This window comes from Bradyrhizobium liaoningense (assembly GCF_018130825.1).
GTDB classification, from domain to species: domain Bacteria; phylum Pseudomonadota; class Alphaproteobacteria; order Rhizobiales; family Xanthobacteraceae; genus Bradyrhizobium; species Bradyrhizobium liaoningense_B.
The window spans coordinates 1-112,963 of sequence record NZ_JAFCJS010000010.1 but is presented as its reverse complement, the minus strand read 5'-3'; the positions used below and the strand labels follow the sequence as shown (position 1 = coordinate 112,963).

Here is a 112,963-nt window from a genome sequence, read left to right as displayed (position 1 = left end):
GCCCGGCGAAACACCGCGGCCCGACGAATTGCCGGGCCAAGTGCCTGAAGAGATTCCATCGCGCGGGCCGAACGGCCCGCTCACTCCCAATCCTGCGACGGACGCAACACCGCCGCGACAGCACATATGAGGCGACGCACCACATGTGAGGCGATTGCAAGAAGCGTCTGAATGCGCAATGAACGTCGCCATAGTGAGATGATTTGCGTGCAGAAATAAATCGGGCCGCGAGCGCTTCGCCCGCCACAATGCGGCCTAACGCGTAGCTGTTCATCCCAACCACTTCGTCAAAGAACCTTCCGGGGAAGTTCACCACCATGACCAACCTTCGTTTCGTGCTGCTTGCGACGACGGCTCTCACCGCGATGCAATTGGCCAACACTGCATCGCATGCGCAGAGCGCTTCGCCGCTCGTGGTTGCGCAGGCCCAACCGCAAGAGACGGGCCCTGACGGAAAACCGAAGCAGCCGCCGAAGGGCCCGCCTGCGGCCACGCCGCCTGCCGCGCCCGCGCGCCCCGCTGCACCGCCGCCCGCCGCTGCACCGCCCCACCCGCCCGCTGCGCCTCCGCCGGCTGCCGCACCGGCGCGCCCTGCAGCGCCGCCTCCGCCACCGCCTCCGCCCGCAGCTCGTCCGGCTGCGCCGCCGCCACCCCCACCGCCTGCTGCTCCGAAGCCTGCTGCGCCGCCTCCGGCCGCGGCCCCGCAGCAGCACGCCCCGACACCGCCGCCTCCTGCGCCGCCCGCGGCACGTCCGGCGCCCACGCCGCCGGCACCGCCTCCCGCCGCGGCCCCGCAGCACGCGCCGACGACCCCGCCTCCGGCGGCACGTCCGGCTCCGACACCTCCGCCTCCCACAGCGGCTCCTGCGGGGCGGCCCACGCCTGCGCCCACGCCAGTGCCAACGCCCGCGGCGCCTGCAGCCCGCCCCGGTGCACCTGCGCCGGCAGCCACTCCCGCTCCGACAGCGACACCCGCACCGACGACAACACCTGCGCCGACCGCAACGCCGGCTCCGGGCAGCACGCCCGGCGCACCGCCGGCTGGCCGCCCCGGCGCACCTCCGCCCGGCGCACGTCCCGGCTCGCCTCCGGCGGCGGGATCGCCGGCCCCCGGTGCTGCGCCCGCTCCAACGGCAACGCCCGCCCCTGGTGGCACCGCGACACCGCCGCCCGGACGTCCGGGATCGCCGCCCCCAGCTCCCGGCGCGGCCCCCGCCCCGACGGCGACTCCAGCTCCCGGCCAACAGGGTGGAACGCCTCCTGCCGGCGCACCGGCAGCCGGAACTCCGGCTGCGCCGCCCCAGGCCGGCGGTCTCCCGCCCCGGCCCCCGGCACCCGCCGGCGCTGCAGCTCCGACTGTCGTCCCAGGCTCGGCCGCCGCAGCGCCACCGCCGAACAGGCCGCAGTACGCACAGCCGACGGTCGCGCCCGCTTTCCGCGCCGCGCCGACCGTCGCTGCACCCTTGCCGCCTCCGCCCCGTCCGCCGCAGCGTGATCTCACGCCGCTGGCGATCGGCGCGGGCGTGGTGGCCGGCGCCGTGATCGGCGCAACCATCGCCGACATGCACAGGGAGCGGCGCGAGGTCGTCGAAGGCGGCCGCACCGTCTACACCGAGCCGGACCGCATCATCATCCGCGATCCGGGCGGGCAGGCCTATGTCCGCGGCAACGATCTCTATCGCTTCCGTTACGGCGCCCGCGACATCCGCACCGACACTGTCGGCGGCGAAACCCGCACCGTCGTGATCCGTCCCGATGGCAGCGAGGTGATCACCGTGGTCGGCCCGGACGGCTCGCTGCTGCGACGAATCCGCAGGGACCCCGGCGGGCGCGAGATCGTCATCATCGACAACAGCTACCGCGATCCGCGGTCGGTCGGCGGCTTCTATGTCGACGTGCCGCCGCCGGTCGTGAACATTCCCTACGATCGCTACATCGTCGACGCGCAGGAGGCGTCGCCGGACGTGATCTACGCGACGATGCAGGCGCCGCCGGTGCAGCGGATCGATCGGCGTTACTCGCTCGACGAGATCCGCTACAGCCCGAATGTCCGCATGCAGATGCCGAGCATCGACGTCAACACGATCAACTTCGAGACGGGATCGTGGACCATCCCGCCGGACCAGGCGGCCCGGCTGCAGGTGATCGCCGACGGCCTCAACCAGGCGATCCAGCGCAACCCGCGCGAGGTGTTCCTGATCGAGGGCCACACCGACGCGGTCGGCAACGAGGTCGACAATCTGTCGCTCTCGGACCGCCGTGCGCAATCCGCGGCCGAATTGCTGACGCAGCAGTTCAATGTGCCGGCGGAGAACCTGACGTCGCAGGGCTATGGCGAGCAGTACCTGAAGGAGCAGACGCAGGGACCGAGCCTGATCAACCGGCGCGTCACGGTCCGCCGCATCACGCCGCTGCTCAACGGCGGGCAGGCCTCGCTGCCGCCGCCCCCGCCCGGCACCGCGCCGCCGCGGTAAGGCTTACACAAATGCAAATGGCCGGGAGCGATCCCGGCCATTTTTGTTTCTCTTGTAGGGTGGGTTAGCCGAAGGCGTAACCCACCACTGCTCTTATCCGCGGGGGACAGAAGTGGTGGGTTACGCCGTGCGACTGCGCTTCGCGCAGTCCGCACCGCTAACCCACCCTACGGCACTAGCCCTTGTCGCTCTCGAGCTTGAAGATCTGCGAGCCTTCGCTGCCCGAAAGCAAACCGGTCTTCGAATAGAGACCGAGCTTTGTCCGCGTGTCGGCGATGTCGAGATTGCGCATGGTGAGCTGGCCGATGCGGTCGGCCGGCGTGAACGCGGCGTCCTCGACCTTCTCCATGCTGAGCCGCTCGGGCGCATAGGTGAGGTTCGGGCTCTCGGTGTTGAGGATCGAATAGTCGTTGCCGCGGCGCAGCTCCAGCGTGACCTCGCCGGTGACGGCGCGCGCGACCCAGCGCTGCGCGGTCTCGCGCAGCATCAGCGCCTGCGAATCGAACCAGCGACCCTGATAGAGCAGGCGCCCAAGACGCATGCCGCTGATGCGGTACTGCTCGATGGTGTCCTCGTTGTGGATGCCGGTGACGAGACGCTCATAGGCAATGTGCAGCAGCGCCATGCCGGGCGCCTCGTAGATGCCGCGGCTCTTGGCCTCGATGATGCGGTTCTCGATCTGGTCGCTCATGCCGAGACCGTGACGGCCGCCGATCGCGTTGGCTTCGAGGAACAGCGCGACCGGATCGGAGAAGGTCTGGCCGTTCAGCGCGACCGGCTGGCCTTCCTCGAAACGCACCACGACCTTCTCGGCCTTGACGGCGCAGTCGTCGCGCCAGAACGGCACGCCCATGATCGGGTTGACGATCTTGATGCCGCTGTCGAGGCTCTCGAGATCTTTCGCTTCATGCGTGGCGCCGAGCAAATTGCTGTCGGTCGAGTACGCCTTCTCGGCGCTCATCTTGTAGGCAAAGCCCTGGGCGGTCATGAACGCCGACATCTCGGCGCGGCCGCCGAGCTCATCGATGAACTGCTGGTCGAGCCAGGGCTTGTAGATCTTCAGGCCCGGATTGGTGAGCAGGCCGTAGCGGTAGAAGCGCTCGATGTCGTTGCCCTTGAAGGTCGAGCCGTCGCCCCAGATGTTGACGCCGTCCTCCTTCATCGCCGCGACCAGCATGGTGCCGGTGACGGCGCGCCCCAGCGGCGTGGTGTTGAAATAGGTGATGCCGCCGGTGGAGATGTGGAAGGCGCCGGACTGGATCGCGGCGATGCCTTCATGGACGAGCTGCGTGCGGCAATCGACGAGCCGCGCCTTCTCGGCCCCGAACTCCATCGCCTTGCGCGGGATCTCGTTGTAGTCGGCCTCATCGGGCTGGCCGAGATTGGCGGTGTAGGCGTAGCAGCGCGCGCCCTTCTGCTTCATCCAGAGCAGCGCCGCGCTGGTGTCGAGACCGCCCGAAAACGCGATGCCGACTTTCTCACCCTTGGGCAGGCTTTTCAGGATCGTGGTCATGGCGCTTCCAATCGGGTCTCAAGGGGCTGATTTCGGGGCGAACTTGACCGCGCGAATATCAAATTTCTCAGGACTCGGCACGCATTTAATGGCTCAAATCGACCGGGGCGGGGCCGGTCTTGCGGCCGAACAGGCGCTGGCGGAGCCGGTAGGCGGGCATGTTCAGCCGGGTGAGGGCAGCATCCACCGCCTCGTCCGAAAACCGGGTCCGCGGCCAGCGGTAGATCATCGCGTAGGCGAACCAGATCACGACGAAGCTGACGAGGCCGGCGATCGAGACATCGGTAAAGAAATGCCCGCCGAAGGCCATGCGCAGCCCTGACGTCACGGCACCGAAGATGACGGCGCCGGCATAAGCAAGCGGCCGCCATGCCGGCGGGGCCAGCGCGGCAGGGGCCAGCGTCCAGAACGCGGTCGCGCCCTCGCCCGAGAAGAACGAGCAATTGCGCGCGCAGCCGCCGCGCGGATCCCACCACGGCACGAATTGCTGGTCGCCGGCAAACTCCGTCACCACCACCGGACGCGGCCGGCCCCAATAGGTCTTGAAGGTGAGATTGGTGAGGATGCCGGCGGACAGGATGATCGTGACCAGCAGGAACACGATGGCGCGCCCCGACACCAGCAGCGGACGGTCCGGCCGGATCATCTTGACCACAAGCGCCACCAGCGAGGGCAGCACGAATGCCCAGGCGATCCACATCGCCGCGTCGCGCGCAAAGCCGGCCCACTCATTCAACTTGAGCGGAAAGGTTTTGGTTTCGGGATCGAAGAACAGCGATGCGAGCTTGAGATCGAGCTCGGGATAGAGGCCGAAAACGACGCCGATCACGAGCCACAGCGCCAGGGCGATGAAGAGTCCAGTCCGGTTCATGGCGCGCGGTTTAGCGGAGTGGGGCGGGGATGGAAACCCCACGAGAGGTAGCCATCCTCCCCTGGAGGGGGAGGATCGATCGCGCGAAGCACGAGCGAGGTGGGGTGAAGCCGCACAAATGGTCTCTCGATCATCCGCAAACTTGAGCCACTCGACACCGCCGATGCGGATAGTCTGTCACCCCACCCCGGATCGCATCGATGATGCGATCCGACCCTCCCCCTCCAGGGGAGGGTAAGCAAGTCACCGCGCCTCCGGCCGCGAATTCGCCGGCAATGGCGGAGGCGGCTTGCGCGGGGGCGGAGGTTCGCGCCAGGCGCCGGCATTGCGGCCGGCGATCAGCCAGTAGACGACGCCGGCGACGATACCAGCCCCCGTCATGATTTCGAGGTGACGCCGGACGATGCCTTCGAACTGCAGCGTGTCGGAATGGAAAGGGACGAGGCCGAGATAGCAGGCGAGCCCGACGAGGCCGCCGCCGACGGCATAAGCAAGCGCGCTGCGGATGTAGAGCGCTTCGGTGATGGCAACGATCACCGCCGCCGGCACCAGCGCGAAGCCCGAGACGAAGATGAAGCCGAAGCCGAGCAGGATATCGATCGCGCCCTGATCGACGGGGCCGGCGCCGAGATCGGCGAATTCCGGAAACAGCAGCGCGACGACCACGATCATGCCACCGACGAAGCAGGCGGCCAGGAAGCCGATGAAGATGACGACGAGGCGGCCGATCAGGGACATGAACAAAACCTATCCTTGCGACCTCAGCTCGCCAGTTTTGCTCGGTTCGCCTTGCGCCAAAGGCCGGCCGTGCGGCCCGCGATCAACCAATATGCAGCGCCCGCGACGATCCCTGCGACGACCATCGAGATCGGATAGGGCTCAATCAAGCTCGGCGTGTTGTGCCCCTGTGGGATTAGTTTGCGCTCAAACGGAGCAGCCACCAAATAGCACACAAGGGCGGTTGCAGCGCCGGCAACGAGGTAGACCCACGCAGCGCGGCGACAAGTTAGTTCCGTGATCGTCACCGCGACGATCGCGGGTAGCGCCGTCGTGGCGCACAGCAGCTTGAAGCCAAAGCCAAGCGGTTCGATCAGACCGGCGAAAACGTGCGGACCTGCGATCTTCCCGCGCAGCTGGAAGGATTCATATTCCAGCACGACGATCACGTAGAACGCCTCCGCGATCACACAAGCAGCCAGAAAGGCGAGCACGATGACCGGCAAGCGGCAGATCAGCGCCATCGCTAATCCGTCATCGCCATGGCGCGGAGCGCCTGGCGTTCGCGCGCCGAGAGCTTTTCGGTCTCCGACTTGAGCTGGCCGCAGGCGGCGAGGATGTCGCGGCCGCGCGGGGTGCGCACCGGGGAGGAATAGCCGGCGTTGAAGATGTATTCGGAGAACTTTTCGATCTGGTCCCAGTCCGAGCATTCATAGGCAGTGCCGGGCCAAGGATTGAACGGGATCAGGTTGATCTTGGCGTGAATGCCCTTGAGCAGCTTCACCAGCAGCTTGGCATCGTCGAGCGAATCGTTGACGCCCTTGAGCATCACATACTCGAAGGTGATGCGGCGCGCGTTCGAAGCGCCGGGATAATCGCGGCAGGCCTGCAAGAGCTCCTTGATCGGATATTTGCGGTTGAGCGGCACCAGCTCGTTGCGCAGCTCGTCGCGCACCGCATGCAGCGAGATCGCGAGCATGACGCCGATCTCCTCGCCGGCGCGCACGATGTTCGGCACCACGCCCGAGGTCGACAGCGTGATGCGGCGGCGGGAGATGCCGATGCCCTCATTGTCGCCGAGGATCAGCAGCGCATCGCGCACCGCGTCGAAATTGTAGAGCGGCTCGCCCATGCCCATCATCACGATGTTGGTGACGCGGCGCGTGCCGTCCTCGCGATCGGCCCAATCGTTCAGGCGGTCGCGCGCGACCATGATCTGGCCGACGATCTCGCCGGCGGTGAGGTTGCGCACCAGCCGCTGCGTGCCGGTGTGGCAGAACGAGCAGTTCAGCGTGCAGCCGACCTGCGAGGAGACGCAGAGCGTGCCGCGGTCGGTCTCGGGGATGTAGACGCACTCGACTTCATGCGCCTTCTCGACATTGTCGCCGCTCGGCAGCCGCAGCAGCCATTTGCGGGTGCCGTCGTTGGAGATCTGCTCGGCCACGACTTCGGGGCGATCGACGGTGAAATGCTGGGCGAGGTCGGCGCGGATGCCCTTCGAGATCGAGGTCATGTCGTCGAAGCTCTGGGCGCCGCGGAAATAGAGCCAGTGCCACAGCTGCTGCACGCGCATCTTGCGCTGCGCCGGCGCGACGCCGATCTCGCCGAGGCGGTCGGCGAGCTCGGTGCGCGACAGGCCGATCAGCGACGGTCTTGCCGGCGGCACATAGGTTTCGAGTGGAGTCTTCTCCACCAAGATTGCGTTGTGCGGCTCGGTCGTCGGTTGCATTGAATGGACCTAATGGCTTGGTCGTTCTGGGGCAGCTCGAAGAGCTGAACCCGGAACCTCGAGATTCCGGGTCTGGTCCTTCGGACCATCCCGGAATGACGGAAAAACTTGGAACCGCTCCTATATAGCAACCGGAACACCCGATTGCGACCTTATCGCCCTCAGCCTTAACGACTAGGCGTTACCGCCTACAATCCTGGGCGATCTTGTCGAGCGCCTGGGCGAGGCCCTTCAGCGAGAACGTGTCGGTCGTCTCCGTGCCCTTGGCCGAGACGCCCTTGACCACGAGATCGGCGGATTTGCGCATGGCCTCGACCATCCGCTCCTCCTCGGCCGCATTCTTGATCCAGAGGCCGTCGCCCTGCGTATACATCGCGAAGGCGGCGCCGCCGACCTCGACCGTCGATTCCGACCCCGGCTTCAGGGCGTAGCCGATCATGACCGAGACTTCGTTGTTCACCTTTTCCGCCGGCCGGGTCGAGACGAAGGCATAGGCGGGATCGCGCGGCCGATTCGGCGGGTTGGTCTTCGACGACGACGGCTTGGCCAGCGCGAAGCAGACCTTCTTGCCGTTCGGTGTCGCCGAATAGGCGCCCCAGGTGCCGAACTGGCCGATCAGGGTCGGCTCGGCGCCACCGGCAACCGCCGCGGCCGGGCCCACCGGTTTGCTCTCGGGCTTGGCAGCGGTCTTTGCGGCCGTATTGGCCGCCGGCGCAGCCGCTTTCGGTGCAGCCTCTTTGGGTGCAGCCTTGGGCGCCGGTTGCGCCGTCTGCGCGCGCGCGAGATCGGCGATCCCGCACGTCGTCATGCCGACCATCAAAACGAAAGATAGCACCCGCCACATGCTGGAGTGGTTCCCTCAATATTGTGACTGGAAGATGGCCCGGCCGCGCTTTGTCCCCGCAGCAGGGATAGCGGGGAAAGTTCAATTTGGGAAGGCAGTTAGCGGAAGTGGCGACGATCAGGTCCTGGATCGCGCGGCACGCTGGGCGGCCCATTGCGCATCGGTCCAGCCGAGCAGGTCCTCGGCGCCGGAACTGCGCAAATGCGCGCCGCCGTCGATCACCACCATCTCGCCATTGATGTAGGCGGCACGGTCGGAGACGAGGAAGCTGGCGAGGTCGGCGAGCTCGCCGTGATCCCCGGTGCGGCCAAGCGGGTTGCGGGCGGTCCAGCCTTCGTCGCGGCCCTCAGGGCGAAGCTGCCCCGATGCGCCTGATGTCGGGAACGGCCCCGGCGCGATCGCGACGGTGCGGATGCCCTTCGGGCCCCATTCGACCGCGAGACTTTTGGTCATGGCCAGCACCGCCGATTTCGCCATCGCCGACGGCACGGTGAAGGCGCGCCCCGTGATGGTGGAGGTCGAGAGGATCGAGAGCACGACACCCCCGTGACTGCCCTCGATCCAGCGCCTGCCGGCGGCGAGCGTGCAATACATCGCGCCATGCAGCGTCGGCGCCAGGATCGCGTCCGCGGCGCGGAAGGAGAGATGCTCGCTCTGCGCGATGAAGGTGGCGGCGGCATTGTTGACGAGGATGTCGAGCGGCGCCTCGCGCCAGATCGCATCCATCATGCTGTCGACGGCCGCGCCGTCGCGGATATCGCAGGCAATCGCCGTGACCTTGCCGCCGGTCTCTTCGCGCATCTCGCGCGCCGTTGCGTCCAGCCGGTCGAGCTTGCGGCCACAGATCACGAGCTCGGCGCCGAGCGCGAGGAAGCGACGTCCCATCGCGGCGCCAAGGCCCGAGCCGCCGCCGGTGACGAGGATGCGCTTGTTCCTGAGCAGACCCGTTTCAAACATCGTTTGAATCCTCGCTGTTTCCACACACCGCGTCATTGCGAACGCAGCGAAGCAATCCAGAATCCGTCCTGCGGAAATAGTCTGGATTGCTTCGCTGCGCTCGCAATGACGGGAGGATAGGTCCTGTGCATCGCTTTGGGCAAAGAATCCGGATTGTCGCCCGTGCCTAAATCCGGCAGAAACGACCCAACTATAATTCCACTCGAAACGCCCCAAGGTGCTGCCATGAAAGCCATCCTCTGCTCGCAATATTGCCAGCCCGACGATCTCGTTCTGGCCGAGGTGCCGGATCCGGTGGCGGGACCCGGCGAAGCCGTGATCGCGATCAAGGCGGCGGCGCTGAACTTCTTCGACATCCTGATGATCCAGGGCAAGTACCAGATCAAGCCGCCGTTCCCGTTCTCGCCCGCCGCGGAAGTCGCCGGCGTGATCGAGAGCATCGGCCCCGGCGTCACGGACCTGAAGGTCGGCGACCGCGTCGTCGCGTCCTGCGGCCACAACGGCGCGCGCGAGAAGATCGCACTGCCGGCGGCGTCGATCGTCAAGATCCCCGACAATCTCGACTATGACCGCGCGGCCGGCATCATCATTATCTACGGCACCGCGCTGCATGCGCTGGAAGATCGCGCCAGCCCGAAGCCGGGTGAGACGCTCGCAGTGCTGGGCGCTGCCGGCGGCACCGGTCTTGCCGCCTGCGAGCTCGGCAAGCTGATGGGCCTGAAGGTGATCGCCTGCGCCTCGTCGGACGAGAAGCTCGCGTTTGCAAAAGCGCATGGCGCCGAGCTGACGCTGAACTACGGCAAGGAAGATCTGAAGGAAGGCCTGCGCAAGCTCACGGGCGGCAAGGGCGTCGACATCATCTTCGATCCGGTTGGTGGTGCGTATGCCGAGCAGGCGCTGCGCTCGATCGCCTGGGAAGGCCGCTTCCTCGTGATCGGCTTTGCCGCCGGCGACATTCCGAAGATGCCGCTGAACCTCGCGCTGTTGAAGGGCTGCGATATCCGCGGCGTGTTCTGGGGCGCCTGGACGCGGCTCAACCCGGCGAAGAACCGCGCCAATCTCGAGAAGCTCGTGAAGTGGACCGCGGAAGGAAAGATTTCATCGCATGTCGACCGCACCTTCCCGCTGGCGCAGACCGCCGACGCGCTGAAGGTGCTGGCGGGACGCCAGGCGATGGGCAAGGTGATCCTGCATCCGTGATCGCGATGTCATCGCGACGCTGTTTCAGCACACACAACTGTCATCGCCCGGCTCGACCGGGCGATCCCAGCATTCCAGAGACGCCGGTGATCTAGCCGAGAAGCCGCGGCGTACTGGATGCCCCGCCCCCGTGCGCAATTGCGCACTAGGCGTGGCATGACAGTGGCGGACAGCGTGGACAACCGCGACATCGCAAGGTTGCGCACACCGCCGCCCGGAAAAAAATCCCTCAACCATCGCGGGCAAAATTGCGGTGCATGTCGCCGCGCCGCCGCAATCAAACCCAAATATCTCCAGATTCGCGCAAACGGCCGTCGTTTTTTGGGCTGAATCGGACGGCGATTTACCGGTTCCAGTTTGCGGGGCACTTCTGGACAATAACAAGAAGACTGAAACCGGGAGTGCCCCTGCGTTGCGTCAGTAATGGGGAGCATCACACCATGGAGACGACGGCCTACCGTCCGTCGAAGGAGTCGCACGCGCTCGACTCCGATCGACCTGCATCACATTCGTCCACCGCGGACTACATCCGTGCGCGCGCCAGACGCGCCGAACTTCCACAGGACGATCCGATTCCGCTGTTTCTGTCCGATCCGCGCGGAGCACCAGACCCACAGGAATATACGCCGCCGGCGCTGCGGCCCAGAACCAGGGTCGCGCCGCTTGTCGCTGCCGGGCTTGCGATATCCGCCGCGGCGATCGCGGCCGTGCTGTTTCAGTCCGAGCTGCGTAGTCTCCTCGCCGACTATGCCGGCAGCGCAACAGGCGCAGCTCAGGCCAGTCCGCCGGCCATACGCCAGGTCTCGCTCAAGGATCCGACTCGCGTGACCAACGCGATGCTGGCGAGCGCCGACAAGCAGGATCTTCCTGCACCGTCAGTGCCAAGCCGCGAAGCGATTGCGACCGCCTACCAGACTGCGCTGCAAGCCCAAGGCCAGGTCCAAAGCCAGGTCCAAAGCCAAGTCGAAGCACCAGCTCCGGCGCCGGTCGCGGCGCAGCCGGCGCCGCCCGAGCCTGCCAGGACGCTCGACGCCGACACACTGGCGGGACTGATGACGCGCGCGAAGCGCCTGATCGGCGTCGGCGACATCGCCGCCGCACGCCTGCTGCTCGAGCGCGCAGCCAACGCGAAGGATGCAACGGCCGCGCTGCTGCTGGCGCAAACCTACGATCCGGCAGTGCTCGGCACCAGCGATGCGCGAAGCGTCATAGCCGACGCGGCAGCCGCACGCGACTGGTACCAGCGCGCCGCCAGCCTCGGATCGGCGGAAGCGCGCCAGCGCCTCACCCGGCTCTCGAACTAGACCACTCCAGGGGACATCATGCGTAACGTTTTGAAAATGGCGCTTGCCGCCATCACGACCATCTGTGCCTTCGCGGCCCACGCCGAGCAGGGCGAATACGATCCGGCCAAGGTCTCCGACAGCCTCAAGGCCATCTTCCAGTTCGGCTCGAACTCGACCAAGCAGTCGCTGAACGCCAACACGGTCACGTTGATCACGGGCACGATCGGCGGCACCTACGTGCAGTTCGGTGCCGATCTCGCCTCGGTGCTCGACGACGGCAACAAGATCCGCGTGCTGCCGATCGTCGGCCGCGGCTCGGTGCAGAGCGTTGCGGACATTCTGTTCCTGCAAGGCGTCGATCTCGGCGTCGTGCGGGCCGACACGCTCGACTATCTCGAGCGCAAGGGCTTTGCCAAGGACATCAAGAAACAGTTCACTTACGTGACCAAGCTCTACAATGAAGAGATGCAGGTCATCGCGCCGAAGTCGATCGCGACGCTGAAGGACCTCGAGGGCAAGAAGGTCAGCGTCGACCTGCCCAATGGCGGGACCTTCGTCACCGCGCTGACGGTTTTCGAGCGGCTCGGGATCAAGGCGAACTTCGTCTATGTCGAGCAACGCATCGCGCTGGAAAAACTGAAGTCCGGCGAGATCGACGCCGTCATCGTGGTCGGCGGCAAGCCGTACAAATCGGTCTCGACCTTCGGCAATGACGGCCGCTTCCATCTCGCCAAGGTGGACTATGCCAAGCCGCTGCAGAGCGACTATCTGCCGGCGACGCTGACGGCGAAGGACTATCCGAACCTGATCAAGGAGGGCGAGAGCGTCGACACGATCGCGGTGCCGGCGGTGCTCGCGGCCTATAATTGGGCGCCCAACACCGAGCGCTATCGCAAGCTCGCGCTGTTCGTCGACGCGTTCTTCACGAAATTCCCGGCGCTGCAGAACCCGCCCTTCCATCCCAAGTGGAAGGAGGTCTCGCTCGCCGCGCCGCTATCCGGCTGGAACAGATTGCCGGTGGCGCAGCAATGGCTCGACAAGCACGGCATCGAACCGGTGACGCGCCAGCGCTTCGAGGCGTTCCTGAAGCAGAGCCCTACGGCCGCGAACGTCTCCGATGCGGACAGGGAGAAGCTGTTCAAGCAATTCCAGGCATGGGACGCGGAGAAGGCGCGGGCGGAGGCAGGAAAGAAGTAACGAGCGGCGTTGCGGCGACGGTATCGCAAGCGCTGTCTACACACTCACTGTCATCGCCCGGCTTGACCGGGCGATCCAGTACTCCGTGACGCCAGTGATTGAATCGAGGAGCCGCGGCGTACTGGATTCCCCGCTTTCGCGGGGAATGACAGCAGTGGGCGTGGCCACGACGTGCCGTCAACAACGGCTACCGCGCCACGTCCTCCTCCACGCCGCGCTTCAGCGCGGCGCGGGCGGCTTCGCGGTGCTCGGTCGTGATGTGGCTGGCGACCATGCGGATGGCGGTGGCGAGCACGGCGGCGTCATCGGCGAAGCCGAGGACCGGCATCACGTCGGCGACGAAGTCGAATGGCAGGATGAAATAGGCGATCGCGCCCAGCAGCGACGCCTGGACATGGCGCGGCGTCCGCCCGTCGAACGCGCAGTAATAGGCCGCAAGGAGATCCTCGGCGAACGGTAGTTGCGCGGCGACGCGCTTCAGCTTGCGCCAGAAGCGGCGGCGAACGCTCTCACGATCTTCCGCGAGCCGATCGGCCGGCTCGAAGCCGACGCTGTGCTCGGCAGCCATGCTCCAACTCCCCGTTCAGCGAGGGGCGGCGGATCGCCGCATGCCCTGCTGATCACAAGATGGGGATGCGGCCGGGCGCTGCAAGATGTCAGCCCGGTGTCAGCTAAGCCGTCGGCTTGGCGATGGCGTTCATCGCCTTGGCGAGCTCGATGTCGCGCGCCGTGACGCCGCCGGCATCATGAGTCGACAGCACCACCTCCACGGTCTTGTAGACGTTGCGCCATTCGGGGTGATGGTCCATTTTCTCGGCGACCAGCGCCGCGCGGGTCATGAAGCCGAAGGCCTCGTTGAAATCCTTGAAGACAAAGGTTTTCGCGATCGCGTCGCGACCCCCGACCTCGCTCCAGCCGGGGATACCGCCCAGTGCCTGCTTGCGTGCTTCCGCCGCCAGCCGTTCTGCCATGATCGTCTCCATGCTTCAGGGGAACTTTACCCTAACACCGTGCTTACGGTCGGGGTTCACGGGGGGATTTCCTCCTTCCGCTAACCATGACGGAGTTGTAACCCCGCCGGGCAAGAAATTTGCTACAATTGCGGGCCTAAATCGCCGGCCGAGATGAAGCTGAGCCTGAAACGCCTGTTTGGGAGATCGATGACCGGGGGTCTGGACCTGGCCGAAGCGCCCACTCCGCCTTCGCCGCGATCAGCGGCGCGGAAGACGGCGCTCGTGTCGCTCGCGCTGGTGCTTGCGATCATCGGCGCGCTCGTCGGCGGCTATTATTTTGCGATGCGTCCGGTGACGCTGAAGGTCGCGGTTGGCCCCGCCAACAGCGACGACGTCAAAGTCGTGCAGGCGCTGACGCAGGCTTTCTCGCAGAACAAAAGTTACGTGCGGCTGCGCCCGATCCAGACCGACGGCGCCACTGCCAGCGCCGAGGCGCTCGCGGAAGGCAAGGTCGATCTTGCCATCGTGCGCGGCGACGTCGACGTGCCGAAGAACGCGCAGGCGGTCGCGACCCTGCGCAAGAACGTCGTGGTGCTGTGGTCGGTCCAGGGCAAGGGCAAGAAGAAGGGCGCCAAGATCACCAAGATCGCGCAGCTCGCCGGCCATCGCGTCGGCGTGGTCGGCCGCACCCAGGCCAACGTCAATCTGCTCAAGGTGATCCTGCAGCAATACGGCGTCGATCCCGCCAAGGTCGAGATCATCCAGTTCCCGGCCAACGAAGCCGCCGAGGCGATCAAGTCCCAGAAGGCCGATGCCTATCTCGCCGCCGGCCCCGTCAACAGCAAGATCACAGCGGACGCCATCGCCGCCTCCACCAAGGATTTCGGCACACCGACCTTCCTCGCGATCGATTCCGCCGACGCGATCGCGCAGAATCATCCGGTCTATGAAGCCTCCGAGATTCCCGCCGGCACCTATGGCGGCTCGCCCGATCGTCCCGACGACGAGGTCAAGACCATCAGCTTCTCGCACCACATCGTGGCGCGCAAAGCCGTGTCCGAAACCACCATCGCAGCGTTCACGCGCCAGCTGTTCGCCGTGCGGCAGCAGCTGGTGACGGAATTCCCGCTGGCGGCCAAGATCGAGACGCCCGACACCGACAAGGACGCGGTGATCCCCGTGCATCCGGGCGCCGCCGCCTTCGTCGACGGCGAGGAGAAGAGCTTCCTCGACAAATACAGCGACTACATCTGGTGGAGCCTGATGGCGCTCTCCGCCATGGGCTCGATCGGTGCGTGGTTTGCGGGCTACCTCAAGAAAGACGAGCGCGACAACAACAGCCATCTGCGCGAACGCCTGCTCGACATGATCGCCGCGGCCCGCAAGAGCGAGACGACGGAAGAGCTCGACCAGATGCAGACCGAGGCCGACGAGATCCTGCGCGACACGCTGCGCTGCTTCGATCACGGCGCCATCGAGGAAGGCGGGCTCACGGCCTTCAACATCGCGCTCGACCAGTTCCACGCCGCCATCGCCGACCGCAAGGCGGTGCTGATGAGCCTGCCGCAAAACCTGCAACGCGCGGGCGCGCAGTTCAGGGCCGCCGGCAACGCGTAAAAGCTTGCCCGCGTTATTGCTGCGTCACATTGTCTCAATATAGCGTCTGACTTGACCGGCGGCCGCCTCGCGGCCGTCGCACGCGATATCCGGGCTGTCCCATGAACATCAAATTCTCCCGCCGCCGCTTCCTCACCACCGGCGCCGGCGCGCTCGGCGCCGTCGCGATGCCCTATCTGTCGCGCGCGGCCGACCGGCCGGCAGTCACCCACGGTGTGCAGTCGGGCGACGTCACCATCGACGGCGGCGTGGTGTGGGCGCGTGCCGACCGTCCAGCGCAGATGCTGGTCGAGGTGGCGACGACCGAATCTTTCAAGGACGCCCGCGCGCTGCCGCCGATCGCGGCGCTGCCCGAGAGCGACTTCACCGCAAAGATGCTGATCGAGAACCTGCCGGGCGGACAGGACATCTTCTACCGCGTCCGCTTCCGCGATCTCTCCCATGCCGCGATCGAGGGCGAGCCGGTGACCGGCCGCTTCCGCACCGCGCCGGCCGACCGCCGCGACGTCAGCTTCGTCTGGGGCGGCGATGTCGCAGGCCAGGGCTGGGGCATCAATCCTGACGACAGCGGCATGTTCACCTTCTCCGCGATGCGCAAGCACCGTCCGGATTTCTTCCTGCATTCCGGCGACACGATCTACGCCGACGGGCCCATTGCATCCGAAGTAAAACTCGCCGACGGCAAGATCTGGAAGAACGTCACGATTCCCGAAAAGGCCAAGGTCGCCGAGACGCTGGACGAGTACCGCGCCGCGCACAAATACAATCTCACCGACGACAATCTCCGCGCCTTCAATGCCGAGGTGCCGATCTTCGTGCAGTGGGACGACCATGAGGTGACCAACAACTGGTCGCTGTCGAAAGAGCTGCCGGCCGCCTACAAGGTCCGCGACATCGAGCTGCTCGCGGCCCGCGCCGGGCGCGCCTTCCACGAGATGTACCCGATGCGGGAAAGCATCACCGAGCCCGGCCGCGTCTATCGCCAGATCTCCTACGGCCCGCATCTCGACGTGTTCGTGCTCGACGAGCGCAGCTATCGGGGCCCGAACGGCGCCAATCTCGAGACCGCCTACGGCCCGGCGAGTTACTTCCTCGGCCCGGATCAGATCGCCTGGCTCAAGCGCGGCCTTTTGAATTCGCGCGCGACATGGAAGGTGATCGCATCGGACATGCCGATCAGCCTGATCGTCTCGGACACACCGAAGGGCGGCTCGGAAGCCATTGCGCAGGGCGACGGCCCGGTGCGTGGCCGCGAGTTCGAGATCGCCGACATCCTCCGTTTCATCAAGATGGCGCCGATCAGCAACACGGTGTGGCTGACGGCGGACGTGCACTACGCCGCCGCGCATTATTACGATCCGAACAAGGCGCAATTCCAGGAGTTCGAGCCGTTCTGGGAATTCGTCTCGGGCCCGCTGCACGCCGGCACTTTCGGGCCCAACGCGCTCGACAACACGTTTGGACCCGAGGTGCGCTTCGTCAAGGCGCCGGGCAAGGACAATCAGAACCTGCCGCCGTCGGCGGGCATGCAGTTCTTCGGTCACGTCAAGATCGACGGCGCCTCGGGCCAGATGACGGTGACCTTGCGCGACCGCGCCGACGTCGCACTGTGGTCGACTACGCTCGATCCCAGGCAGGCCTGATCGCTATTCCACGGCACCTACCTGAAGCGCTGCTTCCAGCGCGTCGCTCGAGCACGGCTTCTGCAAGCGCGGCTGGCCAGCCAACTCGGGCGGTATCCGCGCGTCGGCACCGTAGCCGGTGACGAAGACGAAGGGGATCTTGAGCGCAGCCAGCCGCTCGGCGATCGCAAAGCTCGTCTCGCGGATCAGCTCGACATCGAGCAGCGCAAAGTCGGGAGCACGCTTTGCGATTGCCTCAAGCGCCTGCGTCACCGAGCCGACGGTCCGCACGCTGGTCACACCGAATCCGACGAGACGATCCTCGAAATCGATCGCAATGATCGGATCGTCCTCGACGATCAGAACGTCAGTGGGGCGGCCTGAGCCATTGGAGAATGCGGGTGCCATGATCACAGCTTCTGCGTGAGGTTTTTTCGGATCAGGACTGCCGCGACACGATGCCTGCGCCCAGCGCATCGGAGGGTTCCCGGAACGAAACCCACCACATCGCAGTTCTCCCGTCTGTCCACTTGTGCACACAGGGAATGGACGGAACTCGCTAATGTGGGAGGAGGACAGGGGATTCACGATGGATGCGCGAATCGACAAGACCAGCGAGGTCGAGAGCCGGCCGGCCAACAATCTGCTGCGGCGCTTGAGCCAGGCGGACTATGCGCTGCTCGCGCCATACGTGACCGTCGAAGATACCGCCGCGAACCAGTTGCTCTACAATCCCGGCGACGACGTGCAGGTCGTCCACTTCCCCTGCGGACCGGCGCTTGCGACCTTTCTGGTGCCCAATGAGGACGGCCGCGACGTCGAGACCATTCTGGTCGGCCGCGAGGGCGCGGTGGGCGGCATCGTCAGTGAAGGATTCCTGCCGGCCTATACCCGCATCTGCGTGAAATTCGCCGGTCCGTTTGCGCGCATTCATGTCGCCAAGCTCGAGGCAGCCAAGCTGCGCTCGGCGTCGCTGCGCAACATTTTCGTCCGCTACGCCGACTGCATGCTGGCGCAGATCTTTCAGTCCACCGCCTGCAACGCCATCCACTCCATCGAGCAGCGCACGGCGAAATGGATATTGGCGGCGATGGAGCGAACCGGCGACGCGAGCAGCGTGCCGCTGACGCATGAGCAGCTCGCGACGCTGCTCGGGGTCGGGCGCAGCTATGCGAGCCGCGTGCTGCAGTCGTTCAAGGCCGAAGGCGTGCTGGATACGCGGCGCGGATCGATCCTGGTCCGCAACCGCGACGGCCTGAAGCTGCGCGCCTGCCTGTGCAATGACGCCGTGAAGATGCATTTCGAGGAGGTGCTGCGCGGAGTGTATCCGACGGAGGAGCGGGAGGCGGAGTAGCGACACTGCTCCCCCCTCGCGGTGTGCTATTGGCTCCGCTTCGACCTGCGCTAGTATACCCGCATGAGCGGGGCACTCCTTCACACGATCTTCGACATTGCGGCATGGCTGGCGGCGGCGGCCGCGCTCTCCTGGCTGTCGCGACGGGGCCTGCAGTTTCCGGCGCAATCCTTCGAGCTGCCCTACATCGCCGCGCTGGTGTTCGGCGCCGGCGTTGGCGCCTATCTGTTCGGGTCCGCCAATCTGTGGCTGTCGGGTCAGAGCGGCATTGCGCGCTCGGTCGAGGGCGCGCTGGCCGGCGGCATCGTGGCGATCGAGCTCTACAAATGGTCCGCGGGGATCAGGTTACGAACCGGCGCGCGCTTTGCGCTGCCGCTGGCCCTCGGCATCGCGATCGGCCGGCTCGGCTGCTACTTCGCGGGCCTCGACGATTTCACCTATGGCACGCCGACGGCGCTGCCCTTCGGCCATGATTTCGGCGACGGCGTTCTCCGCCACCCCGTGCAGCTCTACGAGAGCGCGGCGATGGGCTTGTTTGCGCTTGGCTATGTGCTGGCCGTGTTGAACCGGAATGCGTTCGCGATCACCAATGGATTCTACCTGGTTCTCGCCTGTTATGGAGCACAACGCTTCCTGTGGGAATTCCTCAAGCCCTATGGCACTCTGATCGGACCTTTCACGCTGTTTCACCTGCTGTCGCTGTCCATCCTGCTCTACGCCGCATTCATGCTGGCGACGGCGCCCAAAGCGAGATCCGTGCATGAACGCGCCGTTGCGTAAGTCGCGTCCCTACATCTTCTGGGGCCAGACCCAATCCCTCTGCGAGACCTGCCTGAAGCTGGTGCCGACCAAGATCCAGATCCAGGGCAACGAGGTCTGGTACGAAAAGCGGTGCAAGGAGCATGGCGTTCAGTCGACGCTGGTGTCGACGGATGCCGCCTATTGGCGCCTGTGCAAGGATTTCATCAAGCCGGGCGACCGGCCGCTGCAATTCCAGCATCGCACCGAATTCGGCTGTCCCTATGATTGCGGCCTCTGCGCCGACCACGAGCAGCACTCCTGCCTGGCGCTGATCGAGATCACCGAGCATTGCAATCTCACCTGCCCGGTCTGCTTCGCCGAATCTTCACCCGCACGAACGAAACTCACGCCGCTCGCGACGGTGGAGAGGATGCTCGACGCGCTGGTCGCGAGCGAAGGCGAGCCCGATCTCGTGCAGATTTCCGGCGGCGAGCCGACGCTGCATCCGGATTTCTTCGAGATCCTGGACGCCGTGCGCGCCCGCCCGATCCGCCACGTCATGATCAACACCAACGGCCTGCGCATCGCCCGCGAAAAGGATTTCGTGGCGCGGCTCGCCGAGAACAGGCGGGGGCTGGAGGTCTATCTCCAGTTCGATTCGCTTCAGCGCGATGCGCTGATCAATCTGCGCGGCGCGGACCTTCGAAAGATTCGCCAGCAGGCATTGGAAAATCTCGAGCATTTTGGCATCTCGACCACGCTGGTCGCGACCATCAAGCGCGGCGTCAACGATGCCGAGATCGGCGACATCGTGCGCCATGCATTGACCTGGAAGTGCGTTCGCGGCGTCACCTTGCAGCCGGTGCAGGACGCCGGCCGCAACGAGAACTTCGACAAGAATACCGACCGCATCATGCTGTCGGAGATTCGCAAGCACGTCGTCGAGACCGGCGTGTTCGGCGACAAGGACATGGTCCCGCTGCCCTGCAACCCCGAAAGCATCTCGATCGGCTATGGCCTGCGCAACGGCGAGAAGGTGCTGCCGCTGACCTCGCTGATCCCGCAGGAGCAGCTGGTTGCGGTGATGCCCAACACCATTAGCCCGGAAAAATATCCGATGCTGCGGGAAAAATTCGTCGATCTGTTCTCGCTGTCGTCAGGGCCATTGAACACAAGCGAGCGGGTCTGCGAATTGCTGTGCTGCCTGCCGAGCTTCCAGGTGCCGGAAGGGCTCTCCTACGAGAACGTCTTCCGCGTCACCATCGTGCAATTCCTCGACCGCTTCAATTTCTGCGTCGGCAACGTCAAGCGAAGCTGCATCCATTTCGTGACCGAGCAGGGCGCGATCATTCCGTTCGACACCTACAATCTGTTCTACCGGAACGGAAAGATCGACGGCATCCGCGCTGATCTGGCTGGTCAGACCTATCGCGAGGCACGCCAAGGCGAGGAGGTGCCGAGATGAGCGACACCGGCGCGCCTCCGCCGACGCCGGAGCCGCCGCCTCAGGAGGACGCGTCTGCGATGGCTCCGCCACGACGCAGCGGTTGCCTGACCGCTTTCATGGTGATCGCCGGCGTGGCGCTGCTTTTCCCCGGCCTGTGCTTCCTGGCATTCGCCGGCCAAGCCGACGCATTTGTCCCGATTGGATTGGTCCTGATCGGAATTGCGATCTTCCTCTTCATCCGCGTGGCGACCCCACCTAAACCCCGACAGTAGCGTCGCATCCTCATGAGCAACGTCGAGACGCCACCCCCGCCTCCTCCGGTCACCCCACCACCGCGCAACGGTTGCCTGACTGCGCTCATGGTGGTCGCGGGGATCGTCCTGCTGCTGCCGGGCCTCTGTGCGCTGCTGTTCGGCGGGGCCTCGGTGATCGACGGCGGCAAGATCGATTCCGACATCGCACCGCTGGTCTTCCTGGGGCTGACCGTCGGCATCGGGGGCGTCGTCCTGATCTGGGCGGCGATCAAGGGGCGGAAGGCCCCCACCCATCCCGGAACCCAGCCCTAAGCCCCGGGAATTCCCGGACAAAATTCAGTCAACCAACTGGCAAAGAACGCATTGTTTTTTGGCGGTTTTTGCATATATTGCGCCGCAAACGCGTAGGCTGCCCGGTCTGATATGGCCGGGTTTCCTTTTTGGGCGAAACAGGCCCCGTTTTCCACGTTTCCAGCGTTGTCCGTGAAGAGGTCCCGGTCTGACCGGCGAGATCGCGCTTAACCCATTGTCCGACCGCAAAGAAGCTCACCCATGAACCTTCGCAACATCGCCATCATCGCCCACGTCGACCACGGCAAGACCACATTGGTCGACAAGCTGCTGCAGCAGTCCGGCACCTATCGCGACAACCAGAAAGTCGCCGAGCGGGCCATGGACTCCAACGATCTGGAGCGCGAGCGCGGCATCACCATTCTCGCCAAGTGCACCTCGGTGACTTGGGAAGACACCCAGATCAACATCGTCGACACCCCCGGCCACGCCGATTTCGGCGGCGAGGTCGAGCGCATCCTCTCGATGGTCGACGGTGTGATCGTGCTGGTCGACGCCGCCGAAGGCCCAATGCCGCAGACCAAATTCGTGGTCGGCAAGGCGCTCAAGCTCGGCCTCAAGCCGATCGTCGCCATCAACAAGGTCGACCGTCCCGACGCGCGCATCTCCGAGGTCGTCAACGAGGTGTTCGACCTGTTCGCGGCGCTCGACGCCACCGACGAGCAGCTCGACTTCCCGATCCTCTACGGCTCGGGCAAGAACGGCTGGATGGCGAACTCGCCCGACGCATCCCACGATGTCGGCATGAAGCCGCTGTTCGAGCTGGTGATCAAGCACGTCGCGCCGCCGGTGGTCGAGGAAGGCCCGTTCCGCCTGCTCGGTACCATCATCGAGGCCAACCCCTATCTCGGTCGCATCATCACCGGCCGCATCGCGTCGGGTTCGGTGAAGCCGAACCAGGCCGTGAAGGTGCTGTCGCGTGAAGGCAAGCTGATCGAGAACGGCCGCATCACCAAGATCCTGGCCTTTCGCGGCCTCGAGCGCCAGCCGGTCGAGTTCGCCGAAGCCGGCGACATCGTCGCCATCGCGGGCCTGACCAAGGGCACCGTGGCCGACACGTTCTGCGATCCCGCCGTCGAGAGCCCGCTGCAGGCGCAGCCGATCGATCCGCCGACCGTTTCGATGACCTTCATCGTCAACAACTCGCCGCTCGCCGGCACCGAAGGCGATAAGGTCACCAGCCGCCTGATCCGCGACCGCCTGCTGCGCGAGGCCGAGGGCAATGTCGCGCTGCGCGTCGTCGAATCCCAGGACAAGGACGCGATGGAAGTGTCCGGCCGCGGCGAATTGCAGCTGGCGATCCTGATCGAGACCATGCGCCGCGAGGGCTTTGAGCTCTCGGTGTCGCGTCCGCGCGTCGTGTTCCAGAAGGACGAAGCCACCGGCGGCGCCATGGAGCCGATCGAGGAAGTCGTGGTCGACGTCGACGAGGAGCATTCCGGCGTCGTCGTGCAGAAGATGAGCGAACGCAAGTCCGAGCTGATCGAGATGCGGCCCTCCGGCGGCAACCGCCTGCGCCTGGTGTTCTACGCGCCGACCCGCGGCCTGATCGGCTATCAGGGCGAGCTGATGACCGACACCAAGGGCACGGCGATCATGAACCGCCTGTTCCACGACTACCTGCCGTATAAGGGCCCGATCCAGGGTCGCCGCAACGGCGTGCTGATCTCCAACGACCAGGGCGAGGCGGTGGCCTATGCCATGTTCAAGCTGGAAGACCGCGGCCCGATGATGATCGAGCCAGGCTGGAAGGTCTACAAGGGCATGATCGTCGGCGAGCACACCCGCGACAACGATCTCGAGATCAACGTGCTCAAGGGCAAGCAGCTCACCAACATCCGCACGACCTCGAAGGACGAAGCGGTGCGCCTGACCCCGCCGATCCGCATGACCCTCGAAAAGGCGCTGGCCTATATCGAGGACGATGAGCTCGTCGAGATCACCCCGAAGTCGATCCGCCTGCGCAAGAAGCACCTCGACCCGAACGAGCGCAAGCGCGCGGAAAAGGCCAAGGAAGCGGTGGCGTAAGGCCGCCGCGTCTCGGTGCCGTAGGGTGGGCAAAGCGCAAGCGTGCCCACCACGCGACAATGGTGGGCACGGCGCAAGAGCGCCTTTGCCCACCCTACAAAACCCGTTCCTGGAATATTGGACCAACTGCTCCGAAGCGCTATCGCGCGCAAGGGCGGGTGATGACGGCTATGCGCGCGGTGGCTTCTGGCTCTCCGGCGAACGTGCTAGAGCCCGCTCATGACCTCCCTGCCCTCCTCCGTGGACGTCGCGATCATTGGCGCCGGTGCCGCCGGCCTTGGCGCAGCGCATGCGCTGGCGGGCTCCGGCCTCTCCGTGATCGTGCTGGAGGCGCGTAACAGGCTCGGCGGCCGGGCCTGGACCGTGCAGGCCTCGCCCGAGGTGACGTTCGACGTCGGCTGCGGCTGGCTGCATTCGGCCGACAAGAACTCTTTCGCTACAATCGCAAAGCAGCTCGGTTTCGAGCTCAACAAGGACCTGCCGCCCTGGCGCGAGCGCGCCTACGGCAATGCGTTTCCGCAAAGCGAGCGCGACGATTTCATGCGCGCGATGGACGCGTTCTATGAACGCCTGTGGCAGGCCGCGCAAAAAGGCAAGGACGAGCCCGCGAGCCTGAGTTTGGAGGTGGGCAATCGCTGGAATCCGATGATCGACGCGATCTCGACCTATATCAACGGCTGCGAGCTGAAGGACATGTCCACGCTGGACTGGGACGCCTATGAGGACACGGGCCTCAACTGGCGCGTTCGCCGCGGCTATGGCGCGCTTGTTGCGGCCTATGGCGCGCCCTGCCCGGTGGCGCTGAACTGCAACGTCACGCTGATCGATCATGCGGGCAAACGCACCCGCATCGAGACGTCGCGGGGCACGCTGGATGCCGGCAGGGTGATCGTCACCGTGCCGACCAATTTGATCGCGGACGAAGCCATCCGCTTCTCGCCGCCGCTCCCGGCCAAGGTCGATGCCGCCGCCGGCCTGCCGCTCGGCGTCGACGACAAGGTGACGCTGGCGCTCGGCGATGCCGAGGCCTTCCCCAAGGAGGGCAATTTGCGCGGCGCCACCATGCGTACGGAGATGGGCACCTACCACATCCGCCCATTCGGCCAGCCCTGCATCGAAGGCTTTTTCGGCGGCAGCTTCGCCCGCGAACTGGAAGATGCCGGCGAAGGCGCCATTTCCGCGCACAGCATCGACGAGATCGCGGGTTTTCTCGGCAACGATATCAGGAGCAAGCTGAAGCCGCTGTACGAATCGCGCTGGGCCCGCGATCCCTTCGCGCGAGGATCCTATTCGCACGCGCTGCCCGGCCATGCTGGGGATCGCGCGGTGCTGGCGGCGCCAGTGGACGAACGGTTGTTCTTCGCCGGAGAAGCGACGTCGCCGGAGTTTTTTACGACCGCACATGGAGCGCGGGACAGCGGCGAGCGGGCGGCGAAGGAAGTACTGGTGGCAAAGGATAAGCCCTGACTAGGCGCCGTCGCTGCGGCGTCATACTCCAGCGTCGTCCCGGCGAAGGCCGGGACCCATACCGCGTGAACTATCGGTGTGCGGTGGTATTAGTACCGCGGATTGATTCCTTGACTGCCAGTCCTCGCCAAACTCCGCCCTGTGGTTATGGGTCCCGGCCTCCGCCGGGACGACACCGAATTTGTGGTGCCACCGCCCCCTCGAACTGTCGCATCACTCAATCACCCGCGCCCGCAAATCGGCATCGGGCACGAAGCACGCATCGTACTTCCCGAAGATGCGATAGCGGTTGCGCGCGATGAGGCTGTAGACGGGGTCCCGCAGCGGCTTTGGCACAACGAGTAATGTACGCACCCAGCCCCAGCCGGGGAGCTGTGACAGCACCGTCAGTGCGGCGTCCGACTTCATGAACACTTCGCCGCCATGGACGACGGCGTTGGTGTCGGGATCGCCGGGGTCGATGCCGAACGTGCGCGCCAACCGCGCCCCGTAATCCGATTGAACCGGCGTGAAACGAAACCTCTTCTGCGTATCGCGTTTGGCGACGAAGCGCACCCAGCGCGAGCAGAAGATGCAGACGCCGTCGAACAGGATGACATCATCGTCTGGCCATTTTGGCATCAGCTTCTCTCTTTGACGCGTTTTCTTCACGCGAACCGGGATCCACTTCGCTCGAAAACGCTATCGGTTATCCAGCATCAGGAGTGCGACCAGCATCAGCACGATCGCCGGCCCCGTCTTCACCAGCGCACCGAGCGGCTCGATCCAGAGGTCGGGCGTCAGCATCGCCGCGCCGACCATATAACCGAGCGACGCCACAATGCCCGCCGCCAGGCCGACGGCCGCGGTGCGGCGGAAGGCGATCAGCACGCCGATGCTCATGTCCATCAGGCTGGTGCCGATGGTGATGGGATCGACCAGCGCGGGCGGAAAATTGTGTGCGGTCAAGATGCCGGCGGCGGCGCGGTAGGACACGAACAGCGCGACGAAGCCGGAGACGAGCCAGAACGCGACCAGGCTCGCGACGATCAGCGCCTTGACCAGGAACAGCCGCGCGAACCATTTGTCCTGGATGGTGGCGGGGTGGCGCCCGATCGTCTCTGCCAGCGTCTTCGGCGCGATGCTTGTCGCGGCGATCCAGACTGACGGATCGCCCGTCACGCCGCGACGGAGCTCAGCGATCGCGGTGGAACGCATCGGCGGCATCCAGCCGAGATAATTGGCGAAATCGCCGATCTTTGCCCCGAGATCGAGCATGAAGGTCGGCATTGGGAGGCGCGGCCAGCCGGCCGTGCCGAACGCATGGCGAAACTGCTTGATGACGCCGGCCATGCTGACGGGCTCTGCCTGCATCAGATCCCAAGTCACGGCTTTGACGGAGGCATCGTCGATATCGCGCGCGGCGAGCCAGGCGATGGTGGCCGAGATATCCTCGACCGCAACGGGCTGAAATGGCGTCGCCATTTCCTTTTCCGGCAGGTCCAGCGGAAAGGCAGCGAGTGCGCGCAGCATCGCACTGCCACCGTAGGCGGACGGAGCGACCACGAAGCCGGGGCGCAGGATGGCGTAGGGAATGCCGGATGCCGCGATCAGCCGTTCGGCCTCGCGCTTGGTCGTCGCAAAGGCTGTCCGATCGGTCTCAGCAGTGCCGGGAATCGAGATGTGCACCAGCCGGATCGCGCGGCCGCTGTCGGCGACGGCCTGAAGCAGGCGCGCGACGAAATCGCGATGCACGGCGCCCGTATCGCTGCCGGGTCCGTCCTGGAGCACGCCGAGGCAGTTCACGACGAGGTCGACGGAGTGCTCGCTGAGAAGGTGCGTCAGCGCTGCCACGTCGAGCGAGAGGATCGGCAGCTCGATGTCCAGCCCGCTCATCGTCTGCGCCGGCGACAAGCTGCGGGCCACACCGATCACGCGAAAACTCCGCGCGCGCAAATCGTCGGTGACGAAGCGGCCGATCAGGCCGGAGGCGCCGAGCACTAAAATGGTTTTCATCATCGCGTCGCTCAAAACGGCTTTGCAATCATCAGCCAGAGGATCAGCATCGTCGCTCCGAAGCCGGGGAAGCCGAACGCGAACCAGCGGCGGAACAGCACGAAATAGCGTTCCGGCAGCGCCGCGCGTTGATCGGCAGCCTTGCGCGCGAGATCGCGCATCTCGATCTGCATGAAGACGACCGGCACCCAGAACAAGCCGGCAATGGCATAGAGCGCGAGCGAGACCAGCAGCCAGCGCTCCGTGATCGGCGTCGCGGAGAGCAGCATCAGCAGGCCGCCGCTGACCGGCTGGAGGATCACGGCCGACAGCGTGAAGATCGCATCCGCGATCACCACCACCGAAGCGGTGCGCGCGATGAACGCCGCATCCTGCGAGCGATGCGCCATCAGCATGAAGAAGGCGATGCCGGTCCCGGTGCCGAGGATGACGATGGCGCCGAGCACATGGAAAAATTTGACCAGGAAATACAGCGTCATGGCTTCTTGGTCGCCATTGGTTTCGACTGGTTCAGCGCACGTTCGAGGTCGATGCCCGCGGCTTTCACGCCGGCGTCAGTCTCGATCATCCCATGCCCCTCGTCGCCCACGGCGGGCAATGTGCGGAAATCGACCTTCCCGCCGGCGCCGCGAAAGGCATCTGCCAACGACTTCGAGAATGCCGGCGCAAAATAACTGTCATTGCTTGCCACGAACCATGTGACGGGAATGCGCGCCGTCTTGCCGAATTCGGCTGCCGCCGCCAGCAGCGCATGTGACGCACAGATCCGGTTTGGCTCGTCATTGGCGTGGCCGCCGCGCCCCGGCGCAAACACCGTGATCGGGGAGATCGCCTTTGGATCGGCATTCGCGAGCGCCAGCGCGCCCCATCCACCGGCGGAATGGCCGATCACGATCGCGGCATCCTTGCGGATAAAGTCCTGCTTTCGCAAATAGTCCAGCGCGAGCGCGATTTCTTCGGCCGTCGCGCGGCCGGAGCGCGCATAGTCAGGCTCGTCGCAATCTCCCTGGTCCTCGACATAGCGGCCGCCGGTCGCACCATGGCCGAGCCGCTCCGGCACCAGCACGGCAAATCCGCGCGCGACGAGGAACGCTGCGAGCGGGCGGTATTCCGGTTGCGGCATTTGCGCACGACGCAACGCATTCTGTGTCGAAGCGTGCGCGATGACCGCAAGCCGGAATGGACCGGCGCCAGCGGGACGAAACAGCAGCGCATGCGCGGCGATGCCGGCCTCCGGCGAGGGCACACGCCATTCCTGCCGGCGAAACGGCTCGCCCTCCGCGCCCGCTGCACCGAACGTGACCTGGGCGCACAGAGGCGACGCGGTCAGCAGGGTCAGCAGAGACAGGAGCGCAAGGATGTTGAAGAGCCGCATGAATGGCCAAAGGCGAGCACGGACAGCACCAGACTAGTAGGAACGAATCATTCTGGGCGGACTTTCTGCGTTGCCATTGCCGTTCATTGGTTGCCGCGACGCAGTTTTGCACCGACGCGTGGCAGGGGGTTGCCGTTCAAAGCAGCGGCTTGTCCTCTTTCGGTACAACATGGCCACAATACTGATGCAGAAAGTCCACAGGTTAACCGATAATTAACGATAGGTCTTGCCGCCGGCGCGGCGACTTGATTTGATCGCGTCCATGAGCACAACCCTGATCGAGGTCCGGCCGGCCAAAGCTGCAGATGCATCTGCGGTGGCATCGACGCATGACGAAGCCTGGCGTTCGGCCTATCAGGGCATCATTCCCGGCGCCGAGCTGGAGAAGCTGATCAACCGCCGCGGTCCGCAGTGGTGGGACAGCGCTATCCGCAAGGGCAGCCGCGTCAGCGTTCTGGTGTTCGGCGACAAGATCGCGGGTTATGCGAATTACGGCCGCAACCGCGCGCGCAGCCTGCACTTCGACGGCGAGATCTACGAGCTGTATCTGCGCCCCGAGTTTCAGGGCCTCGGCTTCGGCCGCAGGCTGTTCGCCGCAGCTCGCCGCGACCTGATGCAGAGCGGCCTGAAGAGCATGGTGGTGTGGGCGCTCTCGGACAACGATCCCGCGACCGAGTTCTACCGTGCCCTGGGTGGCCGCATGGTGGCGCGCTCCTCGGAGCGTTTCGGGCCGAAGTCGCTCGACAAGGTTGCCTTCGCTTGGACCAATTGAGCTGCTGAAATCCGGCCGGCAGCGCTTTCCTTCCTTCGATACCGCCCGCCCAATGCGCCGGTGATCGCTGGATTCATTATTTCACAAAAACACGATGGATTGGCGGGCCAAGCCCGCGTATGACAGCGCCAAAATCGCTGCCGGGCGCGATTTAACCTCGGCAACAACGGAGCCTTGAATGCGTATCGATGCTATCTCGATCGGAAAAAACGTCCCCCAAGATGTCAACGTCGTCATCGAAGTCCCCGTGGGCGGCGAACCGATCAAGTACGAGATGGACAAGGAGGCCGGCACGCTGGTGGTCGACCGCTTCCTGTACACGCCGATGCGCTACCCCGGTAACTACGGCTTCATCCCGCACACGCTGTCGGACGACGGCGACCCCTGCGACGTGCTGATCATCAACACCCGCGCCATCATTCCCGGCGCCGTCATGAGCGTGCGCCCGGTCGGCGTGCTGTTCATGGAGGACGAAGCCGGCGGCGACGAGAAGATCCTGGCGGTGCCGTCGTCGAAGCTGACGCAGCGCTACGACAAGGTGAAGTCGTATTCCGACCTGCCCGACATCACGCTGCAGCAGATCCAGCACTTCTTCGAGCACTACAAGGATCTCGAGAAGGGCAAGTGGGTGAAGATCCTGCGCTGGGGCGGCCCGGAGGAAGCGCACAAGCTGATCCTCGAGGGCATCGAGCGCGAGAAGAAGAAGAAGGGCTGATCCTTCCCCCTCGCCCCGCTTGCGGGGAGAGGGTTGGGGTGAGGGGGACTCTCCGCGAGGACGGCGACAGCTGACTCGCGGAGAGTCCCCCTCACCCGGATTGCTTCGCAATCCGACCTCTCCCCGCAAGCGGGGCGAGGTAAAAACCTACACCGCCGGCTTCGGCAGGCCGGCGATCGCGCAGGCCGCGCGCAGCGTATTCACCAAGAGACACGCCACCGTCATCTGACCGACGCCGCCCGGCACCGGCGTGATGGCACCGGCCACGCCAAGCGCTTCCTGATAGGCGACGTCGCCGACGAGGCGCGTCTTGCCGTCCTCCTTCGGGATGCGGTTGATGCCGACATCGATCACGGTCGCACCCGGCTTCAACCAGTCGGCGCGCACCATCTCCGGCTTGCCGACGGCGGCGTAGACGAGGTCGGCGCGCTTCACGAGGCCGGGCAGATCGCGCGAGCGCGAATGCGCAATGGTCACCGTGGCGTTCTCGTTCAGCAGCAATTGCACCAGCGGGCGGCCGACCAGGTTGGAGCGGCCGATGACGATGGCGTTCATGCCTTCGAGCGAGGCATGCACGCTCTTGGTCAGGATGATGCAGCCGAGCGGCGTGCAGGGCGACAGTGCCTCGAAGCCGCCGGCGAGACGGCCGGCATTGTTCGGATGCAGGCCGTCGACATCCTTGGCGGGATCGATGGCGTTGATGACGGCCTCGGTGTTCAGCCCCTTCGGCAGCGGCAATTGCACCAGAATGCCGTGCACGGCCGGATCGCGGTTGAGCTTTGCGACGACGGCCAGCAAGTCCGCTTGCGAGACGTCGGCCGGCAGCTTGTGCTCGAACGAGGCCATGCCGGCGGCCTGGGTCTGGGTGTGCTTGGAGCGGACATAGACCTCGCTGGCGGGGTCGCTGCCGACCAGCACCACCGCTAGGCCCGGCACCAGATTGTGCTCGCGCTTGACCCGCGCGACCTCGTCGGCAACGCGGGCGCGGAGTTCCGCGGCGATGACTTTTCCATCGATGATCTTGGCGGTCATGTCAGTTCCTCAGTCTGTCGATTTGGCGTCTGCCGCTTTGGCCTGGACGAGCTGGCGCAAGGCCTCGCCCAGCCGCGCCGGATCGCCGTCGACCGCGATCTGCTTCAGCCGCGAAGTGGCTCCGGATAGCAGTTTCACGCTGGCTTTGGGCACCCCGAGCGATTTTGCCAACAGGACCAGAACGGCCTTGTTGGCCTCGCCACCATCGGCAATGGCCCGCACCCGTACCTTGAGCACGCTGCGGCCATCGGCCAATTGCTCGATTCCGTCGATGCCGTCGCGGCCGCCGCGCGGCGTCACCCGCAGCGCGATGCTGATTCCAGCGGCGGAATAACGCCAGGGTTCCTTGCGAGCCTCGTTCGCGACCAAGGCGCTCCAGCCTGCTCAGATCACGTTCGGGTAGATGTAGTACAGGATCACCCGCTCGATGAACATGATGATCAGGATCAGGATGATCGGCGAGATGTCGAGACCGCCGAGGCTGGGCAGGAAATTGCGAATCGGCGCCAGCAGCGGCTCGGTGATCCGGTACAGGAACTCCGCCACCGCCGACACGAACTGGTTACGCGTGTTCACGACGTTGAAGGCAATCAGCCAGGACAGGATCGCGGAGGCGATCAACAGCCAGACGTAGAGGTCGAGCACGATGATGACGATGTCGAGAACGGCACGCATGGCTTTTGAGGCCTCTGGCTATTGAAAACTCTGGCTTCGGTCGGGATTGACGCCTTTTGCTAGATATCGGTTCCCCCCCGCCCAAACAAGGGAAGTTCGGACGCCGGAATGGCTAAAACCGGGTTACACCCGTCCTTGACTTGACCTTGGCAGGGACTTAAATGGCGCCCGGTTGTCGGCCGCGTTCACCAGAGCGGCCAGCAAAGGGGCCATAGCTCAGCTGGGAGAGCGCGTCGTTCGCAATGACGAGGTCGGCGGTTCGATCCCGCCTGGCTCCACCAGCCTTCGCTCGCTTCGCGAGCTTCGGCTAGGCAACCCTGGGGAAGTCCATCGTAGCGAAGTGAGCGAAGGCTGCCCCGCCATGGCCCGAAGGGCGACGGCGGGCTCTATCCGCAAATCTCCCCCTACCTCCCCGTAAACCTTGGCGGCCGCTTCTCCATGAAGCTCGCGACCCCCTCGCGGAAATCACTGCCTGCCAGCGCCACCATCATTTCCCTGTTGGCCTCGATCGTCGCCTCCGCGAGCGTCTGGAACGGGACATCGTAGAGCTGGCGCTTGATCACGGCCATCGCGCTCGGCGAGACGAAATCGGCGAGGTCGCGCGCATAGGCGTAAGTCTCCTCGCGCAGCTGCTCGGGCGGGCAGAGCCGGTTGACCAGTCCGATCCGCAGCGCTTCCTCGCTCGAAACGCGGCGTGCCGAAAGCAGCAGATCCATCGCATTGGCGTGGCCGACGATGCGCGGCAACATCCAGCTGATGCCGTGCTCGGCGATCAGCCCGCGCCGTGCGAAGGCCGTCGTGAACACGGTGTTGTCGGCTGCAAAACGCAGGTCGCAATAAAGCGCATGGACGAGACCGATGCCGGCGGTCGCGCCGTTGAGCATGGCGATGACGGGCTTCTTGATCGACGGATAGAAGCCGTAGCGCGTCTGCCAGTCGGGCCGGCGGTTCATGTCGAACGGCGGCAGGTTCGTTGCGCGCCTGACGTCATCGGGATCGAGGCCCTTCAGTGCATCCATGTCTGCGCCGGCACAGAAGGCGCGGCCGGCGCCTGTCAGCACGATGACACGGACATTGTCGTCGGCGTTTGAGGCTTCCATCGCATGACGCACGTTGCGCTCCATGACCGGCGTCCAGGCATTCATGCGATCGGGGCGATTGAGCGTGATGGTCGCGATCTTGTCGCTCACCTCATAGAGAATGTGTTCGTAGCCCATGACGCTCTCCCTTTGCTGCCGGCACGCGTTCGCGCGCGCTCGTTACGAACGAGCCTAGCATATCCAGGGATGGGAGAAGGACTTGCGCCAAGGCCTTATGCGAAGGACCTGCGCGAAGGCGCGATCACTCGGCGGCTTGCGCCAGCACCGGCCGGCGCGCCAGCCAGCCGTCGATGAAATGGTCGAGCCAGGCGCGCTCCGCCGCGTCATACACGGCCCGGTCCGCAAAGTGATGATGTCGCTCGCGCGCGCCGGGTGCGTTCAGGCCATCATAGCCGCGCGTGGTCCAGCAATGCATCATCGCGTAGGTCACATCGGGATGAAACTGCACGCCGAAGGCATTGCCGGCGCGATAGGCCTGGATCGGAAAATCATCGCCTTCCGCAAGCAGTTCGGCACCGACGGGCAACGTGAATCCCTCGCGGTGCCAGTGATAGACTTGCGCCGGCCAGTCCGGGCAGAGCGCGTGTCCCGCCGCCGTCGGACGAATCGGGTAATAGCCGATCTGGGTCAGCGCCTCCGCATGCGGCGCGACGCGAGCCCCGAGCTGCATCGCCAGCATCTGCGCGCCCAGGCAGATGCCGAGGAACGGTCGCTGTTCGCGAAGCGGAATTTCGATCCAGTCGATCTCGCGGCGGATGTAGTCGTCGGGATCGTTGGCGCTCATCGGGCCGCCGAAGAACACGGCGCCGGCATGCCGGTCGAGGGTTTCGGGCAGGGGATCGCCGAAGCGGGGACGACGGATGTCGAGGCGATGCCCGAGCGCGCGCAGCGCATTGCCGACGCGGCCGGGTGTCGAGGATTCCTGATGCAGAACGATCAGAACCGGCAACCGGTTTTCGGAGGCGGCGGCGCTCGGCGCCTTCTTTCGGAAGGGCACCACTCCTGCGCCACCAAACCTGTCCGTCCGGAACGACATGGCCTCTGCGAGTGCTATCGGTTCAGACCGCCAGCATAGCTAAGCGATGGTTAACATCGTGTGAGTTTGCGCACACATGCCGCACTACTGAAGCAAGCTCCGGGCCACTACGGTCGCGAAGGGCTGTCTTCAAAGCGTTTTCGAGCGAAGTGGATACCGGTTCGCGTGAAGAAAACGCGTCAAAACAAGAAATCTAGTGCCTCTGCCGCTGGAACCGGCTGGTGGCGGACAGGATGAAGCCGCGCGGAAAGAATCGCAGCGCGAACGGCACAATCTTGATGCCGAGACCCGGCAGCACTGCCCGTTTGTTCGCCATCAGGCCGTGATAGGCCTGCCTGGCAACATCGGACGCCGAAACGTTGAGAAGCGCCGTATTGTGTCCGGACCCGACACCAGCGCGGGCCTGGAATTCGGTCGGCACCGGACCTGGGCAAAGCACGGTGACGCGAACGCCGCGCGGCGCGAGCTCTGCCCGCAGCGCCTCGGTGAGTGAAATCACATAGGCCTTGGAGGCGTAGTAGACGGCCATGCCGGGGCCGGGCAGAAAGCCGGCGACCGATCCGACATTCAGAAGTCCGCCCTTGTTCCTGATGAGCTGATCGGCAAAGCGCAGCGACAGATCCGTCAGCGCCCGCACGTTGACATCGACAATACCGACCTGCTCGGCGCGGTCGCACTCGATGGCATCGCCGAACACACCAAAGCCGGCATTGTTGACGAGATGATCGAGCTCGACGTCTTCGGCTTTGAGGGCTGCGGCGATCTTCTCGCCGGCGTCCGCGTCCTGAAGATCGCAGGCGATCACGATCGGCTTCTTGCCGCCCTTGGCGGCGAGCTCATTGGCGAGCGCCTCCAGCCGGTCGGCCCGTCGCGCCGTCAGTGCGAGGCGGTGTCCGTTGGCGGCGAACACGCGCGCCAGCTCCGTGCCTATGCCCGCCGAGGCACCGGTGATCAACGTTACCCGCTCAGTCACGATCGATGTCTCTTGAATTGAAGTTTTTGGTCCCGCAATGGCGGAACGAGAGCATAGGCCGTGCGCGACAGGCAAGCGGCGCCCGCCGCATGGCCGCTTGAGCGGACATCAGGGTAAGCAGAAAATCCGGGAATTTACGGGCAAATCCGGGAGGAGATCGCCCACATTAAAGTTTCGTCATGTGATCAACACAACCGGCCGTCGGCCGGTTTGCGCGGATCAACCGGTCACGGCGCTGTCCTGCACCTGCCCGCCGGCACGCTCCGCAACGGCGTGCTTGAGCTCGATCCGGTCGCGCTGGGAGATCCCGAGCAGGTCGGAGGCGCGCCAGACGACGTTGTCCTCGAACTCCGAGACCTGGCCGTCGGCATAGACCAGCTCCCACATCATCTGCACGATGCGCTTGCGGCCCGCTTCGTCGAGCGAGCGCATGATGACGCTGGTGAAATGGTAGAGATCGACGGCGTCGCCCTCGACCTGGGTCGCATCGGTGATCAGACGATCCGCCGCGCCGCGATCGAGCCCGAAATGGCTTTCGATCAGGCTGTGCAGCTTGCGCTGCTCGGCCGCGCTCGGCTGGCCGTCCAGCGAGACCACGTGGACCAGCAACGCGGTCGCCGCGAGCCGATAATCGCTGTCGCCGAAGGCGCGATCCTGAGCCTGGGGAGCAACGATGTCGGCGATGAACTGGCGCAGGCCGTCGAGCATAAGGTCCTACCAAAATGGATGCCGCCGCGGGATGCGGCGGCTACCAGCATTATATGAGCGGGAAACTCAACCGGCGCAACGTGCGTCAGTTTCGCGCGTGCATTACGTTTCGGCAATCTGGGCGAGGAGCGAGCCAAGCCTTCCAATGTCGTCCCGGCGAAGGCCGGGACCCATAACCACAGGGAGTAGTTTGACGAAGGCTTTGGCGACAACCATCTTGCCCGTTTCAGAAATCACGCGGTATGGGTCCCGGCCCCGTGCGCAATTGCGCACTCGGCCGGGACGACGTATGGAGTTACGGTATCTCGTACACCACCATCTTGTCGGCGATGCCGCGCAGCGCGGCCTGTTTCTGGATCGGCTTGATCTCGCGCTGCTGGAGGAGTTCGGCGACCGCCGGCGCATCCGCCACCGGCCCAGTGATATGGATCTCCTGCGCGGTCGACAGGCTCTGCACGCGCGCGGCGATGTTGACGGTCTGGCCGAAATAATCCTGCCGCTCGTTGAGCATCACCGCGAGGCACGGGCCCTCATGGATGCCGATCTTGACGATGAGGTCGGTGGTGCCGCGCTGCTTGTTGAGCTCGTCCATCGCCGCGCGCATCCGCAGACCCGCGACGATCGCATGTTCGGGACGGACGAAGGTCGCCATCACGGCATCGCCGATGGTCTTCACCACCGCGCCCTTCTCGGAAGAGATGATCTCGAGCAGCGCATGGAAATGCGCGCGCACCAGATCGAACGCGGCGAGGTCACCGACGCGCTCATAGAGCGCGGTCGAGCCCTTCAGATCGGTGAACAGGAAAGTCAGCGAGGTGATCTGGAGCCGCTGATCGAGGCTGAGATTGTCCGCCTTGAACACGTCGCGAAACGTCTGGTTCGACAGCATCCGCTTGGCGGTGAGGAACGGCTTACGCTTGCCGATGAGATGATGAAGCGCCTCGGCCGCGATGAACACCGACGGCAGCACGCGCACGCCGGCCTGGTTCTCCAGCGACAGCCGCAACGGGCCGGGCCGCATCACCGTGGTCCCCGTCGGAGCCTGCACCTTGTTGTACATGATGGCGAGCTGCTGGCGGTCCTTGGTCGGCTCGCCCTGGACGTCGATGAAATGGGCGGCGTGCGTCACCGGCTCGAAGATGATGACGAAATCGCCCGGCAGCTGCAGCGACATGGTCGCCTTCTCGCCGGCCGGCAGCTCCATCGTGTCCAGCGTGACCTCGTTGGCGAGCGTCGCAAACGATTCCTTGTTGAAGTCGACGCCGGAGCTCCAGAACACCTGCTTGAAATATTCCCACACCGGAAGCGTGTCGGGATCGTGTGCCGCGATGCGCCGGACGCGCGGATTCACCGTGAAGGACACCTCGACCTGGTCGTCGACGGAGGCCTTGTAGCCGCAGGCGCAGAGCGCGCAGTGGTAATCATCGGGCTTGAGCGCCTTCAGGGTCGAGTGCGCCCCGAGCACGCCGCCGCAGCCAGGACAGAGCACATTCCAGCCGAGATCGAACAGCCCGAGCCGCGCCGAATGCAGGAAGGCCGAGATCACGTGCTCCTCGTCGAGACCGTGCTGCGTGGAGAAATCGAGCACGTTGACGCGGTTGAGCTCGTGATCCTCGCCATGCTCGATGAGATCCGCAATCGCATCGACCACCTTCGCATCGGCGGTCTGCTTCAGAACGGAAAACTGGGCCTGGATGTCGCTCATGGCGGGGCTCTATCTCGGTTGAATCACGCCATCGGTCAGACGAGCGCCTGTCATCGACGCGTGATGCGGAACATGGGTGAGTGGTCCGGCTGGGTCGTGACGACGCCATGCGGAATCACGGGAGTCTCGTCGGCCAATTCGACACGGAAGGCGCCGATCAGCCGGGCCAGCGCCAGCACGGATTCGGCCTGCGCAAACGGCGCGCCGATGCAGACGCGCGGGCCGGCGCCGAACGGCAGATAGGCGAAGCGGTCGGGCGCCTCTTTCGACATGAAGCGTTTGGGAATGAACGCATTCGGCTGATCCCACAGCTTCTCGTGCCGGTGCAGCAGCCACGGCGCGATCATGATGATGTCGCCCTTGCCGATCTCGACGCCGGCGGCGTTGTCCTTCTCGCGCGCGGCCCGCGCGACCAGGAACGCGGGCGGATAGAGCCGCATCGTCTCCTCGATCACGGCGCGGGTGAATTTCTGGCGGTCGATGTCGGCCATGCTGTCGAGATGTTCGTCCCGCGTCTCGGAGGCGACTTCCTCCTGCGTCTCCGGATCGAGCGCGAGCAGATAGAGCGCCCAGAACAGCGCCGTCGCCGTGGTCTCGTGGCCGGCGAGAATCATGGTCGCGACCTCGTCGATGAGCTGCGCGTCGGAAAAGCCCTTGCCCGTTTCGGGATCGCGCGCCTCGTCCATGAGATCGAACAGGTCGCGCGGCGGTGCGCCGTCCTTCTTGCCCATTTGGCGCCGCTCGGCGATCAGCATCGAAACGAACTCGGTCCAGCGCTTGCGGAAGCGGGCGCGAGCCCGATCCATCGGGGTCGGCCAGGACACCGGCAGCAGCATGTCGAGGAAGTAGGGACGCCCGAGCCGCTCGCCATATTCCATGACGAAGTTGCGCAAGGTGGCGCCATGTTGATCCATTCCGAACGAGAACATCGTGCGTCCGGCGATCTCGAGCGTCATGCGCTGCATGACCTCGCGCATGTCGACCGGCTCGCTTGTGCGCGCGTCAAGCTTGGCGATGGTCTCGTCGAGCACCGCCGTCATGTGCGGAACGAGGTTCGCGGTCGCGCGCGGCGTGAACGCCGGCGCGAGCGTGCGGCGCTGAAACGTCCAGGAATGACCCTCTGCGATCAGAAGGCCCTCGCCGAGCACCGGACGCAGCATGCGGATGCCGGCCGGCGTGCGCGTGTAGTTTTCGTAATTGGTGAGCAGGACATGCCGGATCGCATCCGGCTGGTTCAGGATGAAGCTGTTGCGGAAGACGAAGCGGCCCGGGATGACCTCTTCCTCGTAGGCACGCTGCCCCCAGGTGGCGATCATGTTGCGTCGGATCACCGCGAGCTTAGCAAGGAACGACATGTTGTCGGGTGCACGCGGCGGGGCCGGAGGGACGATGGGCCGACGCACACTGGCGATATTCATGGCTCTCTCCCGCAGATCTGACGCAAATGAATAGCTAGTAAGTCATCTCGGCAATCGCAATCCTGTTCTCGGCGGCCGGCCAGAGGCGTGCCACAATCCGTTCTTCGCCGAACTGGGCCACGATGTTACGCCCGATCTCGGCGGCCGGAAGCCGCAATGTTGCTGCCGCATCGGTGGGCACACCCGGCTTGACGTCGGCGGGCTCCTTGCCGTCGAACAGCACCACGTCCCGTGGCAGGCCGAAATAGCCGCGCGGACGCGACATGATCACGATCGCGCCGGCGTCCTTGTCCGCCGGACCGAGCGGGCGCGCGGGCCGGAGGTGCACGACGTCGGACGAGCGCGGGAAGGGCGATCGATAGAAGTGCGTGGTCGGCGCATCCGGCGCCGCCAGGACGAATTCGAGCGACCAGGCGGGATCGACCTGCGCCGAGCCCCAACGGCCGTCGGCGCCGGTCTTCGCGCTGTGCACGGCACCGCCCTTGCGCTCACCGGTATCGGGGTCGACGCGAAAGATCTCGACGGTTGCACCCGCCACCGGGCGGTTGGTCGACACGCCGCCGGGCGTGCCGGTGACGAGACCGCTCAGGCGGACACTCTGCTCCGGCACGATCGCAATTCGCTGGGGCTCGCGTCCGGCGATGAACTTGTAGATCTCGCGGAAGGCGCGCGGGTGAAACGCCACCTCGCGATGGTCGAGCGCGCCGAGCACGAGATTGGTCGCACCCTTCAGCTCCGGCCCCTCATTGGTGACGCCGGTCGGCGTGCCGGGTTTGCCGATGAAACGGCCGTCGGCTTGCGCGTATTTGTCCATGCCGTCGCTGCGCAAGGTGAGGAAGGCGACCCCTGGCGTCACCTCGCTCTCCCCCTCGTTCAAACCGCGCAGGAACGGCCCGCGGCCGTTGAACTCGTTTCCAAGCTGGTCGTCGGTCGCGAACACACCGTGATTGGGCGTGCCACACAGCACGGCGTGGCTGACATCGCCGGTACCGCCGCTTCTGATGACGTTGCGGATCGCGTTGCCGCCCCGCGAGCTGCCGACCAGGGCCACGCGCGGAGCTCCAGTCCGGCGCTTCAGCTCAGCGATGGCGGCAGCGAGCTCGCGGCGCTGGTCCTCCGTCGAGGAGCGGTTCGCCTGCTCGACCTTGTCGTCGCTGCGCGCCAGCGGATCGGTGAAATTGATCGCCATCATGCGATCGCGCGCGATGCCGTTGGATTCCATCCGCCACAAGGTCGTCATCCAGAGCGCGTCGTAGTCGCCGTTGCCGTGGACGAACAGGATCGGCGGCACTTCCGCGTTTTGCACGGCGGGCGCCGTCTGGGCCAGCGCGCCCATCCGCAGGCTCGCAGCCGCGAAGGGCAAGCTGCCCGCTCCCAGCAGGATCGTCCGTCGCGACAGCCTCATCTATTCCTCCCCGGCAAAACCATCTTTGCACCGCTTATACCGGCCTAACCACTGGACAGCGAAGGACTTTCGCGGGCATCACTGACTTTGCCGGAATCACCCGAAGACCACTTCTGCCAGCCCATATGGAAGGGGATATGACCGAGCAGCCGAACCGTCAGAAATTCGCCGGCGAGGGCATCGCCGCCCCCCTGCGGTTCACCGTATTCCGGCGCATCTGGCTCGCCAGCCTGCTCTCCAATCTCGGCCTCCTGATTCAGGGCGTGGGCGCAGCCTGGGCGATGACGCAGATGGCGGCCTCGGCGGACAAGGTGGCGCTGGTGCAGACTGCCCTGATGCTGCCGATCATGCTGATCTCGATGCCGGCCGGCGCCATCGCCGACATGTATGACCGCCGCATCGTGACGCTGATCTCGCTGGCGATCGCGCTCACCGGCGCGACCGCGCTGACGGCACTGGCCTGGCTCAAGCTGATCACCCCGGAATTGCTGCTCGTCTTCTGCTTCGTCGTCGGCAGCGGCAATGCGTTGTTTGGGCCGGCGTGGCAATCCTCGGTCAGCGAGCAGGTGCCACAGGAAGCCCTGCCGTCGGCCGTCGCGCTGAACGGCATCAGCTACAACATCGCGCGCAGCTTCGGTCCCGCGGTCGGCGGCGTCATCGTCGCCTCGCTCGGCGCGGTCGCGGCGTTTGCCTGCAATGCGGTCCTCTATCTGCCGCTGCTGGCGGTGCTGCTGCTCTGGCGCCGCTCGGTCGAGCCCTCGCGCCTGCCGCGGGAGAAGCTCAACCGCGCCATGGTCTCGGGCTTCCGCTACATCACCAATTCGCCGCCGATCAAGATCGTGCTGCTGCGCACGCTGGTGATGGGCCTGATCGGCGGCGCCATCATGGCGCTGATGCCGCTCATCGCGCGCGACCTCTTGCATGGCGGCGCGCAGACCTACGGCATCATGCTCGGCGCCTTCGGCATGGGCGCGGTGGTCGGCGCGCTCAACATCCATGAATTGCGCAAGCGCATGAGCGGCGAGGCCGCGATCCGCGCCTGCACCATCTCGATGGCGTTCGCGATGGCCGCCCTCGCCGTGAGCACCGAGCCGGTGCTGACGGCCACCGCGCTGGTGCTCGCCGGCGCGGTGTGGATGGCCGCGGTCGCGCTGTTCAATATCGGCGTACAGCTCTCTGCGCCGCGCTGGGTCGCCGGCCGGTCGCTCGCGGCATTCCAGGCCTCGATCTCCGGCGGCATCGCGATCGGCGCCTGGGGCTGGGGCCATCTCACCGACTATGCCGGCGTCGAGGTCGCGCTGCTCGTCGCCGCCGGCCTGATGCTGCTCTCGCCGCTGCTCGGGATCTGGCTCACGATGCCGCGCGTCGGCGCCCGCAACGAGGATGCCGAGGTGCTGGCCGATCCCGAGGTCCGGCTGTCGCTCACCGGCCGCAGCGGACCGCTGGTGGTCGAGATCGAATACCGCGTCGCCCAGGAGAACGCGCGCGCCTTCCACAATGTGATGCAGGATGTGCAGCTCTCACGGCAGCGCAACGGCGCCTATGGCTGGTCGATCGCGCGCGACATTGCCGATCCCGAATTGTGGACCGAGCGCTATCACTGCCCGACCTGGTTCGACTACTTGCGCCAGCGCAACCGCTCGACCCTGTCCGAACGCGCGCTGCATCAGCAGGCGATCGATTTCCACATCGGCCCCGAGCCGGTGCGCGTACGCCGCATGCTGGAGCGTCCGTTCGGCTCGGTGCGCTGGAAGGACGAGACACCGGACCGCGCCGGCGGCGAGGTGCTGCCCGTGGTCGCAACCGCGGCGGGGAGCAGCACGTAGGTATTGTGAATTCGTAGCCCGGATGGAGCGTAGCGCAATCCGGGGCAGTCTCGCCGCAGGACAGAATCCCGGATTTCGCTGCGCTCCATCCGGGCTACGGGAATCCCTACTGCCCGTGGTCCGTCAGCACCTTGTCGCAGGCCTTGCTGAGGCGGGTGCGGTTCTGCTTCAGGCACGCCAGCACGGCGCCATCGCCATTGTTCATCACGGCACGGCAGAAGCGGCTGACATCGCGCGCGCAGGCGTCGTGTCCGGGCTGCTGTTGCGCGGACGCGGCGGATGCGCACAAGAGCAGGGAAATAACGAAAAGAAATCTGGTCATCGCGTAATGCCTCTTACCCGGAACAATGTGCGGGCGAAGCTAGTGCGACGATCCCTCAGCCGCAACGGCTTTATTGGCAGGCTGCATGACACCGCCGCGTGGCCCCGGCTTGACGCCGGGGCGCATCGCGAGGGGAGCTAACCGACGCAACGATCGCAGTGCTGCTCTTACTGTTTGTCCTGCGCGTCAGCGACCTTGCGTGAGGCGCCCTTGGCGAGGTCCTTGTCCATCACCGCGCGGCAGCCGGCGCTCAGATCGGAGCGATGCTTGATCATGCACGCGGTGATCTTCGGGATGTTGGGGATCTCCGACGAGCACAGGCGGAAGGCATCGCCCGTGCACATCTGCTGCGCTTCGGCCGTGAAGGCGAAGCTCGAGGTCGTCGAGACGATCGAAACGAGGGCGGCAACGCCCAGCGCCAGGCCGGTGTCGCGGATCTTGCTACTCAGGGATTTGGTCGTGCAGGACGTCGTCATTTGAAGCTCCCATTGGCGCCGCCATAGCGGGCCCGTTGTTAATGGGAACTACGATGCTCCGGCAAAACAGTTTCCACTGTGATGACGGTCACGAGCGGCCCGCCTTCTGTGACGTCGGTCACTTTGTGCACCCCGCTGAAATTCCTCCGCATCCGCTGTCGTGTTGGTGTCACGTTAACTGTTCCTTCGCATTAATGGCTCGTCGCGCGGGAGATTCCGCCGGTTTGGTTGCGTAATTGGAAAGAGTAGCGATGCGTAATGCGTTGGGCCTGATGCTGGCCAGTGTAGTTGCGGCGGTCGTGATCGCCGCCGGCGGTTGGTTTTATTATTCCGCAAGCGCCGATCAGGGCGCCCCCAAGACAGTTGCCGCCCGTGCCGCCGATCCATTGCCGGCACAGGCGAAAATCGCCGCCAGGGACGACGTCGCGACCACCGCGACGATCGCGGCGAAGCCGACGGCCGTTGCCCAGGCACCAGCGCCTGCGCCCGCCCCGGTCGCGCCAGTTCAGCCGAAGCAGGCCTGCGCCAATCCGAACGCGCTGGGTGTGTCCCGCGTGGTCGAGATCGACACGACGGGCGGTCCGGGCTTCGGCTTCGAGCATTTCAAGCAGTTCGACTTCCTGACCGACAAGGAGGTCGTGCTGACCTTCGACGACGGTCCATGGCCGGTCAACACGCCCGCGGTGCTGAAGGCGCTCGCGGATGAATGCACCAAGGGCCTGTTCTTCTCGGTCGGCAAGCACGCGACCTACCATCCGGAAATCCTGCGCCAGGTGCTGGCCCAGGGCCACACGGTCGGCACGCACACCTGGTCGCATGTCAACCTGAACAGCAAGAAGATGACGGAGCAGCAGGTCAAGGACGAGGTCGAGAAGGGTTTTAGCGCGGTGCGGTTCGCGCTCGGCACCAACCCGGCACCGTTCTTCCGCTTCCCGCAGCTTCAGCACAATCCGGCGATGGTGACCTATTTCGGCACCCGCAACGTCGCGATGTTCTCGACCGACATCGACTCGTTCGACTTCAGGAAGGGTGCGACGCCGGAGAAGATCGTCGAGACCGTGATGACCAGGCTCGACAAGCTCGGCAAGGGCATCATCCTGATGCACGACTTCCAGAAGCACACCGGTGAAGCGATGCCCGCATTGCTCGCGCGGCTCAAGGCCGGCGGCTACAAAGTCGTGCAGATGAAGGCCAAGACGACCTTCCAGACGCTGCCGGAATATGACGAGGCGCTGATGAAGGACATGAAGGTGCCGACTGCCAGCACGAACACGCGCCCGATCTCGAGCGTGGTGCAGACGGTCTCGCAGTAAGCTCGATCGAAACGCCACCTCAAGACATCATGGCCGGGCTGTTGCCCGGCCATTTGCTTTTCTGGGGCGAGCAACCGCTTACCAGTAGATGCCGTGGTGATGCAGCTCGCTGATGATGCGGCGTTCGGTCGAGCTGCGCGTGTGCTTCGGCTTGTCCGCCTTCGCCGTGGTCTTGGCGGCGGGCTGTGGTCGGCAAATGCGCTGATAGCGATGTGATGGATCAAGGCGCTGGTGCCGCAAGAGGGATTCGAACCCCCGACCCCGTCATTACGAATGACGTGCTCTACCGACTGAGCTATTGCGGCGAACCCTGCCGGGACCGGAGCGATGCCGGTCCCGATACGCGCGCCCCTGATATCGGGCATGGCCCGAATTGGCAAGGACAAGCGGCGCCCGAAATGCGCCTCACGCGCCCCAGCGGGACCAGAATCCGCGCCAGCCGCCGGCCTGGGCCTTTGCATGGGCCTTAGGCGTGCCGATTTGTTCCGTAAATTCATCGCTCGGCCCCTCGTCATCGATCCCGGGATCATCGGGCGCACGGACGATCGGGATGACGGCGGGGATCGGGGCGGGGGCGGGCTTGCCGAGGTCGGCGCGGGTCCGGAACACCGGGGTTGCCGCCGGCGGCGATGATTCGGCTACCTCGGGGGCCGGATTGACCGGCTCGGCAGGGGCCACCGCCGGCTCCTCCTTGACGGCCTCCTTGGCCGTTTCCTTGGTCTCAGGGGGCGAATTGTCCTGGGCGGCCGGCATCGGGGCTGGTGCAGTCACGACCGGTTCCACCGGGCTCTGGCTCGGGCTTGCCGTCACCCGCTTCGGCGGCGGGGCGGCCAGCATGGCCTCCTCGAAGGCCGAGGATTCGATCGTGGTTCCCTTGTCCGAGGGCAGGCTCGCGACCGGTGTCTGCCACTGGAAGGCATCGAGCCGGCCGGTGACCGGGGAGACCGGGCGCCAGCGATCGCTGACATAGCCGTCCGCGGTCCAGGCCGGATCGTGGCGGGCGCGCACCGCGCGCAGGGTCCAGGCGCGGGCACGGCCGCTATCACCATGCTCGGCGCGCTCGATCTCGGCCATCAGCAGCGCCACGCGCTGGGTCGGATCGTTGAGATAGGGCGCCAGCACCTCGCGTCCGCGGGCGAACTCCGTGGCATCGATCGCCGCGCGCGCGATCGCGAGCTGGCCCTCGACATGGCCGGGCTTGTCGGAGGGCGTCTTGGCCGCGAGCGTCTCGACCCGCTGCAGGCGCTGCCGCGCGGAATCGCCGAGCTTCACATGGGCATAGGCCTCGGCGAGATCGGGATGCGGATTGGCGAGCCAGGCCGTTTCGACCAGCTTCATGGCGCGGCGCACCTGATGCGCCTCGCTCTCGAATTTTGCGGCGAGCACCGCGGCCGGCACCAGCGTCGGCGCGAGCTTGATCGCCTCCATCACGCTCTCGCGTGCAACGTCGCGGTCCATCTTTTCCAGTTCCAGCGCGCGCGCCGTGAGCAGCACGCCGCGCTGGCGGCGATAGGCCGGCTTGTCGATCAGGCCCGCGGACAGATTCGAATCGAGGATCGCGAGCGCACCGCTCCAGTCGCCGCGGGCGCATCGGAAGCCGAGCACCGCATGCGAGGCCCAGGTCGAGGACGGCGACAGCTTGATCGCTTCTTCCGCGATCATCACGGCACCGACCGCATCGTCGGCACGCTGCGCTTCGATGAACAGGCCGCGCAGGCCGAGCAGGCGCGTATCCTCGCGCTCGGCCATGGCGCGGAAGACGCGCTGGGCCTCGTCGCGATTGCCGTCGAGCTGGGCCGATTGCGCATGCAGCAGCAGCGCGAGCGGATCGTTCGGCGCGTGCCGCCGCGCCGCGTCGGCGTGCCGGCGCGCGAGCGCGGTGTCACCATGGCCGATCGCGAGCAGGCCGTGGGTGATGGCGTGGCGACCGCGCGCATGGCGCTTCTCGTGACGGCGACGGCGCACGCGGCCCGGCATACGCCAGAGCATCGTCAGGATGCTCCAGAGGAGCACGATTGCGACCGCAAAAAGCCCAAGCAAGAGCACGAACACCGGAATGCTTGGTGAGGCCCGAAAACCGCCCCAGGTCATCACGACATCGCCGGGCTGGTCGGCAACCCAGGCCGCCCCGGCGCCGGCGAGTGCAATCAGGACAAGGAAAAGGACGATGCGAAGCATGGCGATCCCTATTACGCGCCGATTGTTGCGCGAATCTTATTGAGCAGATTTGGCGAGATCCGCCATGGCATCGTCGGCGAATTTACGGGAGGCGGCGAGCGCGGCGTCGCGGGCGTCGGTCTTGTCGAGCCAGGCCTGCGCCGGCGCCCGGTCGGCCTCGGGCAGCGTCTTCAGCTCCCGCCGCGCCTCGACGAAATCGTTGCGCAGCGCCGCAGCCGTCACCCGCGCGACGATGGCGCCGCGATCGTTGCCGACGCCGTCGGTACGCTCGATGCGCACGAGTTTCGATGCGCCCGCCTGAAGACGCTCGACGATGCCGGCATTCGCGGCCGGGGCTTCCGCCGGCGGCGACAATTTCGGCACGATGTTGAGCAGCTCGCGGCTCAGCGCGACCGGCGTCGGGATGCCCGACGATGCAAACACGTCGAGCGGCTTCAGCATGTCGGGCTTGGCGGCGAGCGAACGCGCCGTGGACAGCTGCGACTGATAGGGATCGCCATGGCGCACCGCGACGTCGAGCAGGGCCGCCGCCACCACAAAGCGCAGCGGCTTGTCATCGATCGCTTTTGCATCGGCGATCTTCTCGCCCTGCTGCGCGAGCTCGGCGCGTTCGGTCTTGCTGGCGCGCTCGAGCTGCGCGATGCGGTCGGTGAGCGCGGCAATATCGGGCGCGGCGGGGCGCGGCGCGGATTTGCTATCGTTCAGCGCGCTCGCGGTCTTGTCGGACTGCGCGCGCAAATTGGCGATGTCGCTGCGCAGGGCGCTCGCCGACTTCTCCAGCGCGTCGATCCGTGCGGCCACGGCCGGATCGGCGACGGGCTTGCCGGCCTTGGCCTCGACAGCGGCGACGCGACCGCTGAGTGTATCCACCGTCGCGCTTGTCACTTGCGGCGCGGCCGGCGGCGCCTGCACCGCGGGCCAGCCCAGCATCCAGCCGACCCCGATCACGACCGCTGCGGCCACTGCACCGGAGAACGGCGCGATGACCCAGGGGGAAATCGGCCGCGAGGCGGAAGCGGGCGCAACGGAAGGCTGCTCCTCGGCTGACTCTGGGTGGGGCTCGGGCTTGGTCTCCTCGACCTTGACCTCTTCAGGCGCGGCCTGCTCGGCCGCCGGCTGAGCCTCGGGCTCGCCCGCCACCTCCTGCGGCTGGGTCGAGACTTCGGTGGCCTCCAGATCGATGGTGGGCGGGGTGCGCTTGGCACGACCGGTGTCGGGAGCCAATCCTGCGTCTTCAGGCTTGTCGTCGGCCATCGTGACGGTTCCTCACACTTCCATACCTTGCACAGATCCTGACATAGATCCTTTGGCAAACATCCTTGGCAAATAGCCTTAGGCGGCCCCGATTGCGTCGGATTCGGCCCGACCTCTTACGCCAAACGGGTACGCAAAGCACGCTCCAAGGTATCAAATAAGGCATTTTCGTCCGGCGTCGCGGCCACCAGAACCTGCGACGCGCCGGCATCGCGCAACACGCCGGCGACCGTCTCGGACAGGCAGCATTGCGGGATCGCCAGCGCCGAAATTTCGACGCCTTCATCCCGCGCCGCATCCAGGAACGCCCGTGCGCTGCGCCGGGAGTAGTGCAGCACCGCCTCGACCCCGTGGGCGGCAAAGCCCTCGCAGACCTCGCGTGGCAGATGCTTGACCGGGGCCATGCGATACGTGGTCTGCGTCACCACGTTGAATCCTTCCGCACCGAGCTCACCGCCGAGATCGCGCGACAGATCCGCGCCGGCAAGATAAAGCAGCGTGCTTTTCTTCTTCAGCACCTTGTCGCGCGCGCTTCGCACGACCTTGTCGCGCAAGGCCGCGGCATCGCCGCCGGCGACGATGACCTCGCCAAAGCCGGCGTCGCGCGCGGCAGAGGCGGTGTGCTCACCGACCGCGAACAGCGGCAGCTCCAGAAGGCCAAGGTCCCGCAATTGCACCGCGACGGCGCGGATCGCATTGGCAGACGTCACGATGACCGCGCCATAGCCCGCTTCACTCTCGTCGTGGAAGGCGACGGGCTCGAACTTGAGCACCGGCGCCAGCAGCACCACATGCCCCCGCGCGCGCAGATTTTCCGCCGTCGCCTCATTGTCGGGATGCGGCCGTGTGACAAGAATGGACATCGCTGGTGTTCCCGAAGCGCGTGACGGTGACGCATTCGCCGGGATGGCTGCGCGTGACGATTGCGCAAGCCGACCCCGGAATGCTACCGGACTTACCAGAACTCTGCTTTATGGATCAGTGCAAGGGCGCAAATTGGATAACGATTCGCCAATGCTGGTATTGGGTATCGAAACCACCTGCGACGAGACCGCCGCGGCGGTGATCGAGCGCGCGCCTGACGGCAGTGGCAAGATCCTGTCCAACATCGTGCGGTCGCAGGTCGAGGAGCATGCCCGCTTCGGCGGCGTGGTGCCGGAGATCGCCGCGCGCGCGCATGTCGACGTGCTCGACGGGATCATCGACCGTGCCATGCACGAGGCCGGCATCGACTATGCCCAGCTCGACGGCGTCGCCGCGGCCGCGGGGCCTGGGCTGATCGGCGGCGTCATCGTCGGGCTCACCACCGCGAAGGCGATCGCGATGGTGCATGACACGCCGCTGGTCGCGGTGAACCATCTCGAAGCGCATGCGCTGACGCCGCGCCTCACCGACGGAATCGATTTTCCCTACTGCCTCTTCCTCGCCTCGGGCGGCCATACCCAGATCGTGGCGGTCACCGGCGTCGGCGAGTATGTGCGGCTCGGCACCACCGTTGACGACGCCATCGGCGAAGCCTTCGACAAGGTCGCGAAGATGCTGGGCCTGCCTTATCCAGGCGGCCCGCAGGTCGAGCGCGCGGCGGAAAACGGCGATGCCACGCGCTTTGCTTTCCCGCGGCCGATGCAGGGGCGGCCCGACGCCAATTTCTCGCTGTCCGGATTGAAGACGGCCGTCCGCACCGAAGCGAGCCGGCTCGCCGAGATCACGACGCAGGACATCAGCGATCTCTGCGCGAGCTTCCAGGCCGCGGTGCTGGATTCAACCGCCGACCGGCTCAGCGTCGGCCTCAAGCTTTTCCGCGCGCAGTTCGGCGCGCCGCGCGCGCTCGTGGCCGCCGGCGGCGTCGCTGCCAATCAGGCGATCCGCGGCGCGCTGCACGACGTCGCGCGGCAGGCGGGGACGCAATTGATCATGCCGCCGCCGGCGCTCTGCACCGACAATGGCGCGATGATCGCCTGGGCCGGCGCCGAGCGCCTCGCGCTGGGCATGACCGACACGATGGAGGCGCAGCCGCGCGCACGCTGGCTGCTCGACGCCAATGCGACCGCGCCGGCCGGCTACGGCAAGACGCGGGCGGGATATTGACGATGACCGCATTCCAATCCGTTGCGGTGATCGGAGCGGGCGCCTGGGGGACGGCGCTGGCGACGGTGGCGGCGCGGGCAGGGCGGAGCGTCACGCTCTGGGCACGCAACGCTGAGCACGCGACGTGGATCGCATCGACGCGCGACAATCCGCGGCTGCCCGGCGTGCGGCTGGCTCCGGAGATCGTGGTGACGAGCGATCTCGCGGAGGCATCGCGCGCGGAGATGCTGCTGATCGCAACCCCGGCGCAGCATCTGCGCGGTGCGGTCAACATGCTGGCCGCGCATCTCGCAAGGCCGACTCCGGTTGTCGCCTGCGCCAAGGGCATCGAGCACGGCACCCACAAGTTCATGACCGACGTGATCGCGGAAGCCGCGCCGCACGCGCAGCCGGCGATCCTGTCGGGTCCGAGCTTTGCCGACGACGTCGCACGCGGCCTGCCGACGGCGGTGACATTGGCGGCAAAGGACGAGGTGTTGGCGAGCGGCCTGGTGCAGGCGCTGGGCTCACCGACATTCCGCCCCTATCACTCCACCGATATCCGTGGCGTCGAGATCGGCGGCGCGGCCAAGAACGTGCTGGCGATCGCGGTCGGCATTGCGGTCGGGCGCAAGCTCGGCGCCTCGGCCCAGGCGGCGCTGACGACCCGCGGCTTTGCCGAGCTGACGCGCCTTGGCCGCGCGCTCGGCGCGCGCCGCGAAACGCTCGCCGGCCTGTCCGGCCTCGGTGATCTGATCCTGACCTGCGCGAGCCCGCAATCGCGCAACTTTGCGCTCGGCCTCGCCCTCGGGCGCGGCGAGCAGCCGTCCGCCGGCAAGCTTGCCGAGGGCGAATTCACCGCGCCGGTGCTGATCGAACTCGCGGCTTCGCAAAACATCGAGATGCCGGTATCAGAAGCGGTCGCGTCGATCCTGAGCGGTCGCAGCACGATCGACGCCGCGATCTCGGGGCTGTTGACGCGCCCCTTCAAGGCAGAGGAATGAGCATGGCGTACTGGCTGGTGAAATCCGAACCGTCGGTGTGGTCCTGGGACCAGCAGGTGGCGAAGGGCGCCAAGGGCGAGGCCTGGACCGGCGTGCGCAATTACACCGCGCGCCAGAACCTCGTGAACATGAAGAAGGGCGACAAGGCGTTCTTCTATCATTCCAACGAGGGCAAGGAGATCGTCGGCATCGTCGAGATCATCAAGGAGGCCTACCTTGATCCGACCGACAAGACCGAAAAATTCGTCTGCGTCGACATCAAGGCCGACAAGCCCCTGAAGAGGCCGGTGACGATGGCTGCGGTCAAGGCCGAGACGAAGCTCAAAGACATGGCGCTGGTGAAATATTCGCGCCTCTCGGTGCAGCCGGTGACGGCCGAGGAGTGGAAGCTCGTCTGCAAGATGGGTGGGATGTAGGCAGTGCCGTAGCCCGGATGGAGCGCAGCGAAATCCGGGAAAGTTTTCGTATTGCACGATCCCGGATTACGCTTCGCTCCATCCGGGCTACGATAGCCGAGCTTGTGTCTCCGGCAGCGCAAACACCTCGCAAGGCGCGACGATGCCGCGCAGCGAATGTGATCCGAGCGCGATCAGCGGCATCTCCGTCTCGGCGGCAAGTGTGCCCGACACCAGCACCGTCCGGCCGAGCGGCTTGCACAAGCCCTCGAGCCGGCTGGCGAGGTTGACGGCGGGACCGATCGCCGTGAAGTCGAGCCGGTTGGCGGCACCGATATTGCCCCACAGCATCTCGCCGAGATGGAGCGCGGCACCGAACGCGAGCGGCTGCAAGCCCTGCGCGCGGCGCTCGGCGTTGAGATAGGCCATCCCGGCTTCGGCAGCGCTTGCCGCACGAAGAGCGGCATCGCAGGCGCGGCGCGGCGATGCCTCGACCACCGGAAAGATCGCGAGCACACCGTCGCCGATGAACTTCAGCACCTCGCCGCCGAAGGCATGAACGGCGCCGGCGATGCGGTCGAACCAGGCGTCGAGCGCCGCGATGACCAGGGCCGGCGGTGCCGTTTCCGACAAGCTCGTGAAATTGCGCAAATCCGCATAGAGCAGCGCGGCCTGGATGGTCTCGCCGAGATCGCGCCGCAAGGGCGCCGCCAGCACCCGTTCCGCGCTGCGCTTGCCGAGATAAGCATCCAGCGTCGCCCGCAACGTGGCGCGCGCTGCGAGCACGGCAAGCGGCGTCGCGGCGAAGCGCGCGGCCTGGCGCAATTGCTCGATTTCGTCCGCGCTGAACGGACGCGGCCCGATCCAGCCGAGCAACGGCCCATCGGCCCGTCCGACGGCATCTTCGTGCACCTCGCCGCACGCGACCTCGCGCAGCCAGCGGCGGCCGCCATCGTTGGGCGGGTCGGGCGCAAGACCGCCCGGCGCGAAGCCGAGCGCTTCGATGACGCTGCCGCTCTCTGCGCGCCATAGCCAGGTCCGCTTCGCGATCAGCGGATGGGGCACCTCCAGCGTCAGGGCGCCCGCCGCAAGCGGCACGCCGTCGGCAATCAGATGCGTGCCGAGTTCCGCGAGCAGACGGTCGGCCCCGGGACAATCCGAGGCGGCATCGACGAGCCAGGCGAGGGTCGGGGCGAGGTTCATGGCCCGATGATGACGAGACAGGGCCGTCTTTGTCACGGGCAATCCTTGACGGAGCCGTGCAGCGCCGCCATGTCCCATCGTCACCTTCAGGGATGATCGCCGATGACCGAGCCGTTCATAGTGCGACGTGAGACCCAGATCGCGGCCCCCCGCGCCACCGTCTTCGCCTATCTCACCGACCCCGAGAAGATCCTGAGCTGGATGGGCTCCGACGCGACCACGGAACCGCATCCCGGCGGCCTCTATCTGCTGAAGGGTATCGGCCCGCGCGGCGGTGTTGCCCGCGGCGCCTTTCGCGAGGTCGTGCCGGTGCATCGTCTTGCCTATACGTTCGGCTGGGAGGGTGGTCAGGAAGTGCCGCCCGGCTCGAGCCTGATCGAGATCGACCTGATCGAACGCGACGGCGGGACGCTGCTGCGCATGACCCATAGCGGACTGCCGAACGCGGAACAGGCGGCGGCGCATGCGAAGGGGTGGGCCCACTATCTGGAACGGCTTACAAGCGCAGCGGCCGGCAGTGATCCCGGTCCGGACAGGGGCGTCTCGGACAAGACGTAGCTCTCGTAGGGTGGGCAAAGCGAAGCGTGCCCACCATTCACGACGAAGATTTGGATTGGATGGTGGGCACGGCGCTTCGCGCCTTTGCCCACCCTACGACAGCGCGACGTGTCGTTACACCGCCGCGGTCGCCACCACCTGCGCCAGCAGCTGCTCGCGCCGCGCCTGCGAGCGCTGGCCCTTCATCGTCGCAGCAAAACGCTCGAGGATGCCCTCTTCAAAGGCGGTGACGATGGTGTCGTGGACGTAGCTCTTGCGGCAGATCGCCGGCGTGTTCGAGAGCTTGTCGGCCGCGGCGCGGATCGCATCGAGCACCTGCTTCTTGCGGCCGCGCTGGCTGGTCGCCGGCGTGATCCGCGACAGCGATTCCACCACGACGGCGGACGCCATCAGCGTGCGAAAATCCTTCAGCGAGATCTTGATGCCCGCGATCTCGCGCAGGAACGCATTCACCTGCGTGGTGTTGACCGCACGCACGATGCCGTAGGCATCGCGGTACTGGAACATGCGTTTGCCGGGGACGCCGCGCAGAATGCCGATGGCGCGCACCAGCTTGGCCGCGTCGCACTCCTTGCGTACCGCCTTGCCGCCCTTGGCCTTGAAGGTCAGCACGAAGCTGTCCTCTTCGAGCGTGACATTGGCCTTCAGCAGCGTGGTGGCGCCGCGAGTGCCGTTGAGACGGGCATAGGATTCATTGCCGGGGCGGATCGCGGTGCGCGCGATCAACTCGATCACGGCCGAGAGCGCGAACTCGCGCGTCGGCTCGTCGCCGGACAGGAACGCCGAAACCTTGCGCCGGATTTTTGGCAGCGCGCCGACGAGCTTCTCCAGGCGATGCGCCTTGCGGTGCTCGCGGACCTTCTCCCAGTCGGCGTGATAGCGGTATTGCAGCCGGCCCGCGGCATCGCGGCCCACGGCCTGGAGATGCGAGCTCGGATCGGCGGAGTAGCGCACCTCGCGGTAGGCCGGCGGCACCGCCATGGCGTGCAGCCGGCGGATGGTGCGGGCGTCGCGGATATGGGCGCCGTTGGGGCGGACGAAGGAATAGCCCTTGCCGCGCCTGATGCGGCGGATGGTCAGCTCGTTCTGGTCGCCGAGCCGCAGGCCCAGTTCCCTGGCAAGCGCCTCGACCGTCGCCGCGGGCGCCGAATCGAAGACCTTTTTCGGGCTGGGACGGCTGGATGAGGCCGGTTTTGGCCATTGTCCGAGAGCCTTGGCCAGCGCAATAGCGGCAGGATCGGCTGAAGCGGGCCGCAACGTCCCGAGATTCTGCTGATCCATCATAGTCTTACGCCTTAGCCCTGCCTGTTATCGGTCAATGCCGCTGTTCTGATTTTTGTTCCACGGGGTCTCTTCGGACCCGGGTTGGCCATTTAGGGTGTTCCGAACCGTATTGCGAGTCCCGAATCAGTGAGAGACGGTTCCTAGATACCTCCGGCGGGCGCATGGGGGCTCTGCGCCGTCTGTTCTGACGATTTGGGTAAAGAGCCGAAAGGCGCCTGGCGGCCTGTTTCAGATTTGCGACAGCCGGCCCGCGCGGCTTGATTCTCCGCATGGCCCGCGGCTCGCCGAAGGTCCAGCTTGTGCTCCTTGTCGGGTCCGGTTAGCCCGACGCATAATCAGTCAATGATGATGTCGGCATTGCCTGAGCTTGCCGCATGTGGAGGAAAATATGTCCGAGAAGATCTACGACGTGCCGGCGGAATGGGCGAAACGCGCCTGGGTCGACCAGGCCAAGTACAAGGACATGTACGCGCGCTCGATCTCGGACCCGAACGGCTTCTGGGCCGAACAGGCCAAACGCATCGACTGGATGAAGGCGCCGACCAAGATCGAGAACGTCTCCTTCGCGCCGGGCAACATCTCGATCAAATGGTTCGAGGACGGCATCCTCAACGTCGCGCACAATTGCATCGACCGGCATCTGGCCAAGCGCGCCAACCAGACCGCGATCATCTGGGAAGGCGACGATCCCTCGCAATCCCGCCACATCACCTACAAGGAGCTGCACGACGAGGTCTGCCGGATGGCCAACATCCTGCGCACCCGCAACGTCAAGAAGGGCGACCGCGTCACCATCTATCTTCCGATGATCCCCGAGGCCGCCTATGCGATGCTGGCCTGCGCGCGGATCGGCGCGATCCACTCCGTGGTGTTCGCGGGCTTCTCGCCCGACAGCCTCGCCCAGCGCATCAACGACTGCCAGTCGAAGGTGATCATCACCGCTGACGAAGGCCTGCGCGGCGGCAAGAAGGTGCCGCTGAAGGCCAATGTCGACGCGGCGCTCACCAAGGCCGACGGCGTCGACTGGGTCGTCGTGGTCAAGCGCACCGGCGGTCAGGTCGAGATGAATCCGTCGCGCGATCTCTGGTATCACGACGCCGCCAAGATGGTGACGACGGAATGCCCGGTCGAGCACATGCACGCCGAGGATCCGCTGTTCATCCTCTACACCTCGGGCTCGACCGGCCAGCCCAAGGGCGTGCTGCACACCACGGGCGGCTATCTCGTGTTCGCCTCGATGACGCATCAATACGTCTTCGATTATCACGACGGCGACATCTACTGGTGCACCGCCGATGTCGGCTGGGTCACCGGCCACAGCTACATTCTCTACGGGCCGCTCGCCAACGGCGCGACCACGCTGATGTTCGAAGGCGTGCCGAATTACCCGGATAATTCGCGCTTCTGGAACGTCATCGACAAGCACAAGGTCAACATCTTCTACACCGCGCCGACCGCGATCCGCGCGCTGATGCAGAGCGGCGACGAGCCGGTGAAGAAGACCTCGCGCGCGAGCCTGCGTCTGCTCGGCTCGGTCGGCGAGCCCATCAATCCCGAAGCATGGGAATGGTATCACCGCGTCGTCGGCGACGACCGCTGTCCGATCGTCGACACCTGGTGGCAGACCGAAACCGGCGGAATCCTGATCACGCCGCTGCCGGGCGCGACCAAGCTGAAGCCGGGCTCGGCGACGCAGCCGTTCTTCGGCGTGGTGCCCGAGATCGTCGACGCCGACGGCAAGGTGCTGGAAGGCGAGACCACCGGCAATCTCTGTCTCACGCGGTCATGGCCGGGCCAGATGCGCACGGTCTATGGCGATCACGCCCGTTTCGAGCAGACCTATTTCTCGACCTACAAGGGCAAGTATTTTACGGGCGACGGCTGCCGGCGCGATGCCGACGGCTATTACTGGATCACCGGCCGCGTCGACGACGTCATCAACGTCAGCGGTCACCGCATGGGCACCGCGGAAGTCGAGAGTGCGCTGGTCGCGCACGAGAAGGTGTCGGAGGCTGCCGTCGTCGGCTTCCCGCACGACATCAAGGGCCAGGGCATCTACGCCTATGTCACCCTGATGGCCGGCGTGCAGCCGACCGACGATCTGCGCAAGGAGCTCGTGACCTGGGTGCGCAAGGAGATCGGCCCGATCGCCTCGCCCGACCAGATCCAGTTCGCGCCGGGCCTGCCCAAGACCCGCTCCGGCAAGATCATGCGCCGCATCCTGCGCAAGATCGCCGAGGACGAGCCGGGCAGCCTGGGCGACACTTCCACGCTGGCCGATCCCGCCGTGGTCGATGATCTCGTGAAGAACCGCCAGAACAAGAAGTCGGCGTAAGGCCTCGTGCCCCGGACGCAGCGCAGCGCTCCTTCAGCGGTGCGCTGCTGAGCCGGGGCCCATCTATCCGCGTAGAGAAAGAGCTGGGTCCCGGCTCTGCGCAGCAGCGCCATAGCGCGTCGAAGACGCGCGTAAACGCGCTTATGGCGCAGCAGCGCGTCCGGGACACGGCGCTGCCTTTCGCACCAACACCCCCTCGAAACAACGGCCGTTCACATCCTCACGCCCTTGTCAGGGCGCGCGGCGGCGTGGCCGCTTCTTTCCCGTCGAGTGTTGTTTTCAGGTCATTTACTTTATTTCGAACATTTTCTTTGTTCCCGCTGCTGGCTGGCCCTCAGCGGCCGTGCGTGGAAACCATCCGGTTAACGGGCGCGGTTAATACTGTGTGGGCGAGCGGGCCATTGCCGGGTTTGCGTAGATTTGGACGACCCGTTCGGGGCAACGGAAGGGAAGCATTGATGTCGATGAGGATTGCAGTGGCGCTGGCCGCCACCATCGGGGCAGGGGTCTTGATGTCGAGCGCGGCCGAGGCCCGGCCGGAAATGGTGGGGGCCCGCCTCGCCGACTATTCGCCGGGCACCATCGTGGTCAAAACCAGCGAGCGCAAACTCTACCTCATCCTCGATAGCGGCCACGCCGTGCGCTACCCCGTCGGCGTTGGCAAGTCCGGCAAGCAATGGGCCGGCACCACCCGCATCGACGGCAAGTATCGCAACCCGGCCTGGTCGCCGCCCGCCGAGGTCAAGCGCGACAAGCCGCAGCTTCCCGACGTCATTCCCGGCGGCTCGCCGCGCAATCCGATGGGCGTTGCCGCAATGACGCTGGCCGGCGGCGAATATGCCATCCACGGCACCAACGTGCCGGGCTCGGTCGGCGGCTTCGTCTCCTACGGCTGCATCCGCATGCTCAACGACGACATCACCGATCTCTACAGTCGCGTCTCGGTCGGCACCACGGTGGTCGTGACGCGCTGATCGTCAAAATCAAAGAGAATCGAAAAGGCCGCGTCGTTCGACGCGGCCTTTTTGTTACCAGAAGCGCCTGCTTCGCGCGCACCAGCCGTCGCGGTGCCCGCCATTGTAGCTCCGCACGTAACCGCCGGCGAGCAGCGCCGCCGAAACGTTGGCGGTTCGCCGGGTCGCGACGTCGGCGAGAACGCGCCCGTATTTGTCGGCGCCGAGATTGGTGAGCGTGACGTCGCCCTGGCCGAGCAGCCCACGCAGCGCGTCGGTCGCAGCTTCAGCCTTGGTCAACTCTTCCTGACAGGATGCCTTCATCTCGGGTGCATCGATGCCGCGCAGGCGAACGCGCACGACGAGATCGCGGCCGCCCTGCTGATGCACACGCGCGAGAAAGGTGTCGCCGTCGACGGTGCGGATGACATCGACCGGCTGACGTGCATCGGCGTTGGCGGATCGCTGCAGGATGATCTCGGCGTCTCGTGAGCGGCCGTCATCAGCATGCGGAATGGGCCAATTGGTTCCGTGCCGGAACGTAAGCACGATCGCAACCGCGACGCCGACCACGAACATCCACGGGAGCAAGCCGGAGAAGCGCCGGCCGAAAGGCGAGCCGCGGTAGGACGGCCGGTATGGATGGCTGGGATCGAAGCGCGGCATCCGCGCACGCTAGGGCTGAGTCGGCTGAACCGGCAAGAGAGTGGAGAACCGGCGCCTCAAAAGTCCGAGGCGATACCTTTGCGCTCCCAATCCCCGTAACGGGTGGGCTCGGGTCCCTTCGGTCCCTGCAATTCCTTCGCCGCCGTTTCGGCATGAGCCGCAGCAGCAGCCTGCCGGCGCGCTTCGGCCTCGGCCAACGCGCGCTGGGCGGCCGGCGAGAGCTGCTTGCGCTCGGGAACGGGGGGCTGGTCACTCATGGTCCGGCGCTTCTAGCGCAGGACGAGGCGCAACGCGACGTCCAATATCGCATTCCTGAAATCAGGCCCGGAGGGCTGAAAAAACCGAAAGCGATTCTTACATTTGGCATATTCGCGTGCCACAGATCGAACTCTCTAGGCATGCGCCCATAGCGGCGGAACTGCCGCTCGCTCAGAACCTTGCTTCCGCATGCCATCTCAACGTTTCGCCCCTCCGTCCGAAGTGCCTGGTCTCGCGGCGCGGCGGATTGCCGCCGACATCGTCGACGGCGTCCTGCACAAGCACCGCACGCTTGACGACCAGCTCGACGGCGGTGGCGCCCATCCCGGACTGAAGACGCTGGCCGACCGCGACCGCGCGCTGATGCGCCGACTGGTTGCGACCGTGCTGCGCCGGCTCGGCACGCTCGGCCATGTGCTGTCCCGCCTGCTCGACAAGGGCATTCCTTCCGACGCGCCGCGCGCGCAAAGCGCGCTGCTGATCGGCGCCGCCCAGATCCTCTGGATGGACGTGCCCGATCACGCCGCCGTCGATCTCTCCGTCCGCCTCGTGCAATCCGACCGGCGCGCCGCGCGCTATGCCGGCCTCGTCAATGCCGTGCTGCGCCGCTGCGCGCGCGAGGGCAAGGCGCTGGTCGACGAGGTCGCCACGCAATCGCTCGACTTGCCGCCCTGGCTGCTTTCGCGCTGGAGTGCGCATTATGGCGAGGCGACCACGAGGGACATGGCACTGGCGCTCGGCCATGAGCCGTCGCTCGATCTCACCGTTAAGTCGGACGCCGAACAATGGGCGAGCCGCCTGCATGGCGAGACGCTGCCGACCGGGACGGTGCGGATGCTGCTGCACGGCTCGGTGACCATGCTGCCCGGCTTCGCCGAGGGACAATGGTGGGTGCAGGATGCCGCCGCCGCGCTGCCGGCCCGGCTGTTCGGCGACATCAAGGGCAAGTCCATTGCCGATCTCTGCGCCGCGCCGGGTGGCAAGACCGCGCAACTGGCGCTATCGGGCGCGCATGTCACGGCGATCGACCGCTCGCCCGCCCGTGTGTCGCGGCTGCGCGAGAATCTGGCGCGGCTGTCGCTCCAGGCCGAGACCGTCGTCGCTGACGCCGTGGAGTGGGCCGGCCCGCCTGAAGGTTTCGACGGCATCCTGATCGACGCGCCCTGCACCTCGACCGGCACCATCCGCCGTCATCCCGATGTTGCCTGGCTCCGTCAGGAATCCGACATCGCCGCCCTGACCGCGCTCCAGCAGCGACTGCTGAAGAAATCCGTCTCGCTGCTCAAGCCGGGCGGCACGCTGGTCTACTGCACTTGTTCGCTGGAACCCGAGGAAGGCGAGCACGCCGTGGCTGCGCTGCTGGCCGCAGAGCCCGCGCTTCGCCGCGTCCCGATCGCGGCGTCGGAAGTCGCGGGCCTCGCCGAAATCATCACCGCAGATGGCGACCTGCGCACCCTGCCGAGCCATCTGCCGAACGCCGATCCCAAGCTCGGCGGCCTCGATGGATTCTTCGCAAGCCGGCTCGTTAAATCCTGATTTTGCACTGGTTTTTGCAATCCCGACGCAGATTCGCGCCGTTCAGGGTGGTGTCAGCCGGCCGATTTTGGGATTAATAAGGATTCGTCGGAATCCTCTCTCCCCCTTCAAGGCAAGGCGTGTCGGTCGCTCAACGCAGACGTATCTCGACGCTGGTCATGAACCGCTTCGCGCGGAACATGCTCGCGCGCGCGAGCGGCGGCTCGGTTGCGCTGTCGCGGGTGTGGCCTGGCCGTACCGACCGGCTGATCATCGCGCCGCATGACTTACGCACGGCGGATGCGACCCGCGCCGCCGAGATCTATGCCGGCCGCTTCGTCTTCGCCGGCAAGATCGTCAATTGCCATGGCCGCTCGATCTTCGATCTCGAGCCGCCGTCGGAGGATTGGGAGGTCGCGCTGCTTGGCTTCGGCTGGCTGCGCCACTTGCGCGCCGCCGACACCGCGCTGACGCGGGCCAACGCGCGCGCGCTGGTCGAGGACTGGATCGCCAACCCCGCCAACAAGCGCCGTCCCGTGGCGCGACGCGCCGACGTGCTGGCGCGGCGCGTGATCTCGCTGCTGTCGCAGGCGCCCCTGGTGCTCAACGACACCGACAACAAGTTCTACCGCCGCTATTTGCGCGCCCTCGCCCGCGAGATCCGCTTCCTGCGCTACACCATGGTCGACATCCCCGACGGGGTGCCGAAGCTGCAGGTGCTGATCGCGCTGTGCTATGCGGCGCTGTGCCTCGCCAACCAGGCGCGTCACATCCGCAGCGTTTCGAAAAAGCTCTCGGACGAATTGCAGCGGCAGATCCTGCCCGATGGCGGCCACATCTCGCGCAACCCGGGCGCGCTGATCGAGCTCCTGATCGACCTCTTGCCGCTGCGGCAGACCTTTGCCGCGCGCAACATCGCGCCACCGCCGGCGCTGCTCAACGCCATCGATCGCATGATGCCGATGCTGCGTTTCTTCCGCCACGGCGACGGCAATTTCGCGCTGTTCAACGGCATGAGCGCGACGCCGTCAGATTTGCTCGCGACGCTGCTCGCCTATGACGACACCCACGGCGCGCCGATGGCGAACATGCCGCACACCGGCTTCCAGCGCCTCGATGCCGGCCAGACGACGCTGATCATCGACACCGGTCCGCCGCCGCCGGCCGGCGTCAGCCACGACGCGCATGCGGGCTGCCTGTCGTTCGAATTGTCCTCCGGCATCAGCCGCATCGTCACCAATTGCGGCATGCCGACCACGGGCCGCGACAATTGGCGGCCGTTCGCGCGCGGCACCGCGGCGCATTCGACGCTGACCTATCACGACACATCCTCGTGCCAGTTCGTGGAGATGTCGGCGATGAAGCGGCTCCTGCATGGCTCGCCCGTCACCAGCGGCCCCGTGGAAGTCGAGAGCTATCGTGAGGTCGTGCAGAACGGCACGCTGCTCACGACCTCGCATGACGGCTATCTCTCCAAATTCGGCGCGATTCATCGCCGCATGCTGATGATCGCCAATGACGGCGCGCGCATCGACGGCGAGGACACGCTGTCGCCGCCGCAGGGCGGACGCTTCAAGGGCGCCGATGCCGATTTCGCGCTGCGCTTCCATCTGCATCCGGCCGTGAAGGCGAGCCGGTTGTCGGATGCCCGCGGCGTCATGCTGGTGCTGCCGAACCGCGACGTCTGGACCTTCGAGGCATTGGACGACAAGGTCGACCTCGAGGACAGCGTGTTCCTGGCCGGCAATGACGGCCCGCGCCGCACCGCGCAGATCGTGATCCGCCAGGACGCGCGGCAGGCACCTTCGATCCGCTGGAGCTTCATCCGCTCTACCGCCTCGCCCGCAGTCACCAATGCCCGCCGCAACGCTCGCCGCGAGCCGGAACTTCCGCTGTAAACGCACGAATTCGGCCCCATCTCGTCGTTGTGAAAACGGCCAAAAGCTGCTATCGAGCCCTCGCTCGCGCGACTGGCGACCTTGGATGGAGCACCATCGGGAAGCGCGGGACACATCCGCCGCGCGCCTGGGCATAGACACTCCCTTAGCAGAGGATCTTGCTCATGACTGACCATCCCCGCCGCGTCACCCGCGCCCTTCTCTCCGTCTCCGACAAGACCGGCCTGATTGAGTTCGCCAAGGCGCTTGCCGCGCACGACGTCGAGCTGGTCTCGACCGGCGGCACCGCCAAGGCGATCGCCGCGGCCGGGCTGAAGGTGAAGGACGTCTCCGACCTCACCGGCTTCCCCGAGATGATGGACGGCCGCGTCAAGACGCTGCATCCGAAGGTGCATGGCGGCCTACTCGCGATCCGCGACAACAAAGAACATGCGGAGGCGATGAAGGCGCACGGCATCGCGCCGATCGACCTGCTCGTCGTCAATCTCTATCCGTTCGAGGCGACCGTCGACAAAGGCGCGGGCTTCGAGGATTGCATCGAGAACATCGACATCGGTGGCCCCGCGATGATCCGCGCCGCCGCAAAGAACCATGATGACGTCGCCGTCGTGGTCGAGGCCGAGGACTACAAGGCTGTGCTCGACGAGCTCGCCGCCAACAAGGGCGCGACCACGCTGAAGCTGCGCCGGCGCCTCGCTGCGAAAGCCTACGCGCGCACCGCGGCCTATGACGCCGCGATCTCGAACTGGTTCAACCGCCAGCTCGAGATCGATGCGCCCGACTTCCGCGCCTTCGGCGGCAAGCTTATCCAGTCGCTGCGCTACGGCGAGAACCCGCACCAGACCGCGGCGTTCTACGCGACGCCGGACAAGCGACCGGGCGTCTCGACCGCGCGGCAGCTCCAGGGCAAGGAGCTGTCCTACAACAACATCAACGACACCGACGCGGCCTATGAGTGCATCGGCGAGTTCGACACCAAGCGCACCGCGGCCTGCGTCATTGTCAAGCATGCCAATCCCTGTGGCGTCGCGGAAGGCTCGAATCTCGTCGAGGCCTATCGCAGGGCGCTGGCCTGCGATTCCACCTCGGCGTTCGGCGGCATCATCGCGATGAACCGCGCGCTCGACGCCGACACCGCGCGCGAGATCACGAAGATCTTCACCGAGGTGATCATCGCGCCCGACGCCAGCGAGGAAGCGATCGCCATCATCGGCGCGCGCAAGAATTTGCGGCTCCTGCTCGCCGGCAGCCTGCCCGACCCGCGCGCGCTCGGCCTCACTGCCAAGACGGTCGCCGGCGGCCTGCTGGTGCAGAGCCGCGACAACGCCGTGGTCGACGACATGACCTTCAAGGTCGTGACCAAGCGTGCGCCGACGGATGCCGAGATGCGCGACCTGAAATTCGCGTTCCGGGTCGCAAAACACGTCAAGTCCAACACCATCATCTACGCCAAGGATCTCGCCACCGTCGGCATCGGCGCGGGTCAGATGAGCCGGGTGGATTCGGCGCGGATCGCGGCGCGCAAGGCGCAGGATGCGGCAACTGAGCTTAAGCTCGCCGAGCCGCTCACCAAGGGTTCGGTCGTGGCATCGGATGCGTTCTTCCCCTTCGCCGACGGCATGCTCGCCTGCATCGAAGCCGGCGCCACCGCCGTGGTGCAGCCCGGCGGCTCCATGCGCGACGACGAGGTGATCAAGGCCGCCGACGAGCACGGCATCGCCATGGTGTTCACGGGCACGCGGCACTTCAGGCACTGAAGTTTGGTGCGCTGAACTCTCAACGGGGTCGTCCCGGCCTAGCGCGCAATTGCGCGCGGGGGCCGGGACCCATACGCCGCAGCAATAGTTTTGCGAAGACTCGGAGTTACCAGCTCGTCCGGCAACCACTCCCTGTGGTTATGGGTCCCGGCCTACGCCGGGACGACAGCGGAGTTTTATCGCTCCCGCACCCGCATCAATAGCCCCAGCCCGGCGATGAAAAACACCACCAGCACGGCCATGCCGGCCTTCTGGCTCGCCGTCGCGGCGGTGATCATGCCGATCAGCAGCGGGCCGATGAAGGACGTGACCTTCCCGGTCAGCGCGAACAGGCCGAAGTACTGCGCGATGCGGTCCTTCGGCGCGAGGCGGATCAGCAGCGTGCGCGAGGCGGCCTGGAGCGGGCCGCCGGCGGCACCGATGAGACAACCCAGCACGAGATAGGCGCGCTCGGCCGCGCTCGAGAACAGGGGAGCGCCTGCCTGCGGCGGCGCCACGGTGACGAACAACACACTGTCCTTGTCGACCAGAAGGATCGCCGCCACCGACAGCAGCAGGACCAGCAGGCTGCCGGCAATCACGCGCTTCGGCCCGAGACGATCATCCAGCTTGCCGCCGAGCCATGCGCCGAACGTGCCAGCAATCGCGAGCATGATGCCGAAGGTGCCGATCTGGATCGTGTGCCAGCCGAACGTGCCGGCGGCATAGATGCCGCCGAACGCGAACAGCGACACCAGACCGTCGGTGTAGATCATGTTGGCAAGCAGGAACGCCGCGAGCGACTTCTGCTGCGGCAAGCTCCTGATCGACTGCTTCAGCTCCAGCAGGCCTTCGCGCAACGCCTCACGCACCGGCAGCTTCGCCGGATAGTCCGGCGTGAACAGGAACAGCGGCGTCACGAAGATGATGAACCACAGCCCGGTCAGTGGTCCGACGATGCGGTCGCCCTGATGCGTGACGGGATCGAGCCCGAACAGCGGCGTAAATCCGAGCAGCGTGCGTCCGGTCTCGGGATTGGCGGCGAGGAAGCCGAGCACGATGATCAGGCTGACGATGCCGCCGATGTAACCGGTGGCCCAGCCGGTGCCGGAGAGCCGGCCGATGCGCTCCGGCGGCACCAGGGTCGGCATCATCGCATTGTTGAAGACGGTGGCGAATTCCGCACCGACGCTGGCAAGCGCCACCACAGTGAGCAGCGGCGGAATGACCGAGGGATCGCCGGGCTTGCCGATCCACAGCGTGCAGGACGCCAACACCAACAGCGTGCCGAACCCTGCAATCCAGGGCTTCCTGCGGCCGGACGCATCCGCGATGGCGCCGAGCACCGGCGACAGCAGCGCGATGGCGAGGCCCGCAGCCGCCATCGCAAAGCCCCACAGCGATTGGCCCGTGGCCGGATTCGGTGCAACGCTGGTCGCGAAATAGGGCGCGAACACGAAGGTCGTGATCAGCGTGAAATAGGGCTGCGCGGCCCAGTCGAAGAAGATCCAGCTGACGACAGCCGCGCGCGGCGGATAGGTCCGCTGCACGCCGGCCATGCGCACATCGGGGGCGATCGTCGTCATTCCGAAGTCCTCATCACGAACAGTTTTGTCTCTCTTAGCGCAAACGGTATAGCATTGAGGAGAGGCGTGTGAACCGGCCCGAGGCCACGGCGGAAATTTGATAATGTCGTCATACTGGACCCGGCGGACATTTGTCGCCTTCCTCGCCACTCTAGCGTTTGGTCTAGCACCTGCGACAGCGCAGGATGCCCGGCGGGCCTATGTTCCGCCGCCGCTCGATACGGTGCGCGCCGTTGCCGCCGAGCACGGCATGGTGGTGGCGCAGGAGAAGATCTCCGCGCAAGTCGGCGCCGACATCCTGCGACGGGGCGGCAATGCGGTCGATGCCGCGGTCGCGACCGGCTTTGCCATGGCGGTGACCTATCCGCGCGCCGGCAATATCGGCGGCGGCGGCTTCATGGTAATCCATTCCACTGGCCGCAACGAAGACATCGCGATCGACTATCGCGAGACCGCGCCGGCAGCGACCACGCCGCAGATCTTCCTCGGTCCCGACGGCAAGCCCGATGCCGCGAAGTCGCGCGATTCCGCGCTCGGCGTCGGCGTGCCCGGCACCGTCGCAGGCCTTGCGCTGGCATTGGAGAAATACGGCTCGGGCCAGTTCACGCTGGCGCAACTGCTCGAGCCGGCGATCGTGCTCGCCCGCGACGGATTCGTCGTCAGCGACGACATCGCCGACAGCCTGCCGGGCTGGCACCGGCGCCTCGCGCGCTGGCCGTCCTCCACGAAAATCTTTTCGCGTCCTGACGGCACGTCTCTCGTCGAAGGCGATCGGCTGGTGCAAAGCGATCTTGCCGAAACGCTGTCGGCCGTCGCCGCACAGGGACCACGCGGCTTCTACGAGGGCCCGGTTGCGGAGAAGCTCGCCAAGGCGCTGTCGGATGCCGGCGGCATCATGACGACGGCCGATTTGAAGGCCTATCAGCCGGTGATCCGCACGCCCGTGCGCGGCACCTATCGCGGCTACGACATCGTCTCGATGCCGCTGCCGTCCTCCGGCGGCGTGGTGCTGGTGGAGACGCTCAACATCCTCGAAGGCTTTCAACTCGGCGATCTGCAGCAGGGATCGCCGGCATCGCTGCATCTCCTGATCGAGGCCATGAAGCGCGCCTATGCAGATCGCGCGCGCTATCTCGGCGATCCCGCTTTCGTCAACGCGCCGATCGAGACCCTCACGTCAAAGGATTATGCGGGCAAGCTGCGCGCGGGCATCTCCACCGATCGCGCCACGCCGTCGAAGCAGCTGGCCTCCGCCGCCGAGGCGCCGCGCGAGGGCAGCAACACCACGCATTTTTCGGTCGTCGACAGCCGCGGCAACGCCGTCAGCAACACGTACACGCTGAACTTCAGCTACGGCGTCGGCCTCGTCGCCGAAGGCACCGGCGTGCTGCTCAACAACGAGCTCGACGATTTCACCGCGGCGGTCGGTGCTTCCAACGCCTACGGCCTCGTCGGCTACGAGCCCAATCTGCCCGGGCCCGGCAAGCGGCCGCTGTCCTCGATGTCGCCAACCATCGTTCTGAAGGACGGCAAGCCGGTGCTGGTCACGGGTTCGCCCGGCGGCAGCCGCATCATCTCCACCGTGCTCCAGGTGATCGTCAACGTGCTCGATTACAAAATGGACGTCGCCGCCGCCGTCACCGCGCCGCGGCTGCATCATCAATGGCTGCCGGACGAAGTGCGCATCGAGCGTGGCTTTCCCGACCAGGTCCTGTCCGAGCTGAAGGCCATGGACCACGTCATCGCCGAGCCGATGGGGCAGACCTCCGCCAATTCGATTCTCGTGACGCCGAACGGTCCCCTCGGCGCGCCCGATCCGCGCACGCGCGGTGCGGAAGCCGCGGGACAGTAGTCTCGTCGTTGCATCGGCGCGTTGTTTCCCGGAAGGTCGACGGGTCCGCGTGAACCCGAAATGTCGGTGAGATAACTACCGTCCCACCTGATACGGCCCGCCCTTCTCCAGCGCGCGCGCATAGGCCGGCCGCGCATGGATGCGCTCCAGGAACGCCATGGCCTTGGGGTGGCCCTGCTCGAGCCCGCCGCGCGCTTGGGCGGCTTCGAGCGGAAAGCTCATCTGGATGTCGGCGGCGGTGAACTCGCTGCCGGCGAACCACTCGCTCTTCGCAAGCTCGCCTTCCCAATAGTCCATGTGCTGCTTGAGCTGCGGATTGACCAGCGCTGTCAGCGCCTGGTTGCAGACCTTGCGCACCAGCGGGCGCAACAGCGCCGGCGCCCGTTTCGGCATCAGCGTGAACAGCAGCTTCAGGAGCAGCGGCTGCATCGCCGAGCCCTCCGCATAGTGCAGCCAGTAGGTGAAGCGCAGCCGCTCCGGCGTGTTCGGCGGCGGGATCAGCCGGCCGTTGCCGTAGGTGGCGATGAGATATTCGATGATCGCACCTGACTCGGCGATGGTGTTGCCGTTGTCGGTGATGACAGGTGACTTGCCGAGCGGATGGATCGCGCGCAGCTCCTTCGGCGCCCGCATGTCCGGCTGGCGCTGATAGCGCACGATCTCGTAGGGCACGCCCAGCTCTTCGAGCAGCCACAGCACGCGCTGCGAGCGCGAATTGTTGAGGTGGTGAACGGTCAGCATCGTGAGGTCCCCAGGCTAGACGTGGTCGGTCGTCCCAGGCCGTTCGTGCCAGCCCGGGAACACAATGTCGAGCCGCAGGTGCGGATATTTTCACCCGGGTATATTGACGTTTAGAATTTACCCGGGTATTAAAACGCCCAGCATCGTCAAAAATGGCAATGATTCCAATGCAGAAGATTTTTACCGCCTTTCAGGGCCAGCGCCGCCTGGTGTGCGGGCCGGCAGGAGAGGTCGCGCTGGTCGTCAAGCGGGTGGCGCAACGGCCGGACGAGCCCATCGTCATCTTCGAGGACGCCACGGGCCGATCGATCGACTTCGATCTGCGCGGCGGGGATCGCGAGGTGCTGGCGCGCCTGGCGAAGCTTGTCCCGCCCCCTGTCGAGGAGACCGCAGAGCCGGCCGAGCCGCGCGGACGCGGCCGGCCGAAGCTCGGCGTGGTCGCGCGCGAGGTGACGCTGCTGCCGCGGCACTGGGAGTGGCTCGGCGCGCAGCCGGGCGGCGCCTCGGTCGCGCTGCGCAAGCTCGTCGACGAGGCAAGGCGCGCCAGCGGCGACAAGGACCGCGAGCGGCAGGCACGCGATGCGGCCTATCACTTCATGTCGACCATGGCCGGCAATTTGCCGCAGTTCGAGGAAGCCTCGCGCGCGCTCTTCGCGGATGACAGGCGACGCTTCACCGGACTGATCGCGGACTGGCCCACCGACATCCGCGACCACATCGTCAAGCTCGCCTACAGCGACCGCGCCTAAGGCGCGGTCTCTGTTCCAACCCCATCGACGGCCGAGCCGCGCGCTTCGCGCGGCAACGGCTTCGCACGTCCTGATGAAAGGCCTATCCCATGTCTGCTCCAAAGCCGCTCTGGAAAACCTTCCTCCGCTTCCTCGCGCCACTGGTGCTCAGCAATGCGCTGCAATCGCTGTTCGGCACCGTCAGCAATGTCTATCTCGGCCAGATGATCGGCGTCGACGCGCTGGCGGCGGTGTCGGCGTTCTTCCCGGTGATGTTCTTCCTGTTCGCTTTCGTCATGGGCCTGAGCACCGGTGCCACCGTGCTGATCGGGCAAGCGTTTGGCGCGGGTGAGCACGACAAGATCAGAAGCGTGGTGGGCACGACGCTCACGGTCGGCCTGGTGCTCTCGATTGCGATTGCACTCGTCGGCGGGATCTTGAGCCGGCAATTGATGACGCTACTTGCCACGCCCGCGAACATTCTGGACCAGGCCAGCGCCTATGCCCGTGTCGTGTTGCTCACCATGCCGCTCGGCTTCGTCTTCCTGCTGATGACCGCGATGATCCGCGGTGTCGGTGATGCGCTGACGCCACTCCTGGCGCTGGCGTTATCGACGACGATCGGCCTGATCCTGACGCCGATGCTGATCCGCGGCACGTTCGGATTGCCAGCCGTGGGCATCACCAGCCCGGCATGGGCGGCGGCGATCGCCAATGCGGCGACGCTGATCGTGCTCGCGGTTTATTTGCTGCAGAAGAAGCATGCGCTCGCACCGGACGCTGCATTGCTGGGTCATCTCCGGATCGACAGCGCCATGCTCGGCAAAATTCTCGGCATCGGGCTGCCGAGCGCGATCGGCATGGTGGTGATGGCGATCGCCGAACTGGTGCTGCTCGGCCTCGTCAACGGCTTCGGCTCGAATGCCACCGCAGCCTATGGCGCCGTCAACCAGGTAATGGGCTATACGCAGTTCACGGCGATGTCGATTTCGATCGCGGTCTCGATCCTCGGCGCCCAGGCCGTCGGCGGCGGCGACAGGGCCCGGCTCGACGGTATCGTGCGCACCGGTCTTGCGCTCAACATCGTCCTGACCGGCGGCCTGGTGGCGCTGATCTATCTCGCGCCGCGCGCCGTGCTCGTCATCTTCATCACCGACGACGCCGTGCTGGATCTGGCGAAGGGATTGCTCCACGTCGCCCTGTGGAGCTCGGTGCCGTTCGGCCTCGCCACGGTGTTTTCAGGCGCCATGCGCGCCGCCGGTGTCGCCTTCACGCCGATGCTGCTGTCGATCTTCGCGATTGTCGCGATCGAGCTGCCGGCTGCGGTTATCCTCAGCCGCACCGTCGGCCTCGAGGGCGTGTGGGCCGCCTATCCCATCGTGTTCTGCGCCATGTTCCTTTTGCAGATGGGCTATTACTTCCTGGTGTGGCGCAAGCGGGCAATCCGGCGCCTGATCTGATCGTCAAAGTATTATGACCGTCATTAAACGATGGACCTGTGGCGCGGCCTGCGCCACAATGCCAAAAAAGCGCCTCCAGGGAGAACGAACTTGCCCCGCACAGCCCCGCAATTCCTGTTCGATTTCGGCAGCCCGAATGCCTATCTCAGCCATCTCGCGATCCCGGCGATCGAGCAGCGCATCGGCGTCAAGTTCGAGTATGTACCGATCCTGCTCGGCGGCATCTTCAAATCGACCAACAACAAGTCGCCGGCCGAGACGCTCGCCGGCATCAAGAACAAGCGCGAATTCCAGCAGGTCGAGACCGAGCGCTTCATCAAGCGCTTCAAGGTCCAGCCCTATGTCTTCAATCCGCACTTTCCCGTCAACACGCTGAACCTGATGCGCACCGCGATCGCGGCGCAGCTCGAGGGCGTGTTCGAGAAATATGTCGAGGCCGCCTTCCACCATATGTGGCGCGAGCCGAAGAAGATGGACGACACTGAAGTTGCGATGAAGGCGTTGGCCTCGTCCGGCCTCGATGCGCAAAAACTGTTTGCCCGCGCTCAGGAACCGGAAGTGAAGGCGCGACTAATCAAGAACACCGAGGAGGCGGTCGCCCGCGGCGCCTTCGGCTCGCCGACTTTCTTCGTCGGCAACGAGATGTTCTTCGGCAAGGAGCAGCTGCGCGAGGTCGAGGAGATGGTCTCGGGGACTTGATTTTCGTATTGTGGACGAACCGGGCAATCATCTCCGGTGTCGTCCTGGCGAAAGCCAGGACCCATAGCCACCGAAGGCTAAGGATGTGACGAGCTGGGGCTCCAACTTGTCCGACAACGGGCAGTCGGGGTAATGGGTCCTGGCTTTCGCCAGGACGACGGCAAAGAAGAAACAACAAGGACAATCCCATGCGTATTCTCGTGGTCGGCGCCGGCGCCATCGGCGGCTATTTTGGTGGCAGGCTGTTGCAGGCCGGCCGCGATGTCACCTTCCTGGTCCGGCCGCGCCGCGCCAGCGAGCTGGCGAGCGCAGGCCTCGTCATCAAGAGCCCGAATGGCGACGTGACCTTGAAAAATCCGCCGACGGTGCAGGCCGATGCGCTCAAGGACAAGTTCGACGTCGTGCTGCTCAGCTGCAAGGCGTTCGACCTCGACGATGCCATCAAGTCGTTCGCGCCGGCGGTCGGTCCTGATACGTCGATCATCCCGATGCTCAACGGCATGAAGCATCTCGACATCCTCGATGCCAAATTCGGCAAGGAGCGCGTGCTCGGCGGGCTCTGCGCCATCGCCGCGACGCTGAACGAGAAGCGCGAGGTGGTGCAGCTCCAGCCGATGCAGTCGCTCAATTACGGCGAACGCGACGGCAAGCTGTCTGACAGGGTCAAGGCGATCGACGAGGCCTTCAAGAACGGCATCGTTGGTGCCACCGCCAGCCAGAACATCATGCAGGACATGTGGGAGAAGTGGGTGTTCCTCTCTTCGCTCGCCGCAAGCACCAGCCTGATGCGCACCTCCGTCGGCAACATCCTTGCCGCTCCCGGCGGCCGCGACTTCCTGCTCGGCATGCTCGATGAGACCAGCGCCATCGCCACCGCGTCCGGCTACCCGCCGGGTGGCCCGTTCTTCGAGCGCGTGAAGGGCAACATCACCACCGAGGGTTCACCGATGACGGCCTCGATGTTCCGCGACATCAAGGCCGGCCTGCCGGTCGAGGCCGATCACGTCATCGGCGACCTCATCGCCCGCGCCGACGCCGCCAAGGTGCCGGTGCCGAAGCTGCGCATCGCGTACACGCATCTGAAGGCGTATGAGAAGCAGCGGGCGGGGTAGCTGCACACTCCGCTGTCGTCCCGGCGAAGGCCGGGACCCATAACCACAGGGCATCGTTTGGCGAAGACTCGCCGTTATTCGATTGTCGCGCGGTACGAACACCTGTGCCTATCGATAGATCACGCGGTATGGGTCCCGGCCCCCCGCGCGCAATTGCGCGCTAGGCCGGGACGACGAGTTGTGTTTGCCGCAACAGCTCTACTCCTATTTGAAATTTGCCAGATAATGCGAGACGGCCGTGATTTCCTCGTCGCTCATGTGATAGGCGACATCGGCCATCGCGGCGACGCCGCCGCCGACGCGCACGCCGGCCTTGTAGTCGTGCAGCGCCTTGATGAGGTATTCCTCGCGCTGGCCCGCGAGCCGCGCCACGGCCTTGGTGCCGGCAAAGCTGTCGGTGTGGCATGAGGCACAGCGGCGGCCGACGGCGACTTGCGCGCCTTTTTTCGACAGGTCCGGATCGTTGTCTTCCGCTGCCTTCGGCGGCGGCATTTGCGAGAAATAGGCACCGAAATTGCGGATGTCCTCGTTGGTGATCTCTTCCACGATCGGCTGCATCTGGTCGTTCTTGCGCGAACCGGCGCGGAAGAACACGAGCTGCCACTGGATGAATTGATCAGGCTGGCCGGCCAGCGAGGGAATGTTCTCCGTCTGCGAAATGCCGTTCTCGCCGTGACAGCCGGAGCAGACGGCGGCCTTGTCCTTGATCGCTGAATTGTCGGCGGCGCCGACTGGAAGGGCGCCGAGCGTCAGGAGCGCAATCGCGCTGATTGCGTGCGAGGTGAACTGCCGGCGCATGGGGAATTCCGATCTGTCGGGTACGTCATTCCGGGGCGCACCGCTTGGCGCGCGCCCGGACTCCATAACCACCAATCGGGGTTATGGGTTCCGGACTTGCGCGCAAGTCGCGCGCAATCCGGAACGACGGCGTGGGACGTTGAAATGGATGAGGCTGCGGCCGCCTCGTGGCCACCGCAGCCTCCGTTTCGTCTTCCGCTACTTCTTGCTGTAGCTGATGCGATAGATCGCACCGGCCCAGTCGTCGGCGACGAGGATCGAGCCGTCCTTGGCGAGGATGATGTCGTTGGGACGGCCGAGATAGCCCTGGTCACCCTCGAGCCAGCCGGAGGCGAACACTTCCTGCTTGGCGTTCTTGCCGTCGGGCCCGACGATCACGCGCATGATGCGGGCGCCCTGGTACTTGTGCCTGTTCCAGGAGCCGTGCTCGGCGATCAGGATGTTGTTCTTGTACTCGGCGGGAAACTGGTCGCCGGTATAGAACTTCATGCCGAGCGGAGCGACGTGTGCGCCGAGGTTCAGCACCGGCGGCGTGAACTCGGAGCATTTGTGGCCCATCGCGAACTTCGGATCGGGCAGGTCACCCTGGTGGCAATAGGGATAGCCAAAATGCTCGCCGATCTTGCTGATCATGTTCAGCTTGTCGGAGGGCAGATCGTCGCTGACCCAGTCGCGTGCATTCTCGGTGAACCAGAATTTGCCGGTGCGCGGATCGACGTCGCCGCCGACCGAGTTGCGAACGCCGAGCGCCCAGATCTCGGCGTTGCCGGTCTTGGGATCGACGCGCCGGATCTGCGACACGCTGGTCGGGGGAATGCCGACATTGAAGGGCGGGCCGAACGGCAGGAAGAACCAGCCCTCCTTGTCGACCGCGATGTACTTCCAGCCATGCGCGGCATAGGACGGCATGTCGTCATAGACGACCTTGCCCTGGCCGAGATTGTCGAGATTGGCCTCGGCGTTGTCATAGCGGATCAGCTTGTCGACCGCGATGACGTAGAGCGCGCCATCCTTGAAGGCGAGACCGGTGGGCATGTTCAGCCCCTTGAGGATGGTCTTGACCTCCTTCTTTCCGTTGTTGTCCTTGACGGCATAGACGTTGCCGAGGCCGAACGAGCCGACGAACAACGTGCCCTTGTCACCCCAGGCCATCTGCCGCGCGGCGAGAACGCCGGGCGCATAGACCTCGATCTTGAAGCCTGCCGGCAGCTTGATCTTCTTCATCATCGCCGCGAGCTCGGCCTCCGACGCGCCGGTCGGCGGACCCGAGGGCGGCGCGAGGCCTTTCTGCGCCTCGGTCTCGTCGCCGAGGAACCAGTCGTCCGGCGGATGGGTCCAGAATTCCTTGGTGCCGGATTCGTATTTCTTCAGTACCCGGTTTTTGTCCTGTTGCTGCGCATTGACAACGCTGGTCCCGGCAAGAAGGGCAACCGCTGCAAGCGCCAACACGGATCGATGGAACATCGATGTCATCGCGTCACTCCCCTAAGGCAGCCGTCAGGGCTGCACGTTCTTGTTTTGCTGTTTGAGTAGGCGAAGTTCGGAGTCTGTCAGGACGACAGACGTAAAAAGGTTAGCACATCTGCGAGCGGTGAGAAGCGCATCGCGTGTGCTGCGGTTGCGCTCAATAAAAATTGAGACGGAATGTCAATGAGCGCGCACCCCGCGACGACAGCGCTCTCGCTGCAACGCGGAATCAAGATCGTGCGCGGCAGATCTTCAGACAGCGCGAAGGGGCCTCAAACCAAAACTGCGAAAACAACCCCATGCACAGTAGAAAGGCTCAGGCCGGTTTGCTCCCGGTGACGCCGGGCAGACATTTGATGCATCGAGCAAAATGACGAAGGCGGCGCTTACGGGGCGACAGGGTAGGGTCCATCGTCGAACACCGCATCATGGTAGCCCTTCGAGCCGACCTCGCGCGCCAGCGCGCTGCGGAAATCCTGGCCCGCACGCAGGCTCTGCAGCACATGCGCGAAGTCGAATTCGGGCCGCCAACCCAATTCGCGCCGGGCGCGCGCGTTGACATAGACGCGGTCGAGCTGCGGAAACAGGCGCCAGCCGCGCGCCGCGTAGAGCTGCGCACAATCCGGATAGAGCGCACGCACGACGCCTCCCGCGTCATCCGCCAGCGCCGCGAGATGATGCGGCTCGAACGGGCTCGTGGCCGAGACGATGTAGCGGGCAAATCCGATTTTTTGCGCGCGCTCGACGGCGAGCAGATGGGCGCTCACCGCGTCCGCTATGTCGAGCCGGCGATAGAGCAGCTCGTTGGCCTGCGCGTTGTCCAGCGGATAGGCCGACCGCATCGCCGGATCGTCATCGTCCTCCGGAAAGAAACGCGAGGTCCGCAGGACCACGACCGGCAGGCCGCGCTCGCGAAAGAACAGCTCGCACAGCGTTTCCGCCATCAGCTTGGTCGTGCCGTAGATGTTTTTGGGCACCGGCGGCAGCTCCTCGGTGACCCACACCGCCGCCTGTCCCGCTTCGGGGCGCAGCTGCGAGCCGAACGCGCTGGTGGTGCTGGTGAAGACGAAGCTGCGCACGCCGATTGCCACCGCAGCCTCGAGCAGGTTGAGCGTGCCGGTGACGTTGGTGTCGACGAAGTCCTGCTTGCCGTGAGTCGCCACATGCGGCTTGTGCAGCGTCGCGGTGTGGATGACGGCGGAGACGCCGTGCATCTGGCGCCGCGCGAACGCCGGATCGACGATCGAGCCGACCGCATCGGTGAAGGGGGAGGGCTTCAGATCGATCCCGCGCGCGGGCGAGCCACGCGCCTGGAGCGTCCGCAAAAGGGCCTCCCCGAGGTGACCTGCGCTGCCCGTAACCAGAATTGTCATTGCAAACCCAATACAGCCGCCAGCGGCGCGGAAGACCACGGCCCGGTCTGGTTTGGCTGGATGCTCTGGGAAAATTGGAGCGGGCGAAGGGGCTCGAACCCTCGACCCCGACCTTGGCAAGGTCGTGCTCTACCACTGAGCTACACCCGCATCCTGTGTCGGTCGCGTGACGCGCCGGCAACGGCTGTCGTATGCCAAAAGCGGGAGGGGAATGCAACAGCTACCGGCGGCATAGATACGCAATTGCGGGCCCTAAATGGAGCCCGAATGCGGCCGAATCGCCCGAAAACGGCCCGGAACCGCCGAATCGGCCCCGGTGGATTGAAATTCGGCCTATTCGGCCCAATTTAGGAGCCGACAACAAGCATCGGCGTTGGCGACGTGCTAAAGAGCCGCCATTCCAGACATCAGACGAGGGGATCCCGTGACGATCATCGACCAGGGTAACGGAGCGGCGGGCCCGGCTGCGGCCGATCTGATCAAGGACACCACCACCCAGACCTTCGTGAAGGACGTCATCGAGGAATCGAAGCGCCAGCCGGTGCTGATCGACTTCTGGGCGGAGTGGTGCGGCCCCTGCAAGCAGCTCACCCCCGTGCTGGAAAAGGCGGTCAAGGCGGCCAAGGGCAAGGTCAAGCTGGTCAAGATGAACATCGACCAGCACCCGGCGATCCCGGGCCAGATGGGCATCCAGTCGATCCCGGCCGTGATCGCCTTCGTCAACGGCCAGCCGGCCGACGGCTTCATGGGCGCGGTGCCGGAGAGCCAGCTCAACGCCTTCATCGAAAAGCTGACCAAGGGTGTCACCGCTCCGGGCGAGGTCAACGTCGCCGAGATCGTGCAGGAAGCCGATGCCGTGCTCGCCGAGGGCGACGCCGCGGCCGCCGCGCAGATCTATGCCGAGGCGCTGCAGCATGATTCGACCAACATCGCGGCCCTGGCCGGCCTTGCGAAGTGCTACGCCGTCTCCGGCGCGATGGAGCAGGCCAAGCAGACGCTGGCCATGGTACCGGAATCCAAGCGCAACGATCCCGCGGTGAAGGCCGTGCAGACGACGATCGATCTCGCCGAGCAGGCGGAGCAGCTCGGGCCCGTGGCCGAGCTGGAACAGAAAGTCGCCGCAAACCCACTCGATCATCAGGCCAGGTTCGACCTCGCGACCGCGCTCAACGCGCAGGGCAACCGCGCGGCCGCCACCGACCAGCTGCTCGAGATCATCAAGCGCGACCGCAAGTGGAACGACGACGGCGCCCGCAAGCAGCTCGTGCAGTTCTTCGAGGCCTGGGGCGGCACGGATGATGCAACGGTCGAGGGACGAAAGCGCCTGTCGACGATCCTGTTTTCGTAAGGAAAGCGTACAAGCGTCAGCGGGGACCAGATGCCGATCAACATCGAATATCGCGGACCCGCCGACCTTCCCGAAATCATTCCGGTGTTTCCGCTGCCGGGCGCGCTGCTATTGCCGCGCGGCCAGATGCCGCTCAACATCTTCGAGCCGCGCTATCTTGCGATGGTCGACGATTGCTTCCGCGACGGCCATCGCCTGATCGGCATGATCCAGCCCGACGTGGCGCACTCGCCGAAGAATTCCGACAAGCCGGCGCTGTTCCGCGTCGGCTGCGTCGGCCGCATCACACAGCTCGCCGAATCCGGCGACGGCCGCTACATCCTCGAGCTCACCGGCGTCTCCCGCTTCAAGGTGGTCGAGGAGCTCGAGGTGCTCACCGCCTACCGGCAGTGCAAGGTGGATTTCTTTACCTTCGTCGACGACTTCACCGCGCGCATGGGCGAGGACGAGGTCGATCGGGAGGCGCTGTTGTCGGTGCTCGCCGACTTCCTGAAGGCCAACAATCTCAAGGTCGACTGGGAGGGCGTCGAGAGCGCGCCCAACGAGGCGCTCGTCAACGCGCTGGCGATGATGTCGCCTTACGGCCCCGCCGAAAAGCAGGCCATGCTGGAGGCGCCGGACCTGAAGACCCGCGCCGAGATCCTGATCGCGGTCACCGAGATGGACCTCGCCAAGAAGCGCACCAGCGGCGATCCGCCGCTGCAGTGAGGGCCTGAAGCATGATCCGGAAAAGTGCGAAGCGGTTTTCCGGAAAGATCATGCGCAAACAACAACCTAAAGCGCGATGACGATTCATCCCAATCTCATCGCGCTTTAACGGCTCACGCAGCGCGGATGGCTGCCTCATCCCGCCGCAGCAGTCTGGCGACGTCGGATGCAGGCATCGGCCGGCTGAAATAATAGCCTTGTGTTTCGACGCACCCTTCCTCGCGGAGGATGTCGAGCTGCTCCCTGGTTTCGACGCCTTCGGCGGTCGTCGTCTTGCCGAGGCTGACTGCGAAACGAACCACCGCGCGCGCGAGATGGCGCGCGTCTGCCCGCGGGCTGGATAGTTCGGCGACGAAACTGCGGTCGATCTTGACCTTGTCGAACGGGAATCTCTGCAGAAAGCTCAACGATGAATAGCCGGTGCCGAAATCGTCCAGGGCAATTCGCACGCCGAGCTCGCGCAGCTGAGCGAGCACCGCAAAGACGGCCTCGCTGTCATGCATGATCACCGTCTCGGTGACCTCGAGCTCGAGCCTGTGCGGCGCGAGCCCTGAGCTCGCCAGCGCACCGACAATGACCGGGACGAGCTCCTTGCTCCTGAATTGGGCGGGAGACAGGTTGACCGCGATCCTGGCATGCGCAGGCCATGTGGCAGCCTCCGCGCAGGCGGTCCTCAAGACCCATTCGCCCAGCGGCACGATCAAGCCGGTCTCCTCCGCAAGCGGGATGAATTCGCCCGGCAGGACCAGGCCTCGCTGCGGGTGATGCCAGCGCAGCAAGGCCTCGAAACCGCAGGTCTCGCCGCTCGCGGCGCTGAGGAACGGCTGGTAGTGAAGCTCGAATTGACGCCCCGCGAGCGCATCCCGCATGTCGCGCTCCAAATTGCGTCGCGCATGCATGAGCTCGTCGAGCTCTGGCTCGAAGAAGCGGAATGCACCACGTCCGCCACTCTTGGCCGAGTAGAGGGCGAGATCCGCGCTCTTCAGGATCACGTCGGAATCGTTGCCATCGCGCGGCGCAATGGCAATGCCGATGCTGGTGCCCACCGTGACCCGGTGATCGCCGAGATCGAAGGGTTCGCAAAGCGCCTTTCTGATGTTCTCGGCGAGGGCGGCGGCCTCCACCGCCGGGTTGGTCACGTAATCGATCACCGCGAACTCGTCACCACCGAGTCGCGCGATCAACGCGGTTTCCGTGACGCATTCGCGCAGGCGCGCGGAGACGGCGCGCAGCAGCGCATCGCCCGCCGGATGTCCAAGCGTGTCGTTGACTTCCTTGAAGCGGTCGAGGTCGAGCATGAGCACGGCCAGATCGAGGCCGCCGTTGCGCGTCACCGCAATCGCATGCTCCATCCGTTCCCTGAGCAGCACACGATTTGGCAGATCGGTGAGCGCGTCGTGTTGCGCCATATGGGTGATCTTGGCCTCGGAGCGGCGTTGCTCGGTCACGTCGAGATGCGTGGCCACCCATCCGCCGCCGGCCATCGGCTGCCGCGTCACGCAGATCAGCCGGCCATCGGCGAACTCGTCGATCCTGCTCGAGACGGCATCGAACGGCAGGGCCGCCAGTTTCGAGATGAATTGCTCGGCGGCGCCCTCGCTGGAATCGCCCTTGAGAATGCCCTTCACGATACGATGCCTGATGATGTCGGCGTGCGATGTCCCCGTCCTCAGCAGCTCCGGCGGCAGCTGATAGAGCCGGGCATAACGCTCGTTGCAGACGACAAGCCGCTTGTCGGCATCGAACATGCAAAGGCCTTCGACCATGTGATTGATCGCCGTGTCCAGCCTCAGCGTCTGATCCTGGAGTTCCTGCTGCGAGTCTTCGAGCTGCTGCCGGGCGACCGAAAGCTGGCTGATGATCTCCTCGAACCTGGCGGTTCTGCTTGCCATGCGACGATCGGCCACCACGCCGATCAGGCTCATCCCCAGCACGGAAAGTGCGACACCGGCGATGGCAAGCGCGAGGAAAGCCGGAGAAAGCGAAAGACTATCCGTCGCGAGGGTGGGATCCGGCGTGATCTGCACGGCACCCATGGCCGTGAAGTGATGCGACACGATGGCGAGTGTGAGCAGGACGGCTGCTGCCAGCGTGCCCCGATAGCCCTGGTAGGTCAGGGCAACCGCCAGCGCGGCGTAGCCGAGACACATGCCCAAAATGATCGAGACGAATACGAGGTCCACCGACCAGGCGACCCGGCCAGGCACTTCAAGGGCCCACATTCCCAGATAGTGCATGCTGGCAATGCCGCCTCCGACGATGACACCCCCTGCCATCGCGCCCCAGCGGCCGGACGTGCCGACCGCAACACCGAAGCCGACCGAGGTCAAAAGCATTGCCGCGGCGAGTGAAAACGCAGTCAGCAGGAGGCCATAGCCGGTCGTGACGCCGGGCTCATAAGCAAGCATCGCGACGAAATGCGTCGCCCAGATTCCGTATCCGATGGCTGCGCCGGCAATCGCGATCCAGATCCACCGCCTTCTCGCGCGCGTCGCGATCGCACGATGAAAGATACTGGCCGCGACGATGCTCGCGACGAAGCAGACCAGGCCTGCGAGGACAACGAGCCGCCAATCGTGCTCAGCCGTAAGACAGGAAAAAACGCGGAACATGCAATCTGGCTCCACCGTCAATAGTGTCGATGGTGTACGCGCTAAACGTTCATCGCGTTAATTTTGTGCAACGCCCGATTGCATACTTACCGGCGCGTTAACGCTTCCTGCTCAATTCGATTTGTCGACCGCGCCCAGGCGGACGGAAGAAAGCGTGCAACGAACCGCTAGTGGTGACCGCGGATGCGCTTGCGGCCGGTGATCATCGCGCGGATCAGGTTCTCGCGCTGAAGCAGTCCCATCAGGAGCACGCCAAGCACGTGCAGCACGACCAGCACGATGACCGCGTCCGATGAATAGTGGTGGGTGTCCTCGACCCACCAGAGGCCGAAAAAGGTCACGGTCACCGACATCGCGCCCGTGATCGCCGAGACGGCGGTCGCCAGCAGCAGCGCCACCAGCATCAGCGTGCCGGCGGGATTGAGCCCGATATAGCGGCCGGTGATGCCGCGGCGCAGATTCCAGAGATAGCGCGGCCCGGCGCGCAGCCGGACGCCGACCATGCGGAAGCGGGAGTAGCGACTGCCCCAAAAACCCCAGACCAGGCGGAAGGCGAGAAGCCCAAGCACGGTATAGCCGACGATGCGATGCAGCCGGTCATAGACGGTGGGCGTGAACCACGCGGCCAGGATGCTGGCCGCGAAAGCCCAGTGCCAGAGGCGCAGCGGCAGATCCCAGACCACGACCGTCCGCGAAGCGGTTCGATCCGCGGGGGCCCTGTCGGACACCCCGCGCGCTTCTGGCACCGCTTCTTCGATCAAGCTGGGACCACCCTCAAGCCTCACTCTGCGCGGACGATCTCGCGCAGCTCAACTGGCAAGTTTTACTTGGCAGCCTTACTTGGCAATCGTGTGCTTCAGGCTGAGATCTTCCGGGCTGTAGAACAGCTCGTAGAGCTTGCCTTCCTTGACGCCGTACACTTCGTAGCACGAGCCTTCGATCTTGGAGCGCCGCACTTCGTAGCCCAGCGCCTTGGCCTTGGCTTCGGCTTCGCTGGCCGGCTTCCACGACGCCTTGTCGAGCTTGGTGCAATCCTTGAAACCGTCGGCCATGGCCGTCGATCCCGCGCCAATCCCGACCGTCAGTGCAATGGCAACAACACGAATGACCTTCACGAACTTCTCCTCCTCTGTCGTGGGCGCTGCGCGGAGCCGCGAGCGGGACCGAAGGAAGCAAAGGAGGAGGTGAAGTCAATCGGGTTCGGGCATGGATCGCTTTAGATAAGTTCTAACATCGTCTAAAAGCTGAGTGCTCTCCGCGCGCAGTCCGCATTTGACCCACCTCTGCGGCCTTACGCCTCACGCGCTCGCGGCGCACCGCCGGCCCGGCCAGGCCGCGCCTCACGCCACAGGATAGTTGCGTCGCAGCCAATCCGCCCAGGAGAGCTGTCCGCGAACACCTTGGCTGACGACGAAGCCCATGCCTCGCGCCGTGGCGTCCGACAGGTTCACCGGCAGGATTTTTTGATGCCATCCCCGGGCGTCCTGATACCGGCGGGCCAACGAGACGAGCTCGAGATCTTCGGGACCACCAATCTCGACACGCTCGCCACGCATTCCGTCGAAGGCGCAGGCCACGACGTGGTTGGCGACGTCCGACGTGTCGACCGGGTTGAACAGTGTCGTCGGCACCGGCCACATCGGAAGCCAGGCGAGGCCCGCGAGCAGCCGGTCGAGAAGATAGTAGAACGGCATCGCGCGAACGACGGACCAGGACAGTGCTGACGCACGCACCAGCCGTTCCCCGGCGAGCTTGACCCGCGCGTAGGGCAGGGTTGCCTCATCGAGGCCGACGATCGAGACGTGGAGAAAGTGCCGCACCTTGGACTCACTGCAGCATGACAACAGCCTCTCGGTGCCCTCGACGTCCACGGCGGAGGGCGACGTGAAGAAGTCCGTCGGACGAATGCCGCCGCGCCGCGCGATCGGCGAACAGGTCGCCGCATTGATCACCGTATCGACATCGTGCAGCGCGTCCCGCAACCCGGCACCCGTCGCGAGGTCGCCGATCGCCCACTCGACATCCGATCGCGGGCCCGGCGCGCGCGCAAACACCCGAACCTGACGTCCGTCGTGAACGAGGCGATCGACGATATCCCGGCCAAGATGGCCTGTACCCCCGGTGACGAGTGTCAGCGTCATGCCTCAACTCCCATTCGACGCTCAATAGCCTGCAACCGCCAGCACGACGACCGCACTGAGCATCATCCAGCCGAAGTGCCGGCCGCGCGTAGCCCATGCGTTGGCGATAGCGGAGAGACCGAACACGCAGGCCATGGTGACGACGATCCAGTGGCGTGCCGGCTCCGAGCCCATCCAGGGCGTCGCGATCAGGAGCACGCCACCGCCGATCCAGGCGACGGTCGAGGCCTGCCAGACCAGGCGGATCAGGGTGCGCAGCCGTTCCGGCTCGATGCGGGCGCGGACAAACACCCTGGCCTCGCCGAGGTAGCCGTGGATGAGAGCCACCACGATGGTCAGCAGGCCGGCGCATTGGAGCAGGAGATCACGCATCAACGCCTCCATACAGTTATGTATGGTCAACTAAGCGCTCGCCTGCCGCTTGTCAATACACTAGTGTATGGTCGAATTTGGAACCCGACATGACGGAACAGCTCTCCGCCGACGACTGGATCAAGGAAGGCCTGAAGGCGCTTGCCAAAAGCGGTTTCACGGCGCTGAAGGCCGATCCGCTGGCAAAAGCCATGGGGGTTTCGCGCGGTAGCTTCTATTGGCACTTTGCCGATCTCGGCGCGTTCCACGCCGCGGTGCTGAAGCGCTGGCGCGAGATCGCGGCCGAGCAGATCATCGCCGACGTCGAGGCGGCCGGCGACGAGCCGCTGCAGGCGCTGCTGCGCAGATCCTTCGGCGCACGGCTCGACCTCGAACGCGCGGTGCGCAACTGGGCAGCCTTCGATGCGACAGCGCAAGGAGCGGTGCGCGCCATCGACCGCCGCAGGCTCGACTATATCGAGCAGATGCTGGGAAAACGCGGGCTTGCCCCGATGGCGGCGACGGCCCGCGCGCAGATCCTCTATTGGACGTTTCTCGGCTTTGCCCTGTCGGGGGCGCCGGTGCCGGCGGCGCGGCTTCAGGACATGCTCGACGAGCTCCTGGCGATGGTCTCCGCCTGAGCAGCCGCCATGGGCGGGCGCGAATTTCTGTGGTAGAGGCAAGCAATTGCCGGAGACAAAGATGAACGCGCCTACCGAACGCCCCGAAGCCAGCGTCGATCCCAAACTGCTGGAGATTCTGGTCTGCCCGCTGACCAAGGGCCCGCTGGAGTTCGATTCCGCCAAGCAGGAGCTGATCTCGCGCAGCGCCAAGCTCGCCTATCCGATCCGCGACGGCATCCCGATCATGCTGCCGGAAGAGGCCCGCAAGATCGATTGAGGACGCGTCGCCCGTCGCTCGTTTGGAGCGGTGCCCGCGTCACACCCTCGGTGTCGTCCTGGCGAAAGCCAGGACCATATCCACCGAATTGTGTTGCTGCACGAGCCGGCAACTCCGGGTGTTCGCAAAACTATTGCTGCGGAGTATGGTCCCGGATCTGCGCGCGCTTGAGGCGCGCTTGTCCGGGACGACAAGGAGAGAGTGAGGCGCGAGCGTTCTCTAAACTTACGCCTTACAACGCCTCGCCCTTCAGCAGCCTTGGCACTTCGCCCGTCAGTCCGGCGGCCTGGCGGATGAAGAGGTTCTTCAGCGGCGGGGCGCGGTCGACGAGTCCGAGGCCGATGTCGCGCACCGTGCGCAGCAGGGTCGACTGGTTGGAGAACAGGAAGTTCAGCGAGTTGGTGGCAACGCCCATCGCCATGGTGTCGAAGCGGCGCCAGCGCTGGTAGCGTTCGAGCACGTCGGCGCCGCCGAGATCCATGCCGAGCCGCGCGGCATCGACGACGACTTCGGCCAGCGCGGCAACATCCTTCAGCCCCATGTTGAGGCCCTGGCCCGCGATCGGATGGATCACGTGCGCGGCATCGCCGACCAGCGCGAGGCGCTCGGCGATGAAGGAGCGCGCGACGAAATAGGACAGCGGGAACGCGCGCGGCTTGTCGAGCGCCTTCACCTCGCCGAGATGCAGGCCGAAGCGCTGCTCGAGCTCGCCGTGGAAGTCCTCGTCGCTGAGCGCGACGATGCGCACGGCCTCGGCCCGGCGCTCGGTCCACACCAGCGATGAGCGCTTGCCCGAGAGCGGCAGGATCGCGAAGGGACCTGCGGGCAAAAAGTGCTCCTCGGCGCGACCTTCGTGATCGCGCTCGTGACCGACGGTGACGACGATGCCGGACTGGTCATACTCCCAGCCATGGGTGGCGATGCCGGCACGCTCGCGCAGTCTCGACCGCGCGCCATCGGCGGCGACCAGGAGGCTCGCCGCGATCACGCTGCCGTCGCCGAGCGAGACGTCGATGCCCTCGGCGCGCGCATCGTAGGATGCAACCGTGGTGGCGCGAAGATCGATGCCCTCGGCCTCGGCGCGCACCACCAGCGCATCGATCAGGCGGCGGTTCTCGACCATGTGCGCAAAGGGCTCGCCCGGCGCGACGTCGCCGGCGAAGTTCAGGAACACGGGACGCGTGGCGTCCTCCAGTTTCGAATCGGTGACGACCATGTCGAGGATCGGCTGCGCCTCGCCCCTGACGTCGTCCCAGGCGCCGATCGCCTCGAACAGGCGACGACAGGCGGCGACGATCGCGGTGGCGCGCGGGTCCCGGCTCGGCCGTGTGCCGAGCGCGGGATCGGCGACGATGACGGGGATCTCCGGGCCGAGCCCCTGGCGCAACGCCAGCGCCAGCGCGAGGCCCGCAAACGCGCCGCCGCCAATGACAATGCTTCCCTGTACCGACATACCAAGCTTCCCGGTCAATTCTCGGTCTTGCTAGCAGACTTGAGCTGGGCGAAACAGTGCGGTGAAACAAGGGCGGAACGGCCCAAATGTGCCATTCCGGAGCATCCGCCCCGGAACGACGGCAAGAAGGTTCATTCCATGTCCAAAAGCCTGTTCGACCTCATTTCGATCCTCGACCTCGAACAGCTCGAGGTGAACCTGTTCCGCGGCAACAGCCCGAAGACGGACTGGCAGCGGGTGTTCGGCGGCCAGGTGATCGGGCAGGCGATGGTCGCGGCCTGCCGCACCGTCGAGGGGCGGCTGCCGCATTCGCTGCATTGCTATTTCATTCTGCCGGGCGATCCGAAGGTCCCGATCATCTACCAGGTCGAGCGCCTGCGCGACGGCAAGAGCTATTCGACCCGCCGCGTCACCGCGATCCAGCACGGCAACGCGATCTTCTCGATCATGGTGTCGTTCCACGCCGAGGAGGAAAGCGCCTTCGATCACCAGGACAAGATGCCCGATGTGCCGCCGCCGGAGAAGCTGACGGCGGAGGAAGTCGCGAAGCAACCGATCTTCAAGGAGATGCCGGAGTTCATCCGCCGCTATTACGAGATGGATCGTCCGATCGAATTGCGTCCCGTCGAGATCGGCCGCTATTTCGGCCAGAAGGTCGACGACGGTCGCATCCATATCTGGATCCGCACGGCTGCCAAACTTCCCGACGATCCCGCGCTGCATCTGTGCGCGCTGGCCTATGCATCGGACTTCTCGCTGCTCGACGCGATCATGGCGCGCTACGGCCGCACGCTGTTCGACAAGGACATGATGCCGGCTAGCCTCGATCACGCGATGTGGTTCCACCGCCCGTTCCGCGCCGACGAATGGCTGCTCTACGCCCAGGATTCGCCGAACGCGCGCGGCGGCCGCGGCCTGTCGCGCGGCCTCATCTTCAAGCCCGACGGCACGCTGGTGGCGTCAGTGGCGCAGGAAGGCTCGGTGCGCGAACGCAAGGCATGATCCCGAGACGTGGGAAGCGGTTCTCGGACGAGATCATGCTCGAGCAAAGAGCCTGATCGGCGTCAGCCGCCCTGCAGGCCCGTTGCCTTGATCACCGGCCCCCATTTCAGCCGCTCCTTCGTCTCGAACCGGGCGAGGTCCGCCGGTGTTCCACCGGCCGGATCGAGTCCCAGCTCGTGTAGCCGCTTCTTGGTCTCGGGCAGGGCCAGCGCCTTGGCGAACTCGCCGTTCAGAAGCTCGATGACCGCCTGCGGCGTGGCGCGTGGCGCGTAGAAGGCATTCCATCCCGCCATCTCGAAATCAGGCACGCCCTGCTCGGCGACGGGTTTTACGCCAGGCAAAAGCTCACTCGGCTTCAGCACGGTAATGCCGAGCGCCTTCAGCTTGCCGTCGTCGATCTGGGTGCGCACCGCCGTGACCGTATCGATGATCAGCGGAACCTGTCCGCCGAGCACGTCGGTCATCGCGGTCGCCGAGCCCTTGTAGGGAACCCCGAACATCGGTGCGCCGGTCACATCCTTGAGAAACTCGAAGATGACTCGCGCCGTCGTGCTCGGCAAAGCGATGTCGATCCGGTCGGGCTTCGCCTTGGCAGCCGTGATCAGATCCGCCACGTTGTTTGCGGCGAACGACGGGCTGGCTGTGATCACCAGCGGCAGCTTGCCGACCAGGATGATCGGCGCAAAATCCTTGGCAGGCGCGAACCCCATCGACGGATACATGAACTCGTTCATGGTCTGGGTGGCGTTGGTGCCCATCAACAGCGTGTAGCCGTCGGGCTCCGAATGCGCGGCCTGCTCGGCCCCGATATTGCCGCCGGCGCCGGGCTTGTTCTCGACATAGAAGCGCTGGCCGAGCGTGCGCGACAGATGATCGGCGAGGTATCGCGCGACGACGTCGGTGCCCTGACCGGCCTGATAGGGAACGATGATCTTGACGGGCCTCGTCGGATAGGTCTGCGCGAGGCTTGCGCAACTCCATAGCAGGGCCAGCAATCCCACGGCCCATCTCGCGGATCTCAGCATGCTCGTTTCCTCTCGTTATGATTATTTTGGTCGTCTTCTTGTTGGTGGTCTTATCGTGTCGCAGGGTCCTTCCGTTGCGGAATGACGACGCCGGCCTCGATCAGGCTGTCGATCGTACCCTCATCGAAGCCGGCATCCGCCAGAATTTCGCGCGCATGCTCGCCAAAGCGGGGCGGCCGTCGCGTGGCGCTGCCCGGCGTCTCTCGCAGCTTCACGGGAATGCCGGGCGCGCGATGGCCCTCGCTCTCGACCAGCATGTCGCGATGGGCGACATGGGCTTGCGCGAACGCCTGCGGCACGGTGTTGACGGCGCCGGCGGGAACGCCGGCCTGCATCAGGTCGCGGCAGAGCGCCTCCGATTTGAAGCCGGCCAGCGTGCGCTCCAGTTCAGTGCGTAGCGCTGCCACGTGGGTGAGCCGATCGGCGTTGGTGCGGAAGCGCGGATCATCCAGCAGGTCGCCGCGCCTGACTTTCTGGCAGAAGCGGCGGAACTGGCCGTCATTGAGGATGCCGAGGAAGATCTCGCCGTCGGCGGCCGCGAACTTGTCGTAAGGGGCGATGTTGGGATGGGCGCTGCCGAGCCGACCGGGAACGTTGCCCGAGCAGATCCAGTTTGCCGCGTGCGGCACCAGCAGGCCGAGCGCGGTGTCGAACAGCGTCACCTCGACGCGCTGCCCCCGTCCGGTCCGTTCTCGCGCCGCGAGCGCAAGCAAGACACCCGTGAGCGCATTGTAGCCCGTGACGTAATCGACGATGGGAACGCCGACCCGCGTCGGGCCCGAGTCCTGCGTGCCGTTGATGCTCATCAGGCCGCACATGGCCTGCAGCACCGCGTCATAACCGGGGAGGCCGCCGAGCGGCCCGTCGGCGCCGAAGCCCGAGATGGCGCAATAGATCAGTCGCGGAAAGCGCTCGGAGAGATGGGCCTCGTATCCGAGCCCCCAGCGCTCCATGGTGCCGGGCAGGAAATTCTCCACCAGCACATCGGCATCCTTCAACAAGCCTTCGAGCACCGCGCGCCCCAGGGCGCGCGACAAGTCGAGCGCCATGCCGCGCTTGCCGCGATTGACGGCGCCGAAATACGCCGCCTGTCCCGCCGCATCGAAGGGCGGTCCGAGGCCGCGCGTCTCATCGCCCGATGGCGGCTCGATCTTGACGACATCGGCGCCATGATCGGCCAGCATCTGCGTGCACAGCGGCCCCGCCAGCACGCGCGAGAGATCGACGACCTTGAGGCCGGTCACCGCTCCGCGCGTGAGATCAGGTGCGGGCATGCTCATGCGCCCAGTTGGTTGCTGTCAGCTACGGCTCGGCAATTGCACGATGCCGGTTCCGAGCACGGAGAGTTCGTCGTCCTGGTTGCGCGCTTCCTGCTCGATCTCGACGAGATGACGGCCGTTCTCGATGAATTTGCGCTTCACCTTACCCTTGATGAACAGGATGTCGCCTTCGGGATTGTGCCGGCGGATCTTGCAGGTCGCGCGGCGCAGGAAGCCGTCGTCGCCCATCCAGTTGGTGAGGTGATGGGTCAGCCAGGAGCAGCGCTCCGGACCGTAATCATAGGCGCCGGGCGCGCCGACCTCGAGCGCGAACTCCTCTTCCCAGTGCACGCGCTCGGGGCAATCGGGAATATTGAAGCGGTTGGGAATGCCGAGGCCGCGATGGGCATCCTGCAGCTTCCACGCGAGCTTGTTGGCGCGGATGTAGAGACCGCCCCAGCCTTGCGCATAGGCGATGAAGCCGGTGACGGTCATCGGCCCCTTCAGCATCACCGGCAGCGCCTCGCCTTCGGTGACGTCCTGCCAGTAGCGCGGACGCGAGCCCTGGATCCGCTCGTCGGCATAGTGTTTGTATGCGGCAGCCAATTCCTCGTCGCTGTAGCGGCGCGGCTCACGGGCCCTGACTTCCTTGTATTTGGTGCCCTGCTCGCGCGCGTGGTCGCGCTCGGTGCGGAAGCACCAGCTGTCCGCCTCGGCGACGAGGTCGCCCTGCTGGTTGAAGAAATCGACGTGATAGGTCTGCTGGATGGCGCGGCCGGCAAAGCGCGTCTGATGCTCGACGAGGTCCTTCAGCTTGGCCTCGGTCGAAATCACGTCGTTGCGCCTGACGGCCTTGTGCCAGGTCCAGTCCGCGCCCGACCACATGGCGTGGACGCCGGGCATCCCGCCGACATAGCCCGACACGATGCGGCTGGTCGAGAACAGGAAGCTCGGCAGCGCGATGATGCCGCCGTAAGCGGACTTGGCGGCGTAGTCGGGGTCGCACCACAGCGGATTGTCGTCGCCGATGCCGTGCGCGTAATGACGGATGTTGTCGCGCGTCGCCTCATAGCACCAGGGCTCGGCGGTCACGCCGATGGTCACGCCGATGCGCTTGCGCAGATCGTCGAGGCCCTCTTCGGTGATTTTCGGAAACCTGCTTTCGGTCTTGTCCAGCATGTGACGTTCCTCTCTTTAATTCGTCGCTTCTGATTGTCTGACGGCCTGCTCGCGGTCGCGCAGCACCTTGCGGTTGACCTTGCCGGCCGGCGTCTTCGGCAGCTCCGCGACGAAGCTGACGAGACGCGGATATTCGTGATGGCTGAGGCGCTGGCGCACGACGTCCTGGATCTCGTGCTCGAACGACGTATCGCCGGGACGGTCGGTGACGACGAACGCCTTCACCACCTGCCCACGCAGCGGATCGGGGACGCCGATGGCCGCGGCCTCGCGCACTTCCGGATGCTTGAGGATCGCGTCCTCGATCTCGACGGCGCTCATGGTCCAGCCGGCGGAGATGATGACGTCATCGGCGCGGCCGCCGTGATAGAAGTAGCCGTCGTCGTCGATGCGTCCGAGGTCCTTGGTCGCGATCCACTCGCCGCGACGCCAGACCTTCAGCTCGCCGGTCACGCCGGGCGCGCAGGGCTTGCCTTCGGCGTCGTGCACCTCGACGCGTCCGCCGGGGATCGGCTTGCCGAGGGATCCCGGCTTGACGACGAAGTCGTGCGCGCCGGGATAGCTCACCAGGATCACGCCGATCTCGGTGGTGCCGTACATGCTGCAGACCTGGTGGCCGAAGGTGTCGTGCGCGAAGGTCGCCGTCTCGCTGTCGATCGGCTCGCCGGTGAACGACAATTTCTCCAGGGCGTAGCGATAGCGCGGTGCGGCGCCGGAATTGCGCATCATGCGGTAGTGAGTGGCGGCCGCAGACATGTTGGTGAAGCGGTGCCGTTCGAGCGCCGCCAGCAGCCGCTCCGGATTGAACTTGCCGGCATAGGCCCCGATGGTGATGCCGAGTGCGAGCGGCGCCAGCGTACCGTGCCAGAGTCCATGTCCCCAGGCCGGCGATGACGGGCAGATGAAGCGGTCGCCGGGACGCAGGCCGGTGCCGTACAGCGCCGCCACCATCAGCGTGACGATCGAGCGATGGGTGTGCTTGACCGCTTCGGGCAATTCGCGCGTCGTGCCCGACGTATATTGATACAGGGCCATGTCGTCGGCCGCCGTCTCAGGGGTGAAGTGCGGCGCGAAGCGCTGCAGGCCGTTCAGGAAGGCGTCATCGGCGACCACGACCTCGGTGCCGATCCCGGCGAGCAGCGGCGCTTTCTCCGCGTTGGTCACGATCAGCCGCGGCTTGCAATCGTTGACGCGCAGCTTGACGCCGTCGGGTCCGAACAGCGTGAACAGCGGCACGGCGATGGCGCCGGCCTTCATGGTGCCGAACACCGCCACGTAGAAGGCGCGCGACGGCTCGAGCATGACCGCGACGCGATCGCCGGCCTTGATCCCGCGGCTCACCAGATCATGCGCGAAGCGCGAGGAGGCTTCCGCGAGCTCGGCAAAGCCCAGCACCTCGTCCGGCCCGTCGGCGCGGACGACGATCACGGCCGGGTCGGAGCGACCGGCGTGCCGGTCGATGCACTCATGCGCGATGTTCAGCTGCGCGCGATTGCCGTCGAACAATTCCCAGAGCTTCTCCGGAGAGAAGATCGTCTGCGCGGCGGCGTAGCTCGTGAAGTCGGTCAGCTTGGTCATGACCGGCAAGATACCGACGACGCGCCAATTGTCAAATAGCGTTATTAATTGTATATGTACAATTAGCGTGAATCACGCCGGAGCTTGCGGCGCGTGCCCGCGCGAGGCGAAAGATCAGCGCTGCGTTAGCGCTGACTCGATGAGTTGGTGTTGTTGCACTCCAGCCGCTGTTGTACCGATACGATCATGCCGAATGCCAAATCACCCCGTGTCCGCGCCGTGCCCGCGGTCACGCGCGCCGTCGCCATCCTCCGCCTGCTCAGCCGCAGTCCGGCGCCGCAGAGTCTCAAGGCGATTGCGGAAACTCTCGACCTGGTGCCGAGCACTGCGTTGCACATCGTGCGCGCGCTGCTCGCGGAGGATCTGCTGCAGGTCGATCCGCAGACCAAGCGCTACAGCCTCGGCGTCGGCATGCTGCCGCTGGCGCGCGCCGTGCTCGAGAACGCCGATTTTCCCAGCCTGATGCGGCCGAAGCTCGAGGAGCTTTCAGGCCGCTACGGCGTCACCGCAATCGGCGTCGAGGTGCCGGACCTCGACAACATGATCGTCGTCGCGCTGGCGCGCAGCCAGGCGCCGGTGCGTCTTCATGTCGACATCGGAAGCCGCTTTCCGGCACTGATCAGCGCCACCGGGCGCTGCGTCGCCGCCTTCAGCGGCCAGCCGGAGAAGGAGATCGAGAAACGTTTTCGCCTGCTGCGCTGGCACAACGCGCCGACCTTCGAGACCTGGCGCAAGGAAGTCGACCAGGTGCGCAAGCAGGGCTTCAGCATCGACCGCGGCAATTACATCGCCGGCGTGACGATCGTCGCCGTGCCCGTCCTCAACGCGAAGGGAACGATCTCGCACACGATCGCGGCCGTCGGCCTCGGCAGCCAACTGGACCGCGCGACCTCGCTGGCGCTCGCGCGCGACATGCGTGTTGTCGCCGAAGCGATCGCCCCACAACTGGCAATTCACGCCTGATACATCGGCGCGGAAAGCCTGATCGCCATAAGCGCGGTAAATCGCGCTTATGGCTTACCGGACCATCCTTAGAGCGAGCCGCGCGGAGCGAGTTCGGTCTGCGAGGCAAACCAGTTCATGATCCAGCGATACACCCACGGGATCGGAATGATGAGGCTGCACAGGATCGCAGCCACGATGCCGCGCCAGAGGATGTCGAGACCGCTGCCCTTGAACACGATCTCGCGCCGCGTGCCTTCGATGCTGCGGCAGAACCAGCGCATCTGGGCCGCAGCCACCCAGGCCCAGCCGATGATGGCGATGATCGAGATCGCGAACAGCAGATTCCAGCCAATATAGGCCCAGACCGAACCGGTGAAGCTGAGACCGAGCGGCTGCCCGTTGGAAGCGAGGTTCGCGACCATCCATTTGATCAGCAGCCAGTAGAGCACGATCTGGACGATGAACAGCAGATTGCTCAGCAACTGGCTGCCGACGAAGCCGAGCGCGATCGCCAGAACGATGAAGCCAAAAACCCAGGGCACCAGCGTCATCGCGCTGCCGGTGAAGCTGAGATTGGGCCGCCCGGGGACCTTGATGCAGGGTACGATCCATTTCGTGTACCAGACGAACAGCCACGGCACCGGAATGACAAAGCACGAGCCGATCACGAGCACGAGCGTGCGCCAGGTGAACTCGAGGATGCCGAAATCGACAGCGAGTGATCCGCCGCTGGCCGCGCCAGCGTAACCACCGGCGCCCATCGCCGGGGGCCCGCCGCCTGGAACCATCGGCGGCGCGCCGCCGCCGACCAGGCCGGGAATTTCGGCCGCCTTCTGCCAGCCGGCCATGCCCTCGGTCCACACCAGCGTGTCCGGGCGGACGACGCCCTGGGCGATCAGATCGCGGAACTGTCCTTCCGGAAAGGGCCCCTGCTGCTTGCCCTCGGATGCGTAGAACCAACTCGCCATGAAACGTCCCCCTCGAACATACTTATGTACCGGCCAAGGCGCTTAGGTTCACCGCTTCGGTTCACCGCATCCATGCCAAAAATGCATTGTGAAGGATGAACGGATGCCCTGTACAGAGGCGGCCGTTCACATGGCCTCCCTTGGCCAAACGTTTTTCCGCTTCAATCTGCAACTTTTTTGTGCCATTTGCCCGTAAAGATGCCAGATTGACGCGGCGCCGGGGACATACGGCGCGGCGCATCCCGGGGAATAGGCCTGACCATGAAACTCGTCGTCGCGATCATCAAACCCTTCAAGCTCGATGAGGTCCGCCAGGCCCTGACGGCGATCGGCGTCCACGGCATGACCGTGACCGAGGTGAAGGGCTACGGCCGCCAGAAGGGCCACACCGAGATCTATCGCGGCGCCGAATATGTCGTGAACTTCCTGCCGAAGCTGCGCATCGAGATCGCGGTCGCCTCCGACGTCGCCGACAAGGCCGTCGCCGTGATCACCTCGACGGCCCGCACCGGCCAGATCGGCGACGGCAAGATCTTCGTCACGCCGATCGATCACGCGCTGCGCATCCGCACCGGCGAGACCGACAGCGACGCGCTCTGAATTAGACACGACTGCTTGGATCGCACCGGGCAGCGACGCCACAGCGTGCGACGTAATTTCTATGCTGGGGGAAACAACATGGCGGGATTGTTGCGCCGTGCAGCCGCTTTGGCTGCGCCGATCGGATTCGCGTTGGTCATGGCCGCGCCGGCGCACGCCGCCGCCTCCGAGATCAACACCGCCGACACCGCCTGGATGATCGTCGCCACCGCGCTGGTGCTGATGATGACGATCCCGGGTCTGGCGCTGTTCTATTCCGGCATGGTGCGCAAGAAGAACGTGCTCGCCACCATGGCGCAGAGCCTCGCCGCGGTGACGATGATCTCCATTCTCTGGGTCGCGTTCGGCTATTCGCTCTGCTTCGTCGGCGACGGGCCGTGGATCGGCACGCTCGACCGCTGGTTCCTCGCCGGCATGACGCTCGACAGCGTCAACCCGGCGGCGAAGACGATCCCGGAAGCGCTGTTCATGCTGTACCAGATGACGTTTGCGATCATCACGGTGGCGCTGGTCGCGGGCTCCGTCGCCGACCGCATGCGGTTCTCCGCCTATCTGCTGTTCTCCGTCGCCTGGTTCATCTTCGTCTACATTCCGCTGGCGCATTGGGTCTGGGGCGGCGGTTTCCTCGCCAGCATGGGCGTGATGGATTTCGCCGGCGGCCTCGTCGTGCATCTGTCGGCCGGTACCGCCGGCCTCGTCGCCGCGAAGGTGATGGGGCGCCGTCATGGCTATGGCACCGAGAACCTCTCGCCGTTCGACCTCTCGCTCGCCGTGATGGGCACCGGCCTGCTGTGGGTCGGCTGGTTCGGCTTCAACGGCGGCTCGGCGGGCGCGGCCAATTCGCGCGCGGTGATGGCGATCATCGCCACCCATCTCGCCGCCTGCTCCGGTGCGCTGACCTGGGGCGCGATCGAATGGTCGACCCGGCGCAAGCCCTCCGTGCTCGGCATGATCTCCGGTGCGGTCGCCGGTCTCGGCACCATCACGCCGGCCTCCGGATTCGTGGCGCCCTGGCACGGCATCGTCATCGGCGTGATCGCCGGTGCGGTCTGCTACTGGGCCTGCACCTGGCTGAAGCACCGTTTCAACTACGACGACTCCCTCGACGTGTTCGGCGTCCACGGCATCGGCGGCCTGACCGGCACCCTGCTCGCCGGCGTGTTCGCAACCAGCGCGATCGGCGGCACCGCCGGCCTGCTCGAGGGCCATCCGCAACAGCTCCTGATCCAGCTCTACGGCGTCGCCGTCACCTTCGTCTGGGCCGCGGGCGTGAGCTTCGTCCTGCTCAAGCTGGTCGGCCTGTTCGTGCCCTTGCGCGTATCCCGTGAGCATGAGCTCGAGGGATTGGATATTTCGCAGCACGGCGAAGCCCTGCAATAGGCTTCCGCGCTACGTAATTACCTTCCGGCTGCCCGACGCGTGAGCAACATTGTGTCGGCAGCCTGTCGTGCCTGCGTTTTGAGCAGGCGTGACCAGCTTTTGAGCGCGACGTAATAGCGCACTGCACCGCAATACGCGCCAACCGCGAAAACACCCGTTTTCATAGTCCGTTAGGCAAGCCGCCTGATCTGGCACGGCATTTGATTCTAGGGGTCCGGCTGTGCCCGCGTAGTGAAACTTCTCCCTCGTGGCGAACCAGTCGAGAAACGCCCGGCCACGTCCGGACCGGGCCCAAGCGGGGATAGGACCCATGAAAATTGTTATGGCGATTATCAAGCCATTCAAGCTGGAAGAAGTCCGTGACGCCCTGACCGCCATCGGCGTTCACGGTCTCACGGTGACGGAAGTCAAGGGGTATGGCCGCCAGAAGGGCCATACGGAAATCTATCGCGGCGCCGAATATGCCGTGAGCTTCCTGCCCAAGATCAAGATCGAGGTCGCTGTCGCCTCCGACCAGGTCGACAAGACCATCGACGCCATCACGTCCGCTGCGAAAACCGGACAGATCGGCGACGGCAAGATCTTCGTCATCAATCTCGACCATGCGGTTCGCATCCGCACCGGCGAGGCCGATGCCGCGGCCCTCTGATTTCGCGCTCAACCTTATCCAATCAGGAGTAAACAATATGACGTTCAAGCGTCCCTATGGCGCGGGAATGGCGGCTCTCGCAGTCGGCCTGTTCGCTGCGACCGCAGCCTATGCCGAGCCAACGGTCAACAAGGGAGACAACGCCTGGATGCTGACATCGACAGTGCTGGTGCTGTTGATGACGATCCCCGGCCTCGCGCTGTTCTACGGCGGCCTCGTCCGTTCCAAGAACATGCTCTCCGTCCTGATGCAGGTGTTCTACACCGTCTGCGTCGTCACCGTGATCTGGGCCGTGTACGGCTACAGCCTCGCCTTCACCGGCGGTTCCGACTTCATCGGCGGCTTCTCCAAGGCCTTCATGATGGGCGTCACCACCGATTCGAAGGCCGCGACCTTCTCGGTCGACGCCAACATCTCGGAGCTCATCTATATGTGCTTCCAGATGACCTTCGCGGCGATCACGCCCGCCCTCATCGTCGGCGCCTTCGCCGAGCGCATGAAGTTCTCGGCGATCGCTCTCTTCATCCCGCTCTGGGTCACGCTGATCTACTTCCCGATCGCGCACATGGTCTGGTACTGGCCCGGCCCGGACGCGATCCAGGACGCTGCCAAGGCTCTCGCTGCGGCGGGTGATGCGGCGGCGAAGACCGCGGCGCAGGCCAAGCTCGACGAGATCAACGCCGACGCCGGCTGGATCTTCAAGATGGGCGCAATCGACTTCGCGGGCGGCACCGTGGTGCATATCAACGCCGGCATCGCAGGCCTCGTCGGCGCCCTCCTGATCGGCAAGCGCGTCGGCTACGGCAAGGAGCTGATGGCTCCGCACTCGCTGACCATGTCGATGATCGGCGCCTCGCTGCTCTGGGTCGGCTGGTTCGGCTTCAACGCCGGCTCCAACCTCGAAGCCAACGGCGGCGCTGCGCTCGCCATGACCAACTCCTTCGTCGCCACCGCGGCCGCCGCGCTGTCGTGGATGTTCGCGGAGTGGATCGTGAAGGGTCACCCGTCGGTGCTCGGCGTCATCTCCGGCGCTGTCGCGGGTCTCGTGGCCGTCACGCCTGCCGCCGGCTTCGCTGGCGTGATGGGCGCGATCGTCCTCGGCCTGATCGTCGGCGTTGTCTGCCTGTTCTTCTGCACCGTCGTGAAGAACGCGATCGGTTACGATGACAGCCTCGACGTGTTCGGCGTGCACTGCATCGGCGGCATCGTCGGCGCCATCGGCACCGGCATTCTCGTCAACCCTGCCCTCGGCGGCGCCGGCATCATCGACTACACCGCGATCCCGCCGAAGGTTGCCGATTACGACTTCACCGTGCAGGTGCTGGCCCAGCTCAAGGCTGTCGGCACCACGCTGGTGTGGTCGGGCGTCGGTTCGGCGATCCTCTACAAGGTCGTCGATGTGATCGTTGGCCTCCGCGCCAATGTCGAGAGCGAGCGTGAAGGCCTCGACATCACCGAGCACACCGAGCGCGCCTACAACATGTAACTCTCTCCTCCCGGGCGCGGTCTCCTTGGGGACCGCGTCCACAACTACGGTTTGGGCACATACCCGGCAATGCCCCGACCGTTGAGGGGCTCCAGCGCAAGTTGGAGCCCCTTTCTTTTTGCAAATTTTCTTTTTGACCAGGTGCCGAAGAAAAAGATTGCCATTCCAGATTGCCGGCGCAGAAATATCGACCTCAAGAACAACAAACGGGAGGTCGTCATGCGTTTGGAAGGCGGATGCTATTGCGGCGAAGTGCGCTATGTGGCCGAGGGCGACCCGATGATGCAGGCGCAGTGTCACTGTCGCGAGTGCCAGTACATCTCGGGCGGCGCGCCCAACACCTTCATCGCAATGCCGGCAGCCGGCTTCTCCTACATCACCGGACAGCCCAAGCAGTTCATGCGCAAGGACCTCGAACGCGCCGTGACGCGCGAATTCTGCCCTGAATGCGGCACGCATCTGGTGACCAAGGTTCCGGGCCTGCCCGCCGCGATCGTGAAGGTCGGCACGCTGGACGAGCCAAAGCAGTTCCAGCCGCAAATGGCGATCTACACCTGCGACAAGCAGGAGTTCCACGCGATCCCCGCGGGCATGAAGACCTTCGAGAAGCTGCCGGGACGCTGAAGCCGCGATGACGGTGCAATCCCTCTCCCGCAAGGCGGGAGAGGTGAGAGCCGTCATGCATCCCGTTGTTATCCGGTCCCATTTTTCCCGCTCTGGACGGCGGCGGCGACCGATGGTTAATCGCGTCTTAACCTCGCCCTATCTATGGTGAACTGAACCGCTTCCCGCCGGCGCCTTGGTGCGACCGGCCGTTCCAAGAGTACTGGCGCCCAGAATGGCTCTGACCGCTTCAACCCGTGCGCCGCAGGGCGGTGGCAGCTCCGATTCCGCACGCTCGCCCTTCGTCCGGCTGAACGAGCTGCTGGCCCCGCATCAGCCGGGCAAACCCTTGATTTCGCTTGCGGTCGGCGAACCGCAGCATCCCGTGCCCGACTTCGTCGGCCCGGTGCTGGCCAAGCACATCGCCGATTTCGGCCGTTACCCGATGAACCAGGGCACCGAGCCGTTCCGGAACGCTGCTGGCGCCTGGCTGTCGTCGCGCTTCAAGCTGCCGCGGCCGCTCGACCCTAAGTCCGAGATTCTCGTCCTCAATGGCAGCCGCGAGGGGCTGTTCCTCGCCGCGATCGCGGCCGTGCGCTATGTCGGCCCGCGTCCCGGCAAGCCCGCCATCCTGATGCCGAACCCGTTCTATCCGGTCTACGGCGCCGGCGCCCTCGCAGCAGACTGCGAGCCGATCTATCTGCCGACCACGGTCGAAAACGGCTTCCTGCCCGATCTCGACGCCATCGACGAGACGACGCTGGCGCGCACCGTTGCGTTCTATCTGGCGTCGCCCGCCAATCCGCAGGGCTCAGTCGCCAAGCCCGACTATTTCAGGCGATTGAAGCAGCTCGCCGATCGCTACGGCTTCATGATCCTCAGCGACGAGTGCTATTCGGAAATCTATACCCGCGAAGCACCGGGCAGTGCGCTCGAATGCGCCGGCCCCGATTTCATCCGCGTGGCTGCGTTCCAGTCGTTGTCCAAGCGTTCGAACCTTCCGGGCCTGCGCGTCGGCTTCGCCGCCGGCGACAAGAAGTTCATCGGCATGTTCCTGGAGCTGCGCAACATCGCAGCACCCCAGGTGCCGGTGCCGCTCCAGCACGTCGCGACCTTTGCCTATGGCGACGAAGCGCATGTCGAGGAGAACCGCAGGCTCTACCGGATCAAGTTCGATCTCGCCGACCAGATCATTGGCAATCGTTACGGCTATCGCCGGCCCGATGGCGGCTTCTGCGTCTGGCTGAACACCTCCGGGATCGGCGACGATGTGTCGGTGACGCTGAGGCTCTTCAAGGAAGCAGGCGTGCGCGTGGTGCCCGGCAGCTTTCTGGCGCGACAGCAGCCCGACGGATTCAATCCCGGCGCAGGCTATATCCGCCTCGCGCTGGTACAGGATGGTGAAACGACGGCGCAGGCGCTGCACCGTCTGGTCGAGACTCTGGGTTAGGCGGGGCCCGTGAGCATGTCGGCAATCGAACGTGTCATTCCACTGGTCGGCCATCTGCCGCCCTCGATCCGCGAGGGGCTGGCGCGTCGCATGCGCGAGCTCACCGGCCTCGGCCTGATCGCGCTGTCGGGCGTCGCCTCGGCGGCGCTGATGACCTGGTCGGTGCAGGATCCCAGCCTCAGCCACGCGACCTCGCGGCCGATCCGCAACATCCTCGGCTATGCCGGTGCGATCGGTGCCGACCTTGCGATGCAGATCCTCGGGCTCGGCGCGATCATGCTGGTACTGACCGTCGCGGTCTGGGGCTGGCGCATGATGACGCATCGCCCGTTCGACCGCGAGGCGCTGCGGCTCGGCTCCTGGATCCTCTGCACCGTGATCGCTGCGGGCTTCGCCAGCTGCTGGCCGCATGGTGGCGCCTGGCCGCTGCCGACAGGGCTCGGCGGCGTGGTCGGCGATGCGCTGGTGCGCGCGCCCGCGGTGATTTTCGGACCGGCCGGTACGATCTATCGCATGGTGCTGGGCACGATCCTGTTCGCCGCGATGGCGGCGACGTTCCTGATCGCCTGCGGCCTCGGCGCACGCGAGCACGATGAAGAGCTCGCCGAGATCGAGGATGACGACAAGCCGCTCGACGAGGACGAGGAGAGCGATCGCGGCTCGGTGTCGCTGGGCTGGCTGTTCCATGCGCTGATGAGCACCAAGGCGCGGCTGATCTGGCTGCTGGGCGCTGCCTACCGCTCGCTGGTCTCGAGCGGACCGAAGACCAAGGCCGTCGCGTTCAGCCGCCAGGAACCGAATCTCGGCGGCGGCGGCGGCCGCGCCGCGCCCTCGATCTCGCCGCAGGCCGAAGACGAGGATTACGAGGACGAGCACGAAGAAGAAGTGGAAGACGAGGAGGAGGAAGAGGAGGAGCCCGCCGCGCGCGCCCCGAAGAAGAAGGCTGCACCGAAGGCCGCTTCCAAAAAATCCTCCGACAAGTTCGATCTTCCCTCCGTCTCCATGTTGGCAGCGCCGAAGGCCGGCGACCGCCAGCCGCTCAGCAAGGCTGAGCTGGAGACCAATTCGCGCTCGCTCGAAGGCGTGCTGCAGGATTTCGGCGTGCGCGGCGAGATCGTGAAGGCCAATCCGGGCCCTGTGGTCACGCTGTACGAATTGGAGCCGGCGCCCGGCATCAAATCCTCGCGCGTGATCGGCCTTGCCGACGACATCGCCCGCTCGATGAGCGCGCTGTCGGCGCGCGTCGCCGTCGTCCCCGGCCGCAACGCCATCGGCATCGAATTGCCGAACGCGCATCGTGAGAAGGTTTACCTGCGCGAACTGCTGGTGGCGAAAGAGGCGACTGACACGGTCGCAAAACTGCCGCTCTGCCTCGGCAAGACCATCGGCGGCGACCCCGTCATCATCGACCTCGCCCGCACGCCGCACATGCTCATCGCCGGTACCACCGGCTCGGGCAAGTCGGTCGCGATCAACACCATGATCCTCAGCCTGGTCTATCGGCTGCGGCCCGATCAGTGCCGGCTGATCATGGTCGACCCGAAGATGCTCGAACTCTCCGTCTATGACGGCATCCCCCATCTGCTCACGCCCGTCGTGACCGACCCGAAGAAGGCGGTGGTCGCGCTGAAATGGGCCGTGCGCGAGATGGAAGAGCGCTACAAGAACATGGCCAAGCTCGGTGTGCGCAACATCGACGGCTACAACACGCGCCTGCTCGAACTGAAGGCCAAGGGCGAGGAGCCGACGCGCACCGTGCATACCGGCTTCGACAAGGAGACCGGCAAGGCGATCTACGAGGAAGAGAAGCTCTCGCTCGACCCGCTGCCCTATATCGTCATCATCGTCGACGAAATGGCCGACCTGATGATGGTCGCCGGCAAGGACATCGAAGGCGCGGTGCAGCGCCTAGCGCAGATGGCGCGCGCCGCCGGCCTGCACGTGATCCTGGCGACGCAGCGCCCGTCGGTGGACGTCATCACCGGCACCATCAAGGCCAACTTCCCGACCCGCATCGCCTTCCAGGTCACGTCCAAGATCGACAGCCGCACCATCCTCGGCGAGATGGGCGCCGAGCAGCTGCTCGGCCAGGGCGACATGCTCTACATGGCCGGCGGCGGCCGCATCAGCCGCGTGCACGGGCCGTTCGCTTCGGACGAGGAAGTCGAGAAGGTGGTGCGTCACCTCAAGACGCAGGGCCAGCCGGAATACCTCGAAGCGGTCACCGCCGAAGAGCCGACCGAGGACGAGGATGGCGCGGTGTTCGACGCCACCGGCATGGGTGCCGATGGCGGCGGCGACCTGTTTGCGCAGGCCGTTGCGATCGTCAAACGCGACCGCAAGGCCTCGACCAGCTACATCCAGCGCCGCCTGCAAATCGGCTATAACCGGGCCGCATCGCTGATGGAGCGCATGGAACTGGAAGGCATCGTCGGTCCCGCCAACCACGCCGGCAAGCGCGAGATTCTGGTCGAGGAAGAAGACAGCCATATGTGAGGCGAGGAGCCTCAAATCATCATTTCACGCGAAATCGTTATCTGCTTTTGCCCGAAATCACGCTAAAAAGGCGCCCAGCCATACAGGACGACGCGTTGATCAGACATAAGGACATTCGATTCGCTGCCACCATCGCTGCGCAAGGCGCGCGCGTGGCCGGCGTTCTTCTCGTCACCGCCGCGATGGTGACGGCGTCGTCGTTCGCGCAGACCGTGCCGGTGCCGAAGCCCGCGCCGAAGGGGCGCGACGGCGGCACCTCCGCCGGTGGGCCGGCGGTCACCGGCGCGACGCAGGCGCCGCCGAACCCGGTCATCCCGGACCCGCGCCGCAACGTGCCGAGCAGCATCTTCCAGACCTTCGATGCCAACCAGAAGGCGCAGGCGGCCAAGGTCAGCGCCTATCTGTCGTCGCTGCAGACGCTGGTCGGGAATTTCGTCCAGGTCGGCCCCGACGGCAGCAAGACGCAGGGCGATTTCTACATCCAGAAGCCCGGCAAGGTGCGCTTCGAATATGACGCGCCGAGCCCGATCGACATCATCGCCGACGGTTCGTCCCTGGTGGTGCGCGACCGCAAGCTTGCGACCCAGGACGTCTATCCGCTGTCGCAGACGCCGCTGCGCTTCCTGTTGTCCGATCGCATCGACCTGATGAAGGACACCAATGTCGTCAACGTCTCGGCCGACGACCTCTTCGTCAGCGTCACCATCGAGGAGAAGCAGGCGCTCGTCGGCACCAGCCGGCTCTTGCTGATGTTCGGCGCCAAGGACGGCCAGCTCAAGCAGTGGACCGTCACCGACCCGCAGGGCTACGACACCACGATTGCGGTCTACAATCTGGATTCGAGCAAGAGGCTCGACCCCGGCATGTTCAAGATCGATTTCACAAACTACGGCCAGTCGCCGGGCTGATGGTTCGTAGGGTGGGTTAGCCCGCGGCTGCGCGAAGCGCAGTCCGCCGGCGTAACCCACCTCTTCTGTTTCCGCGGATACGAACAGTGGTGGGTTACGCTGCGCTAACCCACCCTACGATTCCACGCCTGTGGACAAGCATTTTCCCCGCGCCAATCCATGCTAAGACGCATTCCCCATGCGTCTTTCCCTGACAACCTGGAACATCAATTCGGTGCGGCTGCGCATCGACCTCGTCGCGAAATTCCTCAAGAGCGCGCGACCGGAGGTGCTGTGCCTGCAGGAGACCAAGTGCATCGACGACGCCTTTCCGCTGAAGCGCTTCAAACGGCTCGGCTATGAGCATGTCGCGCTGAACGGGCAGAAGGGCTATCACGGCGTCGCCATCGTCTCGAAGATTCCGTTCGAGTCGAAGGACATCCGCACCTTCTGCGACAAGGTGGATTCGCGGCACATCTCGGTGTCGTTCGGCGAGAAGGCGGGCATCGCAAAGCCCTTGGTGCTGCATAATTTCTACGTGCCCGCGGGCGGCGACATTCCCGATCCCGCGCTGAACGAGAAATTCGACCACAAGCTCCGCTTCCTCGACGAGATGACAGCGTGCGAGCCGCTGCATCCGCGCGGTGAGGATCGCCATGTCCTGGTCGGCGATCTCAACGTCGCCCCGCACGAGAACGACGTGTGGTCGCACAAGCAGCTGCTGAAAGTGGTCTCGCACACGCCTGTCGAAACCGAGAAGCTGAAAGCCGCGCTTGCAGCCGGCGAGTGGGTCGACGTCGCGCGCGACCGCATCCCGATGTCGGAAAAGGTCTATACGTGGTGGAGCTACCGCTCCGCCGACTGGACCGTCGGTGACCGCGGCCGCAGGCTCGACCACATCTGGGTCTCGCGCGCGCTGAAGGACGCGGTCAGCGATTTCAAGATCCTGCGCGATGCGCGCAGCTGGGAGCGTCCGTCGGACCACGTGCCTGTCACGGTGACGCTGGAGGTGTGAAGTCCCGTAGCCCGGATGGAGCGCAGCGCAATCCGGGACGGTCTTTCCGGCAGGCGAGATTCCCGGATTACGCTTCGCTCCATCCGGGCTACGAAGCCGAGACCACTCAGCTCGTCAGCTTCGCACCCGCCATCAGAATATCGCTGGCGATCTGGCTCGAGCGCACCGCGAATTCGTCGCGCAGGCGCACAGCGGCGGCGGGATCGCTTTCGAGCACGCGCTGGAACAGGCTGCGCGCAACGCGGATGACGGAGGAATGCTCCAGCGCGATCGCGCTCGACGGCCGCTTCATCGGCACCACCAGCGCAAGCTCGCCGATCAGCGCGCCGGGACCGGCGATCATCTCGGCACCGGCGCCGTCCTCGACCCGGAACGCACCGCGCTGGACCACGTAGCCGGCATCGGCGTCGTCACCGAGATTGAACAGGACGTCGCCGCGGACGAAGTCACGCTGCTCGGAGCCGATCGCCAGCATGCGCAACGAGGCGTCTCCCAACAGGCGCAATGTCGGGACACGCTCGAGAAGCGCTACGTCGTCGTCGATTGACATTCAGGTCCGAGGCTCAAAGGCACGCCATCTAAAACGATTCGCGCGCCCCCAAAGCGTATCACGGCACCAGCTTGTAGCCACCGGCTTCCGTGACCAGGATCTCCGGGTTGGCGGCGTCCTTCTCGATCTTCTGGCGAAGGCGGTAGATGTGGGTTTCCAGCGTGTGGGTGGTGACCCCGGAATTGTAGCCCCAGACTTCCTGCAGCAGGGTCTCGCGCGACACTGGCATCTGGCCGGCGCGATAGAGGAAGCGGAGGATGGCGGTTTCCTTCTCGGTGAGCCGCACCTTGCGCGCATTGGCCGCGGTCAGCATCTTCGAGCCCGGGCGGAAGGAGTAGGGGCCGACCGAGAACACCGCGTCCTCGCTGGCCTCGTGCTGGCGGAGCTGGGCGCGGATGCGGGCCAGCAGCACCGCGAAGCGGAACGGTTTCGCGACATAGTCGTTGGCGCCGGACTCCAGACCCAGGATCGTATCGGAATCGGTGTCATGCCCGGTCAGCATGATGATCGGCGCCTTGAAGCCGCCCTTGCGCAAGCTACGGACAACTTCGCGGCCATCGGTGTCGGGCAGACCGACATCCATCAGAACGAGATCGGGAGAATTGGCCTTCGCGGCGCTCGCGCCCTTGGCGCCGGTATCGACGGCGGAGGCTTCGAATTCTTCGTGCAGCGATAATTGCTCCACCAACGTATCGCGCAGATCGGTATCGTCATCCACGATCAGGATCTTGCGGGCATTGGCCATGGGGTATCATCCTTTTGGAGTCCGGCTCGGCGCGCATGCATGCCGCGCCCGGCCGCGAGGGGAAGTTTAAGAGGGTCGCCGTTATTATTGTTGTTCGTGTTGAAGTAGTGGGCTGTTACCGATTCTCAAGCCAGAAGCACTCTAACCCAGAATAGCAGGGCGCTTTGATGAATGTCCTGTAATGAATTCGACATCGCACGTTCACATGAAAAACAACGTTGCTTCAGCTACTTACACCAGAAATCGGAGCTCCGGACCGCTGTCGGCGATCCGCGTTAAGCCTGCTGCCGGGAATCCGCGCCGGGGCTGGCTGACCGCCGGACCGCTGACGATACCGGTGGCGCTGGGGCGGGGCGGCATCCTCGCCAACAAGCGCGAGGGCGACGGAGGTACTCCGAGGGGTAGCTTCCGTCCCCGGCGCCTGTGGTGGCGCGTCGACCGGCACAGCCGCCCGCAGACTTTCCTGCCGGCGCGGATCATCACCGGCGCGGACGCCTGGTGCGAGGATCCCAACGACCGTCACTACAACCAGGGAATCCGGCTCGGCGAGGGGCAGGGCGGTGATCGGCTCAAGCGGGCCGACCACCTCTATGACTTCATCATCGAAATCGACCACAACACGCGCCCGCGCATCGCCGGCCGCGGCAGCGCCGTGTTCCTGCATCTGGCCCGCGACAATTTCGGCCCGACAGCGGGCTGCGTCTCCATGACCAAATCCGCGATGCTGCAATTGCTGCGGCGGCTGGGACCAAGAACAAGAATCATCATCGGGTGAGGGCACATGCTCGAGAAAGATCAGATCGCCGCCGCATCGCGCGTCCTCTTTGAACATTGGCGCGACGGCACCAAGCTCGATGCGCTCGAGGCGAGCTTGCGACCGCAGAGCCGCGCAGAGGGCTATGCCATTCAGGCCGGGCTCGAAACGCTGTCGCGTGGAAAATTGTTCGGCTGGAAGATCGCGGCAACGAGCGTATCAGGACAGGAGCACATCAACGTCTCCGGACCGCTGGCCGGGCGCATCATGAGCGACACCGTGATCGCCGACGGCGGCACCGCATCGATGAAGGGCAACGCGATGCGCGTCGGCGAGCCGGAATTCGCCTTCCGCATGGGACGCGATCTGCCGCCGCGCGCGACGCCGTACACTGTCGACGAAGTGCTCGCTGCAGTCGGCAGCTTCCATCCCGCGATCGAGATTCCGGATTCGCGCTTTGTCGATTTCGCCAGCGCCGGCGAAGCGCAGCTCATCGCCGACAATGCCTGCGCGCATCTGTTCGTGCTGGGCGCAACGACATCAGCGGATTGGCGCGCGATGGATCTCGTCGAGGAGCGGCCGCAGATCACGCTACGCGGCGAGCGCTATGTCGGCCACGGCAAGAACGTACTCGGCGATCCCCGCGTTGCGCTCGCCTGGCTCGCCAACGAACTGCGCGGGCTCGACATCACGTTGCGGGCAGGGGAGGTGGTGACCACGGGTACGTGCCATCCGCCGCTGCCGATCCAGGCCGGCGATCATTTCGCGGTGGATTTTGGTGTGTTGGGGAAAGTGTCGGTGGGGTTTGTGTAAAAGCCTCACCCACCGCCGTCGTCCCGGCGAAGGCCGGGACCCATAACCCCAAGGAGTAGTTTGGCGAAGACCAGAAGTGACCGGACTTTCGCCGGTACGAACACTGCTCGTCACCGAGAGATCACGCGGTATGGGTCCCGGCCTTCGCCGGGACGACAACCACTACCGATGCCCGAAGATCGCGCTGCCCACGCGGACATGCGTGGCGCCCAACATGATCGCGGTCGCGAAATCCGCGCTCATGCCCATCGAGAGATTCTTCAAGCCGTTGCGCTCCGCGATCTTGGCAGTCAGCGCGAAATGCGCAGCCGGCGGCTCGTCGACCGGCGGGATGCACATCAGTCCGGAGATCGTCAGCCCATAGGTGTCGCGGCAGCTCGCGAGGAAGGCATCGGCCTCGCCCGGCGCGACACCGGCCTTCTGCGGCTCCTCGCCGGTGTTGATCTGGACGAAGAGAAGCGGGTGCTTTTTTTGGGATTCGATTTCCTTGGCTAACGCCTGGCAAATGCTCGGGCGGTCGACCGAATGGATGGCGTCGAACAGCGCGACCGCCTCTTTCGCCTTGTTGGATTGCAGCGGCCCGATCAGATGCAACGCGATGTCGGGGTAAACAGACGTTAACGCCGGCCACTTGCCTTTGGCCTCCTGCACCCGATTCTCGCCGAATACGCGCTGTCCGGCGGCGATAACCGGGGTAATTGCATCCGCGACGAAAGTCTTGGAGACCGCGATCAGCGTGACGGAGGCGCGATCACGCCGCGCATCCCTGCAGGCGCGTGCAATTTCGGCTTCGACCGAAGCGAGTGCGTTTGGTGAATGGCCGGTTATCGGCGCGGCGCTTTTTTCTGTCATGACGTTGGATTGGCCGTGATCTTACGGAGGTAAGTCCAATTTTACCGAGTTCAAGAAAGAGTTTTTGAACCCTTCGCTTTACCTTAGCCCGCGGGGTGGGCAGCGAAGATGGCAAACGTCAGTTTCAACCGCAAACGAGCGAAACTCAAGCAGGTTCTCGGAATCCGGGCCCGGCTTGCGTTGCTTGCCGTGATTCTGGTTGCGCCCCTGATGCTCGAGCGCATTCGTTCGCTCGAGGATGCGCGCACCCGGCAGATCGCGCAGGCCGCAGCCGAATTCACCACCGTCGCGCGACACAGCGCCGATGCGCAGCGCGAGGTGATCTCGTCGGTCGAGACCATCCTGAAATCGGAAGCCTTCATCCGCGCCTCCGCCGGCGGCATCAGCAAGAGCTGCGACGTGCTGCGCGCGAGCCTGCCCTCGAATCTTCCCTGGATCCGCACGCTGCTGATCGCCGGCCAGGACGGCCGCATCCAGTGCGCCACCAACAACATGTATGTCGGGCTCGACCTCAGTGACCGGCCCTACTTCCAGCAGGCGCAGGAAACCGGCCGCTTCGTGCTGAGCGACTTCATCCTGTCGCGACCGGTGCCGTCGCCGACCGTGATGGCGGTCTATCCGGTATCGGCGTTCAGCGGCGTACCCGATGCCGTCGTGCTGGCCACCGTCAACCTCGACTGGATGTCGAAGGTCATGAACAATCTCGGCGGCCGCGCCGGTATCACCGCCGTGCTGGTCGACAGCGCGGGCACCGTGCTGGCCGCGCCCGCCGACCAGCACAGTGCGGTCGGCCGTCCGCTCGACAACATGCCACTGATGTCCGCGATTGCCGACAGGGCGCTGCGCTCGGACCAGGACGAAGGCTCGCTGTCCTTCCTCGCCGCCGACGGCTCCCGCCGCGCGGTCAGCTACATCCGCATCGCCGGCACCAACGCTCGTCTGATCGCCAGCATCGACGAGGACAAGGTGTCCGCGGCGGTGAGCCGCGACATCCGCACCGCCTATCTCCAGCTCGCTTTCGTCGTCGTGTTCGTGCTGCTCGGCGCGCTGATCGCCGCCGAGAAGCTCGTGATCAAGCCGATCGAGATGCTCGCCGACATGGCCAAGCGCCTCGGCGAGGGGGATCTCTCCGCGCGCGCGGCGCGCAACCGCCTGCCGGCCGAGTTCGTGCCGCTGGCCCGCGCGTTCAACGCGATGGCCGCGCAGCTCAGCCAGCGCGAGCGCGAGCTGATCGCGAGCAACGACCGCCTCACCGTGATGGCCTCGATCGACATGCTGTCAGGCCTCGCCAACCGCCGCGGCTTCCAGAGCCGGCTCGACTTCGAATGGATGCGCGCGCAGCAATATGGCAGCGACCTCGCGCTGCTGATGATCGACGTCGACCATTTCAAGCTGTTCAACGACACCTACGGCCATCTCGAAGGCGATTCCTGCCTGACGCGGCTCGGCGAGTCGCTCTCGGGCATCGCCGCCGACACGATGGGCTTTGCCGCGCGCTATGGCGGCGAGGAATTCTGCCTGCTGCTGCCGAACACCGATGTGAACCGCGCCGTCGAGATCGGCGAGCAGGTGCGTGCGGCCGTGCTGAAGCTGTGCCTGCCGCACATCACCTCGGCTCATATGATCGTCACCGTCTCGATCGGCGTTGCCGCGACGAGGCCCAACGAGGCCTTGCGCCCCGGCGACCTCATCGAAGCCGCCGACGCCGCGCTCTACGCCGCAAAACACCGCGGCCGCAACAACGTCGTCGAGCACGGCGTGCAGGCGATCGAGACCGGCGGCGCCGCCATGATGATGGCGGCCAGCGCCTAGCCCGCGCGGACAACTCTACCGGTCGACTTTACCTCGCCCCGCAGGCGGGACGCGACATAGTCGTAGTCGGGATCGTCAAAGCTGGCGTCCATTGCGAGTATCTTGGGGTTCTGGCCAGCCGCAACCTCGCATCGACCCCTTAATCACACCCCAACGGCGGCCTCGGTAGTTATGCGGAGCAGGGGCACAGGTTCCGAAGGTGAGGCAACCCATTGACCCCCCGAGGGCTTCTATGGCCTAGTCCGCCGTCTTTAGACGGCCGAACCCAAGAAAAAACCAACGATTCCATGACCTCCGAACGCTATAACGCCCACGATTCCGAACCGCGCTGGCAGGCTGCCTGGGACCAGCAGGCGATCTTCGTCTCGAAGAACGACGATTCGCGGCCGAAATACTATGTGCTCGAGATGTTCCCCTACCCGTCCGGGCGCATCCATATCGGCCATGTCCGGAATTATACGCTCGGCGACGTGCTGGCCCGCTTCATGCGCGCCAAGGGCTTCAACGTGCTGCATCCGATGGGCTGGGACGCGTTCGGCCTGCCGGCCGAGAACGCCGCCATCGAGCGCAAGGTCGCGCCGAAGGCCTGGACCTACGACAACATCGCCGCGATGAAGAAGCAGCTTCGCTCCATCGGGCTGTCGCTGGACTGGAGCCGCGAATTCGCGACCTGCGATCCCAGCTACTACAAGCATCAGCAGAAGATGTTCCTGGACATGCTCGCAGCCGGCCTCGCCGAGCGCGAGAAGCGCAAGCTCAACTGGGATCCGGTCGACATGACCGTGCTCGCCAACGAGCAGGTGATCGACGGCCGCGGCTGGCGCTCCGGTGCGATCGTCGAGCAACGCGAGATGAGCCAGTGGGTCTTCAAGATCACGAAGTACTCGCAGGAGCTGCTGTCGGCGCTGGACGGGCTGGACCGCTGGCCCGACAAGGTGCGGCTGATGCAGCGCAACTGGATCGGCCGCTCCGAGGGCCTCTTGATCCGATTCGCGCTGGATGCGGCGACGACGCCCGCCGGCGAGAGCGAGCTGAAGATTTTCACGACGCGCCCGGACACGCTGTTCGGCGCAAAATTCATGGCGATCTCGGCGGATCATCCGCTGGCACAAGCGGCTGCCGCGAAGAACCCGAAGCTTGCGGAGTTCATCGCCGACATCAAGAAGATCGGGACAGCGCAGTCGATCATCGACACCGCGGAGAAGCAGGGCTTCGACACCGGTATCCGCGCGGTGCATCCGTTCGATCCGAGCTGGAAGCTGCCGGTCTATGTCGCCAATTTCGTGCTGATGGAATACGGCACCGGCGCGATCTTCGGCTGCCCCGCGCACGACCAGCGCGACCTCGATTTCGTCAACAAGTACGCGCTCGGCAATACGCCGGTTGTCTGTCCCGAGGGCCAGGATCCGAAGTCATTCGTCATCACCGACACCGCCTATGACGGTGACGGCCGCATGATCAATTCGCGCTTCCTCGACGGCATGACGATCGATCAGGCCAAGGAAGAGGTGGCGAAGCGTCTCGAGACCGAGCTGCGCGGCAACGCGCCGGTCGGCGAGCGCCAGGTGAATTTCCGTCTGCGCGATTGGGGCATTTCGCGCCAGCGCTACTGGGGCTGCCCGATCCCGGTCATCCATTGCCCGAAGTGCGATGTGGTCCCGGTGCCGGATGCCGACCTGCCAGTGGTGCTGCCGGAGGATGTGAGCTTCGACAAGCCCGGCAACGCGCTCGACCATCACCCGACCTGGAAGCACGTCACCTGCCCCAAATGCGGCGGCAAGGCTCAGCGCGAAACCGACACCATGGACACCTTCGTGGATTCGTCCTGGTATTTTGCGCGCTTCACCGATCCCTGGAACGAGAATTCGCCGACGACGCCGGCGGTCGCCAACCGGATGCTGCCGGTCGACCAGTATATCGGCGGCGTCGAGCACGCGATCCTGCATCTGCTCTACAGCCGCTTCTTCACCCGCGCGATGAAGGCGACCGGGCACGTTGCGCTGGACGAGCCGTTCGCCGGCATGTTCACGCAGGGCATGGTGGTGCACGAGACCTACCAGAAGGCCGACGGCACCTGGGTGCAGCCGGCCGAGGTGAAGATCGAGGTCGGCGGCAACGGGCGGCGCGCGACGCTGCTCAGCACCGGCGAGGACGTCGCGATCGGTCCGATCGAGAAGATGTCGAAGTCGAAGAAGAATACGGTCGACCCCGACGACATCATCGCGACCTACGGCGCCGACGTCGCCCGCTGGTTCATGCTGTCGGACTCCCCGCCCGACCGCGACGTGATCTGGAGCGACGAGCGCGTCCAGGGCGCCTCGCGCTTCGTGCAGCGGCTGTGGCGGCTGGTGAACGACGCGGTGGAACTCGGCAAGGCAGCCCCCGCGGCCCGGCCGGCTTCGTTCGGCGAGGATGCGCTCCTCCTGCGCAAGGCGGCCCACGGCGCGCTGGACAAGGTGACCTCCGGCGTCGAGCGGCTGCACTTCAACGTCTGCCTCGCCCATATCCGTGAATTCACGAATGCGTTCTCGGAAGTGCTGCAGCGTCCCGGGCAGCCGGCGGCAGACCTTGCCTGGGCGATCCGCGAGGCCAGCCAGATCCTGGTCCAGCTGTTCTCCCCGATGATGCCGCACCTGGCCGAGGAGTGCTGGCAGGTTCTGGGGCACTCCGGGCTGGTTTCGGAGGCCGATTGGCCCCAAATCGAACGTGATTTGCTGGTTGAAGACAGCGTGACCCTGGTTGTCCAGGTCAACGGCAAGAAACGGGGTGAGGTCACAGTTGCAACAGCGGCCCAGAATCCGGAAATCGAGGCTGCCGTTTTGGCCCTCGATGCGGTAAAGCTGGCCTTGGACGGCAAGCCCGTCCGCAAGGTGATCATCGTCCCCAAGAGGATCGTGAATGTTGTCGGCTAGGATCCGCATCGCAGCCCGCCTGCTGGCAGTCGCCGCACTGGCGGCGCTGACGGCTGGCTGCTTCCAGCCGATGTATGCCGACCGTGGTGACGGCACCCCCGGCCTGCGCGAGAAGCTGATGGGGGTCGAGCTGCCGCCGATCAGCAAGCCCAATGCCTCCCGCGAGGCCCGCGTCGGCGTCGAGGTCCGCAATGCCCTGGCCTTCAAGCTCTACGGTTCGGCGACGGGCATGCCGCCGACCCACCGCCTAGACATCCGCTTCGCCTCCAGCCGCTCGTCCCTGATCGTCGATCCCAACACGGGTCTGCCGAACACCGAGAACTACGGCATCGACTGCCAGTACAATCTGATCGAGATCGTCAGCGGCAAGTCGGTCATGACCGGCACCACGTTCTCGCGCGTCTCCTACGACATGCCCGGCTCCTACCAGCGGTTCTCGCGCAACCGCGCCGTTCGCGATGCCGAGGATCGTGCCGCCAACGAGATCGCAGAGAACATCAACACCCGGCTCGCCGCGTTCTTCACCGCGGGCACGTAAGTCATCTCCCGTCATTCCGGGGCACGTGTAGCGCGGACCCGGAATCTCGATCCCCAACCTCTGGATTCTCAGGTGCGCGATTGCGCACCGTAGTTCGCGCCACGCGCGCCCCGGAATGACGATCTGAACCATGGTCGCACTGCGCGGAAAAGAGATCGACGCCTTCCTCGCCCGCCCCGATGCCGGCCGCCCCATTATCCTGCTCTACGGACCCGACGCCGGGCTCGTGCGCGAGCGCGCCGACGCGCTGATCGCCTCGGCGGTCGACGATCCCAACGATCCCTTCTCGCTGGTGAAGCTCGACGGCGACGAACTCTCCGCCGAGCCGTCGCGACTCGTCGACGAAGCCATGACGGTGCCGCTGTTCGGCGGCCGCCGCGCCATTCGCGTTCGCGCCGGCTCGCGCAGCTTTGCCGGCGGCATCGACACCTTGGCCGAGATGAGCGTGAAGGATTGCCGCATCGTGATCGAGGCCGGCGAGCTGCGGCCGGAATCGCCGCTGCGCAAGGCCTGCGAGAAGGCCAAGACGGCGGTCGCGATCGGCTGCTATCCCGACACCGAGCGCGACCTCGCCAAGCTGATGGAGGACGAGCTCCGCATCGCGAATCTGCGCATCGCGCAGGATGCCCGCGCGGCGCTGATGTCGTTCCTCGGCGGTGACCGCCAGGCCTCCCGCAACGAGCTGCGCAAGCTCACGCTCTATGCCCATGGCAAAGGCGAGATCACGCTGGATGACGTGATGTCCGTGGTCGCCGACGCATCCGAGCTGAAGCTCGATCCGATCGTCGACGGCGCCTTCGCCGGGCGACCCGACATCGTCGAGACCGAGTTTGCAAAAGCCATGATCGCCGGCACCTATCCCGGCGTGATCATCTCGGCCGCACAGCGCCAGGCCGCGTGGCTGCACAAATCCGCGCTCGCGATCGCCGACGGCCAGCCTGCCTCTGCCGTGCTCGACGGCGGCTATCCGCGGCTGCACTTTTCACGAAAGCCCATGGTCGAAACCGCGCTGCGCAATTTCAGCGTGGCGCGCCTCGCCGCCATCATCGAGCAGCTCGCAACCGCCGCGCTTGAGACTCGCAAGCAATCGACGCTAGCCGCCGCCATCGCCCAGCGCACGCTGATGGCGATCGCGGCGAATGCGAAGCGGCGGGGATAGGCCTCCGCTCTTTCCACGTCATTGCGAGCGCAGCGAGGCAATCCAGAGTCCCTCCGCGGAAAGATTCTGGCTTGCTTCGCTGCGCTCGCAATGACGAGGTGGATGCAGCACGCGCCAAATACTCAGCCGTCGTCCTGGCGAAAGCCAGGAGGTGGATTCACACTCGAAGTGCAACACTTGGGAGAAGGCCTCTGCCGGGGTCCTG

General features: G+C 65.4%; 106 protein-coding genes, 3 tRNA genes and 1 riboswitch (1 of these 110 cut by a window edge). Of the genes, 54 read left to right on the top strand and 55 right to left on the bottom strand.

The window, feature by feature from the left end:
• Together JQ603_RS38185 and JQ603_RS33090 are read left to right on the top strand one after the other, a co-directional pair.
• Positions 1–130, top strand: the 3' portion of a protein-coding gene (locus JQ603_RS38185; protein ID WP_245004027.1) for a hypothetical protein. Its footprint begins 113 nt before the window's first position; only the last 130 of its 243 coding nucleotides appear in the window; its start codon lies beyond the left edge, outside the window; its stop codon occupies positions 128–130.
• A 187-nt stretch (positions 131–317) separates the two neighbouring features.
• Positions 318–2,474, top strand: coding sequence for an OmpA family protein (locus JQ603_RS33090; RefSeq protein ID WP_212346315.1), 2,157 nt, complete (start codon positions 318–320; stop codon positions 2,472–2,474).
• A 175-nt stretch (positions 2,475–2,649) separates the two neighbouring features.
• Here the strand turns inward: JQ603_RS33090 and argG are convergent, their stop codons facing one another.
• From argG to JQ603_RS33055, 7 genes are all read right to left on the bottom strand, one after another.
• Complete coding sequence (gene argG, locus JQ603_RS33085; protein WP_212346312.1) at positions 2,650–3,987, bottom strand: argininosuccinate synthase; 1,338 nt, start codon at positions 3,985–3,987, stop codon at positions 2,650–2,652.
• A gap of 85 nt (positions 3,988–4,072) precedes the next feature.
• Positions 4,073–4,858, bottom strand: a complete 786-nt coding sequence (locus tag JQ603_RS33080; protein WP_212346309.1) for a phosphatase PAP2 family protein — start codon at positions 4,856–4,858, stop codon at positions 4,073–4,075.
• Between the two features lie 243 nt (positions 4,859–5,101).
• Positions 5,102–5,596: a hypothetical protein gene (locus tag JQ603_RS33075; RefSeq protein ID WP_212346305.1), complete on the bottom strand. Its 495-nt coding sequence runs from the start codon at positions 5,594–5,596 to the stop codon at positions 5,102–5,104.
• A gap of 23 nt (positions 5,597–5,619) precedes the next feature.
• Positions 5,620–6,099, bottom strand: coding sequence for a hypothetical protein (locus tag JQ603_RS33070; RefSeq protein WP_212346302.1), 480 nt, complete (start codon positions 6,097–6,099; stop codon positions 5,620–5,622).
• Between the two features lie 2 nt (positions 6,100–6,101).
• On the bottom strand, positions 6,102–7,304 hold the full coding sequence (gene rlmN / locus JQ603_RS33065; protein WP_212346300.1) for a 23S rRNA (adenine(2503)-C(2))-methyltransferase RlmN: 1,203 nt from the start codon (positions 7,302–7,304) through the stop codon (positions 6,102–6,104).
• 181 nt (positions 7,305–7,485) lie between these two features.
• The gene (locus tag JQ603_RS33060) at positions 7,486–8,148 is read right to left on the bottom strand and encodes an invasion associated locus B family protein (protein WP_212346298.1); all 663 of its coding nucleotides are present in this window, start codon (positions 8,146–8,148) and stop codon (positions 7,486–7,488) included.
• 117 nt (positions 8,149–8,265) lie between these two features.
• Entirely contained in the window at positions 8,266–9,105 is an 840-nt protein-coding gene (locus JQ603_RS33055; RefSeq protein WP_212346296.1) for an SDR family oxidoreductase, read from the bottom strand.
• A 225-nt stretch (positions 9,106–9,330) separates the two neighbouring features.
• On the opposite strand from JQ603_RS33055, the gene JQ603_RS33050 reads away from it, so the two are divergent.
• From JQ603_RS33050 to JQ603_RS33040, 3 genes are all read left to right on the top strand, one after another.
• Entirely contained in the window at positions 9,331–10,305 is a 975-nt protein-coding gene (locus JQ603_RS33050; RefSeq protein WP_212346294.1) for an NADPH:quinone oxidoreductase family protein, read from the top strand.
• 257 nt (positions 10,306–10,562) lie between these two features.
• Positions 10,563–11,609, top strand: a complete 1,047-nt coding sequence (locus JQ603_RS33045) for a hypothetical protein (protein WP_433996666.1) — start codon at positions 10,563–10,565, stop codon at positions 11,607–11,609.
• Between the two features lie 18 nt (positions 11,610–11,627).
• Complete coding sequence (locus JQ603_RS33040) at positions 11,628–12,788, top strand: TAXI family TRAP transporter solute-binding subunit (protein ID WP_212346292.1); 1,161 nt, start codon at positions 11,628–11,630, stop codon at positions 12,786–12,788.
• Between the two features lie 187 nt (positions 12,789–12,975).
• Here JQ603_RS33040 and JQ603_RS33035 read toward each other — a convergent pair whose 3' ends face one another.
• Both JQ603_RS33035 and JQ603_RS33030 read right to left on the bottom strand, forming a co-directional pair.
• The gene (locus JQ603_RS33035; RefSeq protein WP_212346290.1) at positions 12,976–13,356 is read right to left on the bottom strand and encodes a YkvA family protein; all 381 of its coding nucleotides are present in this window, start codon (positions 13,354–13,356) and stop codon (positions 12,976–12,978) included.
• 103 nt (positions 13,357–13,459) lie between these two features.
• The gene (locus tag JQ603_RS33030) at positions 13,460–13,759 is read right to left on the bottom strand and encodes a 4a-hydroxytetrahydrobiopterin dehydratase (protein WP_212346287.1); all 300 of its coding nucleotides are present in this window, start codon (positions 13,757–13,759) and stop codon (positions 13,460–13,462) included.
• A 153-nt stretch (positions 13,760–13,912) separates the two neighbouring features.
• Between JQ603_RS33030 and JQ603_RS33025 the strand changes: the two genes are divergently transcribed.
• Both JQ603_RS33025 and JQ603_RS33020 read left to right on the top strand, forming a co-directional pair.
• Positions 13,913–15,358 (top strand): TAXI family TRAP transporter solute-binding subunit, encoded by a 1,446-nt coding sequence (locus JQ603_RS33025; protein WP_212346284.1) that lies wholly within the window; start codon positions 13,913–13,915, stop codon positions 15,356–15,358.
• A 101-nt stretch (positions 15,359–15,459) separates the two neighbouring features.
• Positions 15,460–17,001 (top strand): alkaline phosphatase D family protein, encoded by a 1,542-nt coding sequence (locus JQ603_RS33020; RefSeq protein ID WP_212346281.1) that lies wholly within the window; start codon positions 15,460–15,462, stop codon positions 16,999–17,001.
• 3 nt (positions 17,002–17,004) lie between these two features.
• Here JQ603_RS33020 and JQ603_RS33015 read toward each other — a convergent pair whose 3' ends face one another.
• Complete coding sequence (locus JQ603_RS33015) at positions 17,005–17,388, bottom strand: response regulator (protein ID WP_212346279.1); 384 nt, start codon at positions 17,386–17,388, stop codon at positions 17,005–17,007.
• Positions 17,389–17,569: 181 nt separating this feature from the next.
• Between JQ603_RS33015 and JQ603_RS33010 the strand changes: the two genes are divergently transcribed.
• The 7 genes from JQ603_RS33010 (at position 17,570) to JQ603_RS32980 (ending at position 24,622) form a co-directional block, all read left to right on the top strand.
• Positions 17,570–18,334 carry a Crp/Fnr family transcriptional regulator gene (locus JQ603_RS33010; protein ID WP_212346276.1) on the top strand — a complete coding sequence of 255 codons (765 nt, stop codon included), beginning with the start codon at positions 17,570–17,572 and terminating at the stop codon, positions 18,332–18,334.
• A 63-nt stretch (positions 18,335–18,397) separates the two neighbouring features.
• Positions 18,398–19,114 carry a prolipoprotein diacylglyceryl transferase family protein gene (locus JQ603_RS33005; protein ID WP_212346273.1) on the top strand — a complete coding sequence of 239 codons (717 nt, stop codon included), beginning with the start codon at positions 18,398–18,400 and terminating at the stop codon, positions 19,112–19,114.
• The gene (locus JQ603_RS33000; RefSeq protein ID WP_212346270.1) at positions 19,095–20,540 is read left to right on the top strand and encodes a radical SAM protein; all 1,446 of its coding nucleotides are present in this window, start codon (positions 19,095–19,097) and stop codon (positions 20,538–20,540) included. The genes JQ603_RS33005 and JQ603_RS33000 overlap by 20 nt, the downstream gene beginning before the upstream one ends.
• Positions 20,537–20,794 (top strand): hypothetical protein, encoded by a 258-nt coding sequence (locus tag JQ603_RS32995; protein ID WP_245004016.1) that lies wholly within the window; start codon positions 20,537–20,539, stop codon positions 20,792–20,794. The genes JQ603_RS33000 and JQ603_RS32995 overlap by 4 nt, the downstream gene beginning before the upstream one ends.
• A gap of 12 nt (positions 20,795–20,806) precedes the next feature.
• Positions 20,807–21,088 carry a hypothetical protein gene (locus JQ603_RS32990; RefSeq protein WP_212346267.1) on the top strand — a complete coding sequence of 94 codons (282 nt, stop codon included), beginning with the start codon at positions 20,807–20,809 and terminating at the stop codon, positions 21,086–21,088.
• A gap of 240 nt (positions 21,089–21,328) precedes the next feature.
• Positions 21,329–23,155, top strand: coding sequence for a translational GTPase TypA (gene typA / locus JQ603_RS32985; RefSeq protein ID WP_212346264.1), 1,827 nt, complete (start codon positions 21,329–21,331; stop codon positions 23,153–23,155).
• Between the two features lie 219 nt (positions 23,156–23,374).
• Positions 23,375–24,622, top strand: coding sequence for a flavin monoamine oxidase family protein (locus JQ603_RS32980; protein ID WP_212346261.1), 1,248 nt, complete (start codon positions 23,375–23,377; stop codon positions 24,620–24,622).
• A gap of 213 nt (positions 24,623–24,835) precedes the next feature.
• Here the strand turns inward: JQ603_RS32980 and JQ603_RS32975 are convergent, their stop codons facing one another.
• From JQ603_RS32975 to JQ603_RS32960, 4 genes are read right to left on the bottom strand one after another with little or no spacing between them, the layout of a single operon-like run.
• Positions 24,836–25,243: a thiol-disulfide oxidoreductase DCC family protein gene (locus JQ603_RS32975; protein WP_212346627.1), complete on the bottom strand. Its 408-nt coding sequence runs from the start codon at positions 25,241–25,243 to the stop codon at positions 24,836–24,838.
• Between the two features lie 60 nt (positions 25,244–25,303).
• Positions 25,304–26,620, bottom strand: coding sequence for an SDR family oxidoreductase (locus JQ603_RS32970; RefSeq protein ID WP_212346258.1), 1,317 nt, complete (start codon positions 26,618–26,620; stop codon positions 25,304–25,306).
• Positions 26,621–26,628: 8 nt separating this feature from the next.
• Positions 26,629–27,096, bottom strand: a complete 468-nt coding sequence (locus tag JQ603_RS32965; protein ID WP_212346255.1) for a DUF2269 family protein — start codon at positions 27,094–27,096, stop codon at positions 26,629–26,631.
• Positions 27,093–27,992, bottom strand: a complete 900-nt coding sequence (locus tag JQ603_RS32960; protein WP_212346252.1) for an alpha/beta hydrolase family protein — start codon at positions 27,990–27,992, stop codon at positions 27,093–27,095. Before JQ603_RS32960 ends, JQ603_RS32965 begins: the two co-directional genes overlap by 4 nt.
• Before the next feature lie 262 nt (positions 27,993–28,254).
• On the opposite strand from JQ603_RS32960, the gene JQ603_RS32955 reads away from it, so the two are divergent.
• Complete coding sequence (locus tag JQ603_RS32955) at positions 28,255–28,764, top strand: GNAT family N-acetyltransferase (RefSeq protein ID WP_212346250.1); 510 nt, start codon at positions 28,255–28,257, stop codon at positions 28,762–28,764.
• 178 nt (positions 28,765–28,942) lie between these two features.
• Complete coding sequence (ppa, locus tag JQ603_RS32950) at positions 28,943–29,479, top strand: inorganic diphosphatase (RefSeq protein WP_018645116.1); 537 nt, start codon at positions 28,943–28,945, stop codon at positions 29,477–29,479.
• A 147-nt stretch (positions 29,480–29,626) separates the two neighbouring features.
• On the opposite strand, the gene folD is transcribed toward ppa, so the two are convergent.
• The 3 genes from folD to JQ603_RS32935 are packed head-to-tail and all read right to left on the bottom strand — an operon-like array spanning position 29,627 to position 31,186.
• Positions 29,627–30,511, bottom strand: a complete 885-nt coding sequence (gene folD / locus JQ603_RS32945; RefSeq protein WP_212346247.1) for a bifunctional methylenetetrahydrofolate dehydrogenase/methenyltetrahydrofolate cyclohydrolase FolD — start codon at positions 30,509–30,511, stop codon at positions 29,627–29,629.
• A gap of 9 nt (positions 30,512–30,520) precedes the next feature.
• Positions 30,521–30,880, bottom strand: a complete 360-nt coding sequence (locus tag JQ603_RS32940) for a DUF167 domain-containing protein (protein ID WP_212346244.1) — start codon at positions 30,878–30,880, stop codon at positions 30,521–30,523.
• Between the two features lie 15 nt (positions 30,881–30,895).
• On the bottom strand, positions 30,896–31,186 hold the full coding sequence (locus JQ603_RS32935) for a YggT family protein (protein ID WP_018645113.1): 291 nt from the start codon (positions 31,184–31,186) through the stop codon (positions 30,896–30,898).
• Positions 31,187–31,391: 205 nt separating this feature from the next.
• Between JQ603_RS32935 and JQ603_RS32930 the strand changes: the two genes are divergently transcribed.
• A tRNA-Ala gene (locus tag JQ603_RS32930) sits at positions 31,392–31,467 on the top strand.
• A 123-nt stretch (positions 31,468–31,590) separates the two neighbouring features.
• Here the strand turns inward: JQ603_RS32930 and JQ603_RS32925 are convergent.
• The 7 genes from JQ603_RS32925 to JQ603_RS32895 all read right to left on the bottom strand — a co-directional run bounded on the left by JQ603_RS32925 (position 31,591) and on the right by JQ603_RS32895 (position 39,531).
• Positions 31,591–32,403, bottom strand: coding sequence for an enoyl-CoA hydratase (locus JQ603_RS32925; RefSeq protein ID WP_212346241.1), 813 nt, complete (start codon positions 32,401–32,403; stop codon positions 31,591–31,593).
• A gap of 124 nt (positions 32,404–32,527) precedes the next feature.
• Positions 32,528–33,322, bottom strand: a complete 795-nt coding sequence (locus tag JQ603_RS32920) for a glutamine amidotransferase (protein WP_212346238.1) — start codon at positions 33,320–33,322, stop codon at positions 32,528–32,530.
• A 193-nt stretch (positions 33,323–33,515) separates the two neighbouring features.
• Positions 33,516–34,295 (bottom strand): SDR family NAD(P)-dependent oxidoreductase, encoded by a 780-nt coding sequence (locus tag JQ603_RS32915; protein ID WP_212346235.1) that lies wholly within the window; start codon positions 34,293–34,295, stop codon positions 33,516–33,518.
• A gap of 219 nt (positions 34,296–34,514) precedes the next feature.
• The gene (locus tag JQ603_RS32910) at positions 34,515–35,003 is read right to left on the bottom strand and encodes a TerB family tellurite resistance protein (RefSeq protein WP_212346232.1); all 489 of its coding nucleotides are present in this window, start codon (positions 35,001–35,003) and stop codon (positions 34,515–34,517) included.
• Between the two features lie 295 nt (positions 35,004–35,298).
• Complete coding sequence (locus JQ603_RS32905; RefSeq protein WP_212346229.1) at positions 35,299–36,708, bottom strand: adenylate/guanylate cyclase domain-containing protein; 1,410 nt, start codon at positions 36,706–36,708, stop codon at positions 35,299–35,301.
• Positions 36,709–36,758: 50 nt separating this feature from the next.
• A complete protein-coding gene (locus tag JQ603_RS32900) occupies positions 36,759–38,126 on the bottom strand; it encodes a cytochrome P450 (RefSeq protein ID WP_212346226.1) in 1,368 nt (455 codons plus the stop codon).
• A 34-nt stretch (positions 38,127–38,160) separates the two neighbouring features.
• Positions 38,161–39,531 carry a hydrolase gene (locus JQ603_RS32895; protein ID WP_212346223.1) on the bottom strand — a complete coding sequence of 457 codons (1,371 nt, stop codon included), beginning with the start codon at positions 39,529–39,531 and terminating at the stop codon, positions 38,161–38,163.
• Positions 39,532–39,668: 137 nt separating this feature from the next.
• Here JQ603_RS32895 and JQ603_RS32890 point away from each other — a divergent pair, with 137 nt between their 5' ends.
• Complete coding sequence (locus JQ603_RS32890; RefSeq protein ID WP_212346220.1) at positions 39,669–41,357, top strand: MFS transporter; 1,689 nt, start codon at positions 39,669–39,671, stop codon at positions 41,355–41,357.
• 106 nt (positions 41,358–41,463) lie between these two features.
• Here the strand turns inward: JQ603_RS32890 and JQ603_RS32885 are convergent, their stop codons facing one another.
• Positions 41,464–41,679 (bottom strand): cysteine rich repeat-containing protein, encoded by a 216-nt coding sequence (locus JQ603_RS32885; RefSeq protein ID WP_212346218.1) that lies wholly within the window; start codon positions 41,677–41,679, stop codon positions 41,464–41,466.
• 167 nt (positions 41,680–41,846) lie between these two features.
• Positions 41,847–42,155 carry a hypothetical protein gene (locus tag JQ603_RS32880; RefSeq protein WP_212346215.1) on the bottom strand — a complete coding sequence of 103 codons (309 nt, stop codon included), beginning with the start codon at positions 42,153–42,155 and terminating at the stop codon, positions 41,847–41,849.
• A 251-nt stretch (positions 42,156–42,406) separates the two neighbouring features.
• Here JQ603_RS32880 and JQ603_RS32875 point away from each other — a divergent pair, with 251 nt between their 5' ends.
• Entirely contained in the window at positions 42,407–43,468 is a 1,062-nt protein-coding gene (locus JQ603_RS32875) for a polysaccharide deacetylase family protein (protein ID WP_212346213.1), read from the top strand.
• Positions 43,469–43,546: 78 nt separating this feature from the next.
• On the opposite strand, the gene JQ603_RS32870 is transcribed toward JQ603_RS32875, so the two are convergent.
• From JQ603_RS32870 to JQ603_RS32850, 5 genes are all read right to left on the bottom strand, one after another.
• The gene (locus tag JQ603_RS32870) at positions 43,547–43,708 is read right to left on the bottom strand and encodes a hypothetical protein (protein ID WP_212346656.1); all 162 of its coding nucleotides are present in this window, start codon (positions 43,706–43,708) and stop codon (positions 43,547–43,549) included.
• Positions 43,698–43,773 (bottom strand) — tRNA-Thr (locus JQ603_RS32865). The genes JQ603_RS32870 and JQ603_RS32865 overlap by 11 nt, the downstream gene beginning before the upstream one ends.
• Before the next feature lie 100 nt (positions 43,774–43,873).
• Complete coding sequence (locus tag JQ603_RS32860; RefSeq protein WP_212346211.1) at positions 43,874–45,646, bottom strand: heme biosynthesis protein HemY; 1,773 nt, start codon at positions 45,644–45,646, stop codon at positions 43,874–43,876.
• A 36-nt stretch (positions 45,647–45,682) separates the two neighbouring features.
• Positions 45,683–46,900, bottom strand: coding sequence for a COG4223 family protein (locus JQ603_RS32855; RefSeq protein WP_212346209.1), 1,218 nt, complete (start codon positions 46,898–46,900; stop codon positions 45,683–45,685).
• Positions 46,901–47,016: 116 nt separating this feature from the next.
• Entirely contained in the window at positions 47,017–47,763 is a 747-nt protein-coding gene (locus tag JQ603_RS32850) for a uroporphyrinogen-III synthase (protein ID WP_212346207.1), read from the bottom strand.
• Between the two features lie 151 nt (positions 47,764–47,914).
• Here JQ603_RS32850 and tsaD point away from each other — a divergent pair, with 151 nt between their 5' ends.
• Genes tsaD through JQ603_RS32835 form a run of 3 tightly spaced genes read left to right on the top strand, consistent with a single transcriptional unit; the run spans position 47,915 to position 50,387 of the window.
• On the top strand, positions 47,915–48,988 hold the full coding sequence (gene tsaD / locus JQ603_RS32845) for a tRNA (adenosine(37)-N6)-threonylcarbamoyltransferase complex transferase subunit TsaD (RefSeq protein ID WP_018645098.1): 1,074 nt from the start codon (positions 47,915–47,917) through the stop codon (positions 48,986–48,988).
• Positions 48,989–48,990: 2 nt separating this feature from the next.
• Positions 48,991–49,971, top strand: coding sequence for an NAD(P)H-dependent glycerol-3-phosphate dehydrogenase (locus tag JQ603_RS32840; protein WP_212346205.1), 981 nt, complete (start codon positions 48,991–48,993; stop codon positions 49,969–49,971).
• Between the two features lie 2 nt (positions 49,972–49,973).
• A complete protein-coding gene (locus tag JQ603_RS32835) occupies positions 49,974–50,387 on the top strand; it encodes an EVE domain-containing protein (RefSeq protein ID WP_212346203.1) in 414 nt (137 codons plus the stop codon).
• An 87-nt stretch (positions 50,388–50,474) separates the two neighbouring features.
• On the opposite strand, the gene JQ603_RS32830 is transcribed toward JQ603_RS32835, so the two are convergent.
• Positions 50,475–51,569, bottom strand: a complete 1,095-nt coding sequence (locus JQ603_RS32830; protein ID WP_212346624.1) for an adenylate/guanylate cyclase domain-containing protein — start codon at positions 51,567–51,569, stop codon at positions 50,475–50,477.
• A gap of 102 nt (positions 51,570–51,671) precedes the next feature.
• Between JQ603_RS32830 and JQ603_RS32825 the strand changes: the two genes are divergently transcribed.
• Complete coding sequence (locus JQ603_RS32825) at positions 51,672–52,127, top strand: SRPBCC family protein (protein ID WP_212346201.1); 456 nt, start codon at positions 51,672–51,674, stop codon at positions 52,125–52,127.
• 114 nt (positions 52,128–52,241) lie between these two features.
• On the opposite strand, the gene JQ603_RS32820 is transcribed toward JQ603_RS32825, so the two are convergent.
• A complete protein-coding gene (locus JQ603_RS32820; protein ID WP_212346197.1) occupies positions 52,242–53,411 on the bottom strand; it encodes a DNA topoisomerase IB in 1,170 nt (389 codons plus the stop codon).
• Between the two features lie 388 nt (positions 53,412–53,799).
• Between JQ603_RS32820 and acs the strand changes: the two genes are divergently transcribed.
• Both acs and JQ603_RS32810 read left to right on the top strand, forming a co-directional pair.
• Positions 53,800–55,746, top strand: coding sequence for an acetate--CoA ligase (gene acs / locus JQ603_RS32815; protein WP_212346194.1), 1,947 nt, complete (start codon positions 53,800–53,802; stop codon positions 55,744–55,746).
• 458 nt (positions 55,747–56,204) lie between these two features.
• The gene (locus JQ603_RS32810; protein ID WP_212346190.1) at positions 56,205–56,720 is read left to right on the top strand and encodes a L,D-transpeptidase; all 516 of its coding nucleotides are present in this window, start codon (positions 56,205–56,207) and stop codon (positions 56,718–56,720) included.
• 54 nt (positions 56,721–56,774) lie between these two features.
• On the opposite strand, the gene JQ603_RS32805 is transcribed toward JQ603_RS32810, so the two are convergent.
• Positions 56,775–57,365 (bottom strand): thermonuclease family protein, encoded by a 591-nt coding sequence (locus tag JQ603_RS32805; RefSeq protein WP_212346187.1) that lies wholly within the window; start codon positions 57,363–57,365, stop codon positions 56,775–56,777.
• A 56-nt stretch (positions 57,366–57,421) separates the two neighbouring features.
• Entirely contained in the window at positions 57,422–57,622 is a 201-nt protein-coding gene (locus JQ603_RS32800; RefSeq protein WP_212346184.1) for a DUF1674 domain-containing protein, read from the bottom strand.
• Positions 57,623–57,812: 190 nt separating this feature from the next.
• On the opposite strand from JQ603_RS32800, the gene JQ603_RS32795 reads away from it, so the two are divergent.
• From JQ603_RS32795 to purH, 3 genes are all read left to right on the top strand, one after another.
• Positions 57,813–59,159: an RsmB/NOP family class I SAM-dependent RNA methyltransferase gene (locus JQ603_RS32795; protein WP_212346181.1), complete on the top strand. Its 1,347-nt coding sequence runs from the start codon at positions 57,813–57,815 to the stop codon at positions 59,157–59,159.
• A 158-nt stretch (positions 59,160–59,317) separates the two neighbouring features.
• Entirely contained in the window at positions 59,318–61,036 is a 1,719-nt protein-coding gene (locus JQ603_RS32790; protein WP_212346178.1) for a heparinase II/III family protein, read from the top strand.
• A 58-nt stretch (positions 61,037–61,094) separates the two neighbouring features.
• A riboswitch (ZMP/ZTP riboswitch) is annotated at positions 61,095–61,176 on the top strand.
• A gap of 24 nt (positions 61,177–61,200) precedes the next feature.
• Positions 61,201–62,793: a bifunctional phosphoribosylaminoimidazolecarboxamide formyltransferase/IMP cyclohydrolase gene (gene purH / locus JQ603_RS32785; protein WP_212346175.1), complete on the top strand. Its 1,593-nt coding sequence runs from the start codon at positions 61,201–61,203 to the stop codon at positions 62,791–62,793.
• 176 nt (positions 62,794–62,969) lie between these two features.
• Here the strand turns inward: purH and JQ603_RS32780 are convergent, their stop codons facing one another.
• On the bottom strand, positions 62,970–64,358 hold the full coding sequence (locus JQ603_RS32780) for an MFS transporter (protein ID WP_212346171.1): 1,389 nt from the start codon (positions 64,356–64,358) through the stop codon (positions 62,970–62,972).
• 103 nt (positions 64,359–64,461) lie between these two features.
• On the opposite strand from JQ603_RS32780, the gene ggt reads away from it, so the two are divergent.
• The gene (gene ggt / locus JQ603_RS32775; protein ID WP_212346168.1) at positions 64,462–66,210 is read left to right on the top strand and encodes a gamma-glutamyltransferase; all 1,749 of its coding nucleotides are present in this window, start codon (positions 64,462–64,464) and stop codon (positions 66,208–66,210) included.
• Positions 66,211–66,285: 75 nt separating this feature from the next.
• Here ggt and JQ603_RS32770 read toward each other — a convergent pair whose 3' ends face one another.
• Complete coding sequence (locus JQ603_RS32770; protein ID WP_211405171.1) at positions 66,286–66,951, bottom strand: glutathione S-transferase family protein; 666 nt, start codon at positions 66,949–66,951, stop codon at positions 66,286–66,288.
• A 152-nt stretch (positions 66,952–67,103) separates the two neighbouring features.
• On the opposite strand from JQ603_RS32770, the gene JQ603_RS32765 reads away from it, so the two are divergent.
• From JQ603_RS32765 to panE, 4 genes are all read left to right on the top strand, one after another.
• On the top strand, positions 67,104–67,700 hold the full coding sequence (locus JQ603_RS32765; RefSeq protein ID WP_212346165.1) for a DUF2239 family protein: 597 nt from the start codon (positions 67,104–67,106) through the stop codon (positions 67,698–67,700).
• Positions 67,701–67,789: 89 nt separating this feature from the next.
• Positions 67,790–69,139, top strand: a complete 1,350-nt coding sequence (locus JQ603_RS32760) for an MATE family efflux transporter (RefSeq protein WP_212346162.1) — start codon at positions 67,790–67,792, stop codon at positions 69,137–69,139.
• Positions 69,140–69,229: 90 nt separating this feature from the next.
• A complete protein-coding gene (locus JQ603_RS32755) occupies positions 69,230–69,838 on the top strand; it encodes a 2-hydroxychromene-2-carboxylate isomerase (RefSeq protein WP_212346159.1) in 609 nt (202 codons plus the stop codon).
• 188 nt (positions 69,839–70,026) lie between these two features.
• Entirely contained in the window at positions 70,027–70,950 is a 924-nt protein-coding gene (gene panE / locus JQ603_RS32750) for a 2-dehydropantoate 2-reductase (RefSeq protein WP_212346156.1), read from the top strand.
• 204 nt (positions 70,951–71,154) lie between these two features.
• On the opposite strand, the gene JQ603_RS32745 is transcribed toward panE, so the two are convergent.
• The 4 genes from JQ603_RS32745 to JQ603_RS32730 form a co-directional block, all read right to left on the bottom strand.
• Complete coding sequence (locus tag JQ603_RS32745; protein ID WP_212346153.1) at positions 71,155–71,748, bottom strand: c-type cytochrome; 594 nt, start codon at positions 71,746–71,748, stop codon at positions 71,155–71,157.
• A 198-nt stretch (positions 71,749–71,946) separates the two neighbouring features.
• Positions 71,947–73,221 (bottom strand): PQQ-dependent sugar dehydrogenase, encoded by a 1,275-nt coding sequence (locus JQ603_RS32740; protein ID WP_212346151.1) that lies wholly within the window; start codon positions 73,219–73,221, stop codon positions 71,947–71,949.
• Between the two features lie 380 nt (positions 73,222–73,601).
• On the bottom strand, positions 73,602–74,588 hold the full coding sequence (locus tag JQ603_RS32735; RefSeq protein WP_212346149.1) for an NAD-dependent epimerase/dehydratase family protein: 987 nt from the start codon (positions 74,586–74,588) through the stop codon (positions 73,602–73,604).
• Between the two features lie 75 nt (positions 74,589–74,663).
• A tRNA-Gly gene (locus tag JQ603_RS32730) sits at positions 74,664–74,738 on the bottom strand.
• A 274-nt stretch (positions 74,739–75,012) separates the two neighbouring features.
• On the opposite strand from JQ603_RS32730, the gene trxA reads away from it, so the two are divergent.
• Entirely contained in the window at positions 75,013–75,936 is a 924-nt protein-coding gene (trxA, locus tag JQ603_RS32725; protein ID WP_211405164.1) for a thioredoxin, read from the top strand.
• A gap of 30 nt (positions 75,937–75,966) precedes the next feature.
• A complete protein-coding gene (locus tag JQ603_RS32720) occupies positions 75,967–76,644 on the top strand; it encodes an LON peptidase substrate-binding domain-containing protein (protein WP_212346147.1) in 678 nt (225 codons plus the stop codon).
• A 113-nt stretch (positions 76,645–76,757) separates the two neighbouring features.
• On the opposite strand, the gene JQ603_RS32715 is transcribed toward JQ603_RS32720, so the two are convergent.
• From JQ603_RS32715 to JQ603_RS32695, 5 genes are all read right to left on the bottom strand, one after another.
• Positions 76,758–79,256: a bifunctional diguanylate cyclase/phosphodiesterase gene (locus JQ603_RS32715; protein ID WP_212346145.1), complete on the bottom strand. Its 2,499-nt coding sequence runs from the start codon at positions 79,254–79,256 to the stop codon at positions 76,758–76,760.
• Between the two features lie 167 nt (positions 79,257–79,423).
• Positions 79,424–80,017, bottom strand: a complete 594-nt coding sequence (locus tag JQ603_RS32710; RefSeq protein WP_212346143.1) for a cytochrome b/b6 domain-containing protein — start codon at positions 80,015–80,017, stop codon at positions 79,424–79,426.
• 75 nt (positions 80,018–80,092) lie between these two features.
• Complete coding sequence (locus tag JQ603_RS32705) at positions 80,093–80,371, bottom strand: PepSY domain-containing protein (protein ID WP_018648269.1); 279 nt, start codon at positions 80,369–80,371, stop codon at positions 80,093–80,095.
• A 225-nt stretch (positions 80,372–80,596) separates the two neighbouring features.
• Complete coding sequence (locus JQ603_RS32700; protein ID WP_212346141.1) at positions 80,597–81,397, bottom strand: SDR family oxidoreductase; 801 nt, start codon at positions 81,395–81,397, stop codon at positions 80,597–80,599.
• 21 nt (positions 81,398–81,418) lie between these two features.
• Positions 81,419–81,769, bottom strand: coding sequence for a hypothetical protein (locus tag JQ603_RS32695; RefSeq protein ID WP_212346138.1), 351 nt, complete (start codon positions 81,767–81,769; stop codon positions 81,419–81,421).
• A gap of 89 nt (positions 81,770–81,858) precedes the next feature.
• On the opposite strand from JQ603_RS32695, the gene JQ603_RS32690 reads away from it, so the two are divergent.
• A complete protein-coding gene (locus JQ603_RS32690; RefSeq protein ID WP_212346136.1) occupies positions 81,859–82,389 on the top strand; it encodes a TetR/AcrR family transcriptional regulator in 531 nt (176 codons plus the stop codon).
• Positions 82,390–82,450: 61 nt separating this feature from the next.
• Positions 82,451–82,648 carry a Trm112 family protein gene (locus JQ603_RS32685; RefSeq protein ID WP_007598651.1) on the top strand — a complete coding sequence of 66 codons (198 nt, stop codon included), beginning with the start codon at positions 82,451–82,453 and terminating at the stop codon, positions 82,646–82,648.
• A gap of 232 nt (positions 82,649–82,880) precedes the next feature.
• On the opposite strand, the gene JQ603_RS32680 is transcribed toward JQ603_RS32685, so the two are convergent.
• On the bottom strand, positions 82,881–84,101 hold the full coding sequence (locus tag JQ603_RS32680; RefSeq protein ID WP_212346133.1) for a ubiquinone biosynthesis hydroxylase: 1,221 nt from the start codon (positions 84,099–84,101) through the stop codon (positions 82,881–82,883).
• A gap of 138 nt (positions 84,102–84,239) precedes the next feature.
• Between JQ603_RS32680 and tesB the strand changes: the two genes are divergently transcribed.
• Positions 84,240–85,103, top strand: a complete 864-nt coding sequence (gene tesB, locus JQ603_RS32675) for an acyl-CoA thioesterase II (protein ID WP_212346131.1) — start codon at positions 84,240–84,242, stop codon at positions 85,101–85,103.
• A gap of 62 nt (positions 85,104–85,165) precedes the next feature.
• Here the strand turns inward: tesB and JQ603_RS32670 are convergent, their stop codons facing one another.
• From JQ603_RS32670 to JQ603_RS32655, 4 genes are read right to left on the bottom strand one after another with little or no spacing between them, the layout of a single operon-like run.
• Positions 85,166–86,128 (bottom strand): Bug family tripartite tricarboxylate transporter substrate binding protein, encoded by a 963-nt coding sequence (locus JQ603_RS32670; RefSeq protein ID WP_212346129.1) that lies wholly within the window; start codon positions 86,126–86,128, stop codon positions 85,166–85,168.
• A gap of 50 nt (positions 86,129–86,178) precedes the next feature.
• The gene (locus tag JQ603_RS32665) at positions 86,179–87,402 is read right to left on the bottom strand and encodes a CaiB/BaiF CoA transferase family protein (protein ID WP_212346127.1); all 1,224 of its coding nucleotides are present in this window, start codon (positions 87,400–87,402) and stop codon (positions 86,179–86,181) included.
• Positions 87,403–87,426: 24 nt separating this feature from the next.
• On the bottom strand, positions 87,427–88,566 hold the full coding sequence (locus tag JQ603_RS32660; protein ID WP_212346125.1) for an FAS1-like dehydratase domain-containing protein: 1,140 nt from the start codon (positions 88,564–88,566) through the stop codon (positions 87,427–87,429).
• A gap of 15 nt (positions 88,567–88,581) precedes the next feature.
• Entirely contained in the window at positions 88,582–90,144 is a 1,563-nt protein-coding gene (locus JQ603_RS32655; protein WP_212346123.1) for an acyl-CoA synthetase, read from the bottom strand.
• A 186-nt stretch (positions 90,145–90,330) separates the two neighbouring features.
• Between JQ603_RS32655 and JQ603_RS32650 the strand changes: the two genes are divergently transcribed.
• Positions 90,331–91,107 (top strand): IclR family transcriptional regulator, encoded by a 777-nt coding sequence (locus JQ603_RS32650; protein ID WP_212346120.1) that lies wholly within the window; start codon positions 90,331–90,333, stop codon positions 91,105–91,107.
• Positions 91,108–91,175: 68 nt separating this feature from the next.
• Here the strand turns inward: JQ603_RS32650 and JQ603_RS32645 are convergent, their stop codons facing one another.
• Positions 91,176–92,057, bottom strand: coding sequence for a GYF domain-containing protein (locus tag JQ603_RS32645; RefSeq protein WP_212346115.1), 882 nt, complete (start codon positions 92,055–92,057; stop codon positions 91,176–91,178).
• 261 nt (positions 92,058–92,318) lie between these two features.
• On the opposite strand from JQ603_RS32645, the gene JQ603_RS32640 reads away from it, so the two are divergent.
• The 9 genes from JQ603_RS32640 to JQ603_RS32600 all read left to right on the top strand — a co-directional run bounded on the left by JQ603_RS32640 (position 92,319) and on the right by JQ603_RS32600 (position 102,623).
• Complete coding sequence (locus JQ603_RS32640) at positions 92,319–92,657, top strand: P-II family nitrogen regulator (protein WP_018323564.1); 339 nt, start codon at positions 92,319–92,321, stop codon at positions 92,655–92,657.
• Between the two features lie 78 nt (positions 92,658–92,735).
• Entirely contained in the window at positions 92,736–94,037 is a 1,302-nt protein-coding gene (locus JQ603_RS32635) for an ammonium transporter (protein WP_212346113.1), read from the top strand.
• 310 nt (positions 94,038–94,347) lie between these two features.
• Positions 94,348–94,686 (top strand): P-II family nitrogen regulator, encoded by a 339-nt coding sequence (locus JQ603_RS32630; RefSeq protein WP_008142813.1) that lies wholly within the window; start codon positions 94,348–94,350, stop codon positions 94,684–94,686.
• A 37-nt stretch (positions 94,687–94,723) separates the two neighbouring features.
• On the top strand, positions 94,724–96,172 hold the full coding sequence (locus JQ603_RS32625) for an ammonium transporter (protein WP_212346111.1): 1,449 nt from the start codon (positions 94,724–94,726) through the stop codon (positions 96,170–96,172).
• 219 nt (positions 96,173–96,391) lie between these two features.
• Positions 96,392–96,796 carry a GFA family protein gene (locus tag JQ603_RS32620; RefSeq protein ID WP_212346108.1) on the top strand — a complete coding sequence of 135 codons (405 nt, stop codon included), beginning with the start codon at positions 96,392–96,394 and terminating at the stop codon, positions 96,794–96,796.
• Between the two features lie 214 nt (positions 96,797–97,010).
• Positions 97,011–98,225 (top strand): aminotransferase class I/II-fold pyridoxal phosphate-dependent enzyme, encoded by a 1,215-nt coding sequence (locus JQ603_RS32615; protein WP_212346104.1) that lies wholly within the window; start codon positions 97,011–97,013, stop codon positions 98,223–98,225.
• A 9-nt stretch (positions 98,226–98,234) separates the two neighbouring features.
• Positions 98,235–100,721, top strand: a complete 2,487-nt coding sequence (locus JQ603_RS32610) for a DNA translocase FtsK (protein ID WP_212346101.1) — start codon at positions 98,235–98,237, stop codon at positions 100,719–100,721.
• A gap of 152 nt (positions 100,722–100,873) precedes the next feature.
• The gene (locus tag JQ603_RS32605; protein ID WP_212346622.1) at positions 100,874–101,629 is read left to right on the top strand and encodes an outer membrane lipoprotein carrier protein LolA; all 756 of its coding nucleotides are present in this window, start codon (positions 100,874–100,876) and stop codon (positions 101,627–101,629) included.
• Positions 101,630–101,807: 178 nt separating this feature from the next.
• Positions 101,808–102,623: an exodeoxyribonuclease III gene (locus JQ603_RS32600; RefSeq protein WP_212346098.1), complete on the top strand. Its 816-nt coding sequence runs from the start codon at positions 101,808–101,810 to the stop codon at positions 102,621–102,623.
• A gap of 106 nt (positions 102,624–102,729) precedes the next feature.
• Here the strand turns inward: JQ603_RS32600 and JQ603_RS32595 are convergent, their stop codons facing one another.
• Together JQ603_RS32595 and JQ603_RS32590 are read right to left on the bottom strand one after the other, a co-directional pair.
• Entirely contained in the window at positions 102,730–103,173 is a 444-nt protein-coding gene (locus tag JQ603_RS32595) for a cyclic nucleotide-binding domain-containing protein (RefSeq protein WP_035703221.1), read from the bottom strand.
• Positions 103,174–103,231: 58 nt separating this feature from the next.
• Entirely contained in the window at positions 103,232–103,918 is a 687-nt protein-coding gene (locus JQ603_RS32590) for a response regulator transcription factor (RefSeq protein ID WP_008142830.1), read from the bottom strand.
• A 205-nt stretch (positions 103,919–104,123) separates the two neighbouring features.
• Here JQ603_RS32590 and JQ603_RS32585 point away from each other — a divergent pair, with 205 nt between their 5' ends.
• Both JQ603_RS32585 and JQ603_RS32580 read left to right on the top strand, forming a co-directional pair.
• Positions 104,124–104,693 (top strand): L,D-transpeptidase family protein, encoded by a 570-nt coding sequence (locus tag JQ603_RS32585; RefSeq protein ID WP_212346095.1) that lies wholly within the window; start codon positions 104,124–104,126, stop codon positions 104,691–104,693.
• A gap of 6 nt (positions 104,694–104,699) precedes the next feature.
• Complete coding sequence (locus JQ603_RS32580; RefSeq protein ID WP_212346092.1) at positions 104,700–105,485, top strand: 2-keto-4-pentenoate hydratase; 786 nt, start codon at positions 104,700–104,702, stop codon at positions 105,483–105,485.
• A gap of 162 nt (positions 105,486–105,647) precedes the next feature.
• Here the strand turns inward: JQ603_RS32580 and JQ603_RS32575 are convergent, their stop codons facing one another.
• Positions 105,648–106,337, bottom strand: coding sequence for a YggS family pyridoxal phosphate-dependent enzyme (locus JQ603_RS32575; protein WP_212346088.1), 690 nt, complete (start codon positions 106,335–106,337; stop codon positions 105,648–105,650).
• Between the two features lie 108 nt (positions 106,338–106,445).
• On the opposite strand from JQ603_RS32575, the gene JQ603_RS32570 reads away from it, so the two are divergent.
• From JQ603_RS32570 to holA, 4 genes are all read left to right on the top strand, one after another.
• The gene (locus JQ603_RS32570) at positions 106,446–108,149 is read left to right on the top strand and encodes a diguanylate cyclase domain-containing protein (RefSeq protein WP_212346085.1); all 1,704 of its coding nucleotides are present in this window, start codon (positions 106,446–106,448) and stop codon (positions 108,147–108,149) included.
• A gap of 287 nt (positions 108,150–108,436) precedes the next feature.
• The gene (leuS, locus tag JQ603_RS32565) at positions 108,437–111,061 is read left to right on the top strand and encodes a leucine--tRNA ligase (protein ID WP_212346083.1); all 2,625 of its coding nucleotides are present in this window, start codon (positions 108,437–108,439) and stop codon (positions 111,059–111,061) included.
• Positions 111,048–111,599 (top strand): LPS assembly lipoprotein LptE, encoded by a 552-nt coding sequence (locus JQ603_RS32560; RefSeq protein WP_212346081.1) that lies wholly within the window; start codon positions 111,048–111,050, stop codon positions 111,597–111,599. Before leuS ends, JQ603_RS32560 begins: the two co-directional genes overlap by 14 nt.
• Before the next feature lie 130 nt (positions 111,600–111,729).
• Complete coding sequence (gene holA, locus JQ603_RS32555; protein ID WP_212346079.1) at positions 111,730–112,758, top strand: DNA polymerase III subunit delta; 1,029 nt, start codon at positions 111,730–111,732, stop codon at positions 112,756–112,758.
• Positions 112,759–112,963 lie beyond the last annotated feature (205 nt).

Bases quoted from the DNA above. Each gene is read 5' to 3' on its own strand.
- JQ603_RS32860 (WP_212346211.1), bottom strand. From the start codon at position 45,646: ATGCTTCGCATCGTCCTTTTCCTTGTCCTGATTGCACTCGCCGGCGCC.
- JQ603_RS32805 (WP_212346187.1), bottom strand. From the start codon at position 57,365: ATGCCGCGCTTCGATCCCAGCCATCCATACCGGCCGTCCTACCGCGGC.
- JQ603_RS32680 (WP_212346133.1), bottom strand. From the start codon at position 84,101: ATGTCGGTACAGGGAAGCATTGTCATTGGCGGCGGCGCGTTTGCGGGC.
- folD (WP_212346247.1), bottom strand. From the start codon at position 30,511: ATGACCGCCAAGATCATCGATGGAAAAGTCATCGCCGCGGAACTCCGC.
- JQ603_RS32575 (WP_212346088.1), bottom strand. From the start codon at position 106,337: ATGACAGAAAAAAGCGCCGCGCCGATAACCGGCCATTCACCAAACGCA.
- JQ603_RS32800 (WP_212346184.1), bottom strand. From the start codon at position 57,622: ATGAGTGACCAGCCCCCCGTTCCCGAGCGCAAGCAGCTCTCGCCGGCC.
- JQ603_RS32665 (WP_212346127.1), bottom strand. From the start codon at position 87,402: ATGCCCGCACCTGATCTCACGCGCGGAGCGGTGACCGGCCTCAAGGTC.
- JQ603_RS32935 (WP_018645113.1), bottom strand. From the start codon at position 31,186: ATGCGTGCCGTTCTCGACATCGTCATCATCGTGCTCGACCTCTACGTC.
- JQ603_RS33090 (WP_212346315.1), top strand. From the start codon at position 318: ATGACCAACCTTCGTTTCGTGCTGCTTGCGACGACGGCTCTCACCGCG.
- JQ603_RS32885 (WP_212346218.1), bottom strand. From the start codon at position 41,679: ATGACCAGATTTCTTTTCGTTATTTCCCTGCTCTTGTGCGCATCCGCC.
- JQ603_RS32975 (WP_212346627.1), bottom strand. From the start codon at position 25,243: ATGCCAAAATGGCCAGACGATGATGTCATCCTGTTCGACGGCGTCTGC.
- acs (WP_212346194.1), top strand. From the start codon at position 53,800: ATGTCCGAGAAGATCTACGACGTGCCGGCGGAATGGGCGAAACGCGCC.
- JQ603_RS33060 (WP_212346298.1), bottom strand. From the start codon at position 8,148: ATGTGGCGGGTGCTATCTTTCGTTTTGATGGTCGGCATGACGACGTGC.
- JQ603_RS32980 (WP_212346261.1), top strand. From the start codon at position 23,375: ATGACCTCCCTGCCCTCCTCCGTGGACGTCGCGATCATTGGCGCCGGT.
- JQ603_RS33080 (WP_212346309.1), bottom strand. From the start codon at position 4,858: ATGAACCGGACTGGACTCTTCATCGCCCTGGCGCTGTGGCTCGTGATC.
- tesB (WP_212346131.1), top strand. From the start codon at position 84,240: ATGTCCAAAAGCCTGTTCGACCTCATTTCGATCCTCGACCTCGAACAG.
- JQ603_RS32595 (WP_035703221.1), bottom strand. From the start codon at position 103,173: ATGTCAATCGACGACGACGTAGCGCTTCTCGAGCGTGTCCCGACATTG.
- JQ603_RS32640 (WP_018323564.1), top strand. From the start codon at position 92,319: ATGAAACTCGTCGTCGCGATCATCAAACCCTTCAAGCTCGATGAGGTC.
- JQ603_RS32900 (WP_212346226.1), bottom strand. From the start codon at position 38,126: ATGAATATCGCCAGTGTGCGTCGGCCCATCGTCCCTCCGGCCCCGCCG.
- JQ603_RS32995 (WP_245004016.1), top strand. From the start codon at position 20,537: ATGAGCGACACCGGCGCGCCTCCGCCGACGCCGGAGCCGCCGCCTCAG.
- JQ603_RS33040 (WP_212346292.1), top strand. From the start codon at position 11,628: ATGCGTAACGTTTTGAAAATGGCGCTTGCCGCCATCACGACCATCTGT.
- JQ603_RS32965 (WP_212346255.1), bottom strand. From the start codon at position 27,096: ATGACGCTGTATTTCCTGGTCAAATTTTTCCATGTGCTCGGCGCCATC.
- JQ603_RS32585 (WP_212346095.1), top strand. From the start codon at position 104,124: ATGAAAAACAACGTTGCTTCAGCTACTTACACCAGAAATCGGAGCTCC.
- JQ603_RS32890 (WP_212346220.1), top strand. From the start codon at position 39,669: ATGACCGAGCAGCCGAACCGTCAGAAATTCGCCGGCGAGGGCATCGCC.
- leuS (WP_212346083.1), top strand. From the start codon at position 108,437: ATGACCTCCGAACGCTATAACGCCCACGATTCCGAACCGCGCTGGCAG.
- JQ603_RS32770 (WP_211405171.1), bottom strand. From the start codon at position 66,951: ATGCTGACCGTTCACCACCTCAACAATTCGCGCTCGCAGCGCGTGCTG.
- JQ603_RS32955 (WP_212346250.1), top strand. From the start codon at position 28,255: ATGAGCACAACCCTGATCGAGGTCCGGCCGGCCAAAGCTGCAGATGCA.
- JQ603_RS32895 (WP_212346223.1), bottom strand. From the start codon at position 39,531: ATGAGGCTGTCGCGACGGACGATCCTGCTGGGAGCGGGCAGCTTGCCC.
- JQ603_RS32780 (WP_212346171.1), bottom strand. From the start codon at position 64,358: ATGACGACGATCGCCCCCGATGTGCGCATGGCCGGCGTGCAGCGGACC.
- JQ603_RS32590 (WP_008142830.1), bottom strand. From the start codon at position 103,918: ATGGCCAATGCCCGCAAGATCCTGATCGTGGATGACGATACCGATCTG.
- JQ603_RS33000 (WP_212346270.1), top strand. From the start codon at position 19,095: ATGAACGCGCCGTTGCGTAAGTCGCGTCCCTACATCTTCTGGGGCCAG.
- JQ603_RS33005 (WP_212346273.1), top strand. From the start codon at position 18,398: ATGAGCGGGGCACTCCTTCACACGATCTTCGACATTGCGGCATGGCTG.
- rlmN (WP_212346300.1), bottom strand. From the start codon at position 7,304: ATGCAACCGACGACCGAGCCGCACAACGCAATCTTGGTGGAGAAGACT.
- JQ603_RS32670 (WP_212346129.1), bottom strand. From the start codon at position 86,128: ATGCTGAGATCCGCGAGATGGGCCGTGGGATTGCTGGCCCTGCTATGG.
- JQ603_RS33050 (WP_212346294.1), top strand. From the start codon at position 9,331: ATGAAAGCCATCCTCTGCTCGCAATATTGCCAGCCCGACGATCTCGTT.
- typA (WP_212346264.1), top strand. From the start codon at position 21,329: ATGAACCTTCGCAACATCGCCATCATCGCCCACGTCGACCACGGCAAG.
- JQ603_RS32735 (WP_212346149.1), bottom strand. From the start codon at position 74,588: ATGACAATTCTGGTTACGGGCAGCGCAGGTCACCTCGGGGAGGCCCTT.
- JQ603_RS32600 (WP_212346098.1), top strand. From the start codon at position 101,808: ATGCGTCTTTCCCTGACAACCTGGAACATCAATTCGGTGCGGCTGCGC.
- JQ603_RS33030 (WP_212346287.1), bottom strand. From the start codon at position 13,759: ATGGCAGAACGGCTGGCGGCGGAAGCACGCAAGCAGGCACTGGGCGGT.
- tsaD (WP_018645098.1), top strand. From the start codon at position 47,915: ATGCTGGTATTGGGTATCGAAACCACCTGCGACGAGACCGCCGCGGCG.
- JQ603_RS32650 (WP_212346120.1), top strand. From the start codon at position 90,331: ATGCCGAATGCCAAATCACCCCGTGTCCGCGCCGTGCCCGCGGTCACG.
- JQ603_RS32745 (WP_212346153.1), bottom strand. From the start codon at position 71,748: ATGCGCCGGCAGTTCACCTCGCACGCAATCAGCGCGATTGCGCTCCTG.
- JQ603_RS32635 (WP_212346113.1), top strand. From the start codon at position 92,736: ATGGCGGGATTGTTGCGCCGTGCAGCCGCTTTGGCTGCGCCGATCGGA.
- JQ603_RS32560 (WP_212346081.1), top strand. From the start codon at position 111,048: ATGTTGTCGGCTAGGATCCGCATCGCAGCCCGCCTGCTGGCAGTCGCC.
- JQ603_RS32620 (WP_212346108.1), top strand. From the start codon at position 96,392: ATGCGTTTGGAAGGCGGATGCTATTGCGGCGAAGTGCGCTATGTGGCC.
- panE (WP_212346156.1), top strand. From the start codon at position 70,027: ATGCGTATTCTCGTGGTCGGCGCCGGCGCCATCGGCGGCTATTTTGGT.
- JQ603_RS32840 (WP_212346205.1), top strand. From the start codon at position 48,991: ATGACCGCATTCCAATCCGTTGCGGTGATCGGAGCGGGCGCCTGGGGG.
- purH (WP_212346175.1), top strand. From the start codon at position 61,201: ATGACTGACCATCCCCGCCGCGTCACCCGCGCCCTTCTCTCCGTCTCC.
- ppa (WP_018645116.1), top strand. From the start codon at position 28,943: ATGCGTATCGATGCTATCTCGATCGGAAAAAACGTCCCCCAAGATGTC.
- JQ603_RS32625 (WP_212346111.1), top strand. From the start codon at position 94,724: ATGACGTTCAAGCGTCCCTATGGCGCGGGAATGGCGGCTCTCGCAGTC.
- JQ603_RS32615 (WP_212346104.1), top strand. From the start codon at position 97,011: ATGGCTCTGACCGCTTCAACCCGTGCGCCGCAGGGCGGTGGCAGCTCC.
- JQ603_RS32795 (WP_212346181.1), top strand. From the start codon at position 57,813: ATGCCATCTCAACGTTTCGCCCCTCCGTCCGAAGTGCCTGGTCTCGCG.
- JQ603_RS32715 (WP_212346145.1), bottom strand. From the start codon at position 79,256: ATGTTCCGCGTTTTTTCCTGTCTTACGGCTGAGCACGATTGGCGGCTC.
- JQ603_RS32825 (WP_212346201.1), top strand. From the start codon at position 51,672: ATGACCGAGCCGTTCATAGTGCGACGTGAGACCCAGATCGCGGCCCCC.
- JQ603_RS32740 (WP_212346151.1), bottom strand. From the start codon at position 73,221: ATGACATCGATGTTCCATCGATCCGTGTTGGCGCTTGCAGCGGTTGCC.
- JQ603_RS32970 (WP_212346258.1), bottom strand. From the start codon at position 26,620: ATGATGAAAACCATTTTAGTGCTCGGCGCCTCCGGCCTGATCGGCCGC.
- JQ603_RS32630 (WP_008142813.1), top strand. From the start codon at position 94,348: ATGAAAATTGTTATGGCGATTATCAAGCCATTCAAGCTGGAAGAAGTC.
- JQ603_RS33025 (WP_212346284.1), top strand. From the start codon at position 13,913: ATGAAGCTGAGCCTGAAACGCCTGTTTGGGAGATCGATGACCGGGGGT.
- JQ603_RS32580 (WP_212346092.1), top strand. From the start codon at position 104,700: ATGCTCGAGAAAGATCAGATCGCCGCCGCATCGCGCGTCCTCTTTGAA.
- JQ603_RS32645 (WP_212346115.1), bottom strand. From the start codon at position 92,057: ATGGCGAGTTGGTTCTACGCATCCGAGGGCAAGCAGCAGGGGCCCTTT.
- JQ603_RS32570 (WP_212346085.1), top strand. From the start codon at position 106,446: ATGGCAAACGTCAGTTTCAACCGCAAACGAGCGAAACTCAAGCAGGTT.
- holA (WP_212346079.1), top strand. From the start codon at position 111,730: ATGGTCGCACTGCGCGGAAAAGAGATCGACGCCTTCCTCGCCCGCCCC.
- JQ603_RS32720 (WP_212346147.1), top strand. From the start codon at position 75,967: ATGCCGATCAACATCGAATATCGCGGACCCGCCGACCTTCCCGAAATC.
- JQ603_RS32990 (WP_212346267.1), top strand. From the start codon at position 20,807: ATGAGCAACGTCGAGACGCCACCCCCGCCTCCTCCGGTCACCCCACCA.
- JQ603_RS32790 (WP_212346178.1), top strand. From the start codon at position 59,318: ATGAACCGCTTCGCGCGGAACATGCTCGCGCGCGCGAGCGGCGGCTCG.
- JQ603_RS32875 (WP_212346213.1), top strand. From the start codon at position 42,407: ATGCGTAATGCGTTGGGCCTGATGCTGGCCAGTGTAGTTGCGGCGGTC.
- JQ603_RS32820 (WP_212346197.1), bottom strand. From the start codon at position 53,411: ATGATGGATCAGCAGAATCTCGGGACGTTGCGGCCCGCTTCAGCCGAT.
- JQ603_RS32855 (WP_212346209.1), bottom strand. From the start codon at position 46,900: ATGGCCGACGACAAGCCTGAAGACGCAGGATTGGCTCCCGACACCGGT.
- JQ603_RS32830 (WP_212346624.1), bottom strand. From the start codon at position 51,569: ATGAACCTCGCCCCGACCCTCGCCTGGCTCGTCGATGCCGCCTCGGAT.
- JQ603_RS33015 (WP_212346279.1), bottom strand. From the start codon at position 17,388: ATGGCACCCGCATTCTCCAATGGCTCAGGCCGCCCCACTGACGTTCTG.
- JQ603_RS33020 (WP_212346281.1), top strand. From the start codon at position 15,460: ATGAACATCAAATTCTCCCGCCGCCGCTTCCTCACCACCGGCGCCGGC.
- JQ603_RS32655 (WP_212346123.1), bottom strand. From the start codon at position 90,144: ATGACCAAGCTGACCGACTTCACGAGCTACGCCGCCGCGCAGACGATC.
- JQ603_RS32695 (WP_212346138.1), bottom strand. From the start codon at position 81,769: ATGCGTGATCTCCTGCTCCAATGCGCCGGCCTGCTGACCATCGTGGTG.
- JQ603_RS33070 (WP_212346302.1), bottom strand. From the start codon at position 6,099: ATGGCGCTGATCTGCCGCTTGCCGGTCATCGTGCTCGCCTTTCTGGCT.
- JQ603_RS32810 (WP_212346190.1), top strand. From the start codon at position 56,205: ATGTCGATGAGGATTGCAGTGGCGCTGGCCGCCACCATCGGGGCAGGG.
- JQ603_RS32905 (WP_212346229.1), bottom strand. From the start codon at position 36,708: ATGAGCGACATCCAGGCCCAGTTTTCCGTTCTGAAGCAGACCGCCGAT.
- JQ603_RS32660 (WP_212346125.1), bottom strand. From the start codon at position 88,566: ATGCTGGACAAGACCGAAAGCAGGTTTCCGAAAATCACCGAAGAGGGC.
- JQ603_RS32760 (WP_212346162.1), top strand. From the start codon at position 67,790: ATGTCTGCTCCAAAGCCGCTCTGGAAAACCTTCCTCCGCTTCCTCGCG.
- JQ603_RS32685 (WP_007598651.1), top strand. From the start codon at position 82,451: ATGAACGCGCCTACCGAACGCCCCGAAGCCAGCGTCGATCCCAAACTG.
- JQ603_RS32835 (WP_212346203.1), top strand. From the start codon at position 49,974: ATGGCGTACTGGCTGGTGAAATCCGAACCGTCGGTGTGGTCCTGGGAC.
- JQ603_RS32925 (WP_212346241.1), bottom strand. From the start codon at position 32,403: ATGGGCTACGAACACATTCTCTATGAGGTGAGCGACAAGATCGCGACC.
- JQ603_RS32910 (WP_212346232.1), bottom strand. From the start codon at position 35,003: ATGCTCGACGGCCTGCGCCAGTTCATCGCCGACATCGTTGCTCCCCAG.
- JQ603_RS33010 (WP_212346276.1), top strand. From the start codon at position 17,570: ATGGATGCGCGAATCGACAAGACCAGCGAGGTCGAGAGCCGGCCGGCC.
- JQ603_RS33055 (WP_212346296.1), bottom strand. From the start codon at position 9,105: ATGTTTGAAACGGGTCTGCTCAGGAACAAGCGCATCCTCGTCACCGGC.
- argG (WP_212346312.1), bottom strand. From the start codon at position 3,987: ATGACCACGATCCTGAAAAGCCTGCCCAAGGGTGAGAAAGTCGGCATC.
- JQ603_RS33045 (WP_433996666.1), top strand. From the start codon at position 10,563: ATGTCGCCGCGCCGCCGCAATCAAACCCAAATATCTCCAGATTCGCGC.
- JQ603_RS32920 (WP_212346238.1), bottom strand. From the start codon at position 33,322: ATGTCGTTCCGGACGGACAGGTTTGGTGGCGCAGGAGTGGTGCCCTTC.
- JQ603_RS33075 (WP_212346305.1), bottom strand. From the start codon at position 5,596: ATGTCCCTGATCGGCCGCCTCGTCGTCATCTTCATCGGCTTCCTGGCC.
- JQ603_RS32880 (WP_212346215.1), bottom strand. From the start codon at position 42,155: ATGACGACGTCCTGCACGACCAAATCCCTGAGTAGCAAGATCCGCGAC.
- JQ603_RS32690 (WP_212346136.1), top strand. From the start codon at position 81,859: ATGACGGAACAGCTCTCCGCCGACGACTGGATCAAGGAAGGCCTGAAG.
- JQ603_RS32700 (WP_212346141.1), bottom strand. From the start codon at position 81,397: ATGACGCTGACACTCGTCACCGGGGGTACAGGCCATCTTGGCCGGGAT.
- JQ603_RS32765 (WP_212346165.1), top strand. From the start codon at position 67,104: ATGGCAATGATTCCAATGCAGAAGATTTTTACCGCCTTTCAGGGCCAG.
- JQ603_RS32850 (WP_212346207.1), bottom strand. From the start codon at position 47,763: ATGTCCATTCTTGTCACACGGCCGCATCCCGACAATGAGGCGACGGCG.
- JQ603_RS33035 (WP_212346290.1), bottom strand. From the start codon at position 13,356: ATGGCTGCCGAGCACAGCGTCGGCTTCGAGCCGGCCGATCGGCTCGCG.
- ggt (WP_212346168.1), top strand. From the start codon at position 64,462: ATGTCGTCATACTGGACCCGGCGGACATTTGTCGCCTTCCTCGCCACT.
- JQ603_RS32960 (WP_212346252.1), bottom strand. From the start codon at position 27,992: ATGCGGCTCTTCAACATCCTTGCGCTCCTGTCTCTGCTGACCCTGCTG.